Origin of the sequence: Ralstonia sp. OTU4908 (genome assembly GCF_038440115.1) — a bacterium.
GTDB classification, from domain to species: Bacteria; Pseudomonadota; Gammaproteobacteria; order Burkholderiales; family Burkholderiaceae; genus Ralstonia; species Ralstonia pickettii.
On the sequence record NZ_JASATD010000016.1, the window covers coordinates 1 to 112,317 of the forward strand.

Below are 112,317 nucleotides of genomic sequence, written 5' to 3' on the forward strand. Positions count from 1 at the left end.
TGGAGAATCAATCTCCACCGCGATCTCGCGCAATGCGAATCACATCCGGGTTCCGTCGCAACGCGCGCATCACATCGGCCAAGTGCACGCGGTCGTGCACCTGGATCAGGAACGTCATGTACGTCGCTTCCTGATAGCCCTCCTGCTCCATCGATACGTGTGCCACGTTGGCATCGGCCGACGTCAAGTCGGCGGCGACGCGCGCCAGGATGCCCTTCGTATTGCGCACCAGCACCTTGATCGACACGTCGAACGCGCGTGTCGTGTGCTCTGCCCACATGACGTCGATCCAGTGCTCCGGATCCTTGCCATGCAGCCGCTTGGCCACGCGGCATTCCTGCACGTGGATCTGCAAGCCTTCGCCCTTGCCGATATAGCCGACGATCGGGTCGCCGGGAATCGGGCGGCAGCACGGCGAGAACACCATCGCCATGCCTTCGTCGCCACTCACGGTGACGGCAGGCGCCTCGTCCCCCGCGAAGGTGTGTACGGCCGCCATCAAAGCTTCATCGCCCTCGTGCCCGCCTTCCTGCAAGAGGATTTCCAGGCGGCGCGCGACCACCGCGGCCACGCGGCGGCCGAGTGCCAGATCCGCAAACACGTCTTCGCGCGCCTTGTTGCCCGTCCACTGCACGACGCGCTCCCACACCTGGGCGGATAAGGCCTTCATGTCGATGCCGATCTGGCGCAGCGCCTGTTCGAGCAAACGCTCGCCCAGTTGAATCGCCTCGTCCAGCTTGGCCGTCTTGAGGAAATGCCGGATCGCGGCGCGCGCCTTGCCCGTACGCACAAACGTAAGCCATGCGGGGTTCGGCTTTGAGTACGGCGCCGTCACCACCTCGACGATGTCGCCGTTCTTCAGTTCCGTGCGCAGCGGCAGCAGCTCGTTGTTGATCTTGACGGCTACGCACTGGTTGCCAAGGTCACTGTGCACCGCGTAGGCGAAGTCCAGCGCCGTAGCACCGCGCGGCAGCGCGCGGATCTCGCCCTTGGGCGTGAACACGTAGACCGCATCCGGGAACAGGTCGATCTTGACGTGCTCGAGAAACTCCTGCGAATCCCCCGTCTGGCTTTGAATGTCGAGCAGCGATTGCAACCACTGATGCGCTTGTTGCTGAGCCCGATCGGGCTCGTCGTGGTGCTGTTTGTACATCCAGTGCGCAGCCACGCCGGCTTCCGCAATCTGGTTCATCTCGCGGGTGCGGATCTGAAACTCGACCGGCGTACCGAACGGGCCCACCAGCGTCGTGTGCAGCGACTGATAACCGTTGATCTTGGGGATGGCGATGTAATCCTTGAACTTGCCGGGCATCGGCTTGTACAGGCTGTGCAGCGCACCCATCGTCATGTAGCACTGCATCTGCGTGTCGACCACCACGCGGAATCCATACACGTCCAGCACCTGCGAAAACGACAACTGCTTGTCGTGCATCTTGCGGTAGATGCTGTACAGCGTTTTTTCGCGGCCAGTCATCTCGGCCGGAATGCCCGCATCGGTCAGCGCACGCTGGGCCGTTTCGAGAATGCGGCTCACGACTTCGCGTCGATTGCCGCGCGCGGCCTTCACCGCTTTCTCGAGCGTGGCATACCGGAACGGCGAACCGATACGGAAACTCAGTTCCTGCAACTCCCGATACGTCGTATTCAGGCCGAGGCGGTGCGCGATCGGGGCGTAAATCTCCGTCGTCTCGCCGGCAATGCGGCGCCGCTTCTCCGGCGGCACGTGGTCGAGCGTGCGCATGTTGTGCGTGCGATCGGCCAACTTGACGAGAATCACGCGCACATCGCGCGCCATCGCGAGCAGCATCTTGCGGAAGCTCTCGGCTTGCGCCTGCTCGCGGCTCTGGAATTCGAGTTTGTCCAACTTGGTCAGGCCGTCGACCAGTTCCGCGACCTTGGGGCCGAACTTCTCGGCCAGTTCGCTCTTGGTCACGCCCTGGTCTTCGATCACATCGTGCAGCAGCGCTGCCATGATCGATTGCACATCCAGCTTCCAGCCCGCGCAAATCTCTGCCACGGCCACGGGATGCGTGATGTACGGCTCGCCGCTCTGGCGGTACTGCCCGAGATGCGCTTCGTCGGAAAAGTGGAAGGCTTCCTTCACCAGCTTCAGGTCGGCCGGCTTCAGATACGACAGCTTTTCGGTCAGCCCCGAAATGGAGACGACCTGCTGGCGCGGCGGTGCCGCCGGCTGCGAGGTCGGGCCGAACAAATGCCGATAGGTCTGCTCCAGCACCGCATCGATGAATAGCGTGTCGCCGCCCTCCGGCTTGGCTGCCTGCGCAGGCACGTCGGCGCTTGCAGCCTTGTGCGACTTGGGCGGCAGGGCTGCCCGCTCCCCTACCAGGTCGGCACCACGCGGATCAGGCAAGTTCGGCGCGCCCGTACGGGGCGACGCGGGGCCGGAGCCGGAAGCGGATGACGGCATGGGAACGACGGAAGCAGTGGAGGACCCGGAGGGGACCGTGGAAGTGCCCGACTCAGGACCGGACGACCTCGTGGACGATTCCACCGACGGCACGTTGTGTTCGCGCGTGGCGGAATGTTGGGTCCTGGGCGAAGAAGAAGCGGGCGAGGTAGGCATGCCGGGGTCTAGTGCGTTCGCGTCTTTCACATCCACGAAAGATCGCAAGAACGATCAGTGACCGGGGCAGCGTACCACGCCAGGTAATGCCAAGTAACGCGTGTCAGCTCAGGACGGAACCTTCTTGAGCATCTCGATACCGACCTGGCCCGATGCGATTTCACGCAATGCGGTCACGGTCGGCTTGTCCTTGGCATCGACCTTGGGCGTGTGGCCCTGCACCAACTGACGGGCGCGGTACGTTGCGGCCAATGCCAGTTCGAAGCGATTCGGAATCTGTTTCAAGCAATCTTCGACGGTAATACGCGCCATGAAAACTCCACCTTGAGGCAAATCTTGTTGATCTCGACATTTTAGCAGCAGCGCAGCACTCGCTTCCGACTGCACTTGGGCACAGGCGCTACCACACTTTCGCAACCGCGCTGAAAAACGCGATTGCGTTGCTTGCTCAGTGAATGCCCAGTTCGACGAACAGCTCGCCGTGGCGCGCCTTCTGGGCACCAAAGCGCAGGCGCGTGGCCTGCACCACGGTGCGCAACTCGGCCAATGCCGTGTCGAACACTTCGTTGATGATCACGTAGTCGGCCTCGGGCGCGTGCGCCATCTCGGAGCCCGCCGCGAGCAGGCGGCGCACGATCACGTTCGGCTCGTCCTGGCCGCGCTTCTTCAGACGATCCTCCAGCGCCGTGAGCGACGGCGGCAGGATGAAGATCTCTACGGCATTGGCGAACCGGCGATGCACCTGCTGCGCGCCCTGCCAGTCGATTTCGAGCAGCACGTCGGTGCCGGCGCGCATCTGTTCTTCGATCCACACGCGCGAAGTGGCGTAGTAGTTGCCGTGCACCTCTGCCCATTCGAGAAACTCGCCGCGATCACGGCAAGCCTTGAACTCCTCGACGGTCATGAAGTTGTACTCGCGGCCGTGCTGCTCGCCCGGGCGCGGCTTGCGCGTGGTGGCCGAAACCGACAGGCGAATCGACGAATCGTGCGCCAGCAGCGCATTCACCAGCGTCGACTTACCGGCGCCCGACGGTGCGACGACCATGAACAGGCTGCCCGGAAAGTGATTCTCGATGGGCGTATCGACGGCAGAGTGCGCTTGATAGGATGGCATGTTCTAGTTCTAGCGTTTCAAGTTATTCGAGATTCTGTACCTGCTCGCGCATCTGCTCGATGAGCAGCTTGAGTTCCATCGATGCATCGGCCAGTTCCTTGGCGGCCGCCTTCGAGCCGAGCGTATTCGCCTCGCGGTTCAGCTCCTGCATCATGAAGTCCAGGCGTTTGCCGATCTGGCCGCCCTTCTCCAGGATGTGGCGCGTTTCGCGCAGATGCGCCTGGAGGCGCGAGAGTTCTTCGGCGATGTCGATGCGGATGCCGTAGACGGTGGCTTCCTGGCGGATGCGCTCCGACAGCTCGTCGCGCGTCAGTGCCGGGGTGCCGTCGGGCGCAGCCAAGCCAAACGCCTCGCGCAGGCGTTCGGTCAGCTTGTCCTGATGCTGCTGGATCAGCTCCGGCACCATCGGCGTCAGTTTGTCGACGATGGCCAGCATCGCGTCAGCGCGGTCCAGCAAAACGGCCTTCAGGGCATCACCTTCGCGACGGCGCGACTCCAGAAGTTGCTTGAGCGCCTCTTTGGCAGCCTCGATCACGGCGTCGCGCAGCGTGTCTTGTGTCAGTTGCGGCTCGGCCAGCACGCCGGGCCAGCGCAGGATTTCGCCCATGCGCAGCGAACCCGATGCCGGCAAGTAGCGCGTGACCGCCTGCTCCAGCTTCGCCAGCTGTTGCAGCAGTTCCACATTGAGCGCCGCGACATCGCTGGCGGCTTCCTGGCGTTGCAGGTTGATCCGGCATTCCAGCTTGCCGCGCGAAAGCGCGCTCATCAGCATTTCGCGCAGGGCCGGCTCGAAGGCGCGGCACTCTTCCGGCGCGCGGAAGAGCAGATCGAGGAAGCGCGAGTTGACGGTGCGGAATTCGACCGAGACGGTGGCGACGCTGCCGCTGGGGGCGCCATGGGCATCGGTAAAGGCTGCCTGGCGTGTGGCGACGCCGTAGCCGGTCATGCTGTGGATCATGGAATCGTGGTGTGTTGTTCTTGGTCGAATCGGGAAATCCGGCGGCGGTATTTAACGCCCGGAATTGGCGGGGAATCCCCCACCTTTTGTCGCTTTACAACGTGTGGACTGGTCAGGGAGAATCCGACAGCCATTTCGCCACACAAACCCATGACAGAGTCAAAAGGCTCAGGACAGCCACGCAGTGCCCCGTTGCCGGTGGGCACCTTGCTGTCCAATTATCGTATTGTAAAGAAGTTGGCCAGCGGGGGGTTCAGCTTCGTCTATCTTGCGACCGACGAGCATGGGACGCCGGTGGCCGTGAAGGAATATCTGCCGTCTTCGCTGGCCCGTCGTGCGCCCGGCGAATTGATTCCCGTCGTGCCTGAAGAAAGCGCGAGCGCGTTCCGCCTCGGGCTCAAATACTTCTTTGAAGAAGGCCGGTCGCTGGCCAAGATTTCTCACCCTGCCATCGTGCGAGTGCTCAATTTCTTCCGGGAAAACGGCACCGTCTACATGGTGATGACGTACGAGCAGGGTAAAACGCTGCAAGAACACATCCTCACAGCGCGCCAGCAAGGCAAGCTGAAGATGCTGCGCGAGCGCTTCATCCGCCAGGTGTTCCATGACCTGATGAGCGGGCTGCGCGAGGTCCACATCCACAAGCTGCTGCACCTCGACATCAAGCCCGGCAACATTTACCTGCGCGAGGATTTCTCGCCGATCCTGCTCGACTTCGGTGCCGCACGGCAGACGCTCACGGCCGAGGCCTCGCGCTTCCAGCCGATGTACACGCCGGGCTTTGCCGCGCCGGAGCTGTACCGCAAGCACAACGAGCTGGGACCGTGGACGGACATCTACAGCATCGGCGCCACGATCTATGCCTGCATGGCCGGCACGCCGCCCCAGGAAGCCACGCAGCGCGAGAAAGACGACAAGCTGGAAGAAGGCCTGGAGCGCCTGCGCAAGGTCTATACAGCCAGCCTCATCGATCTGGTCGGCTGGTGCCTGAAGATGAAGCCCGAAGAGCGCCCCCAGAGCGTGTTCCGTCTGCAAAAGGTGCTGCGCGAAGAAAGCAACGCGCTGACCGAATTGCAGGCGCTGACCGCTGTCACCCAGGGCGGCCCCGTGACAGAAGAAAAAGAGGCGTTGACGACGCGTTTCATGAGCCGTCTGTTGCGCCGCCGGGACAGTTGAGCGCCCGATCGCCGCTGACAGGCGGAGTATGATTCCGAAATGGTGCAACACTAGGCGGGACTTGCCGCTGCACCGCCTCCCTCACCGAATATTCATCTAGCCGCAATGCGATTCTCGGTTTATCAAGAAAGCAAAAAAGGCGCGCGACGCGTCAACCAGGACCGCATGGGCTACTGCTTCACGCGTGACGCCATGCTGATGGTGCTGTGCGACGGCCTGGGCGGGCATTCCCTGGGCGAAGTTGCGGCCCAGCAGGCGCTGCAGACCATGGCGCGCCAGTTCCAGCGCCACGCGCGTCCGTCGATTCGCAATCCGCGTGATTTCCTGCACGAGAGCATCATGCTCGCGCACCGCGACATCCATCGCTATGCCGAGACGAACGGCCTGCCCGATGCGCCGCGCACGACCATCGTCTGCGCGCTGGCCCAGCGGGGCTCGCTGCACTGGGCGCACGCTGGGGATTCGCGCATGTATCTGATGCGCAAGGGCGAACTGGTGACGCGCACGCGCGATCACTCCAAGATCGAGAACCTGCTGCAGCAAGACCGTGTGCTGCCGATGCAGGTCGCGCATCACCCCGAGCGCAACAAGATCTACAACTGCCTGGGCTCGCCCAATCTGCCGCTGATCGACATCGGCGGACCCGTCAATCTGGAGCCGGGCGACGTTGCCATGCTGTGCTCCGACGGCCTATGGGGCAGCGTGCAGGAGGACGAACTGGTTGATACCTGCACCAGTTTCTCGGTCACGCAGGCGATTCCCGAACTGATTGCCCGCGCGCTGCGCAATGCCGGCGACACCGCCGATAACACCACCGCCATCGCCATGATGTGGGAGCTGGACGCGGTGACCACCACGCAGGATTCGGTGCAGACCGATACCCTTCCCCTGAACGCGTTCACCACGTCCATCCTGGACGCGCCGCAAAGCGAATCGGGGCTGATGTCGGAAGAGGAAATCGAGCGCTCCATCGCTGAAATCCGTGCCGCCATCGACAAGACCAGCAATCTGACGCGCTAAACGCCGTTGCACCGCCCTCCTCCGGCCCGCCCTGCCAAGCGCAGCGCGGGCCGGTATCATGTCGGGCTATCCGTTTTCTTCAGCGAGACCCCACATGCGACCCAGCGGCCGCCAGCCCGACCAACTCCGCCCCGTCACCCTTACCCGCAACTTCACGCGCCACGCCGAAGGCTCGGTACTGGTGTGCTTTGGCGACACGCAAGTGCTCTGCACGGCCAGCGTGCTGCCCAAGGTGCCGCCGCACAAAAAGGGCAGCGGCGAGGGCTGGGTGACGGCCGAGTACGGCATGCTGCCGCGCTCGACGCACACGCGCTCCGACCGCGAGGCCGCACGCGGCAAGCAGACGGGCCGCACGCAGGAGATCCAGCGCCTGATCGGCCGCGCGATGCGCTCGGTGTTCGATCTGCGCGCGCTGGGCGAGCACACGCTGCATCTCGACTGCGACGTGCTGCAGGCCGACGGCGGCACACGCACCGCCAGCATTACCGGCGCGTTCGTCGCGGCATATGACGCAGTCTCTGTCATGCGCGAAAAGGGCCAGCTGGTGGGCAACCCGATCCGCGATTTCGTGGCTGCCGTGTCGGTGGGCGTGGTCGACGGCGTACCGGTGCTCGACCTCGACTACCCCGAAGACTCGGCGTGCGATACCGACATGAACGTCGTCATGACGGGCAGCGGTGGCTTTGTGGAAGTGCAAGGCACTGCAGAAGGCACGCCGTTCTCACGCGCCGAAATGGACGCGCTGCTGGGGCTCGCCGACCAAGGCATCCGCACGCTGATCGGCCTGCAGAAGCAGGCGCTGGGCCTCTGAGCGACACGGCCATGCGCAAGATCGTTCTCGCATCGAACAACGCCGGGAAGCTGACCGAATTCAACGCGCTGCTGGGCACGCTCGGGTTTGACGTGACGCCGCAAGGCGCGCTCGGCATTCCCGAGGCGGAGGAGCCCTATGCGACCTTCGTTGAAAACGCGCTCACCAAGGCACGCCATGCGAGCCGCGCGTCTGGCCTGCCCGCGCTGGCAGACGACTCCGGCATCTGCGTGCATGCCCTGGGGGGCGCGCCGGGCGTGTATTCCGCGCGCTATGCGCAACTGGCGGGGGAGCCCAAATCGGATGCTGCCAACAACGCCCGCCTCGTCCGCGAACTGGCCGGCAAAGCCGATCGCGGAGCACACTATGTTTGCGTGCTCGTCTACGTGCGCCATGCGGATGACCCACAGCCGATCATTGCCGAAGGCAACTGGTTTGGCGAGGTGATCGACACACCGCGCGGCGACGGCGGCTTCGGCTACGACCCGTACTTCCTGCTGCCCGATCTCGGCAAAACGGCCGCCGAGCTGACCAAGGCCGAGAAGAACAGCGTGAGCCATCGTGCACAAGCCCTCGCGCAGCTCGTCGAACGGCTGCGCACCTTTGAAAACGCCTGACGTTCCGATGATTCCGATTCACCCCGCCGGCGCAGCCAAGGCGCCTTCCGCAACCGCCGCTGAAACCGGTGACAAGGTCACCTCCGTCTTCCTGCAGCCGGGCAAGATCAGCCTGCCCGCTTCGCCGCCGCTGTCCTTGTACGTGCACGTGCCGTGGTGCGTACGCAAGTGTCCGTACTGCGATTTCAACTCGCATGCAGAGCCGGAACAGGGCATCCCGGAAGAGCGCTTTCTGGCTGCCGTGCGGCAAGACCTGGAGGCCGCGCTGCCGATGGTGTGGGGCCGGCATGTGCACACGATCTTCATCGGGGGCGGTACGCCGAGCCTGTTGTCGGCGCAAGGGCTAGACCGCTTGCTGTCGGACATCCGCATGCTGCTGCCAGTTGACGCCGACGCCGAGATCACGATGGAGGCCAACCCGGGCACCTTCGAGGCAGAACGCTTCCGTAGCTACCGCGCCAGCGGCGTGAACCGCCTGTCGATCGGCATCCAAAGCTTCAACGATGCGCACCTGCAGGCCCTGGGCCGCATCCATAGTGCCGCCGAAGCGCGCGCCGCCATCGACATCGCCCGCGCGCATTTCGACAACATCAACCTCGACCTGATGTTCGCGCTGCCGGGCCAGACACTTGCCGAGTGCGAGGCCGATGTTGAGGCCGCGTTGTCGTTCGATACGAATCACGTGTCGCTGTACCACCTGACGCTGGAGCCGAACACCTACTTCGCCAAGTACCCGCCCGCGCTGCCGGATGACGACGCGGCGTTTGCAATGCAGGACTGGATTCACGCGCGGTTGGCAGCGGCAGGCTACGAGCACTACGAGGTGTCGGCATACGCCAAGGCCGGCAAGCGCTGCAAGCACAACCTGAACTACTGGCAATTCGGCGATTACCTCGGCATTGGCCCGGGCGCGCACGGCAAGCTCAGTTTTCCGCACCGGGTCATCCGCGAGATGCGGCACAAGCATCCGGACACGTATCTGCGCCAGGCCGAGACAGCCGGCGGTGCGGCGGTCATGCAGGAGCAGCGCGAAGTCGACGCTGCCGACCTGCCGTTCGAGTTCATGCTCAATGCGCTGCGACTGACGGACGGTTTTCCCGTCACGTTGTTCCAGGAACGCACTGGCCTGCCGTTGCGCTCCATTGAGCGACAACTCGACGTCGCCGAGCAGCGCGGCCTGCTGACGCGCGACCATGTCGCCATCCGCCTGACCGAGCTGGGGCAACGGTTCCTCAACGATTTGCAGGAATTGTTCTTGGCCGACGACGAAAACTGACGGTAACCGGTGCCAAGTTGCGCCATGTACCGTTACAATGGCGCCCTTGCTCGCAACGAGCAGCGCAGCACGAAGGAAGCGTGGCCGAGTGGTTTAAGGCAGCAGTCTTGAAAACTGCCGATGGGGTGACCCATCCGTGAGTTCGAATCTCACCGCTTCCGCCAGCCCTTGTTCCAAGGCGCGCCAGATTCCTCCCCACCACTCTTCCAGCCAGCGCCGCTTTGTCAGTGCCGCGCCGTAGGCCAAAGCACATCGGCGTCTTCTCCGAGCGCCTTGGCAATGGCGAGACGAACGCGCTTCGCTCCATTGCCGGCGATGGAAGACGACAGCAATTGCGGCGTGACGTCGTCCAAACCCAGTTTTTCTGAAAGCTCACGCAAGGTCGCCCTCCCGAAGCGCTCTTCAAGGAGGCGTTTAACGGGTGGGACAGCGCGGGAAACTTCACGAGGATCCGACGGCGGTGCTCCTACCGGACCTCTCTTCTTGCGCTCTTTCGGCTTGATCGGGAGATCTACCGATTGAGGGAGAGGATTCTCGGCCATGGAGCGGCCCAGATTTGCTAACGCTTCGGCTACGTTCCGCCCGGTGCTGGAGCACATCGCGTCCGGCGCTACCAACACCGCGAAATAATTGCCGCGATCTTGGTACAACCTGACCTTGCAAATCAAATTCATATGATTCGAGCGGTAAATCAAAATAGTTCTATTTTTTATTATTTTATGGAATGAAATACCCTGGCAGCGCTCTGACATGCCCCGTTGCCAAAGGAGGGACGCGAGCACCCCCTCAAGCCCCGAAAGGGGCTTGAGGCAGGTCGAGCGCGTAAAGACATTCCCCGTTCTTCTAAGTCGGTCTGACTCGTTATTATGCGGTTTTCACCAATCATCTGATTGGTGATCACCCGTGCATCAACGCCAAGCAATATCGCCGGAATGCCAACTCGAAAAAACGGGGTGAATCCGCTCACCCCATTCCTCGGAAGCTGACCTGGCCTGACTAGGCCAAGCGACCTGCTGTTTCCCCGTTGCCCACCCTGCGTCGGCTCCATGGAACCGCGCGGGCGCTGAACTTTTTTATTAGGCGTGATGCCAATGCCGAATATTGTCGGGAACGATAGCAGACGCTATTCTGACTGGCACCCTGCTAAATAGAGGGCAAGCACCTGCCGCCAAATGCAGTCCATGCGAGCCGGAGCGTGGGAAATGGAGCCGAGGGGCGGTAATCACAACTTTGGTGCAGCCGCGTGTCCGTGTTGAACGTGGCACACGGCTGGTAAAGCACATCGGCGCCTGGCTATCGGTTCTTTGTATTGCAACCACCCGCGGCAGACCATGGAAATCCTCAAGGATGTAAGCGCGATTGCTTTAGCCAATAGTCTTCCAGACGGCGTCTTCCTGGTCGACGAGCGTGGGCGGATTCGTCACGCCAATGCAGCGTGGGAAGACATTCTGGGTTATCGGGCATCCGATCTGCTGGGGCAGACCATGCTCGAACTCGTGGCGCCGGACGACCGCGACAGAACGCAAAAGCAAGCGGGTCGCGTGCAGGCTGGCATTAGATGCACCGGATTTGAGAATCGCTATCGGCACCAGTCGGGCACCGATGTCCATTTGTCATGGTCGGCACAGTGGAACGTGGAGCATCGACTGCGCATTGGCGTGGCGCGCAATGTCACCGCATTGAGGACGCTGGCGGAGCCCAGCCCACTGGCGCAACTGCAGGCGCGTCTGGCACCTCACGAATCCAGGGTATTGCAGTTGCTGTTGACTGAAGCCGCAGAAAAACAGATTGCGGAACAGCTCGGTCTGGCCACGTCGACCACGCACTCTTACATCACGAGCGTCTATCGCAAGTTCGGCGTGCGTGGCCGCGCGGGGCTGATGAGCCTGTGGCTCAAAGAGATGCAAAGCCGCTGATACCCGCTTTTTTCATGGCCGGGCCTTGGCAAGGGAGCGCTTGCGCTCGCCGGTTTCCTTTGTCACCGGTACGCCAACCTCGCCTTGTGCCCGGCCACCCGTCGATATCACGGCACCGTCGCATCACCATCTGGCACAAATAGCGCGTGCCCCCTGCGCTATACTGCCGCCCGTCACGCACACAACGTGACCTCGGATTGGCGTCCGAGAGCAGATACAGGCGGGTAACCGCCGGCTGGCGGTTTTTTTACGCCCGTTCATCAAGCGTCTCTTATGGCCGGGCCTTGGTGAGGGAGCGCTCGCGCTCGCCGGTTTCCTGTATCGCCGGTACGCCAACCTTGCCTTGTGCCCGGCCACCCCGATTGGCGTCGGGGGTCGGGCACCTAAACCCGATACAGGAGCATCGACATGCGCCACGCCTTCGGTCGCCTCGAGGACACGCAATCTCCTTTCCCAGATACCCTCGGTAGTCGCAACGACGCGACGGAATCGCTTCAGCAGCAACGCGCCGACCTCGTGCGAGCGTTGGCAGCAGCCGAAGCATCCGTAAGAACATTTCCCATCGGCTCATTGCAACAGGCCAACGCACGGGCCCGCGTCACGCGTTTGCAGAGAGAGTTGCGGCGCTTGAAAGCCGCGCTTGGCACGTCAAAGCGGCACCAGGACGTGGGCGACTTCCTGATCGAGATCTTCCGCGAGCGCGTGTCTTTCAGCGAATGGCAGTGCATCGTGGCCGAGGCGCGACGCCGCCATGATTCAAAGGCGACGGAAGGTCAAATCGGTACGCTGCCTGCGGGGCCGGGCGCACAAAGCTGATATAGTCGCGTCGGCTCCGATTTCTGAACCTTGCGATGTCTCTCGTACTCCGCCGAACCGCTCTCTCGTTCGTCGCCGCAGCCTCGGTTGCAGGCGCTGGCCTGGTCCACGCGCAAGCAAGCGCACCACAAGCACCGGCAGTAACCACGGCTGCGTCGGGCGGCACCGTCGCTGAACTGCAGCAGTTACTGGCGCAGAAGCGTCTGACCGAACTGCGCACGACCTACAACGGCGACTACGGCACGAGCCTGCTGCTCGTCAACGAAGACACCACGGCCTACGTGGCCCTGTCGTATCGCAAAGAATTGTGGCGTGTGTACAAGTTTGCGTCGGCCGCTCCGGCCGAAGGCGCATACGAAACGCTGGCCAGCCAGACCCGGACGTGGGCCGAAGATGATCTGCGCCGCGCCGTCACGGCGGGCCAAAAGGCGCAACTGGAGCGCGAAGCCCAGGCAGCCCAGCAGCGCGCCGCATCTCTCAGCCAGGAAGTGCGCATCATGCAGGCGCAGCGTCAGAAAATGCTGACCGAACAGCAGACCATGCGTCAGGAGACGAAGGCGCTGGACATCGAGCGCCGCGCATACCAGACCCAGGTCGAATCGCTGCAGCAGCAGATCCGCTTGCTGGAAAAACAGCTCAACGATCCGCACTGGTCGCCAGCACCTTAAACGTCTCGTCAAGGTCTTTGACATTCACCTTTCTGGCTTGGCGCAACTGCGGCAGGCCAGCGACCTCTCCGCCTTCGGTGCAACGCGCATCGACTTAAGAGCAATCTGATCGACCACCGTCCATCTGCCACTTAGCATGGCGCTGCTCGCGCAGCCGGCTTGGATGCGCGCTGCGGCCATCAGCGGAGACGGACTTGGAATCCCCCAACTTCATCATCGACGGACACCTGCGCCTACCGGGCTTGGTGCGTATGCCGCCGCCCTTCGGGCCAGCACTCGACAGCGCGCAGCCCGGCGCCGCGACACAGGTCAGCGCATCGATCGATCCAGCAGCCCACTCGTGCGGTAACGCCGGTACAGCCCGCCATAGGCAGTGGCCTCAACGCATGACCGCGCTGTCGATTGGCATGGCATGCACGCTGGCGGCCGCGCTGCTTGGCTGGCAGACCGGGCAGCATCGGCAGCCGGCCGCAGAGCTTGATCAAACAACCGTGGCCGCCCTCGCCCAGCCGACCGCACCGCCGGTTCCGCTTGAACATCCTCCTGCATCACCGGTGACGCCCGTGGAAATCAACGAAGCCCCGGAATCCGAAGCCGTGACCACAGCGCCAGCCGACGTTGTCGAGGCGCCCGACATGGCGTTCGACGAAACGGAAGTGGCCGCGCCGGTCATCGCTGCTGCATCGCCGGCCGTGACGCAATTGCCGGCGAAACCGATGCGACCGCGCGCACTGCGGCAGGCCGTTGCGCCCGCGCCGACGCATCCCAAGTTGCAGCGCACCCCGGTATTGCACGACGAAGCGCCAGCGACCATCGAAGTTGAGTGGGCAACGGCCGCGACGGCGCCGATCACATCAGCCTATGCGCCGCCCGGCACGCCGGTGCGCATCGAGCTGCAACGGCATACGCGCCTCACGGACTGACCAGAGCGCGTGCCGCCACGCCGGCTTAGTGCAACTGGCCGCCGGTTTCGCGTACGTCGTGCAGCGTGCGCAGCGTTGTCTCGATGGCGATTCGCAGGCCGATGACGATGGTGTCGTGCGCCATGCTCGGTTGCCCCGGATGCTGGGCGGCCTGCGACGGCAGATACGGGATGTGGATGAAGCCGCCGCGCGTGGGCAGCTTCTGCCGGGCGATGGCATGCATCAGCCCATAGAAGACGTGGTTGCAGACAAAGGTGCCCGCTGTCTGCGAGACGGAGGCGGGAACACCGCCCGCACGCAGTTCACGCACGATCGTCTTGATCGGCAGCGTTGAAAAATACGCGGCCGGCCCATCACTCGCGATGGCGATATCGATTGGTTGCTTGCCGGCGTTGTCGGCAATGCGGGCGTCGTCAACATTGATGGCGACGCGCTCGATGGCCATCTCGGCGCGGCCACCGGCCTGCCCGACGGCGATCACCACATCCGGCTGCAAGGTCTGCAGCAACTTGCCGAGCACTTTGTTGGATTCACCAAAGACGGTCGGCAACTGGCGCACGACGATGTCGGCACCGGCGATTCCCTGGCCATCGAGGGTGCGCACGGCTTCCCACGACGGATTGATAGGTTCGTTCTCGAACGGGTCGAAACCGGTGACGAGGACGGTAGGCATGATGTTCTCCTGCGTGCTGCGTAAGACAAAAACGATGATAAACGTCTGTCGAACATCATGCCCAAGCGCATTGCGGCGTCAGTTTGCCTTGCTGCGCTTGTTCTCGAAGTTCAACAGGATGTCGACTTCTTCCGTGCCCGCGGTATGCAGCCATTCGCGCGTCAGACGTTCGCCCAGGCGGCGCATGTCGCCCTGCAGGGTCACGTCGGGATTGAGCACGCGCACGCCGGTCTTGGCGAGTTCGGCTTCGTCGCGCTCGTAGGTCTGGCGGCTGGAATCCCAACCGCGCGCCTCGTAATCCTTGGCGAGTTTGAGCACGGTCTGCTGCGTCGCGGGCGGGAGCTTGGCAAAGCGCGCCTCGTTCACGAACACGGCGTTCTTCGGGATCCACGCGTTGACCTTGTAGTAATAGGTCATGCGCTGGCCAGCCTTCGTCTCCAGACCAGTGGACGGCGAGGTGACCATCGTGTCGATCCGGCCGCCGGCAATCGCGGCAGTCAGATCAGCGGCTTCCACCTGCACGGCCTGCGCGCCGTACAGCTCGGCAATGCGTTTTTGCGCGGCGTTATAGGTGCGCAAACGATGTCCTTTCAGGTCGGACAAACGGGCGATCGGTGTTTCGGAATACAGGTTCTGCGGCGGCCAGGGCACGGCGAACAGTAGGCGCAAACCATTGGCCTTCATCAACGCTTCGATGTGGCTGCGCGAGGCATCCCACAGCAGGCGCGCATCGTTGTAGCCCGACACCACGAAGGGAATCGAATCCACGCCGAAAAGCGGATCGCGCTGAGCCAGCGTCGAGAGCATCACTTCGCCCGCTTCCGCCTTGCCGTCCTTGACGCCGTCAAAGATGGCGGCCGGCTTGAGCAGCGTGCCGTTCGGATAGACCTCGAGCTTGAGACCGCCATTGGTGGCGCTGCTGACAGCGCTGGCAAAGGCCTGCAGGTTTTGCGTATGGAAATTGACGGCCGGATACGGCGTGGCCACTCGGAGCGTTTCCGCGCTGGCTTGCGCGGCGGAAATCAACGACAGCGCGCTGGCTGCGAGAACACAAAAAAAGCGGCGTCCTGACATGGAACGGCCGCTCGTCATCTGGCTGCTCATGAATCCCCCCGGAGAAAGAGCACGATGCGAGGTCGACACGACTGCATGCCCTTGTCTCCCGGGCAGCGATCGCGCTGGGTGGCGTCCGCCGGCTAAGAACTGCCGGCGTGGCGCACACCGCACGCGACGCATTAAACACGATTAGTGGAGCATCAGGAAGTACAAGAGCACGATATTGGCTGCAAGCAACAGTAGCGCGGTCGGGACTTGCGCTTTGATCACAGCGTTCTTATCGGACAACTCCAGCAGCGCAGCCGGCACGATATTGAAGTTCGCCGCCATCGGCGTCATGAGCGTTCCGCAGTAGCCGGAGAACATGCCGATCGCCGCCATCACCGCCGGGTTGGCATGGAACACGCCCACCAGAATTGGCACGCCCACACCGCCCGTCATGACCGGGAAGGCTGCAAAGCCGTTACCCATGATGACGGTGAACAACGCCATGCCCACGCAATAGACCACCACCGCGACCAGGCGATAGTCCATGTTGATGTAGGCGGTGGTCAGGTGGGCCACGGCCTTGCCCACGCCGGCATCGGCGAAGGCCAGGCCGAGCATGGCCAGCATCTGCGGCAGTACCAGCGCCCAGCCGAGCGACTCCGTCAGCCGACGCGACTCACGCATGGCCTGCACCGGCGTGTCACGCGTCAACCAGCACGCCAGCGCCAGCGAGATGATGCAGCCCAGGCCCAGCGAGACAAAGGTCTGGTTCTTCGGATCGAGCAGCAGGTCGCCACCGATCTTTACGTCTTTCAGGAACACGCTGCCGATGACGGTGACCAGCGGAATGGTCAGCGCCGGAATGAACAAGCGGTTACCCAGGCGCTTGGCGGATGCGCGGCGCTCTTCCGCCGGCAGTTCACCGTGCTTGCCCAGCGTCACGCCGCCCGTGCCGGCCAGCAGTGCCATCACCACGGCACCCACGCCCACCACGATCGGCGGGAGCTTGTCGCCAACGAGGAAGATGACGGCGAAGATCGCCCAGAACAGGCCCGTGGTCCAGCGACGGGGGTGGTTCTTGTCGGCAAAGGTCATCAGCGCGGTGATCGTCAGGATGATCCCGGCCAGCCAGTACAGATAGTTGATCGACAGAATCATGGCTTACCCCTGCTTGGCCGCAGCCGCGTTGGTGTTAGCTGAGGCACCCATTTCACGGGCAAGCCAGCCGTCCAGGCGCTTGAGGCGCACCGAGTGGATCAGGAACGCGCAGACCGCCGTCGGGATGCCCCACACCGCAATGTGCAGCGGTTCCACGTCGATGCCCGAGCCGAGCAGGAACGTGTGCATCAGCGCGATGGCGCCGAAGGCCACGAAGATGTCTTCGCCGAAGAACAGGCCGACGTTGTCGGTAGCGGCACAGAACGCCAGCAGGCGTTCGCGCACCGGCGCCGGCAGCTTGCCGAAACGGTTTTCGGCGGCGCCTTCGGCCATCGGGGCCAGCAGCGGACGCACCATCTGCGGATGACCGCCGAGGCTCGTCAGACCGGCAGCCGCCGTCAACTCGCGCACGGCGAGGTAGACGATCAGCAGGCGGCCAACCGTGGCCGATTGGATGCGCGAGATCCAGTTCTGCGCGTGTTCACGCAAGCCGTGCCGCTCGAGCAGACCCACCACCGCCAGCGGCAGCAGGATGATCAGCGGCAACGTCCGCGTCTTGATGATGCCCGTCCCGATCGCCGTCAGGATCTGCTCGATGGACATCGATGCCGCAAAGCCGGTGGCGATGGCGGCCACGGCCACCACCAGCATCGGATTGAATCGCAGGATGAACCCCGCGATGATGACGACCACCCCGATCAGCGGCCATAGATTCACTGCCGTACCCATGTGGTGCTTCCCCCCAAGTTGATAAAAAGCCCCGCTGGAAGGACGGGGCCGTGGCTCAGGCGCCGGCGCGAACAGCGATGCCTTCGCTGCCAAGCCGTTCCCGAATGCGTCGCGCGAACGCCAGCGCATGCGCGCCGTCGCCGTGCAGACAAACCGTTTCCGCGCGGATCGGAACCCACGTGCCGTCGATGGCCTTCACGCGCTGCTCGCGCACCATCGTCAGCGTCTGGTCCAGCGCGGCATCTTCGCTGTCGATCAGGGCGCCCGGCGTACCGCGTTTGACGAGCGAGCCGTCCGCGTTGTATCCGCGATCGGCAAACACCTCTTCCTTGGCCTTCAGGCCGAGTTCACGTGCAGCCTTGACCAGCTCACCGCCCGCCAGGCCAAACACCACCAACGACGGATCGAAATCGCGAATCGCCCGCACGATGGCGACGGCCAGAGGCCGGTCACGCGAAGCCTGGTTGTATAGCGCGCCGTGCGCCTTCACGTGGGCCAACCTGCCGCCCTGCGCCCGCACGATGGCTGACAGCCCACCAATCTGGAACAGCACGCCCGCGTAGATTTCGTCGGGCGGCAGATGCATTTCAGTGCGGCCGAAGTTTTCGCGATCGGGGAAGCTCGGATGCGCGCCGATCGACACGCCCTGGCGCAGCGCCCAGCCCACGGTCTGGCGCATCGTATTGACGTCGCCGGCGTGCCAGCCGCACGCGATGTTGGCGGAACTCACCAGGGCGAGCAGCGCCTCGTCGGTATCGCAGCCTTCGCCGAGGTCGGCGTTCAGATCAATTGCAGTCATGATGTTGTCTTCCGGTGCATCAGGCATTCAGTCGCGTCTTGGCGGTGCGATGCGCGCTCGACAGAATGCCTTGGCGCTGCCAATCCAGCGCGGTTTCGATTTGCTGCAGATACCGTGCCACGTCGGCACGGGCGGCTTCGGCCTCTTCCAGCGTCACACGCTCGAAGCGCACGCGTGTGCCGAGCGGAATCTGCGCCAGGCGCCATTGGTCAGCCAGGATGACGGAGCCGATCTTCGGATAGCCACCGGTGGTTTGTGCATCGGCCATCAACACGATGGGCTGGCCCGATGGCGGCACCTGGATCACGCCCGGCACCACGCCATGCGAGAGCAGATCGCCGCTGCGCTGCTTCTTGCGCTTGAGTTCCGGCCCCTGCAGGCGAAAACCCATGCGGTTGCTGTTGGGGGTGAGCGTCCAGTCGGATTCCCAGAATGCGGCTTGCGCATCGGCAACGAAATCGTCGTATTCAGGACCGGGCAGCACGCGCATGACAGGCGTGTCCTTCTGCGCGCGGTCGAACGTCCAGCGGGCGGCCTTTACGGCAACGGTATCGCCGCTGATGTCGGGGGCGTACGTTGTGTCGGCAGGCAGCACGGGCAGCCTGTCGCCATCCTTCAGCGGGCGCCCTTCGAAACCGCCAAAGCCGGCCTTCAGATCAGTGCTGCGCGAGCCCATCATCTCGGGCACGTCGATGCCGCCGGCCACGCACAAATACGCACGCACGCCGCCCTGCGCCACCCGCAAGGTCAGCATCTGCCCGCGTTGCACAGGGATGGCGCGCCACGCATGCACCGGTGCGCCATCGAGCGTGGCGCGGCAATCGGCGCCCGTCAGCGCGATCAGGCCATTGGCGTGGAAGCGCAGCGTGGCGTTGCCCAGCGTGAATTCGATGCCCGCCGCGTCGCTGCGGTTGCCGACCAGGCGGTTGCCCACATACAGCGACAGCGGATCCAGCGCGCCCGACGTGCACACGCCAAAACGGCGATAGCCGGTGCGGCCCAGGTCCTGCACGGACGCCAGCACGCCGGCCCGCACGATTTCGATCATGGGTTGGGGTTTCGTCATGCGCGCACCCTCGAGGCAACAAAGCGGATGCGGTCTCCAGGCGAGAGCAGCGTGGGGGGATTGCGCTGCGGCATGAAGAGCGCGGCGTCTGTGCGGCCGAGCAACTGCCAACCGCCGGGGGATGCGGCCGGATAGATGCCGGTCTGCTCGCCGCCGATGCCGACCGAACCGGCCGGCACGGCCATGCGCGGCTCGGCGCGACGCGGCGTGGCGAGCGACTTGTCGAGCCCGCCCATGTAGGCAAAGCCCGGCTGGAAACCCAGGAAATAGACGATGTATTCGGGTGCGGTGTGGCGGCGCACGACTTCGGCCGTGCTCAGGCCGGTGTGCTTGGCGACTTCGCGCAGGTCGGGACCTTCGTCACCGCCATAGGCGACTTCGATGTCGACGAGTTTGCCGTCGGCCACCAGCGCCTGGCTTTCTTCCCAGGCTTCGCGCAGCTGCGTGGTCAGTCGCTGCGCATCGGCCAGTGGACCGAACACGAGCGTGAGGTTGTTCATGCCGGGCACCACGTCGACCACGCCCGCCCAATTGGACGCGCGCGAGGCCATGGCCCAGATACGCTGCTGGCAATTCAGGGTGGCCGGTGGCGGCACTTCGCACAACAGCGCCAGTTCGCCCAGCCGGTGAATCGTGCACTGCAACTTAACCCCCGTCTCGTGTGGGCCGTTGGCGGAAAGATCCCGGCAAAACGACGCGCGTTTGACAACGAAAGCGATACGTTAATAAATTGTCGATAAATTCTGTATAAGAAGTAACCCTTAGTCACTCAGGGCCAAGTCGCGGCCGGGTGCTGTCCGGCTGCACTCATCATAGGTGCCGAACACGATCAGCGTGACAGGCATGTTATGCCAAAGTCATATGAAGGGATGAAGACGCCTCCTAGAACAAGAGGCGTAAATCGAGCCCGGAAATGAGGGTCAGGCGGCGGGCTCTTCGCGCGTGATGCGCAGGCCCAGAAGGAGCGCGACGGTGGCACACACAGCCATCATGCCCAGCAGCGGCAACGCGGTCTGGCCGATGGCCGCGACTACCGTACCGGTCACCATGCCAAGGCCGAATTGCATCGCGCCCATGAGCGCCGAGCCCGTGCCCGCGCGCGCGCCCTGCCCCGCCATTGCCAAGGCGCCGGTGTTGGGCGAGATACAACCGATCGACGCGATGTAGCAGAACAACGCGGCCAGCACGAGCGGCAGCGGCGTAAAGCCAGCCGCGGCAGCCGCAGCGGCCAATACGCTGGTGATGGCCGGCACCCACAGCGCCCGCCGTAGCACGCGCGCCGGAGAATACTTGCGCACCAGCCGCACATTCACGCGCGAGGCCGCGATCATCCCAGCCGCGTTGCTGCCGAACACCCACGCGTAGTGCGACGGCGTCAGCCCATAACCGTCGATCAGCACGAACGACGACACGGTGATGTACGCAAACATGCCCGACAGGAAGACCGCGCCGCACCACATATAGGCGGCGTAATGGTGATCGCGCAGGAGTTCCCAGTAGTCGCGCAGCACGTGGCCGACCGCCAACCTGCGCGCCTGCTCGGGCGCCAGCGACTCGCGCATCAGGTAATGCACGGCCACCAGCGAAAGCACGCCAAATGCCGTCAGCAGGGCAAAGATGACCCGCCACGTTGTGAACTGCAGCACCGCGCCGCCAATCATCGGCGCGAGGATGGGCGCCACACCCATGACCAGCATCAGCGTCGAATACGCCTGTGCGGCGCCGGCCGGGTCCATGCGATCACGCACCGCTGCGCGCGCGATCACCATGCCGGCGCAACCGCCAAATCCCTGCACGCCGCGCAGGACGGCAAGCATCGAGGCGTCTTTGGCGAACGCGCAGCCAATGGATGCAGCCACGTACATCGCCAGACCGATGTAGAGCGGCGGCTTGCGGCCAAAACGGTCGCTCGCCGGGCCATAGATCAGTTGGCCAATCGCCAGGCTGATCAGGAAGACAGTCAGTGTGAGCCCCGCCGCAGCCGACGATGTATTCAGATCGCGCGCAATGGTTGGCAGGCTGGGCAGGTACATGTCGACCGACAGCGGGCCGATGGCCGTCAGCGCGCCAAGCAGCAGGAGCCAGCCGGGAATGGGGCCGGGCATGCGGGATCGTGCAGGAGCGGGAGAAGTCATGAAGGCAGAAGCGGGACGCGGCGGACGGGAGGCCGCCGCCGGAGCAAACCGAGAACTTTAGCGCAAAGCGACGCGCCACGCGCGCGCACCGGCCAGGTGCAAGACAGCCTGCGCGCCCCACCCGAGGGCTGCACGCGCAACCTGCATACATCAACATGACAAGCTGAACGCTGGAAATGGCCCTGAATGGCCCGGCACGGGATTTGCACTCCGCCACCCCCCGTACGAGGCAGTCGCGAGCGGGCCGAAATCGCCGTCCGGTGCGGTGCCGGGCGATATAATTTGTGGTTGATGGCGAGCATCACGCAAACATGATGATTGCTGCGATGCGTCGGCGCGAATCTGCGTCGGCGTTGCTGCTGTGAAGTGTCGTCAACACCCAAAAAGAGACCGCCTCCGATGCGCACGCCGCACGGTGAGCGGCACGGAAACCACGAGCCAACCTGTTGTGACACCACTCCCACCACGCCTGTCCCTGACGGGCATGACCAAGCGCTACCCGAGCGTGGTCGCCAACGACGGCGTGAGCCTCACGGTCGCGCCGGGCGAGATCCACGCCGTGCTCGGCGAAAACGGCGCCGGCAAGTCGACGCTGATGAAGATCATCTTCGGCGCCGTGCAGCCTGACGCCGGCGAGATGAAGCTCGACGGCCAACGGGTCGAGATTGCCAACCCGCACCAGGCGCGATCGTTAGGTATCGCCATGGTGTTCCAGCACTTCTCGCTGTTCGACACGTTGACGGTGGCGGAGAACATCCTGCTCGGCCTGCCCGCCGGCACCGATCTGCGCGACGTGGCTGATCAGGTGCGCAGCACGGGCGAGAGGTATGGCCTGCCGCTGGAGCCGCATCGCCATGTGCATACCCTGTCGGTGGGCGAGCGCCAGCGCGTGGAAATCGTCCGCGCGCTGCTCACCAAGCCGCGTCTGCTGATCCTTGACGAGCCGACCTCGGTGCTGACGCCGCAGGCCGTCGAAAAGCTGTTCGTGACGCTGCGCCAGTTGGCGGCAGAAGGCACGAGCATCCTCTACATCAGCCACAAGCTCGATGAGATCCAGGCCCTGTGCCACACCGCCACGGTGATGCGCACGGGCAAGGTCACGGGCGTGTGCGACCCGCGCCAGGAAACGGCGGCGTCGCTGTCGCGCATGATGATCGGCGGCGAGCCTCCGCGCGAATTGCGCCCCCAGACCACACCCGGCGAGGTGCGCATGGAGGTGGCCGGCCTGTCGCTGCCCAAGGCCCACGCCTTTGCGACGGAGCTGCGTGACATCGCCCTGCAGTTGCGCAGCGGCGAGATCGTCGGCATTGCAGGCGTATCGGGCAACGGGCAGCAGGAACTGCTGGCAGCCCTGTCCGGCGAAGACACCCGCGCGTCGGCACAGACCATCAGCATCGGCAACGAGCCTGTCGCCAAGCTGGACCCGCGTGCGCGCCGCAAGCGCGGGCTGTCGTTCGTGCCGGAAGAGCGCCTGGGGCGCGGTGCCGTGCCGTCGCTGTCGCTGGCCGCTAATACGCTGTTGACGCATCAACGTGCGCCACAGGTGCGTGGGGGGCTCATCGACAAGAAAGCCGCCGCCAAGCTGGCTACCGCCATCATCAGCCGGTTTGGCGTGAAGGCTGGCGGCCCTGACGCGTTGGCCAAGAGCCTGTCGGGCGGCAACCTGCAGAAATTCATCGTCGGCCGCGAAATCGAATGCGCGCCGCGCGTGCTCATCGTCGCGCAACCCACCTGGGGCGTCGACGTGGGTGCGGCGGCGCAGATCCACAACGAAATCCTCGCGCTCAAGGCAGGGGGCTGCGCCATCCTGATCGTGTCGGAAGAACTCGACGAACTCTTTGCGCTGTGCGATCGCCTGCACGTGATCGCCAACGGGCGCCTCTCCCCCTCCACGCCCACGCACGCCACCGACCGCGAACAGATCGGCCTGTGGATGAGCGGCATGTGGGACAAGGCCCCGGTTTCAACCGCGGCAAGCTCGGAGGTGGCCCATGGCTGACGTCATGCATGGCAGCCGCCTGGCGCTGCCGATCTCGCTGGAGCTGCGCGCGATCCCGTCGCGCACCATGGCCTATGCCTCGCCGCTGATCGCCCTGGCGCTGACGATGGTGTTTGGCCTGCTGCTGTTCGCGCTGCTGGGCAAAGATCCGGTGGCCGGTCTGCGCGTGTTTCTGGTCGAGCCGCTGGTGAGCAAGCGGGCGATTGGTGAAGTGCTGCTCAAGACCGTGCCGCTGGTGCTGTGCGCGCTCGGATTGTCGGTGTGCTATCGGGCCAACGTGTGGAATATCGGCGCAGAGGGGCAGCTCATCGTGGGCGGCATCTTTGCAGCGGCCACGATCATCTACTTCGATACGCCCACGCCCGCCATCCCCGGGGGCTTTGCACTGGTGCTGGCCATCGTTGCCGGGCTCATTGGCGGCGCGCTGTGGGCCGCCATCACGGCGCTGCTGCGCGATCGCTTTCATGCCAACGAGATCCTCGTCTCGCTCATGCTCACGTACATCGCGCAGTTGCTGCTGCTGTACGTGGTCAACGGGCCGTTGAAGGACCCGAACGGCATGAACTTCCCGCAATCGATCGTGTTCGACAGCGCGTTCGTTCTGCCGACGCTCGTCGCCGGCACGCGCTTGCACGTCGGCTTCCTGTTCATGCTCGTGATGACGGCGGCGATGACGTTGTTCGTCTTCCGCAGCTTCGCGGGCTATCGGTTGCAGGTGGGTGGCCTCGCTCCACAGGCCGCGCGCTATGCGGGTTTCTCGTCGCGTGCGGCGCTGTGGACGGCGCTGCTGGTGTCGGGCGGCCTGGCGGGTATTGCCGGCGCCTTTGAGGTCACGGGGCCGATCGGGCAACTGCTGCCATCCATTTCCCCCGGCTACGGCTTTGCCGCCATCGTCGTGGCGTTCGTCGGGCGCTTGAATCCGGTGGGCACCGTGCTGGGTGCGATCGTGATGTCGCTGTTCTATATCGGTGGCGAGCTTGCGCAATCGCGCCTAGGCCTGCCGTCGGCCATTACCGGAGTGTTCCAGGGGATGCTGCTGTTCTTCCTGCTCGCCTGCGACACGCTCATCGAATACCGCCTGCGCTGGCGCGCGCATCACTGATCTGGCCGCACACATGGAAAGTCTCGCCCCCCTGATCGCCGCGTCGATCAACGCCGGCACCCCGCTGTTGCTGGCCGCCTTGGGCCTCTTGATGAACGAGCGCTCCGGCGTGCTCAACCTCGGCGCGGAAGGCATGATGCTGGTGGCCGCCGTGGTTGGTTTCATGGTCGGCTACCAGACGCAGATTCCGCTGCTTGGCTTTGCTGCCGGTGCGATTGCAGGCATGGTGATGGCGGCCCTCTTCGCCTGGCTAGCGCTGGTGCTCGTCACGAACCAGGTCGCCACGGGCCTCGCCTTGTCGATTTTCGGCACCGGACTGTCCGCCTTCATGGGGCAGCGCTTTGTGGGCATGTCGCTGCCGGCGCAGGCGCACGGCATCCCGGGGCTGGAGTCGATTCCGGTCGTGGGCCCCGCCCTGTTTGCGCACCACTGGATGGTCTATTTCAGCCTGCTGCTGTGCGGCGCGATTGCCTGGTTTCTGTTCAAGACGCGCGCGGGCCTCACGCTGCGCGCCATTGGCGAATCGCCGGAATCGGCTCACGCACTCGGCTACCCGGTGCGCACCATCCGCTTTGGCGCGCTGTTGTTCGGCGGCGCATGCTGCGGGCTGGCCGGCGCATATCTTTCGCTGGTCTACACGCCAATGTGGGTCGAAAACATGGTCGCCGGACGCGGCTGGATTGCCCTGGCCCTGACCACCTTCGCCACCTGGCGCCCGCTGCGCATCCTGTTCGGCGCGCTGCTGTTTGGCGGCGTGACGATCCTGCAATTTCACCTGCAAGGGATGGGCGTGTCGGTACCGTCGCAGATTCTGTCGATGGCACCGTTTGCCGCAACCATCGTCGTGCTCGCCATCATCTCGCGCAATCCGGATTGGATTCGTCTGAACATGCCCGCATCGCTGGGCAAGCCGTTCCGCCCGGGGGCTGCCTAAACTGCGGCCTGAGCCTTCTGCATTCCCGTCTTTTGCTTCAAGCTTCAATACAGTCAACGAGCCACACAACAGGAGAAATCGATGAACGTTACCCGCAGGATCACGCTGGCCGCTCTGGCCGCCGGCGCTGCCCTGACCCTCTGGGGTTGCGGCAAGTCCAACGACAACGCTGGCGGCAACGCCGCGCCGGCCGCGTCCTCGGCCCCAGCCGCAGCCGCACCGGCTCCGGCCAATGAGCCGCTGAAGATCGCCTTCGTCTACGTGGGCCCCGTGGGCGACGCAGGCTGGACCCACGCCCACGATGACGGCCGCAAGGAAGTCGAAGCCAAGTTCGGCGACAAGGTGAAGACCAGCTTCGTCGAAAGCGTGCCCGAAAGCGCCGCGGATGCCGAACGCGTGTTCCGCGACCTCGCCACGCAAGGCAACAAGGTCATCTTCGGTACGAGCTTCGGTTTCATGGAATCGATGCTCAAGGTTGCCAAGGAATTCCCGGACGTGAAGTTCGAGCACGCCACGGGTTTCAAGACTGCTGACAACCTCGGCCAGTACGACGTTCGCACGTATGAAGGCGCATATCTGGCAGGCGTGGTGGCCGGCAAGATGAGCAAGTCGGGCAAACTGGGCGTGGTGGGTTCGGTGCCCATCCCCGAAGTGATCCGCAACATCGATTCGTTCACGCTGGGCGCGCGCAGCGTCAACCCGAAGGCCACCACCCGCGTGGTGTGGGTCAACAAGTGGTTCGACCCGGGCAAGGAGCGCGAAGCGGCCACCACGCTCATCGGCCAGGGCGTCGACGTGCTGATGCAGAACACCGACTCTGCCGCCGTCGTGCAGACGGCCCAGGAAAAAAGCGTCTACGCCATCGGCTGGGACAGCGACATGACCAAGTTCGGCGAGAAGGCCCACTTGGCCGCCTCGATGAACAAGTGGGGCGTGTACTACACCAAGGTCGTCGGCGACGTGCTCGAAAACAAGTGGAAGCCGGAAACCGTGTGGTGGGGCCTGAAGGAAGGCGCCATCGACCTGGGCGCCTACAACGCCGTGGTGCCGGAAGACGTGAAGACGCTCGTCGAGACCCGCAAGAAGGGCATCATCGACGGCTCCGCACCGATCTGGAAGGGTCCGCTCAAGGACAACACCGGCAAGGAAGTCCTGCCCGCCGACAAGGTCGCCGACGATGGCTTCCTGCACGGCATCAAGTTCTACGTCGAGGGCGTGGAAGGCAAGATTCCGGGCTAAGTCGTACCCGTCTCGGCAAAAGCCGGCACCTCGCGCGAGGGCCGGCTTTTTTTCATGGACGATGGGTTTTCATCTTGAAAACCGGGCCATTTCCCCAAGCTGATACGATGGTTCGTCGGTCAAACGCTCTCATGTGACGCCGGCTTTTCATCAAGGAGCCCACGATGTTCGGACGACTCATCCGCCTGTGGAGCGTGGTGCGCAACGATGTGCGCCTGCTGTGGTTTGCATTGCGCCATCCGGACAAGCCGTGGTGGCTCGCACCGGCTGCGCTGCTGCTGGTTGGCTATGTGGTATCGCCGATCGACCTGATTCCGGATGTCATCCCGGTGATCGGCTGGGTGGACGATATCGTGCTGGTGCCGTTTGCGCTGCACATGCTGCTGCGCGGTCTGCCTGAGCGCGTGCGCGAAGATGCGCGCTTTGCGGCCGCCCGGCGTGTGAATCCCGCCGGGCGGTAACGTCTCAACTTACGGCAAGAGGATCGTCGAACCGGTCGTCTTGCGCGCTTCCAGATCGCGGTGCGCCTGCGCCGCGTTCTGCAGATCGTAGCGCTGGTGAATCTCGATCTTCACCTTGCCGCTGCTCGCCACATCAAACAACTCTGCTGCCATCGGTTCCAGCAGCTCGCGCCGCGCCGTGTAGGTCATCAGCGTCGGGCGCGTGATCTTGAGCGAGCCCTTTGCGCTCAGCACGCTGAGGTCGACCGGCGGCACCGGGCCCGATGCGTTGCCGTACGTGACCATCATCCCGCGCGGCGCGAGGCAATCCAGCGAGCCCGTGAACGTGTCTTTGCCAATGCCGTCGTAGACCACGGGCACGCCCTTGCCGCCCGTGATTTCGCGCACGCGTTCGGTGAAGTTCTCACGCGTGTAGACGATGGTGTGATCGCAGCCGTGCGCACGGGCAAGTTCGGCCTTGGCATCGCTGCCGACGGTGCCGATCACCGTGGCGCCGAGCGCCTTGAGCCACTGGCACGCAATCAGCCCGACACCACCAGCGGCTGCGTGAAACAGCACCGTATCGCCGGGCTGCACGCGGTAGCTGTCGCGAAGCAGGTACTGCGCAGTCATGCCCTGCAGCATCATCGCGGCGCCGGTTTCAAAGTCGATCGCATCCGGCAGCCGCACGAGAATGTCGGCCGGCATCGTGCGCACCGCAGCGTAAGCGCCAGTGGGGCGGCCGGCATAGGCCACGCGGTCGCCGGGCTTGACATGCGTCACGCCCTCACCCACCGCTTCCACCACCCCGGAGGCTTCCATGCCGATGCCGCCCGGGAGCGGCTGCGGATACAGCCCGGTGCGGAAATAGACGTCGATGTAGTTGAGGCCGATGGCGTGCTGCTTGATGGTGGCCTCGCCGGGGCCGGGTGCAGGCACGTCGACATCGACGTACTGCATCACTTCCGGACCGCCGGTCTCGAAGATGCGGATGGCTTTCGCTTGTGTCATGCGTGGATCTCCTTCGGATCAGGCGCCACCCGTTGCAGGGCCGACATCACCAGGTCGGCGGTGGCCAGGTTGGTGGCGCAGGGAATGTTGTGGACGTCGCAGGCGCGGACCAGCGCGTTGATGTCGGGTTCGTGCGGCTGCGGCGTCATCGGGTCGCGCAGGAAGATGACGGCGTCGACACGGCCTTCGGCCAACTGCGCGCCAATCTGCAAGTCGCCGCCCCACGGGCCGGACAGCATGCGCTGCACGGTCAGGCCGACTTCCTTCTCCAGGCGGCCGCCGGTGGTGCCGGTCGCCAGCAAGTCGCATTGCGACAGGAAGGCCTGGTGCGTTTGGGCGAAAGCGACCATGTCATCTTTTTTGTGGTCGTGTGCGATCAGTGCGACACGGCGTTTGCGGACTGCGCTTTCGGGCGTAAGAGTGGTCATCGTGATTGGCTTAAAAGGTGCCAGGAAAGCTGCCGCCATCCAACAGGATGTTTTGCGCATTCAGGTAGCCGGCATGCTGGCTGCAGAGGAAGGCACACACGGCGCCAAACTCGGCCGGTTGGCCGAAGCGTCGGGTGGGATTGCCCTGCCGCTTGCGGTCGAAATTCTCTTCTGCGCTGATGCCGACGGCCTTGGCGCCTGCCTCCAGCGTCTTGGTCAGGCGGTCGGTCTCGAACTGCCCCGGCAACAGATTGTTGATCGTTACGCCATGCTTGGCGACTTCACGCGCCAGGCCGGCCACGAAGCCCGTCAGGCCAGAGCGCGCGCCGTTGGACAGACCCAGCACGTCGATCGGCGCCTTCACCGCCCCGCTGGTGATGTTGACGATGCGGCCCCAGCGGCGCTCGATCATCTTGTCGACGGTAGCTTTGATGAGGTCGATGGGCGTGAGCATGTTGGCGTTGAGCGCGGCATTCCACGCGTCGCGGTCCCAATCGCGGAAGTTGCCCGGCGGCGGACCGCCCGCATTGTTGATCAGAATGTCGGGCGAGCCGCCCAGGCGCTCGCAAGCGAGCAGCGCTTCGGCGCGGCCTTCCGGCGTGGTGATGTCGGTGGCGACGGCCTCCACGCGCACACCGTGCGCCGTGCGGATGCGCTCGGCGGCTGCCGACAACGCTTCGGCACCGCGCGCGACGATCACCACATCCACGCCTTCGGCAGCCAGCGCGTCGGCGCACGCAAAGCCCAATCCCTTGCTTGCGCCGCACACCAGCGCTCGCTTGCCTTTCAGGCCCAAGTCCATCTGTCTGACTCCTTGTGGTTGTTATTTGGATTATTTAGATCGGCCGCCAGTCAGCCGCGACGGCGTGACAGCAGCGCCATACCGGCAAGCACTAATGCACTGCCGGCAATCTGCCAAATCGTGATCGGCTCGCCCAGCAGCCACCAGCCCAGCAGCAGCGTCGAGACCGGCCCGATCATGCCCGCCTGCGACGCCACCGGCGCACCTACGCGCGCCACCGCCATCATCGTCATCGTGACCGGCGCCACGGTACAGAACACCGAATTGATGGCCGACAGCCCATATACCTGCCAGGGCAGCACCAGCGTCGAAACCGGCCGCAGCACCAGAAACTGGACGATACAGGCCACGGTCGACACGCACATCGCATAGGCAACCAGCCGCATCGAGCCCACGCGCTTGACCAGTTCGCCGCTGGCCAGCAGATAGATACCGTAGCTGATGGCGCTGGCGAGCACCAAACCGCCGCCCAGCCAGACGTTGTTGCCACCCAGGTTCAGGTCATGCGCGAACACCAGCACGATGCCGGCATAGGCCAGCGCCAGCGACATCCATTGCAAGCCGGTAATGCGCCGCTTGAATACCGTTGACGTGATCAACAGCACGAACGACGGCGTCAGAAACAGGATCAGCCGCTCCAGCCCGGCCGTGATGTACTGCAGCCCGAGGAAGTCGAGAAAGCTGGAGAGGTAATAGCCGATGAGCCCCAAGCCGACGATGCGCCAGCGGTCCGGCACAGCCAGGGGCTCCGCACGGCGCGACTGCCACCATCCCATCGCCATGAACAGCGGCGCGGCCAGCAGCATGCGCAGGGTGATGACCATGACGGCGTCCACCTGATAGCGGTACATCAGCTTGGCGACGATGGCCTTGGCGGAGAACAGCACGGCGCCCACCGAGGCGAGCAGCAGGCCACCGGTGTCGGTGGTTCTTGCGGGCGTGGAAGACGCAGAGGACGCGGTGGTCACAGCGGGGGTGCGGGAGAGATGCGGGCGGCGTTGGAGAGCGCTGTCGATTGTATTGGAATTCAACAAAACGTTCCGGCGCGGGGGTGCGGTGCGCGTGGCACAGGTTTCGCTTGTGGCAGCAGCGACCGCCGTACAATCGCGCCTGCATTCCGAACATCTACAACGACAACGGATCCCACTTCGACATGAGCCAAACCACCTCTGCCGCATTCTCTGCGGACGCCGCCGGGGCACCCGACCCGACCCTCTGGAACGAAGACCTCAACCCGACCCCGCCCGCCGCCCGCACCTGGACGGCCACCAACTACGCCGCGCTGTGGGTGTCGATGGTGGTGTCGGTGCCGGCCTACATGCTGGCTTCGGGCCTGATGAGCGAGGGCATGAACTGGTGGCAGGCGGTGCTGACGGTGTTTCTCGGCAACCTGATCGTGCTCGTGCCGATGGTGCTGGTGGGGCACGCAGGTACCAAGTACGGCATTCCCTTCCCTGTGCTGGTGCGGGCCTCGTTCGGCGTGCGCGGTGCGCAGTTGCCGGCCATTCTGCGGGCCATCGTGGCGTGCGGCTGGTTCGGCATCCAGACGTGGCTGGGCAGCCAGGCGATCTACACGATCCTCAACGTCGTCACGGACAACATGCTGGTCGGCAGCAATATTCCGGGGCTGGGCATCAACCCGGGCCAGGGATTCTGCTTCCTGCTGTTCTGGGCGCTGCACATCTGGCTGATCACCAAGGGACTCGAATCGATCAAGCGCTTCCAGGCGCTGGCCACCCCGCTGCTGATCCTGGCGGCACTCGGCCTGGTCTGGTGGGCGTATATCAATGCGGGCGGCTTTGGCCCAATGCTCTCGGCGCCGTCGGCGTTTTCTGCCGGCGGTAAGCGCGCCGGCGAGTTCTGGGGCTTCTTCTGGCCGTCGCTCACCGCCATGGTCGGCTACTGGGCCACGCTGGCGCTGAACATTCCCGACTTCACCCGCTTCGCACACAGCCAGCGCGACCAGCTCGTCGGGCAAGCGATCGGCCTGCCGCTGCCGATGGGTCTGCTGGCGCTGGTGGCCGTGCTCGTCACGTCGTCCACGGTGGTCATCTACGGCCAGGCCATCTGGGATCCGGTTACGCTGGCCGGCAAGATGACGGGCCCGTCGGTCATCGTGGCCCTGCTGGCGCTGATCACCGCCACGCTGATGACGAACATCGCCGCGAACGTGGTGTCGCCGGCGTATGACTTTTCAAACCTGGCGCCGCATCGCATCTCGTTCCGCATCGGCGGCTACATCACGGCGGGCATCGGCCTGGCGATGATGCCGTGGAAGATCCTGGAAACGACCAAGGGCTACATCTTCACGTGGCTGGTCGGTTACGGCGCGCTGCTGGGCCCGGTGGCCGGCATCATGATGGTCGATTACTTCCTGGTGCGCCGCACGGTGCTCAAGACCGGCGAGCTGTTCCGCGTGGACGGCCCCTACGGTTACGGCAACGGCTGGAACGGCCGCGCCATCGTCGCGCTCATCATCGGCGTGCTGCCCAATCTGCCGGGCTTCTTCAAGCAGGCGGGATTCGTCGCCAGCGTGCCCGGCGTGTTCGAAGCGCTGTACACGTATGCGTGGTTCGTGGGCCTGGCAATTTCGGCCGTGGTGTACGTGATCCTGATGCGCGGGCGCCGCTGAGCGCCTCACCAATCGGCACGGGGGCGCGCCGGTACAATGCGCCCCATCTGAGAATCCCTTGCCGCCATGAAACAAGATCCGCGCTTTCCGAACCTGTTCATCCTCAACCACCCGCTGATCCAGCACAAGCTCACGCACATGCGCGACAAGGACACGTCGACACGCACGTTTCGCGAGTTGCTGCGTGAGATCACGCTGCTGATGGGCTACGAGATCACCCGCAACCTGCCGCTGACCAGCCGCCACATCGACACGCCGATGGGCCCGATGGAAGCGCCCGTCATCGCCGGCCGCAAGCTGGCCGTGGTGCCGGTGCTGCGTGCGGGCGTGGGTATGAGCGACGGCTTGATCGAACTGATTCCGTCGGCGCGCATCGGCCACATCGGCGTGTACCGTGATGAGCAGCACCGTCCGGTGGAATACCTCGTGCGGCTGCCCGACCTGGAAGACCGCACCTTCATCCTGTGCGATCCGATGGTCGCCACCGGTTACTCGGCCGTACACGCCGTCGACGTGATGAAGAAACGCGGCGTGCCCGACGAGAACATCCTGTTCCTGGCACTCGTGGCGGCGCCCGAAGGCGTAGAGGTGTTCCAGAAGGCGCATCCGGGCGTGAAGCTGTTTGTGGCGTCGCTCGATTCGCACCTGGATGAAAACGCCTACATCATCCCGGGCCTAGGCGATGCGGGCGACCGCCTGTTCGGCACGAAAAACTGATCGCGCATTCTCAGCGCAAACAAAAACAGCCGGCAATGCCGGCTGTTGTCTTTGGAGTACCGGGCGCGCTCAGCGTTTCTTCGATCCGCCGAGAATGCTGCCCAGCACGCCACGAACGATTTCGCGCCCGACGGTGGAACCGATGGTGCGCATCGTCGACTTGGCTAACGTTTCGACAATCGAATCGCCACGGCCGCTGCGGCCCGTACCCTTTGTGAGGATCGAGCCGACATCGCCCAGCCAGCCGCCGCTCTCCTGTGGCGCGGGCGCGGGCGCCGATGCGGGTGCTGAACCAGTCGATGCCCCGAAATCCGTGCCGATGGAACCCGGTGCAGGCGCAGATGTCGCCCCGCCCTTCGCCACGCGGCCGTTCAGGATTTCGTACGCCGATTCGCGGTCGATTGCCGTGTCGTAGCGGCCGGCCACCAGCGAATTCGTCATCAGCTCGCGGCGCTCGTCGTCCGAGATCGGGCCGATGCGCGACGCGGGTGGGACGACAAACGCACGCTGCGTGATCTCCGGGCGACCGCCCTCGTCCAGCATGGAAATCAGCGCCTCGCCCACGGCCAGTTCGCCGATGGCCTCTTCGATGCTGAACTCCGGGTTCGCGCGCATCGTGGTGGCCGCGGCCTTCACGGCCTTCTGGTCGCGCGGTGTGAACGCCCGGAGCGCGTGCTGCACGCGGTTGCCGAGCTGGCCGAGCACCGTGTCCGGCACGTCGGCCGGGTTTTGCGTCACGAAGTACACGCCCACGCCCTTCGAGCGGATCAGCCGCACCACCTGCTCCACCTTCTGCAGCAGCGACGGCGGCGCATCGTTGAACAGCAGGTGCGCCTCGTCAAAGAAGAAGGCGAGCTTGGGCTTGTCCACGTCGCCCACCTCCGGCAGATGCTCGAACAGTTCGGAGAGCAACCACAGCAGGAACGTCGCGTACAACTTGGGCGCATTGAGCAGCTTGTCGGCGGCCAGGATGTTGATCACGCCCTGGCCGCGCACCGTCTGCATCAGGTCGTTGATGTCGAGCATGGGCTCGCCGAAGAACCGGTCGGCGCCCTGCTCTTCCAGCGCGATCAGGTTGCGCTGGATGGCGCCGATGCTGGCCGACGAGATGTTCCCGTACTTGTTCGTGTAGTCAGACGCATGCTCGCCCACGTGCTGCAACATCGCACGCAGGTCTTTCATGTCGAGCAGCGCGAGGCCCGAGTCGTCCGCAATTTTGAAGACGAGGTTCAGCACGCCGGTCTGGATGTCATTCAGCTCCAGCATGCGGGAAAGCATCAGCGGGCCCATGTCGGACACGGTGGCGCGCACGGGGTGGCCGCGTTCGCCATACACATCCCACAACGTGACAGGGCAACCGGCCCATTGCGGCTCTTCCAGGCCGCGCTCCTGCAGGCGGGCCTTGAGCTTGTCGTTTGGTTGGCCGGGTTGCGAGATGCCGGTCAGATCACCTTTCACGTCGGCCAGAAAGACCGGTACGCCAATCTTCGACAGGCCCTGGGCGATCGTTTGCAGGGTGACGGTCTTGCCGGTGCCGGTGGCGCCGGTGATCAAGCCATGCCGGTTCGCGAGTTGGGGCAACAGCACCAACTCCGCTTTGGCGTTCTTGGCAATCAGGATGGGATCGGTCATGGCGTTTGGACGAGGATCAATCTGGGGAGGACACACCGGCAAGTCGACCGGATGGACGGGGCGGCGGGCGTGTGCAGCATGCTAAAATCCGCGACCGATTATAGAGCGTGCAGGTGGCGTCAAACCGCCATCTGAGCGCCAGATTCCACTGCATTCCGCTCGGAGAGTTTCATGGCCGGTCATTCCAAATGGGCCAATATCAAGCATAAAAAAGCCGCTGCCGACGCCAAGCGCGGCAAGATTTGGACGCGCCTGATCAAGGAAATCACCGTGGCGGCCCGCCTGGGCGGCGGCGATGCCGACTCCAACCCGCGCCTGCGCCTGGCCATGGACAAGGCCACCGACGCGAACATGCCGAAGGACAACATCAACCGCGCGATCCAGCGCGGCGTGGGCGGCCTGGAAGGCGCGAACTACGAGGAAATCCGCTACGAAGGCTATGGCATCAACGGCGCCGCCGTGATCGTCGACTGTCTGACCGACAACCGCACGCGTACCGTGGCCGAAGTCCGTCACGGGTTCGACAAGTACGGCGGCAATATGGGCACATCGGGCTCCGTCGCGTTCCTGTTCGACCATATCGGCCAGTTCATCTTTGCCCCCGGCACGCCCGAAGACAAGCTGATGGACGCCGCGCTCGAAGCCGGCGCCGATGACGTCATCACGCACGACGACGGCTCGCTCGAAGTCATCTGCCCGCCCCACGATTTCGCCAAGGTCAAGACCGCGCTGGAAGCCGCTGGCTTCAAGGCCGAACTGGCCGAAGTCATCATGAAGCCGCAGACCGAAGTCGTGTTCACCGGCGAAGACGCGGTCAAGATGCAGAAGCTGCTCGACGTCCTGGAAAACCTGGACGACGTGCAGGAAGTCTTCACCAACGCGGTCATCGGGGAGTAAGCCCCCGGACACGCGCATAACGGCGATCGACCTCACGATCGCCGTTTTTGTTTTCCAGATTTCGAATCGGATTTGCAATTTCAGGTAGGTACAGCATGAAAGTGATGGTGGTCGGTTCGGGCGGTCGAGAGCACGCCCTGGCATGGAAGCTGGCACGCTCGCCCAAGGTACAGGTGGTGTATGTGGCCCCCGGCAACGGCGGCACGGCGCTGGACAAGCGCCTGCAAAACCTCCCGATCACGGATCCGGAAGTGCTGGCCGCCTTTGCCGAGCGCGAAGGCATCCACTTCACGGTGGTCGGCCCGGAAGCGCCGCTTGCCGCCGGCATCGTCGACCTGTTCCGCGCTAAGGGCCTGCGCATCTTCGGGCCGACCAAGGCCGCCGCGCAGCTCGAATCGTCGAAGGATTTCGCCAAGGCGTTCATGCACCGCCATGGCATTCCGACCGCCAAGTACCAGACCTTTGGCGATGCTGCCCAGGCACATGCGTATGTTGACCAGGAAGGCGCTCCGATCGTCATCAAGGCCGATGGCCTGGCCGCCGGCAAGGGCGTGGTCGTAGCCATGACGGCCGAAGAGGCGCACAGCGCCATCGACATGATGCTGGCCGACAACCGCCTCGGTGACGCCGGTGCGCGTGTGGTGATCGAAGAATTCCTCGCCGGCGAAGAAGCGAGCTTCATCGTCGTGTGCGACGGCAAGAACGTCGTCGCGCTGGCCACTAGCCAGGACCACAAGCGCCTGCTCGACGGCGACGCCGGCCCCAACACGGGCGGCATGGGCGCCTACTCGCCCGCGCCGGTGGTCACGCCCACGCTGCACGCACGCGCACTGCGCGAGATCATCATGCCGACCATCCGCGGTATGGAAAAAGACGGCATTCCGTACACCGGCTTCCTGTATGCCGGCCTGATGATCGACGCAGACGGCAATCCCAAGACGCTCGAATTCAATTGCCGCATGGGCGATCCGGAAACGCAGCCCATCATGGCGCGCATGAAGACCGACCTGTACGACGTGCTCGACCGCGCCATCGACGGCAAGCTTGACGGCATGGAGCTGGACTGGGATCGCCGCACTGCGCTGGGCGTGGTGATGGCCGCGCACAATTACCCGGACACACCGCGCAAAGGCGACGTCATCACCGGCATCCCGAAGGAAACCGAAGACAGCGTCACCTTCCACGCCGGCACCACGCTCAAAGACGGCGTGCTGACCACCAACGGCGGCCGGGTGCTGTGCGTGGTGGGCCTGGCTGATACCGTGAAGGCAGCCCAGCGTGCGGCGTACAACGCCATCGAGCAGATCCACTTTGACGGCGCCCAGTACCGGACCGATATCGGCCATCGCGCCATCCGCCATTGAGCGACAGCACGCCGCGCTGGCGCCCCATCATGGGGCAGGCGCGGCATCCGTCACCCCGGGTGATCCCCGACTTGCCCCGGCGGCCCGCCCGCTACAATGGTGACAACCGTATGACTCGGCCCTCGCCTCGACGGGCGGCCCCCTTCTGATCGCATGGATACCCAAGCCGTCCGCGCCTACCTGCTGGACCTGCAGGATCGCATCACCACTGCCGCCAGCGCGCTGGACGGCGGCACATTCGTCACCGACGCATGGGAAAAGCCGCCCACCGAACGCCTGCGCGGCAGCGGTCGCACACGCATCCTGGAAGGCGGCACGCTGCTTGAACGCGGCGGCGTTGGCTTCTCGCATGTGTTGGGCGACACCCTGCCCCCTTCGGCGACGGCCAACCGGCCCGAATTGGCGGGGCGCGGTTTCGAGGCGATGGGCGTGTCGCTCGTCTTCCATCCGCGCAACCCCTACGTGCCGACGGTGCACATGAATGTGCGCTGCTTCGTCGCCGTGCGCCCCGATGCCGACCCCGTCTGGTGGTTCGGCGGCGGCATGGACCTCACGCCCTACTACGGGTTCACCGAAGACGCCTCGCATTTCCACCGCACCTGCCAAAGCGCCCTTGCCCCTTACGGCGACGAGCTGTATCCGCGCTTCAAGCAATGGTGCGACGACTATTTCTACCTGAAGCACCGCAAGGAGGCGCGCGGCGTCGGCGGCGTTTTCTTTGACGACTTTGCGGAGCTGGGCTTCGAGCGCAGCTTCGAAATGATGCGCTCGGTCGGCGACGCCTTCCTGCCCGCCTGGCTGCCCATCGCCGAACAACGCCACACCACACCCTACGGTGAGCGCGAACGCGCGTTCCAGGCCTATCGACGTGGCCGCTATGTCGAGTTCAACCTGGTATTCGATCGCGGCACGCTGTTTGGCCTGCAAAGCGGCGGTCGCGCGGAATCGATCCTGATGTCGATGCCGCCGGTGGCCAACTGGCGCTACGACTGGCAGCCGGAACCGGGGTCGCCCGAGGCCGCGCTGTACACCGATTTCCTGCCGGCGCGCGATTGGGTATGACGCTTCCCACGTTCGCGCGCCCCACTCTCGATCGCCCCTACCGGCTTGGCTTGCTGGGCGGCACGTTCGATCCGCCGCATATCGGCCACGTTGCGCTGGCCGAGCTGTGTATTGCCCGCCTCGACCTCGATGAACTGCTGTGGATTCCGACCGGCGTGTCCTGGCAGAAGGCGGCTGACATCACACCAGCACCGCTACGCTTCGCGATGACCGAGCTGGCCGCCCGTTCGGTACTCGGAAGCCACGCCCGTGTCCATGTCAGCAGCATGGAAGTCGACCGCCACGGCCCGAGCTACACGATCGACACCGTGCGCGAATTGCGCGGCGTCTATGGCCCGGATACCTCCATGGCGTGGCTGATGGGCGCCGACCAGCTTGTCGGCCTGGACACCTGGCACGGCTGGCAAGACCTGTTCGAATACGTCCACCTGTGCGTCGCCACACGCCCGGGTTTCGACCTTCAGGCATTGCATGTGCCGGTACAGCGCGAGCTCGATGTGCGCCGCGGCGACACGGCATTGATACAATGCGCACCCGCCGGCCATATGTGGATCGACCAGACCCTGGCCGTCGACCTGTCATCCACCCGCCTGCGCCAGCAGTTGGCCACCGGCGCGCGCTGCGACGCCGACCTGCCCGCCGGCGTGGCCGACCTGATCCAATCGCATTCGCTGTACCGCCGCGCCAACGGCACGGTCAGTGCTTGACCGCGTGATTGACCACATTCACGCCCTTTTTTGACCTTTTTTCTCGCCCTTTAAACGTTCTTCTCACTCAGTATGGATATTCGCAAACTACAACGCGTGATCGTCGACGCGCTCGAAGACGTCAAGGCGCAAGACATCAAGGTCTTCAATACGACGCACCTGACCGAACTGTTCGACCGCACGGTCATCGCCAGCGGCACGTCCAATCGCCAGACGAAGGCCCTCGCCGCATCTGTGCGTGACGCCGTCAAGGAAGCGGGCGGCCACATCATCGCCGTGGAAGGCGAAGACGTGGGCGAATGGGTGCTGGTCGACTGCGGCGACGCCGTGGTCCACATCATGCAGCCGCAGCTGCGCCTGTACTACAACCTCGAAGAGATCTGGGGTGACAAGCCGGTGCGCATCGAACTCGGCGGCACCGGCAAGCGCGGTCTGCCCAAGGCCAGCGAAGGTTACGACGACGAGGAAGACGAGACCGAAGAGGTCACGCCCGCCAAGCGCCGGACCACCAAGCCGAAGCTGGCAGGCGAGCGCCCGACCAAGGCCGCCGCACCGGCCAAGAAGGCTCCCGCCAAGACCGCCCCCAAGAAGCCGGCCACCAAGCGCGCACCCAGCACGGCCAAGCCCGCCACGAAGACCGCCGCAAAGACGGCAGCCAAGCGCGCGCCAGCCAAGAAGCGCGCGGCGTAACGTCTGGCAGACCGTCTCACCATGCAGTTGCTGATCGTTGCCGTCGGGCACAAGATGCCGTCCTGGATCGAGGAAGGCTTCTCTGAATATGCCAAGCGCATGCCGCCCGAACTGCGCATCGAACTGCGCGAGATCAAGCCTGAGCAACGCTCGGGCAGCCGCACCGCCGCCACCGTCATGCAGCTTGAGGCGGCGCGCATTGAAGCCGCGCTGCCCAAGGGCTGTCGCATGATCGCGCTGGATGAACGGGGCAAGGACCTCACCACCGTCGCACTGGCTGAATCGCTCACCGGATGGCAACAGGAAGGCGGCGACATCGCGTTCGTGATTGGCGGCGCGGATGGGCTGGATCCGGCACTCAAGGCAAAAGCCCGTACGCTGATCCGCCTGTCGAGCCTGACGCTGCCCCACGGCATGGTGCGTGTGCTGCTGGCCGAGCAGCTCTACCGCGCATGGAGCATCACGCAGAACCACCCGTATCACCGCGTATGACCATGGATGCACACAGCGCGCCGCACCTCTATCTCGCCTCGCAAAGCCCGCGCCGGCAGGAACTGCTGCGCCAGATCGGCGCGCGCTTCGAGCTGCTGCTCGCCAGCGACGATGAAGATGCGGAAGCGCTGGAAGCCGAGCTCCCCGGCGAGACGCCCGACGACTACGTTCAACGGGTCTGCGCATTGAAGGCGCAGGCGGCTGTGCGTCGCCGCACTGCACGCAACCTCCCCGCTTTGCCGATCCTCACGTCTGACACGACGGTGTGCCTGGGCGGCGAGATCCTCGGCAAACCCGCTGACGCAGCCGACGCCCATCGCATGCTGCGCGGCATGTCAGGCCGCCAACACCGCGTGCTGACCGCCGTGACCGTCGTCAAGGCCGACGGCACGCCGATGCATGCGCTGTCCGTTTCGGACGTGCGCTTTGCCGTGCTGACGGACAACGACATCGCCCGCTACATCGCCAGCGGCGAGCCCTTTGGCAAGGCGGGCGCGTACGGCATCCAGGGGCGCGCAGCCGCCTTTGTGGCCCATATTTCGGGAAGCTATTCGGGTATCATGGGTCTACCCCTGTTCGAGACCGCCGCACTGCTCGCACAGGCGGGCATCACGCTGTGAATCACGCTGTAACTCGCGCTCTCTGACCGGCCACCGATGCACGCGCCGGACAGCGTGCGAGGGCCGGTTTCAAGACACGCTTCGGGCAACCCTGTCCGGCCCAGAGGCGGGTGCTGAAACCCGCTCTCCTGGTACCTCTCCATGTCCGAAGACATCCTCGTCAATATCACGCCGCAAGAAACGCGCGTGGCTATCGTCCAGCAAGCCGCCGTTCAGGAGCTTCACATCGAGCGCACGCTGACGCGCGGCCTGGTCGGCAACATTTACCTTGGCAAGGTGGTGCGCGTGCTGCCTGGCATGCAGTCGGCCTTCATCGACATCGGGCTGGAGCGTGCGGCGTTCTTGCATGTGGCTGACATTTGGCACCCGCGCGACGCGAAGGACGCGCCGCCCACACCGCAAGTCGCCATCGAGAAGACGCTCTTCGAAGGTCAGGCGCTGATGGTCCAGGTCATCAAAGACCCGATCGGCACCAAGGGCGCACGGCTGTCCACCCAGGTGAGCATCGCCGGCCGCACGCTGGTGTATCTGCCGCAAGACCCGCACATCGGTATCTCGCAGAAGATCGGCAATGAGGCCGAGCGCGAAGCGCTGCGCGCACGGGTGACCGCCATGGTGCCCACCGAAGAACGCGGCGGTTTCATCGTGCGCACGATCGCCGAAGAGTCGACCGACGAAGAACTCGCCAACGACGTCGCTTACCTGCGCAAGATCTGGGCGACCATCCGCCACAACGCGACAACCCTGCCCGCCCCGTCGATCCTGTATCAGGACCTGAATCTTGCCCAGCGCGTGCTGCGCGATTTCGTAACGGACGAAACGCGCAGCATCCAGGTCGATTCGCGCGAGAACCACCAGAAGCTTATCGAATTTGCGCAGGAATACACGCCAGCCGTGGTCGAGCGCCTGACGCATTACACCGGTGAACGGCCAATCTTCGACCTGTACAACATTGAGGCTGAAGTCGAGCGCGCACTGTCGCGCCGGGTCGATCTGAAATCGGGCGGCTACCTGATGATCGACCAGACCGAGGCGATGACGACCATCGACGTCAACACCGGCGGTTACGTTGGCGCACGCAACTTCGACGACACGATTTTCAAGACCAATCTGGAAGCCGCGCACACCATTGCGCGGCAACTGCGGCTGCGCAACCTGGGTGGCATCATCATCATCGACTTCATCGACATGGAGTCTGCCGAGCATCGCGATGCGGTGCTCGCCGAACTGCGCAAGGCGCTGTCGCGTGACCGTACACGCATCACGGTCAACAGCTTTTCGCAACTTGGGCTGGTGGAGATGACGCGCAAACGCACGCGCGAATCGCTCGCGCATGTGCTGTGCGAGCAGTGCCCGGTATGCCAGGGCAAGGGCCAGGTGAAGACGCCGCGCACGGTGTGCTACGACATCCTGCGCGAGATCATGCGCGAGTCGCGGCAGTTCAATCCGCGCGAATTCCGCATCCTCGCGTCGCAGTCGGTCATCGACCTGTTCCTGGAAGAAGAAAGCCAGCACCTCGCGATGCTGGGCGATTTCATCGGCAAGCCGATTTCACTGCAGGTGGAATCGTCCGCGGCCAGCCAGGAGCAGTACGACATCATCCTGATGTAGCACTGCCCCCAAGCGCGGCGGCTACGGCTTGACCGGGCTGCCGTGCGAAACCGATGCGGCGGCCAGGGGTGCTTGCTCCCGCTCCGTCAGACGCGGAATCTGCTCGCGCATGGCGAGCAGTGCGGCGAGCACGACCAACATCACGGTCCCGAGCATGCCCAGATAGGCCACCGAACCGCCAGCTGTGATGACGATCGCGCCGGCAAACGCGCTGAGGATGGCGCCCACGCGCCCAAATGCCACCGCGGATGCCGTGCCCGTCGCGCGCACCGCCGTCGGATAAACGTAGGCACACAGCGCATACATCGTCGATTGCACCGCGTTGACAAACAGGCCGTGCAGCCCAAGGCCGACGATCAACAGATTCGTGTTCAGCTTGGCGTCGACGCCCTGCAACGCAAAGGCGCTCGCGGCCGCGCCCACGCAACACAGCGCCATTGGCCAGCGCGAACCCCATCGGGCGATCTTCACCGCGCAAGCCAAAGCGCCGATCACGCCGCCAAGGTTGTACGCGGTCAGCCCCGAGCCCGCCACGCTCACGCTCAAACCTTCTGAAGCGAGCATCGTCGGCAGCCAACTGAACGCTGCGTACACAGCGAGCAGGCACATGAAAAACGCTGCCCAGAGCGCAATCGTGTCACGCGCTTGGCCCGGCGCGAAGAGGGAGCGGAAACTTGCGTGTTGAATGACCTTCTGGCCAGCCACATCGGCAAACACCGCGTTGGCGGGCACATCGCGCTCCATCTTGGTCAGCAGCTGCGCCAGTCGCGGCCAATCCGACTGGCGGCGCGCCAGGAAGCGCGGTGACTCGGGCAGCGCGGCCACCAACACAAATCCAAGCACGAGCGGTAGCGCACCGCCAATCCAGAACAGCCCGCGCCAGCCATAGAGCGGCAGCACTTGGCCGGCAAACAGGCCCGCCAGCATCCCGCCCAACGGCACGCAGACGATCGTGGCCGTCACCGCCAGCGTGCGGCGACGCCCAGGCGTGAACTCCGCCGTCATCGTCGTGGAGCTTGGCAGCGCGCCGCCAATGCCCAGGCCCGCGATGAATCGCAGCGCGGCAATCGTGGCCACGTTGGGCGCAAACCCGATCGAGCACGTCGCTACGCCAAACAGAAACACGCTGCCGATCAGCGCCAGGCGTCTTCCGAAGCGGTCGGCAAACAAGCCCGCCAAGGCGCTGCCCAGCCCCATGCCGATGAGGCCCGCTGCCACCGCCGGGGCAAACGCGTTGCGCGTGATGCCCCATTCCTTGATCAGCACGGGGATGGCAAAACCAATCAACTGGCCGTCAAAGCCGTCCATGACGATGGCGAAGGCCGCAAGCAGCACCGCCATCTTCTGTGCAAGGGAAAACGGCCCGTCATCGAGGACCGTACCGATATCGACCGTGGTGTGGTTCTGATTCATGCGGGCCTCCGCTGGGACGGCACACACGCGAAAGCGCAACGCCATACCAGCGTCGCGCTCACCCATCTGGAACTGCTCATCATGGTTTGTCTCCGTTGAAGTGGCGTCTGCGCGCCATCGAATGAAAGCTTGGGTTGCTCGGTCCGCTAACGCTCCTGCTGGTGTGCCGCCTGCGCCTGTACCTGCACCAACCGCACGAGCTGCATCAAGGTCTCGGTGTGCGGCACGGGCACGCCATGCCGGCGCGCCGTCGCTACCACGGCGCCATTGATGGATTCAATCTCGGTCAGGCGACCGGCCAGCACGTCCTGCAGCATCGATGGCTTGTGCCCGCGATGCGCGACGATGGCGTGCCGTACGTTGTCGTTCACCTTTCCGGCATCAACCGTAATGCCGCTGGCGCGCGCCACGGCCAGCACTTCATCTACGATGGTCAGCGCCAGCGCCGGGCCGTCTTCTACCGCCCCCAGCGCATCGACGGGCTGGTTCAGCACCGTACACAGCGGGTTGAGTGCGGCATTGAAAGCGACTTTCTCCCACACGGCGCCCCACACGTTGGCATCGGCCTGGCAGTTCAGGCCTGCTGCGGACAGCACATGCACCACGCGTGCGAGTATCGCGGGCCGCTCGCCGTCAGCGCTCATCAGGCGGATCTCGCCCGTGCCATGTGAGCGCACGTGGCCCGGGCCAACCAAATCTGCCGGCCACGTCGTGACGCCAACAAAGATGCGCTCTCGCTGCACCATCGAAGCCAGCGCCTCCACATTGCCCAGCCCGTTCTGCAGCGTCAGTACATGTGTCGCTGGGCCAATCAGATGACGCACGCTCGCCACTGCGGCGCGTGTGTGCATGGACTTGGTGAAGACGATCAGCAAGTCCGGCACGTCGGCCGCATCGCCCGGACGCAGCGCCTGCAGGTTGCCGACATGACGGTCGCCCCAATCGGTTTCCAGCCGCAAACCGCGCGCGGCGATGGCGTGCAGATGTGCATCGTTGATGTCGAGCAGCGTGACATGCTGGTCGGCTTCGGCCAGCAACCCGCCAAACAGCGAGCCCATCGCGCCCGCTCCAAGAATGGCGATCTTCATCGGCATCTCAGCTCAGAACGGGTAGTGGCGCGGCGTGGTCTGCACCGTCATCCAGCGCAGCTCGGTGAACTCGGCCACACCGGCGCGGCCGCCGAACCGCCCGAAGCCGCTTGCCTTGACGCCGCCAAACGGCATCTGCGCCTCGTCGTGCACGGTCGGACCGTTGATGTGGCAGATGCCGGATTCGATGCGGCGCGCGACGTTCATGGCGCGGGCGACATCGCGGCTGAACACGGCGGACGACAAGCCGTATGCGTTGTCATTCGCACAGGCAACGGCGGCATCGTCGCCGTTCACACGCACGATGCCCTTGACGGGGCCGAATGATTCTTCTGAGTAGATCAGCATGTCGGGCGTCACGTGGTCGAGAAGCGTGGCGGGCATCAGCGTACTGGTTGCCTTGCCGCCGCACAGCAGCTTCGCGCCTTTGGCGAGCGCATCGTCGATGAGGTGGTTGCAGCGTTCGACGGTACTCATGTCGACCACCGAGCCCAGCACTGCCGGCCCCTTGCGCGGATCGCCAAGCGGCAGCGCCGCAGCCTTGGCCGCCAGCTTGGCGACAAATGCATCGGCGATGGATTCATCGACGATGATGCGCTCGGTGGACATGCAGATCTGGCCCGAATTGGCAAACGCGCCGAAGGCTGCGCCGTCGACAGCGGCGTCGATGTCCGCATCCGCCAACACCAGCAGCGGCGCCTTGCCGCCCAGTTCCAGCACCACAGGTTTCAGATACGTCGCGCACGTCTGCGCGATGATGCGGCCCACACGCGTTGAGCCGGTAAAGTTGACGCGCCGCACGGCGGGGTGCGCGATCATCGCCTCCACGATCACGCCGGCGTCGGCCGGGGCATTCGTCACAAAATTGACGACGCCGTTTGGCAAGCCCGCCTCTTGCAAGGCTTCGATGATGAGCCCGTGCGTGGCGGGCGAAACTTCCGAGCCCTTGAGCACGACGGTGTTGCCGCATGCCAGCGGCAGCGCAATCGCCCGCACGGCGAGGATGACCGGCGCATTCCATGGAGCAATTCCGAGCACCACGCCGGCCGCCTGGCGCACGCCCATGGCGAGGCTGCCGGGCACGTCGGACGGAATGATCTCGCCCGCGATCTGCGTGACCATGGCCGCGGCTTCCTGCAGACCGCTCGCAGCAAGATGCACGTTGAAGCCGGCCCACAGCGCGGAGGCGCCCGTTTCAGCAGCCATCGCGGCGGCAAAAGCCTCGCCCTTCGCCTCAAGTGCCTGGGCAGCGCGCATGAGCAACGCACGGCGCTCTGTCGGTCCCATTGCAGCCCATGCCGGGAATGCAGCAGCGGCGGCATCGACTGCGCGACGGGCATCCTCCGACGTTGCCGCTGGCGCGCGCGTAGCGACAGTGCCGTCAAGCGGATTGCGCCGCTCGAACACGGCACCATTGGCGGCTTGCACGCGCTCTCCGTTAATCAGCATCGCAATGGTGTGGGCCGCATCCAGCGGGGCAACGTTCGTGTTCGTCATCAAGCGATCTCCACTTCAATCAAGGTTGGTCCGGTGGATTGCAGGGCGCGGCGCAGCACAGCCTCCAGCGCATGGGGGTCACTCACGCGCTGACCGGTGCAGCCCATGGCGTGGGCCAGGCCGACAAAGTCGATGCCGCGCAGATCCGTGCCCTGCACCGCATCGGTGGGCGCAAAGCCGAACACCGGTGCGAAATCCTGCAAGGCAGCATAGCGGCGGTTGTTCAGGATGACGAACGTCATGGGCAACTTGAGCTGCGCCGCGCTCCACAGCGCCTGGATCGAATACATGCTCGATCCATCGCCAATCAGGCCGATCACGCGTGTGCCAGGTTTCGCAAGTGCCACGCCGACAGCGGCCGGCATGCCGTAGCCCAATCCGCCGCTGTCCATGGTGTAGAACGCGCCAGCGCGGCGCATCGGCAAGTAGGCCTGCATGGTCGATCGGGCGCTCGGCGCCTCTTCGACGACGATGTCCGCCAGGCCGCGTACGGCATCGAGCGTCTGTAACGCACACGCAACCGACATGGGCGAACCCGGCTCAGCGCGCGGCGATTTGACGCGGGGTGCCGGCGCCGGCCGAGCCGGTGGCGCGGGGCGAGCGAGCAAATCCAGCACGCCCAGACGCATGTTGCCCACGGCGGAAATGCCTTCGGGCGTCCAGGCAGCGGTCGCTGGATCGTCGATCAACTGCACGAGCTTCGCCCCGACCGGCACATGCGGCCCATGGCCTTCCACGTGGTACGTAAACGCAGGGGCGCCGAGCGCAAACACCACGTCGTGCCCCTGCAGCAGGCTGACGATTTTTTCACGCATCGCGGGCAGGAAGCCGGCGAACAGGCGGTGGTCTTCAGGAAACGCGCCACGCCCGGCCATCGGTGCCGTGAATACGCGCGCGTTATGCCTCTCGGCGAGTTGCACGACGGCGTCCCACGCGCCAGCGCGGTCAATGGCGGCCCCCACCACGAACGCCGGCCGCTGTGCCGCGTCGAGCACGTCGCCGATGCGCGCCAGCGTGACCGGATCGGGCCGCACCGCGGTGGCCACTTCGTGCACGGCGACGGGTTCCGTCGGCTGGTCCCAGTCATCCACGGGAATGGACACCAGCACCGGGCCTCGCGGCTCCTGCATCGCGATGTGATACGCGCGGGCTAGCGCCAGCGGCACGTCTTGTGCACGCGCGGGCTCGATGCTCCATTTGACGTACGGCTTGGGCAGCTCGGTCGCCTGATTGGACGCGAGAAACGGATCGAACGGCAGGATGGAGCGTGCCTGCTGCCCGGCGGTGATCACCAGGGGCGTGCGATTCTTGAACGCCGTGAAGATGTTGCCCATGGCGTTGCCGACACCGGCCGCCGAGTGCAGATTCACCAGCGCCGCGTTGCCGGTAGCCTGCGCAAAGCCGTCTGCCATGCCCACGACCACGGCTTCCTGCAAGCCGAGGATGTAGCGGAAGTCCTCCGGAAAATCGCGAAACATCGGTAGCTCGGTCGAGCCGGGGTTGCCGAACACGTGCGTCATGCCGAGCCGGCGCAGCAGCTCGATGGTGGCGTCGCGCACGGTGGTCAGCGCGAGCGAGGTGCGGGTCATACGGGCCATCTCCTTGAAACAGGTCGCCAGTATGGAATCCGTAGTTCTTAACGGGATATTGAATTATTTCGAGAAAGTCATTACCTTTTGACATGACTTTCGATCTGCGCCAGCTGCGCGCATTCACCACCATCGTTTCCGCCGGCAGTCTTGGCCGCGCTGCAGAAGTGCTGCACGTCACCCAGCCGGCGCTCAGCCGCATCGTCAAGCGGTTGGAAGACGAAGTGGGCGCCCCCCTGTTCGAGCGGCACTCCAAGGGAATGCAGCTCACCGCGATCGGGCAGGCGCTCCTGCCCCACGCATCGCTGCTGCAGCACGAGGCCGATTACGCCCGTGAAGAAATCAACGCAATGCGCGGCCTCTCCAAGGGCACCATCCGCGTGGGTGCAGTCGGGAGCATTGCGAGCTATGTGTTGCCGCTAGCCGTCGGCACGTTGGTCGCGCGGTGGCCAAACCTGCGCGTGGAAATTCTCGAAGGCGTGTGGGATCGCCTGGCCGAGGGGCTGGTCAAGCACGAAATCGACCTCGCGCTGTCGATGGCGATGCCGGATACCGACGAAATCATCGCCATCGCGGATTGCCGCTGGGAGGATGCCAGCTTTGTCGTGGCGTCTCGTGAGCATCCGTTGCGCAAGCGTCCATCGCTGACGCTGGCCGATACGCTGGATGCGCCCTGGGCCGTTCCTCCGCGAGGCACCGGGCCATATGAACACATGCGGCAAGTTTTTGAGGCAGCGGGCCTTGGCTTGCCGAACATCGTGGTGGAAACACGCTCGGTGACTGCGCTCAAGAGCCTGGTGGCGCGCTCGGGATTTCTCAGCTGGATGGCAGAACCGATGATCGATGCCGAGCGCCGCGCCGGTGTGATCGAGCCTTTGCCCATTCCCGGCCTGGTGGCGCGCCGCACACTGACTGCATTCCGGCGCCGCCACGGCATTCTGCCGAGCCCCGCCGTCAAGCTGCTCGAGGCGCTGCGCGAGCTGACGGCGTAAGCCCGGGGCGCTATTTCTTCTCGCGCGGCACGCGGCCAAGCAGGTAGAACTCGTCATTGGGCCGCATCGAAATCACATTCGCCATGCGGTTCGACAGGCCGAAGAATGCGGTGATACCGGTGATGTCCCAGATGTCCTCATCATCGAAGCCGTGCGCGCGTAAGGCTTCATAGTCCGCGTCATTGACGGTGTGCGAGGCGGTGCAGACCTTCATTGCAAAGTCGAGCATGGCGCGCTGGCGCGGCGTGATGTCGGCCTTGCGGTAATTGACGGCAACCTGGTCGGCCACCAGCGGCTTCTTTTCGTAGATGCGCAGAATGGCGCCGTGCGCGACCACGCAATACAGGCACTGGTTGGCGGCGGAGGTGGCGACCACGATCATCTCGCGCTCGCCCTTGGTGAGACTGCTGCCTTCGCGCAGCATCAGCGCATCGTGGTACGCGAAAAAGGCGCGGCATTCGTCGGGCCGATGCGACAGCGCCAGGAAGACGTTCGGCACAAAGCCGCTTTTCTCCTGCACCTCCAGGATGCGCGCGCGAATATCTTCAGGAATATCAGCCAGCTCAGGAACGGGGAACCGGCTGATGGGCGGCGTGATGGTCGTCACGATGTCTCCTTTGATTTGAGCATCCTGAGCACGCCGCCCGAGCGGAAGGGCTTACTGGGTGGCGAACTGGATGCGATGGAGTCCAGCATACAACCCATCGCGCTCGATGAGTTCGCGGTGCGTGCCGGCTTCGGCAATCTTGCCGTGCTCGAGCACGATGATCCGGTCGGCATTTTCGATGGTCGACAGGCGGTGCGCGATCACCAGCGTCGTACGCCCTTCCATCAGGCGTTCGAGCGCGGCCTGCACCTGGCGCTCGGACTCCGAATCCAGTGCGGACGTCGCTTCGTCCAGGATCAGGATCGGCGCGTCCTTGTAGATCGCACGTGCAATCGCCAGGCGCTGGCGCTGTCCACCGGACAGCTTCGAGCCGTTATCGCCGACATTGGTATCGATGCCCTCGGGGAGGTTGTCGACCACATCGGTCAGGTAGGCCGCCTCGAGCGCGCGGCGCACGCGTGCCATGTCGATCTCGGAGGCGTCGCGCGCGCCATAGGCCACGTTGGCAGCGATGGTGTCGTTGAACAGCACCACATCCTGGCTCACGAAGGCGATCTGGCGGCGCAGGTCGTGCAGGGCCAGGTCCGTCAGCGCATCGCCGTCGAGAGAGATCGTGCCCGAGGTCGGATCGAAGAAGCGCGGCAGCAGGTTCACCAGCGTGGTCTTGCCACTGCCCGACGGCCCGACCAGCGCGACGACCTCGCCCGGCTTGACATGCAAGTTGACGTTGTCGAGCGCTGCCCGGCCATCTTCGCCATAGCGGAACGTGACGTTGTCGAAGCGGACATCGCCGCGGGCACGATCGATCTTCTTGCCGCCTTCTTGCGGCTCGATCGGCGTGTCGATCAGGCCAAAGATGAATTCGGCGGCGGTCAGGCCGCGCTGCAGCGGCTGATTCACGTCGGTCAGGTGCTTAAGCGGCGAGATCAGCAGCAGCATCGCCATCACAAAGCCGGTAAAGCCGCCGACCGTGGTCTGGTTGGCCTGCGCCTGCAACATGGCAATGGCCAGGATGACCGACAGCGCCAGCGCCGCCAGGAACTGCGTCACCGGCTGGTTCAGCCCACCGGCCACAGCCACGCGCATGGCATAACCACGCAGACGGTTCGTCATGGCATTGAAGCGCAGCGATTCATACGCCTCGCCGCCATGCAGCTTGACGACCTTGTAGCCGCCCACAGCCTCTTCCACCACATAGGCGGCCTGGTTGGTCAGGTTCTGGCTGTCGCGGTTGAGCGAGCGCAGGCGACGGTTGATACGCGACATCAGCAGGCCGATGATCGGCAGGATCACCGCCACCACCAGCGTCAGGCGCCAGTTGGTATAGAAGAGAAAGATCAGCAGCGCCAGCACCGTCATCGAGTCGCGCACCAGTGTGATGAACACGCCGGTGAGCACCTGCAGCACCTGGTTGACCTCAAAGATGACCGCGTTGATGATCGACGCTGCCGTATTGCGCTGATAATACGAAGCCGGCGCCTGCAGGAGGCGCTCGAACATCTTCATCCGCAGATTCAGCAGCACCTTGTTCGACACAAGGCTCAACAGATACGTCGACGCAAATTGCGCAATGCCGCGCACGACGGCAATGCCTACCAGCATGGCCGGCACCTGCCACAGCTTGCCGGCGTACTCACCACCGAAGCCCTGATCCAGCAAATCCTTCACGACCTTGGGGATGATCCCTTCGGTGGCAGCCACCACGCCCATGGCGACCATTGCCAGGATGAAGGCGGTCAATTCGGGGCGAAGGTAGCCCCACAACCGCTTGAGCATCGGCTTGGCGGGCGCTGGGTGATCAGACTTTGCTTGTATACTCACGGCGTTTTCAAATGAGGGTGGGCAGCTTGCGTCGCATGGCGATCGCATGGCCGCCATAAAGTGCGTTGCAGCGTTTGTCATCCGACAGACGGGCGACCCGGCATTTTAGCGGCAATCCACCACCCGGCCCATCCTGCTGCGTAATGCCCGGTTCAGCGTGGCCGGCGTACCACCTGACGCTTCCGCAATGAGTTCGCGCGTTCCCACGTTCTTCATCAATCTCGACCACGACGCCGGGCGCCGCGAAGCCCTGGAGCGGCAACTCGATGCGTTGGGCCTGCCGCATCGCCGCTTCCCCGGTGTGTACGGCAAGACACTTCCCGCCGACGAGCTTGCGCGCCACTATGACCACGCACGCGCCACAGGCCAAAGCCGCGAATTGACCGTCGGCGAAGTCGGCTGCGCGCTCAGCCACCTCGGCGTCTACCGGGCAATGATTGAGCAGGACCTGCCCTACGCGCTCATTCTGGAAGACGACGCCAAACTCGGGCCGGATGTGCCAGCCGTGCTCGACGCGCTGGCACGGAGCGTGTCACCCGACGAGCCCGTTGTCACGCTGCTCACGCACATCGACCGTTACTACAAGCGCAGTGCCCGGCCGCTGACAGCGAACCACCGCACGGTCAAGCTTGCCAACTACCAGTGGCTCGCTCATGGCTATTTCGTCACGCGCGCCGCGGCCAAGCGCATGGTCGAGCAGCTCTATCCCGTGTGGCTGGCCGCAGACTATTGGTACAAGTTCGAGCGCGAAGGCATCGTGCAGATGCGTGCGGTCGTGCCTTATGTGATTGGCGTGCAGAACTTCGATAGCGGCTCGAACCTGGAAGCCGATCGCGCTATCAAAAGCCGCGAAGCCGACACCCGCCTGGGGCTCGGACATCATCTGCGCCAGATCTTCGTGCGCAAGTTCCTCTATCAGATTTTCGTGCGGCCGTTTCTCGGCATCGTGAAGCAGAAGAAGACCTGGTGAGCATGACAACCCTGCTCAGGTTCCCTGCTCTCGCAGCTCTGCAAGCCCGACGTCTGCACGGATGATGTCGGTATTGCGCCGAGCCATCATGCGTTGATAGTTGGGGCTTTCCTGCTCCCGCGATTGCTCGCGATGCCATAGGTGGAAGACTTCGGTCGCGCAAAAGCCGCGCTTGCGCCGCACGCCGGCGTTATAAAGGCGAACCGCCAGATCGGCGTCTTCATGGCCCCATCCGACGAAGCTCTGATCGAAACCGTTCACGCGCTCGAAATCGCTGCGCCACACGCCAAGGTTGCAGCTCTTGATGCCGCGCAGACTGGTGTCCTTGAAGGTACGCGGCATCGGCAAACCCGGCACCAATAGCGGCAGGAACTTGTTGATGCGGCCCGCGCGCCGGGCAGCAAACCAATACGCGCGATCCTTCAGGTGAATGTCGATCTGCTGGGTGACAACCTCGCGCGTCATTGCCTCATTCAGCAGGATGCGACTACCGGACAGCAGGCGCCCCCGCTCGGCCAACGCGCGGTGACGCGCCACAAAATCCGGACGCGGCACGCAATCGCCATCGAGAAAAACGAGGTAGTCGGCGTCCGTCGCCAGCACGCCGCGGTTGCGGATCTCACCAGCACGAAATCCGTCGTCGGGATGCCAGACATGGCGCAGCGGATACGGCGCGATCTTGGCGGCGGCTTCGACCGCCACGCGTGTGTCATCGCGCGAACCGTCGTCGGCGACGATGACGTCGAATGCGCGATCGGTCTGTGCGCCACAGCCGGTCAGTACGCGAACCAGCGCGTCCGGGCGGTTATACGTCGTAATGATGAGGGCGATGCGACGCGGCAACTCAGCGCTTGCCATGACGATGCAGCATCATCAGCTTGACGTAGCGGTAATACGTGCCCTCAGCGTTCGACACGGCCAGCATGAAGCCCTCCGCCCCATCGAGGAAACCCCGCTGGATGATGTACGTACGGATGAACGCCCACAGCCCGTGGCCGATGGCACTGCCCAACGACGCGCGCTTGCCCTTGGCATAAGCCGCGGCGGCACCGGCGGTCGAATAATCGTTGGCCTTGTCGAGTGCAGCCTTCAGGTCAGGAATCGAATAATGGATGATCGGGGCGCGGAAATCGCCCACCGTACCCTCGAAGACCAGGTGCGAGTGCACCGGCGCATCGAAGAACGTCACCTGCTCGCGCTTGAAGAAGCGACGAATGCGGTCCGGCCACCAGCCCGAATGCTTCATGAAGCGGCCACAAAAACTCGAGCTGCGCGGCATGGAGTAGACAGTGTGCGGGCTGCCCGATTCCAGTACGGCGATCATCTCGGCCCGCAATTCGGGGCTGATGCGCTCGTCGGCGTCCAGCGAAAGCACCCAGTCGGTGCGCGCCTCGCGCAAGGCGCGGTTGGACTGCTCGCCGTAGCCCGGCCAGTCCGTCTCGAACACGCGCGCACCGAGCTGGCGGCAGATGTCCTGCGTGCCATCCGTGCTGCCCGAGTCGAAGACGATGACGTCGTCCGCCCAGTCGCGCACCGAGCGGATGCAGTCGCCGATATCGGCGGCTTCGTTCTTGGCGACGATGATGACGGCGAGCGTAGCTCGATTGGATGCAGGCATGCGAAAACAGTCTTAGAAAACGGGAGCGGCGCCAAGCTGCTGCCGGCGCCGGTGAATATGCGCGGTGAATATCGCTACCATCACGCTGTAGAACACGACCGTCTGGGCGATGATCAGCATCACTTCGGTCAACCCGAACAAGACAAAGCCTACACATAACGTCAGGCCCATCGCCCCCGTGGTGCGCAGGATGCCATCGTCGCACAGCGCTGCACGCACGAAGTACACGGCAGGCACCAGGTACATCGCCAGCAATGCGCCGATGCCCAGCACGCCAAGCGTGGCGCCATTGTATAGAAACTCGTTGTGGGCATGCTCGACTGCAGTCGCTTCCTGGGTGATCAGCCCTTCCGCGTGAATCGCTTTGAGAGCGGGCTCGAATTGGCCTCTACCCACCCCGGCGAGCGGGTGGCGCGTCAACATCAATGCGGCCGCTTTCCAAAGTTGGAAGCGGATGCCGATTGACGTGTTGGTCTGACCAGCTTGATAGGCGCGTAGATCACTGACTGCCTGATCGAAACGGGCACGGACCACACTCGACGAAACGCATACCGCTGCCAACAGTGCGAAGAACACCAGCAAGGCAGTCACTCGCTTCTTCCAAGCCACATGCCGCAGCGTTGCCACGGCAATCAGCAACAGTACAGGGATGGCAATCCAGCCGCCGCGCGACTGCGACAGATACGACGCATAGAGTCCAGCGCCACCAGCCACCACGCGCAAGATGATAAGCAGCCAGCCGTCCCCCTTGGACCATCCAATGGAAATCAGTGAGAACAGCCCCATGAGCAACGATAGATTGCCGAAAGGGATCGTGTTGGCGAATGCGCCGATCATGTCTGGCCGCCCGACACGCAATTCGAGATAAGCCCATACAACCGAGGCCAGCGCGCCCGCAACGCAGCCCCACTGCACGCTCTCCAGCTGTGTAGGCCGCAATTGCAACAGCGCAAACAGCGCCAGCCCGAACAGCCAGAGCCGGCCATAGGCAAATGGCACACTGCGCGGTGCGGCAGGGTTCAACTGGGCACTGATCAGCATCGCCGTCGGCATGGCGGCCATGGCGAGAATCAGCCAGCGGTGTTCATGCCACATCGCTCGCAGTCGATTCATGGCATCCGCAGGGGAGGCCAGCATCGACCACAACGCAGCAACCAGCAGCAGCAAGAAGGACAGGAACGCTGCGCCGCGCACCGACAGCATGAAGGCCGGCAGGATGGCGATTCCAAACACGGCCAGCGCCGCCGGCGCGCTGGATATCAGTGTCCGGCCACGTTGCATCAAGCCGCTCATCGCAATGTCCCCGCGCCAGGTGCAAGCGCCAGCAGGGCATCGATGTGCGCAGCGATGCTCGGGTCATAGCGCAGGTGCTCACGCGGATTCGCCAAGCGCGCCTGCCCAGCCAGCGCACGGGCAACAGCTGCCTCAATCGTGCGCGCCAGCGTGGATGGATCATCCAGGTCGAAGGTGGGTGCTCCTTCGACCGAGATCACCTCGGTGCAAGCGATATTGGCTGCCAGTACGGCAGGCGTGCCGCACAGCACGGACTCCACCCCAATCAGCCCGAACGGCTCGTAGTGCGAAGCGAGGATCGTGTAGTCCGCTGCGCGGTAGACGTTCTCGATGTCCTTGCGATATCCCAGGTAGCGGATGTTGGGCGAGGACGAGGACACCGGGCGCCCGATGACCACCAGTTGCACTGGCAGATCCGTCTTGGAGAAGAAAGCCTCCAGCAGCGGATAGCCCTTGCGCTTGTGGCTCGACGACGGGAACACAAACGTGACCCGATCCTTCGCGAAGCCAAGCTCATCGCGCAGGCGCTGGCGCTCTGCGTCATCCACCGGCGAGAACTTCGTCTCACTCACCGGGGGGTACACCGTCTTTACCTTGGCAGCAGGAATGTCGTAATAATCGAGCACCTCCTGCGCCATCAGCCGCGAGTGCGCCACGACAACGTGCGAGCGCACATAGTCTCTGCGCTCCAGGGCGATCTGCTGGCGATCCCAAAACGCGGCCTCTTTTGCAAAGCTCTTCAGATAACCGACGTGCGTACCGCCGCAAATCGCGATATCCGAAGCGCCCGTGCGATTGCAGCCGATCATCAGATCGATGTGCTCGCGCTTGGCCAGATAGCGCACAAGCCAGCCGAACGCGTGGTCGTTCAATTTGCCGGGCAACTTGCGCGTGGGCAATGCGACCGCCTTGACCTGGCGGTACTCGGGAAGCGCCTTGTCCACCATCTTGGCGAAGAACACAGGACGGATGGCGCGCTTATGCAGACCGCGCACCAGGTCCATCGCGTAGCGCTCGCTGCCGCCGCTGTAGCCCAGCGCGTTGCACGAGATTCCGACGTTCATGGATGCTCTAGTAATAATCGTATTGAGACTGCAGTCGTGCCGAGCGCCCGCCCGGCAATGGCGCCCCCCGCGCCATCTTCGAACTACTCGTACACCGTTGCCACGTTCTCGGCATTCAGCGCCTGACGCAGCGCGGCGATCGCCGCTTCGCTCGGAACAATACGCCAGGCGTCGCCAAGCACCGCTTCGCAGCGCGCCTGCTCGCAGACGTAGTTGATGCGCACCGAGACGCCATTGCCATCGGCCGCCACATGCGGCGAGAGCAGATCACGCAGCTTGGCCGCCGTTGAATCGCCATTCATCGACAGCCGGATCGCCCGCGCGAACTTGGCGCGCGCCTGCGTCATGTCCATGACCGACTCGGCTGTCACGCGCACGCCGCCAGTAAACATGTCATGGCGGGCGCTACCCTGCACGATCAGCACTTCGTCTTCCTTGAACAGGGCGCGATTCGCTTCGAAAACTTCGTTGAAGACCGTGACCTCGGTAGCTTCGCTGGCGGAGCCGTCGTCGAGCATCACGATCAGCATCTTGCCGCGCTGCGTCATCTGGGTGCGCTGGCCTACGATCACGCCGGCCACGGTCTTGTTGCGCGCATCGCGGTTGCCGTAGCCGCCCCCGTTGCCCTTGTCGGTCACTTCGCGCGCCAGATCGGCCAGCGTCGTGCGTGCGAAGCGGCGCACCTCGTCACGGTATTCATCGAACAGGTGGCCGGAAAGGTAGAAACCCAGCGCCTGCTTTTCTTCCTGCAGCTTGCGCTTGGTCGACCAGGCCGGCTCGTCGACGAGTTCGGGACGATGCTGCTCGGCATCGTCGCCGCTCATCAAGTCGAAGAGCGACACCTGGTTGGCGGCGGCCGCTTTCTGCTCGGCGGCTTCCATGGCCAGGCCGATCGACGCGAGCAGTTGCGCGCGGTTGTCGTTGAGGCTGTCGAAGGCGCCGGCCCGCACCAGCGCCTCGATCGTCCGGCGATTGACCTGGCGACGGTCAACACGCTCGCAGAAATCGAACAAGTCCTTGAATGGGCCGTCTTCGCGTGCACGCAGAATGTCTTCGATCGCGCCCTGGCCGCTGCCCTTCACGCCGCCCAAACCGTAGCGGATGGTCTTGGCGTCGGTCGGTGCAAAACGGTACTGGCTGGCGTTGATATCCGGCGGCAGGATGGTCAGGCCGTTCTTGCCTCGGGCATCGTCGTAAAGGATCTTCACCTTGTCGGTGTCGTCCATGGCGAGCGACATGTTGGCCGCCATGAATTCGGCCGGGTGATGCGCCTTGAGCCAAGCCGTGTAGTACGCGAGCAGCGCATATGCGGCCGCGTGTGACTTGTTGAAACCGTAGCCGGCGAACTTCTCCATCAGGTCGAAGATTTCATCAGCCTTTTCGGTGGAGAGCCCGTCCTTGGCCGCACCCGCCCGGAACAGCGCGCGGTGCTCGGCCATTTCTTCGGCCTTCTTCTTACCCATCGCACGGCGCAGCAAGTCGGCGCCGCCGAGCGAGTAACCGCCCACGATCTGCGCCATCTGCATCACCTGCTCCTGGTAGACCATGATGCCGTAGGTCTCCTTGAGCACCGGCTCGACGCGCGGGTCGGGGTACTCCACCTTCTCGCGGCCGTGCTTGCGTGCGCAGAAGCTGGGGATCAGGTCCATCGGGCCCGGGCGATAGAGCGCCACGAGGGCGATGATGTCCTCAAAACGGTCAGGCTTGGCGTCCTTCAGCATGCCCTGCATGCCGCGGCTTTCCAGCTGGAACACGGCCACCGTGTTGGCCGTCTTCAGGATGTCGAACGCCTTCTTGTCCGTCAGCGGAATATGGCTGCAGTTCCAATCCGCCTTGGACGGATCGAGCATGCGGATGTAGCGCTCGGCCCAGTCGAGGATCGTGAGCGTGGTCAGGCCCAAGAAGTCGAACTTGACCAGGCCAACGGCTTCCACATCGTCCTTGTCGTACTGGCTGACGACGCCGGCGTCTTCCCCGCCTTGCGTGTAGAGCGGGCAGAAGTCGGTCAGCTTGCCCGGGGCGATCAGCACACCGCCCGCATGCATGCCGACGTTACGCGTCATGCCTTCGACGCGCTGCGCAAGTTCCAGCAGCTGCTTGACTTCTTCTTCGTTGGCCTCGCGCTCGGCCAGCAGCGGCTCTTCCTTCTTCGCTTCTTCGAGCGTAACGAGCTTGCCCGGCTTGAACGGAATCAGCTTGGCGACGCCGTCAACAAAGTTGTAGCCGAGATCGAGCACGCGGCCCACGTCGCGCACCGCGGCCTTGGCGGCCATGGTGCCGAAGGTGGCGATCTGCGAGACGGCGTCCTTGCCGTACTTTTCTTTCACGTACTGGATGACGCGGTCACGGCCGTGCTGGCAGAAGTCGATGTCGAAGTCGGGCATCGACACACGTTCCGGATTCAGGAAACGCTCGAACAGCAGGTTGTATTTGAGCGGATCCAGATCGGTAATCCCCAGCGCATACGCCACCAGCGAGCCGGCACCCGAGCCCCGGCCCGGCCCCACCGGCACGCCGTTGTTCTTGGCCCAGTTGATGAAGTCTGCAACGATCAGGAAATAGCCCGGGAAGCCCATCTTGATGATGGTGCCCGTCTCGAATTCCAGGCGGGCGTAATACTCGGCGCGTTTGGATTCGCGCACGGCCTCGTCGGGGAAAAGCACTTCCATGCGCTTTTCCAGCCCTTCCTTGGCGAGCTGGACGAGGTAGTCGTCCAGCGACATGCCGTCGGGCGTCGGAAACCGGGGCAGCTTGGGCTTGCCCAGCTCCAGCTTGAGGTTGCAGCGCTGCGCGATCTGGACTGCGTTGGCCAGCGCGGACGGGATGTCGGCAAACAGCGCGCACATCTCGTCCTGCGTCTTGAAATACTGTTCGGTCGTGAAGCGGCGGGCCCGGCGCGGATTGGCGAGCAGTTCACCCTCTGCGATACAGGTGCGTGCCTCGTGGGCCGTGAAATCGTCCGGCGTCATGAACTGCACCGGGTGTGTGGCGACCACCGGCAACTGCATGGCCGATGCAAGCTTCACCGCTTGCTGGATGTAGGCCTCAGTACCGGCGTGCCCCGCGCGCTGTAGTTCGATGTAGAAAGCGCCCGGAAACACGCGGGACCAATGCGTCGCCAGCTTGCGCGCCAGCGCCTCGTTGCCATTGGCCAGCGCCACGCCGATATCACCCGCCATGGCGCCGGAGAGCGCCAGCAGACCGGCGGCCAGCGGCGCATTCTCAACGCCGGGCTCGTCGAACCATTCGGGGGCGATTTCCGCACGACCGCGATGCTGGTTGGAGAGCCAGGCCCTGGCCAGCAACTGGCACAGGTTCAGGTAACCCTGCTTGTCCCGCACCAACAGCAGCAGGCGGGTCGGCTTGTCGCGCTCGTCGTGATTGGTGATCCACACGTCAGCCCCGACGATGGGCTTCACGCCCTTGCCACGCGCTTCCTTGTAGAAGCGCACCAGCCCGAAGGCATTGGCGAGATCGGTCAGCGCCAAGGCGCCCATGCCATCTTTGGCGGCAGCCTTGACGGCATCGTCGAGACGGACATTGCCATCGACGACGGAATATTCGGAGTGGAGACGGAGGTGGACGAAGCGCGGCGAATTCATCCGCGTATTGTAACGGGTGACACCTTCCGCAAAGCATTCCGGGCGTGCCCGATTGACCCGGAGCAACCCCGCACGGCTGCGCGGGCAGTTATAATTTCGGCTTACGAATCAACGGGTTACCCAAGGCGCCAGAAAATGGCGCGGCAGCACATGCAGATCGTCAATATTTCCGCTTACAAATTTGTCACCCTCGATGACCGCGAAACCCTGCGCCCCGCTCTGCTGGCCGAGTGCCAAGCGCGCGAGCTGAAGGGCACCGTGCTGCTGGCGCCCGAGGGCATCAACATCTTCCTGGCCGGCTCGCGCGAGGGCATTGACGGTATCGTTGGCTGGCTGCGCGCCGACCCGCGTTTTGCCGACCTGGCACCGAAAGAAAGCCTGTCCGACCACCAGCCGTTCCGCCGCCTGCTGGTGCGCATGAAGAAAGAAATCATCACCATGCGCCACCCGCTGATCCGCCCGGAAGAGGGGCGCGCGCCGTCGGTCGCGCCGCCGGACCTCAAGCGCTGGCTCGATCAGGGCCACGACGACGAGGGCCGCCCGGTGGTGATGCTGGACACGCGCAACGACTATGAAGTCGCCGTGGGCACCTTCAAGAACGTCGTCGAATACAACCTCAAGAAGTTCACTGAGTTTCCGCCCGCCATTGCCGCGCACAAGGACGACTTTGCCGGCAAGACCGTCGTGTCGTTCTGCACCGGCGGCATCCGCTGCGAAAAGGCCGCGATCCACATGCAGGAGATCGGTATCGAGCGCGTCTATCAGCTCGAAGGCGGCATCCTGAAGTACTTCGAGGAAGTCGGAGGCGCGCATTACGACGGCGATTGCTTCGTGTTCGACCACCGCACAGCGCTCAACGCCGAACTGCTGCCGGCGGGACCAAAGCAATGCTTCGCCTGCCGCGCCGTGGTGACGCCGGAAGAGCAGCAGTCTCCGGACTACATCCCCGGCCAGCGCTGCCCGCATTGCGCCGGCAACCAAGCGCGCGCCGCCGCATGAAGCGCCTCGCCGCCCGCCTCCTCGTCACCGCGCTGTGCCTTGCGGCATTGGGCGGTTGCGCGGCGAGTTGCGAGGGCGGCACGAATCGCGGCGTGTTCTGCGGAGCCGGCACGCGCTTCTGACCCTTTGCAGCGCGCCAGCAAAAAACGCCGGACATGCCGGCGTTTTTCTTTGAGCAATGCGATTTACTGGCGACCGCGCACGAACTGGTTCGTGATGGCAACAATACGTTCGCCGAACAGCTTGGCGGTTTCCAGGTCACCCGGCAGCGGACCTTCTTCAGGGCTCGCATCCGACGGCGATTGCGCCAGCGCGCCGCCAAAGCCAGCGAGGTAGTTCACGTCGTTGCGCGTGGCGGCTTTGCTGTTAGCCGGCATCATGCCTGTGCCGACCCAGATCATTCCGTGCTGCTGCGACAGCGTCCACAGGTACTGGATCGACGCATACTTGTCGCCGTTCATCGATGCGGAGTTCGTGAACCCGGCGGCGATCTTGTCCTTCCACGCGCCGGTAAACCACGCCTTGGACGATGCATCGGCAAATTTCTTGAAGTCGCCCGAAACACCGCCCATGTAGGTCGGCGCGCCAAAAACGATCGTGTCGACGCCGGCCAGCAGCGCCCAGGTGTCATCGTTGACGTCAGTGACCGAGATCAGGTGCGCTTCGGCGCCGGCACCTTGAATGCCAGCAAAGACGGCCTCTGCCTGCTTCTTCGTGTGGCCATAACCGCTGTGATAAACGACTGCAACTCGTGCCATGGGAATCCTCTTGGGTTTAGGGAACGGCTGGGAACAACGGAAAAAGAAAAATGGCGCACAAAGCGTGCGCCACCAACATTACGGCAGATCGAACACCAGCACTTCGCTGTCTTCGCCACCGGAAAGCGTCACCTTCTCTTCTTGCGTCAGCTTGGCCGCATCGCCGTCAACCAGCGTGCGACCGTTGATGCTCACCTTGCCGCGCACGACGTGCACATAAGCGCGGCGGCCTGCAGCGATGGGCAGGGATGCAGCTTCCGCGCCATCGAACTTGCCGGCGTAGAGCGACATATCCTGGTGCACCTTCACCGATCCATCGCGGCCATCGGCGCTGGCGATCAAGGCCAGCTTGCCCCGCTTGGCCGCCTCGTCGAAATGACGCTCTTCATAGCCCGGCGTCAGGTTCAACTGCGCCGGGAGCACCCAGATCTGCAGAAAATGCGTGGTCTGGTCCTGTGCGTGGTTGAACTCGGAGTGACGCACGCCTGTCCCAGCCGTCATGCGCTGCACGTCGCCCCGGCGCAGCACGCTGCCGTTGCCCATGCTGTCCTTGTGCGCCAGCTCGCCGTCCAGCACGTAGCTGATGATTTCCATGTCGCGGTGGCCGTGGGTGCCAAAGCCCATGCCGGCGGCGACGCGGTCTTCATTGAGGACACGCAGCGGCCCGAATTGAACGTGCTGCGGGTCCATGTAATCGGCAAACGAAAAGCTGTGATACGACTTCAGCCAGCCGTGGTCTGCGTAACCGCGATCTTGAGAGGGGCGGATTTCAATCATTTTGATGAATATCCTATCCAAATTACTGCGTTGATGTGTGCATGGTACGCAGATTGGCTATAGTTGCGCGGTACGGCTTTGATTCAATACGTCAAAAATTCTGAACATGGCGCTCTCGCTGGAATCTCTGGAAGTCTTGGACGCAATCGAACGCAAGGGCAGCTTTGCCGCCGCGGCGCACGAACTGGGCAAAGTGCCGTCGGCGCTGACCTATGTGGTGCGCAAGCTGGAAGATGATCTCGATGTCCTGCTGTTCGACCGACGCCGCCACCGGGCAGAACTGACGCCCGCAGGCCGTGCGCTGCTCGACGAGGGCCGCCACCTGCTGCAGGCTGCCGATGACCTCGCGCGCCGCGTCAAACGACTCGCCACCGGATGGGAAGCCACGTTGACCATCGTAGTCGACGATCTCGTGCACTTTCGCGCACTCATGCCCGTCATCCAGGATTTCTACGCCGAAAACACCGCCACGCGCTTGCGCTTCTGCCGTGAGGTCCTGGCCGGCACGTGGGACGCATTGCTGTCGGGCCGCGCAGATCTGCTGATCGGGCCGGCGCAAGTGATGCAGGTGCAGGGCATTCAGACGCGCACGGTGGGCAACATTCCTTTCGTGTTTGCGGTGGCGGCACATCACCCGCTGGCGCAGCTGGAAGAGCCGTTGCCTGCAACCGCCATCACGCGACATCGCATCGTTGCCGTGGGCGATACGTCGCGCAATCTGCCCGCACGCACCATCGGCGTGATGGCCGGACAGGACACGCTGGTGGTGCCATCCATGGCCGACAAGGTGCAGGCGCAGATTCGTGGCCTGGGCTGTGGCTGGCTACCGGTCCCGTTGGCTCAACCGTATCTGGATTCTGGGGTGCTGATCGCCAAGGAAACCTCGGAAGACAAGCGCGCCGGCACGTTTCAGGTGGCCTGGCGCAACAACATGCGCGGCAAGGCACTGCAATGGTGGGTCGACAAGCTGGAAGACCCGCGCCTGGGGCAGGCCCTGATGATGCAGTAGGCGCCTCAGGCCGCCAAATCGCGCACAATAGCGCAATCGACCTCTGCGCCTGGAGCGTTGCGTTGTCCCAAGCCAATCTCGATTTTTCGGAATCCACCACGTCGTCGCGCGGCCAATACCGTGGCCGCTTTGCGCCCTCTCCCACGGGGCCGTTGCATATCGGCTCGCTGGTCACCGCATTGGCAAGCTGGCTGGATGCGCGCGTACACGGCGGCACGTGGCTCGTGCGCATCGAAGACATCGATTTCCAGCGCAATGTGCCCGGCGCCGATCGCGACATCCTCGCTACGTTGGAAGCGCTCGGGCTCATTCCCGACGAAGCCCCGCAGTGGCAGAGCACGCACCTCCCACGCTTTGAACAGGCGCTCGAGCAGTTGCAGGCCAACGGCAACCTCTACCCGTGTGGCTGCACGCGCCGCGAGATTGCGGATTCCGTCACCAGCATCGACGCCAATGGGCACCTGCGTCACCAAACCCTGATCTATCCCGGCACATGCCGCAACGGGCTGCACGGCCGTCCGCCGCGCGCATGGCGCGTGCGTGTGCCCCATGCCGATGCCGCTACGCTCTGCTTCAACGACCGCTGGCAAGGCACGCAATGCCAGAACCTGGCTGAAGCTGTCGGCGATTTCGTGCTCAAGCGCGCCGACGGTATGTGGGCGTATCAGATTGCAGTCGTGGTGGACGATGCCACGCAAGGCATCACGGACGTCGTGCGCGGCGCCGACCTTCTCGACTCGACGCCACGCCAGATTTATCTGCAACAGTTGCTCGGTCTGCCCGCGTTGCGCTACCTGCACGTGCCGGTCGTGGTGAACCCTGATGGTGAGAAACTCAGCAAGCAGACCGGCGCGCGCGCCATCAACCGCAGTCAACCGCTAGCTGCGCTCACCGAAGCGGCGCGGCACCTCGGGCTGGAGATTCGTGCAGGGGATGTGGAAGGGTTCTACCGGGACGCCGTCCCGGCGTGGGCCAATCGCCTGGCGCAGCTGGCCTGACGCGATGGCCCCGGCGGCAGGAGCGCCGCCGCGCTCAGTCGACTGACTTAACGCTTGCGCGGCACGCCACCGAGCAGGGCCGCAATCGGCCGCTTGGCGCTGCGCGGGTGTCCGGCAGGCTGTGCCGGCTTGGCGGCCTCCGCCGACTCCGCCGGCACTGACGATTCGTACGGGCGATTGAAGAACGGATCGTCCGATGGACGGAACGCCGGACGCACGATCGTGTGATCAAGCACGCGGGCGCCGTTACGCTCATCGCGCTCACGGGCCCGGCGGACCTCGCCGCGGGCACGCTTTTCGTCGCGCTCGCGGCGCTCACGGTCACGCGCCTGTTCGCCGGTCGGATCGAAATCGGCCAGTTGTTCGCGCGGCAGATTGCGCTTGATCAGCTTTTCGATATCGGCCAGCAGGCGCTCATCGCCCGGCGCGAACAGCGACAGTGCGTCACCGGAAGCACCGGCACGGCCCGTGCGTCCAATGCGGTGCACGTAATCTTCTGCGTTGAACGGCAGGTCGAAGTTGATCACGCACGGCATCTGCGAGATGTCCAGACCGCGCGCTGCCACGTCGGTGGCGACCAGCACGTCGACGGTACCTTGCTTGAACGCTTCGAGCGTCTGCATGCGCTCGGTCTGCGTCTTGTCGCCGTGGATGGCGTTGGCGTTGATGCCTTCGCGCTCCAGCGCACGCGCCAGCCGCGAGCAGCCGATCTTGCTGTTGGAGAACACGATGCACTGGCGCGGCAAGCCTTGCTCGGAACGCTGCTTCAACAGGTGCACGAGCGCAGCCTGCTTGTGGTTGTCCGGCACGGTGTAGATGACCTGGCGGACATTCTCTGCCGTGGCGTTGCTGCGTGCCACTTCAATGGTTTGCGGATGACGCAGGTAGCTCGCGGCCAGCTTCTTGATCTCCGGCGAGAACGTCGCCGAGAACAACAGCGTCTGGCGGTGTGCCGGCAGCAGGTTGATGATGCGCTGCAGGTCGGGCAGGAAGCCCATGTCGAGCATGCGGTCGGCTTCGTCCAGCACCAGCATGCGCACCTGGGACAGGTTCACGCTGCGCTGCTGCACGTGGTCGAGCAGGCGGCCCGGCGTTGCCACGAGGATTTCGACGCCGCGGCGCAGCTGCTCCGTCTGCGGGTTCATGTCGACGCCGCCGAACACGACAGCGCTGCGCAACGCCGTGTACTTCGCGTACTTGGCAACGTTGTCGTACACCTGGTCGGCCAGCTCGCGCGTGGGCGTGAGGATCAGCGCCCGCACCGGGTGGCGCGCCGGCGACGCGCTCGTATTGGCGTCCGGCAGCAGGTTATGGATGATCGGCAGCGAGAAACCGGCGGTCTTGCCGGTGCCGGTTTGTGCGGCGCCCATGACGTCGCGGCCGGCGGTCACTACCGGAATGGCGGCGGCCTGGATGGGCGTGGGCTTGGTGTAACCGCTTTCGGTCAGCGCGCGGAGGACGTCCGGATGCAGGCCGAAGCTGTCGAATGTCACCGATTCATTGGCCGGTGCTTCTGACGCTTCAGACATCGTTGCAGTATTCATAGGGGGAGATGCGGCATGCCGGTTGGCATGGCGGCGCGCCAAACCCAGGCGGAAAACCCGCGTGCGGCTCGCGCAAAGCGTTAAAAATCAAAAGTTTATCACGTGAGAACCGGCCCGGGACGGATGATCCGCCCACGCGAGCCGAAGGCAGCGCCACAGCTGCCTTGACACGGATCAAGTGGGCCGGGCACGCGCTGCGCCACCATCCAGGCATTCCAACCTGCGCCCTGCCCTCTCCCATGGTCACAACGCTCTATGAATCGCCCGAGCATGTCTGCCTGATGTTCTCCGACCTCGTCGACGATCACGATGACCTGCCGGTGCAGACCAACCAGTTCCTCATTGTCGATCACGGCCACGGCGCGCTGATCGATCCGGGCGGCCAGATGACTTATAACGCGCTGTTTCTGGCGATGAACCGGTACTTTCCGCCCAAGCAGCTCGACTACGTACTGGCCTCGCATGCGGACCCCGACATCGTCGCTTCGGCGGGACGGTGGCTCACAAGTTCCAGTTGCGACATCCTGATTTCGCGCGTGTGGGAGCGGTTTCTCCCGCATTTCTGCAACGTCGGCAAGACTGAAGGCCGCATCGTGCCAATCCCGGATACGGGCATGGCGATTCCGCTGGGGGATTCGCATCTGCTGGCGGTGCCAGCGCATTTCCTCCATTCGGAAGGCAATTTCCAGTTTTACGATCCGGTGTCGCGCATCCTGTTCTCGGGCGATCTGGGGGCATCGATGGTGCATGCCAACGTGGCCGCCAAGCCCGTGGAAGATTTCGACGCCCACCTGGCGCTGATGGCGCCCTTTCACCGCCGCTACATGAGCGGCAACCGCGTGTGCCGGCTGTGGGCGCAGATGGTGCGGGGGCTCGATATTGAATGGATCGTGCCGCAGCACGGCCAAGCCTTTCGCGGCAAAGCCATGGTCAAGCGGTTCATCGATTGGGTTGAGACGCTCGACTGCGGCATCGACCTGATGACGCCCGAGATTTTCCGCCTGCCCGCGTTGCCGAAGGCACCGGCCGGGGCGGCGCTCAAGACGCGCGTGTAGCGCCCGATGCCGGGGCGGACGGCAGAATGATCTTCATCATGGCGCTCGACAGCTCGTGCGCCAGCACGCCGGCGTCGATGCGCGACGGATCGTGCCACGTATACATGAACCCCATCACGCCGCCCATCGAGTGCGCGGCGACGCGCGCATCGCCAAAGTCAAACACGCCGGCGCGCTTGCCCTCGTCGAGCAGCGCATAGAGATCGCGGTAATACGCCCGCGACATGCCGTGCAGCCATTCCACCGTTTCCGGACGCAGGTATTGCCGATCGCGATACGTCAGTGCCGCAGCGTAGTGGCAGTCGATGCAACGACGCGCCATTTCCAGCAGACACGCCTGCAGGCGCTCTCGCACGGGCAGGGCCGGATCGGCGGTTTCCCGGATGGCCGACAGGCAGATCTGCGCGGCCTCGCGGCACAGAATATCGAAGATCTCGTACTTGTCGGTGAAGTAGTAGTACACCGCCGGCTTGGTCACGCCGAGCGCGTTGCAGAGGTCGCTCATCGTCATGCCGGCATAGCCCTTGGTGAAGAAGAGTTGCGCGGCAGTGTCGAGGATCTGCCGGCGCCGGGCCTCCTGCCGCTCGGCGATGTGAGGGCGCGTGGCCGGCGGTGTGACGCCAGAGGCCTCGATGGCCTCGGTTTCAGCAGACGGTTGCACGTCAGGAACGGCAGATTTGCGGACGGTGGACATGGCGCGTATTTTCGCATGCCGCCCGCAGATGCGCCGGGGCATCCGCGCATCGTGGCGACAGCCTCGCTTTCCGATGCTTGACGCATCAAAGAACGCTTTCTATATTCTTACCCACTGGTATAAAAAATTACTTTTCAGTATAGATAGTGTGGCGCCGCGTTGCGAACGCACTGCACAATCCAACGGAGACAACCTTTGGCGATGGACGAGTCCGAGTATCTCGGCCGCGTTCGCGAGCTCTGGGCGCGCGCATGGCCGGTCGATCCCCCACGTGAACCCCACTACCCCATCGGCCGCTCCTCCTCACCGACCATCTGCGGCATTGGGCGCGCATCACGCCAGACAAGCCAGCAATCCATTTCTACGGGCACGACACGACATTCGCTCAGCTTGACGATCTCTCCGACCGCTTTGCTCACCGGCGGGCGCCGCGAGAACATGGCCGTCTACAAGGTACCCATCGTGCGCATCGTCGACGCGCTGCCGCTCACGGCTACCGGCAACGTGCGCAAGCAGGATCTCGCACCGCTCGCTGAACAGCTCTAAACAACCCCGCTCCATGACGTTTCGCAAACTGCTGATCGCCAATCGCGGCGAGATCGCCATTCGCATTGCCCGCGCAGCCGCCGCGATGGGCTTGCCCTCCGTTGCCGTCTATTCCGAAGACGACCGCGACGCACTGCATCCCCTTCGCACCGATGAAGCCGTGCCGTTGCCCGGCACCGGCCCGCGTGCCTATCTCAACGGCGCGGCAATCCTCGCTGCCGCACGGGCCGTCGGCGCCGATGCTGTTCATCCGGGCTATGGCTTCCTGAGCGAGACCGCTGCCTTCGCACGCCAGTGCGCGCAGGCTGGCGTGCAATTCGTCGGACCGTCCCCGCACGTGCTTGACCTCTTCGGCGACAAGGCACGCGCTCGGGCGCTTGCGCATGAGGCGGGCATTCCCATCGTCAGTGGCACGCAAGGCGCAACCACCCTTGAAGAGGCGCGCGCGTTCTTCGCCGCGCTGCCACCCTCGCACGGCATGATGATCAAGGCCGTGGCGGGCGGCGGCGGGCGCGGCATGCGCGCCGTGCACGATGCGCAGGCGATTGCCGACGCGTATGCGCGTTGCGTGTCCGAAGCCACTGCCGCCGGGGGTGACCAACCGCGCAGCGGCGACGTCTACGTGGAAGCGCTGGTGCCCACGCCACGCCATATCGAAATCCAGATCGTGGCGGACGCGCACGGCCACGTTACGCACCTCGGCGAGCGTGAATGCAGCCTGCAGCGCCGTCACCAGAAGCTGATCGAGATCGCGCCCAGCCCCGCGTTGGACGATGCGCTGCGTGCACGCATTGCCGAGGCTGCCGTCACGCTTGCCAAAGCGGCAGGCTACAGCGGTATCGGCACATTCGAGTTCCTCGTGGAAGGCGCGGGCACGCCGGACGCCACGTTCTATTTCATGGAAGCCAACCCACGCGTGCAAGTCGAGCACACCGTCACGGAGATGGTGACGGGCGTCGACCTGGTGGTGACACAACTGGCGCTGGCGCAAGGCGCGTCGCTCACGGACTTGGGGCTTGCTAGGCCGATCGCACCGCGCGGCCACGCCGTTCAAGTACGCGTCAACGCAGAGACCCTTGATGCAAGCGGCCAGCCGCATCCCTCCACTGGCACGCTCACCGCATTCGAGGCGCCCAACGGCCCCGGCGTGCGCGTCGACACCTGCGGTTATGCGGGCTACCGTTCGAACCCGCGCTTCGATTCGCTGCTGGCCAAATTGATCGTCCACGCACCGCACGGCACGTATGCGCAGACGCTGGCACAGACGTACCGCGCGCTGTGCGAATTCCGCATCGAAGGGCTGGCCACCAACAAGCGGCTGCTGCAGGACCTGCTGCGCGACGCCGACGTGCAAGCCAACGCCGTGCATACGCAGTTTCTCGATGCGAAGCTCGCCGACCTGGCAGCCGGCAACGGTGAAGCGCACCCTGCCCTGCACGCTACGTCGGTCACCACCCCGGATATGACGCCCGTTACGTCATTCCTCGATGAGCTTCCTGACAATGCTGAAGTGCTCACCGCGCCCATGGATGGCGCGCTGATCCAGATGCATGCGCAAGCCGGCGCCACGGTCGCGCGCGGCGAGGTGCTGGCCGTCATTGAAGCAATGAAGATGGAGCACGTCGTCATCGCACCCGCGGCCGGACGCGTGCTGCAAGTCTGCGCGCAGTCGGGCGCAACGGTGCGCGAAGGCCAGCCGCTTGCCGTGCTGCAGCCCAGCGATGCCCAACACGAGAGTGCCGCAGCCGACGCAGAGATCGACCTCGACCACATTCGCCCCGACCTGCAGGCCGTCATCGACCGCCATGCGTTTGGCCTCGACGCCAACCGCCCGGATGCCGTTGCCCGCCGCCGCAAGACCGGCCAGCGCACCGCACGCGAGAACATCGACCACTTGTGCGACGCCGGTTCATTCATCGAGTACGGCGCACTTGCCATCGCAGCGCAACGCCAGCGGCGCGCACTCGACGATCTGATCCGCTCGACGCCGGCCGACGGCATCATCACCGGCATCGGAACCGTCAACGGCTCGCACTTCCCCGATCAGGACGCGCGCTGCATGGTGCTCGCGTATGACTACACCGTGCTGGCGGGCACCCAGGGCACCTTCAACCACAAGAAGACCGACCGTGCACTGGAGCTGGCGCAGCAATGGAAGCTGCCCGTTGTGCTGTTCGCCGAAGGCGGCGGCGGTCGGCCGGGCGACACTGAAAAGCGTGGCGTCAGCGGCCTGGACTGCCCGACCTTCATTCACTTCGCACGGCTCTCTGGGCTGGTGCCGACCATCGGTATCGTGTCGGGCCGCTGCTTTGCAGGTAACGCTGCGCTGCTGGGCTGCGCAGACGTGATCATCGCAACGCGCGACGCGACCATCGGCATGGGCGGCCCCGCCATGATTGAAGGCGGCGGCCTTGGCGTATACGCACCCGAAGAAGTTGGCCCTGTTAGCGTGCAGGCGCCCAATGGGGTGATCGATGTGCTGGTCGACGACGAGACCGAAGCCGTCGATGCGGCACGCCGTTACCTGAGCTACTTCCAGGGCCCGCTTGCCAGTTGGGAGGCCGGCGACGTGCGCCACCTGCGCCACGCGATTCCCGAAAACCGTATGCGCAGCTACGACATGCGCGGCGTGATCGACGCGTTGGCCGACACAGGTTCGGTTCTGGAACTGCGTCAAGCATTTGGCGTGGGCATCGTCACCGCGCTGATCCGTATCGAAGGTCGCGCCTTCGGCTGCATCGCCAACAACCCGCGCCACCTGGGCGGCGCCATCGATTCTGCGGCAGCGGACAAGGCGTCACGCTTCATGCAGTTGTGCAACGCGTTCGACCTGCCCATCGTCTCGCTGTGCGACACACCGGGTTTCATGGTCGGGCCCGAAGCGGAGAAAACCGCCACCGTACGCCACGTCAGCCGCATGTTCGTGACGGCCGGCAACCTGCGCGTGCCTTTCTTCACCGTCGTGCTGCGCAAAGGCTACGGCCTTGGGGCGATGGCCATGGCCGCGGGCGGTTTCCACGCGCCGTTCTTCACCGCTTCATGGCCCAGCGGCGAATTCGGTGGCATGGGCATCGAAGGCGCCATCCGCCTGGGGTTCCGCAAAGAGCTGGAAGCGGTGGAAGACCTCGCCGAGCGCGAGGCGCTGTTCCGCAAGATGGTCGAGGCCGCCTACGAGGAAGGCCGCGCGCTCAACATCGCCAGCTATCTCGAAATCGACGCCGTGATCGACCCGGCCGATACGCGCCGCTGGCTGCTGCGCGGGCTGCAATCGGCGCCGCCCGCCCCGCCAAGGCACACACGCGACCCCGCCACCCGCCGCTTCATCGACACGTGGTAGCCGAGAACGCATACCGGGTGGAGACATGCCGCCAGTAATCCACTGCAGATTGCGCTGGCGCGGGAAGGCATGCAAAAACAGAGCATTCCTGGGCGACGTCACGGTGCGCAAGATCGACCGCCAGTTGCTGCTGCCAGCGTGGTATCGACGATCTCGCCGGTGGACGGAAAGATCGTCAAGGTTGCCTATGACGGCACCCAATAGGGACACACGACCGAGAACACTACGGCGGCCGAGGATTTGGACCTGCCGACCACTTGCAAGAGGAAGCCGCCGGCGGGCGCTTAACCGATCAGTCCGACATCAATCAGCGCGGTCTGTGCGCAGCGGGCCGTATTCGATCGGCACCCAGGCGAAGGCGTTGCCCTCGCGGCGCACGTGCCCCAGCCCCGGGAACGGAAGATGTGCGCCAGCCACCCAGAGCTTGTCTCGCGCCGCTTCTGCAAACAGCTTGCGTCGCGAGGCAACGGCGGCCTTCTTGTCAACGTCGTATTCGAACGCAACGTCCGGATGCTGGAACTGCACGGCGTGGCTGTGCACGATATCGCCCCACACCAGCAGGCTGTGTCCCTTCGATGCGAACAGGTATCCGCTATGCCCCGGCGTGTGCCCGTTGGCGAGCACCGACCGTACGCCGGGCACCACCTCGTCACCCGGGTTGAATTGCTTGAGCCTGCCCGCAGCGGCATATGGCGCCACTGAGTCGCGCGCCATCTTGAAGAACGGTTGCATGTCGCTCGGTTTGGAAGCGGCAATCGTTTCGCTCAGCCAGAAATCGGCTTCCGGCGCGGCGACATACACCTGCGCATTCGGAAAGGCCGGTTGACCTTGCGGCGTCAGGAGGCCGCATGCGTGGTCCGGATGCAGGTGCGTCAGCAGCACGGCATCGATCTGCTCGGGCTGATAGCCGGAGGCGCGGACGTTGCCGGCCAGGCCGCCCATCGTCGGGCCAAAGCACGTGCCCGACCCCGTATCAACGAGGATGCGCTTGGCACCCGTGTCGATCAGAAAGCCGTTCACCGCCGTCTGCATGCCCGGCGTGTTCGATACAAACATCCGCGCCAGCAGGCTCTGCACCGATTGCGCGTTCAGGCCAAGCAGGGTCTTGGCGGGCAGATCGGTGTAGCCGTCGTAGAGCGCGGTCACCACGTCGTCACCCAGCGCCATTCGGTAGTAACCGGGCACTTGGGTGCGTTGTTGCGTGGCAGCGGAAGCGGTTGAAGTTGCAGTTTGGGCTTGGGCGACTCCGAAAGACGTCGCCATCGCGGCGGCCACGGCGATCACGGTGACAGAAGTAAGCAGACGCATGTCTTGGCTCCTGAGAAAGACCGCTGCCCCGGTGCAGCGGCAAAAGCCGGATCATGCCACCGCCCAGCGCATTGCGTTGCCGCCATTGACGACAGGGGTATTGCCCACACAGAAAGCCGGCCCAGAAAAGAAACAAGGCCCGACATGCCGGGCCCATGCTTCAGACCAATCGACGGCGGCTGCGCAACCGCCCGTCAACCGGGTACGTGCTTATTGCACGTGGAACTTTGGCGTCGACACCACCGTGCCGCTCACCGTACAGTCCGGCGTGAGCAATGCGTTGGTGAACGTGAGCGACGAGTTCGGATCGCTCCAGGTGGTTACGACCTTGCTGGGGCCACAGCTGCCCAGCAGGAATACGCTGACTCCTGCGTTGTTGATCGACAGCTGGGTGGTGCTGTCGGCTTGGCCAGTCCACGGGGTCGCGCCGGAGATGAGGCCGCACGTCCCGCCGCCGGCAAACGATGTGGACGTGATGTTGACGATGCCCGAAGGCGTGATCGTACCGGTGAAGGTCGCTGTGCAATTGGCGCTGATGGCGCCTTTGGACAGCGTGGTCGCCCCGGTGACCGAGAACGGCTCGCCATTCGGGTTCATCGGTTGACCATCGACACGCGAAACGGTGACGGCAAGTGCGGGTGTGGCTGCTACGGTGGCAAGTGCGAGTGCAACTGCAAGAGTTACGACTTTACGTGTGCTCATTTATTGCCTCACTAGAACTGACGGTAGAAACCGCCTTAAGAATGCGGCGCGAACCGGTTCCCGCTCGAATCACGCCGCGCCGATTAGCCAGGCGCAGACAGCCGATACCCGGCTAAAACTTGTACGACACCCCGACGAACGTGATGATCGGATTGGCCTTGAGCGTGGTCTTGGTGGTGGCCAGCGTGGTGCCGTCCGACGCCTTGATGACGGTCGCCGCTTCGGTCTTGAGCGGCAGGTACGACACCGTTGCCGTCAAGGCCCATTGCTTGTTGATCGCGTAGCTCGCACCGAGGTTGAAGATCGGCGCCCACGACGACGACGATTTCCCCTCGACATACGTCGGCCCCGGCTTGCCTGCCCCCGCTGCCAGGACGCTGCCCAGTTCGCGATTCACGGCCGCCGCAAAGTACGGATTCAGCTCGATGTGGGTGAAGAAGCTGTAGACCACACCCACGCCCACGAACGGACGGAACGTCGACTGCGCGTGCCCGAAGTACCACTGCAGGATGACCCCGGGGCTCCATTGGCGCGCCTTGCGCACGGCGGGCTGATTGGACGGATCGTCCAGATCGACGTGACCAAGTGCGCCGGCGGGCCCCGGCGCCCGGATCACGCCATGCCCTGTCAGCTTGAATTCGGGCGGTACGCCGGCAATCGTGGTCAGCGCAATGTTGTCGGTAAAGAAATGCGTGAGCGTCAGGCCCAGCGTGTTGGCGTTGCTCACGCGCAGCCCGCTGTTGGGCGACGTGAAGCTTCCCGGCAATCGCAGCGGATCATTGATCGGCGCATTGATCACGCTGGTGGTCAGGTTGTTGCTCGAGTCCTGCGGCATGATGTGGAACCAGCCCACCGTCGCCACGTTGTCACCGGCCTGCTGCGCCATGGCGCCTGCAGATGCGCAGGCCGCCATCAATGCGACAGTCAGTTTCTTCATGATGCTTCCTCCTGTTGTTCTGAGCGGAGCGCGGTTCTCTGTGCCGCGCCCCGTGGCCTGTTATTCCGGAAACGTCACTGCACGAAGGCGCCCACGGTGAAGTACGGGTTCTTCGTATCGCTCATGTCCAGGAAGCCGAAGGTCTTGCCGGTAAAGATGAGCTTGCCCGTCGGGGCCGAGCCGGCCGGCGCGCTGGTCTGCGTGGTGCGGATCACGCCCGGGACGCTCTGCGTGAAGTCGAGATTCAGCGGTCGCGCCAGCGCAGCCTGCGATGCGTTGAACGGATCGAGCATCGTGGCCTGCGCGCCCACCAGCGCCGTCGCGCGATAGTTGAACGTGCTGTCTACACCTGTGTATTCGCCGTCTTGCGAGCCCTGCGCGACGTTGCCGACCGGCGCCATCATCGAAATGCCGGACTCGTCATCTGCCACCGGCGGACCGGCCGTCAGATCGGAATTGGCCGCACCGACGCGAATGAAGATCGGTACGAGCTGGCCATACAGCTTGCCGACGATCATCACGCCCTTGCCCGCCTTGGCCGGATCCAGCGACGACACCGTTGCCGGCACCTGCGGCTGATAGTTCAGCGTGGTGAAGGCCGGCGCGTCGCCGCGCAGCGTCAGCTTCTGGTTGACCGTTGCGCTTGACGTCAGGCAGGCTCCGCCGTTCTTGACGCCCAGGTTGTCGCACTCGGTGTAGGTGCCGTCCGCGTTGATGGTGAAACGCGCATCGACCGCCTGCTGCGAGAAGTTCTGCGACGGCACCTGGTGATAGCCAAGCTGGTTGTAATTACCAGCGATCCTGTTCAGATCGGTCTCAGTGTTCGAGAAGCTGATGAACGGGTAATACGGGAACGTGGTCTGCGCAATCTTGCCCACGCCAACGATGCCGTCGAACTGAATCGTCGCACCCGGAATCGTGCCGCCGAGCACGCCCTGCCCGAGGAAGAACCGCGCAGGCCGGCTCGGATCGAGGCTCGCGTTATTCAGGCGGAACGCGCACTGGTTCAGCTTCTCGGTCGGCAGCGCCGTCTCTTGCGTGAGCGTGCCGGTCTGCACGTTGTTGGGCGCCGTATCGCGGGTGGGCGCCACGGTGCCCGTCTTGACCGGAATTGGCGAGGCCAGATACGTGATCTGGTACGTCATCTTCGTTGTGTCGAGCTGCACCTTCACGAGTTCGCCCGAGCCCGACCCGCCGGTGAACACGGTGTTGTAGTCGATGGCCTGCGGACACAGGCGCTGGATCACCGGGGCCGGCGAATCATCTCCGCCGCCTCCACACGCCGTCACCATCGGCGCGCACGCGAGCACGACCAACCATTTACGCCATTGCATTTGCGTCTCCTCCATGTTGTTGTTCAGCCGCGGCGACGCCACGTGTACATGTCACGCACGCCGCCGCATGTGGTTTTCGTTGCTGCGCGCTTCACTGGACGAATGCGCCGACCGTGAAGAACGGGTTGTACTTGTTGTTGTTCATGAGCATCGCGTACACGTTGCCGACCTTGACCGCCACGCCGGTGTCTCCCGCCTTGAACAACGCGACGTTGCCGCTGGCGCCCCGCGCGTTGAAGTCGTTCTGCGCGGTCACGATCAGCTTGCCCGGCGAGGTTTGCGTGTAGTCGAGCCCGAACTGCGCCGTCACACGTGACGTAAGCGGGTTGATGAAGGCGGCGGTGCCGTTCTGGAACAGCGTCGAGGTGTAGTTGGCGGCCAGCGTCGATACAGCCGTGCCGTCGCTGCAGTTGCCGGCATTGGCGTGGAAGAAGCCACCGCTGTAGGAACCCGACAGCTCCGGATGATCGATCGTCGCGTTCAAGCCGTTGCCGCTGGCAGGCGCACCGCTCGGACCGTTGTTAGTGACCACGCCGCAAGCTGAGCCGCTGGTCGCTCCCACATAGCCCCCCTTGAGCGCATTGGCCGGGATCGCCGTTGCAGGTGACAGGATCGAGATGCCGATCTGATCATCCGCCACCGAAGCCAGCAGGTTTGTCGGATCGCTATGCGAATAGCCGACACGGATCACCACCGGCACCACCTGCCCGTTGAGCTTGCCGGCAATCAAAATCCCCTTGGCCTGGCTCGGCGCCAGCAGCACCAGCGGCGACACTTGACCGACATACGGATACGGCACGCTGCTGCTGGTCGGGTTGCTGACAAACACGTTGTCCTGCGAGCCATCGGTGTTCTGACGCAGCGTCCAGGGCGTGCCCGTCGTGTGGCAGGAATAGTCGATCCCTTCGGCCGTACACGAGCCGTCCGCTTTTAACGTTTGCGTCCAGTTGACGGCGTCGGGCTGCCAGCCTTGCGGCGCCGAGGTCTGGTTGCCCGAACCCGTGGGCGTGACATGCACGCCAACCTGGTTGTAGCGCCCAGCAACCTGCGAGAAATCCGTCACTGTCTCGGAGAAGCCCAGGAACGGATAGAAGTCGAACGTGCGCGAGGGCACTGCGCCAATCACGACGCCGGGAATCGGCTGAATGCCGGCAAACTGGATCGTCGCCCCCGGAATGCCGCCCCCCACGATGCCCTGGCCGACAAACAGCATCGGCGGGTCTTGCGGATTGACGGTGATCGCGTAGCTGTTGTCCGCCGTCTTGCCCGACTGCAGAACGAAAGCACAGCGGTTCTGCTCGGGCGTCGGCAAGTTGGTCGGATGGACGAACGTGCCGTTGATGGTCAAGCCCTTGCGCGTCGTATTGACCTGACCCGCCGAGGTCGGCACCGACGATTCCAGAAACTGCATCTGGTACGTGTTCTTGCTCGTGTCGAACTTGACCTTGATGTACTCGCCGCTGCCCGAGCCGCCCGTGTACGTCGTCGTGTAGTCGAGCGCTGCCGGGCACAGACTGGTCGGCGTGCTCGGTGTGGTGACCGCTCCGCTGGGCGGGCAAGAGCTGCCCGAACACTGCGCAACATCCGACGAGCCGGGGTCGTCTGCCCCGCCGCACCCGCCAATGAACGGCATGGCAACTATGCAACTGATTGCCATGACAACAAAAAGATGACGTCGACTACCCATGGTTGTCTCCTCACGTTTTGGAACTTGTTGTGTTGTGGGCCGGCGAATATGTGGAACAGCCGGTCAATACCCCCGCCTGCCGGCGAATTGCAGCCGACAGCGCACGATCTGCCCAGTCGGCAGATCGACTTGCAAACATCAAAAACGACGGGCGTGCTTGGGCCGCGCTACCGCTAATCGGCCGGTATCACGCTGATCGGCTGGGCGCCGATCCCAAGAAAAATCGTGGGAATGCTGCTAGCGCGGATGAGCTTCACCACCGCTGCTGCAGTGATGACGATGGCGATGACGCGCGTGGGCACGCGCAAAAGCGGAATGCTGGAAGGGCCCGTTTTGAATGCGTAACATCCTGTGTCTCCAAAGGATACGCTACTGGCTATTTACTTATCGTTATGGCCGAAACTATGGTCCGGCCGGAGTATGAAGTAAATAGAGATTTCATTCAAAACAGCGGCGGCAATCCCCCGCACAAGCAGGCGCGGCGCGGTTTGGTGGCCTTTCAAACGCGGGAATGAAACCGTTTCGTTTGAAGCGTTTTAAACTCCTCCCTCCGGTTGGGGGGAATGCCCGCGCAGTGCGGCTTATTCAATTATGTCGAAATGAATATATTTCGCCGGGAGCCACCGCATTAGCAAAATACGATCCCGAGACAATAACGCGCGTAAGAAAAAGAAAAAGCCGCCACATGGAATGGCATACAAACGCGGAAGAAAGGGAAGAAAAGGCGGGAGGGGAAAGAATGGTGGGCCGGGTGGGATTCGAACCCACGGTGTCCTTTCGGAGGCGGATTATGAGTCCGCTGCCTGCAACCAGCACGGCGTCCGGCCCTGTAAAACGCGAAAAAAAGAGACCCGGCGCTTAGGCCGGGCCCAATGCAGGATTTTACCTGAAAGTGGGCGCGAGCCCACTCGGAAAATCGCCTGCTTCGCTAGAGAATCAGCTTCCCTCTAGGAAGCTCTTCAGCTTGTCGGAGCGGCTCGGATGGCGCAGCTTGCGCAGTGCCTTCGCTTCGATCTGACGGATACGCTCGCGGGTCACGTCGAACTGCTTGCCGACTTCTTCCAGCGTGTGGTCAGTGCTCATTTCGATACCGAAACGCATGCGCAGCACCTTGGCTTCGCGCGGCGTCAGCGAATCGAGCACGTCCTTCACCACGCCGCGCATGGAACCATGCAGCGCCGCTTCGGCCGGGGCCAGCGTGTTCGTGTCCTCGATGAAATCGCCCAGATGGGAATCGTCGTCGTCACCGATCGGCGTTTCCATGGAGATCGGCTCCTTCGCGATCTTCATGATCTTGCGGATCTTGTCTTCCGGCATCTCCATCTTCTCGGCCAGCGTTGCCGGATCCGGTTCATTGCCGGTTTCCTGCAGGATCTGACGCGAGATGCGGTTCATCTTGTTGATCGTCTCGATCATGTGCACCGGAATACGGATGGTGCGCGCCTGGTCGGCGATCGAACGCGTGATCGCCTGACGGATCCACCACGTGGCGTACGTCGAGAACTTGTAGCCGCGACGGTATTCGAACTTGTCCACCGCCTTCATCAGGCCGATGTTGCCTTCCTGGATCAGGTCGAGGAACTGCAGACCGCGGTTGGTGTACTTTTTGGCGATCGAGATCACCAGCCGCAGGTTGGCCTCGGTCATCTCACGCTTCGCCTCGCGGGCGCGGCGCTCGCCTTCCGACATCTTGCGGTTGACGTCCTTCAACTCGGCCAGCGGGAGCACCACGCGCGCTTGCAGGTCGATCAGCTTTTGCTGCAGTTCGTGCACGGCCGGCACGTTACGTTCGACGATGGTGCTGTACGGCTTGCCGTCAGCCACCACGGTTTCGATCCACTTCAGGTTCGTCTCGTTGCCCGGGAAACGCGCAACGAACTCGCCACGCGGCATGCCGCACTTGTCGACCACGATGTTCAGGATGGCGCGTTCGAGCTTGCGCACTTCGTCCACCTGGCCGCGCAGCGTGTCGCACAGACGCTCGACGTTGCGTGCCGTGAAGCGGATCGTCATCAGTTCGGCCTGGATGGCTTCCTGCGCCTTCACGTAAGGCTTCGACTTGTAGCCTTCCTTCTCGAACGCACGGCGCATCTTGTCGAACTGCTCGCCGATCACACCAAACTTGACGAGTGCAGCCTGCTTGAGCTCTTCGAGTTGACGGGCCGAAGCTGCGGCAGCGCCGGCACCTTCATCGTCCTCGTCTTCCTCTTCGTCGCCCTCTTCTTCGGCCTCTTCTTCCTCGAACTCCTCTTCTTCCTCGGCGGCGGCAGCGGCCTCGGCTTCAGCGTTCGGGTCGATCAGGCCGTCGATGAACTCGTCGATCTTCGACTCATCGTTGGCCACGCGCTCGCCCATGGCGAGGATTTCCGAAATGGTGACCGGGCAGGCCGAGATGGCCATGACCATGTCTTTCAAGCCGGCTTCGATGCGCTTGGCGATTTCGATTTCGCCTTCGCGCGTCAGCAGCTCAACCGTGCCCATTTCGCGCATGTACATGCGCACAGGGTCGGTCGTGCGGCCGAATTCGGAATCAACCGTCGACAGCGCGGCTTCGGCTTCTTCCTCAGCCTCTTCTTCCGTGGTCACGGAAGGTGCGTTGTCGTTCAGGAGCAGCGTTTCGGCGTCCGGCGCCTGCTCGTACACGGCAACGCCGATGTCGTTGAGCGTGGCAACCAACGTTTCCAGCGACTCCACATCGACCATGTCGTCGGGGAGGTGGTCGTTGATTTCGGCGTAGGTCAGGTAGCCGCGCGATTTGCCCAGCTTGATCAGCGCCTTGAGCTTCTGGCGGCGGGCCTCAAGCTCTTCTTCCGAACCGCCTTGCTGCGAGGCAGCGAATTCCTTGAGCAGGGCTTTTTCCTTGGCCTTGCGGTCACGGGCCTTCAGCTTTTCGGTTTTCGGTGCCGGAGCGGCGGGGGTGTCAAATTCTTCAGTCACGTCCGTGCTGCTGTCGTCTGCCTGCGTCTCTGCCTTGGGCTTGCGGCCGCGCTTCTTGGGCTCGGCTGCTGCTTCGGCGCGGGGCGCGGGAGGAGTTGTGGGGGTGGCCTCTGCCTGGGCGGTGCGCTTGGTGTCCTCCGCGGCCGCCTTGGCTGGCTTGGCTGCGGTGTTGGTACGAGCGGTACCCGTCTTGGTTGCGCTTGCGCTGGCAGGGGTCTGCTTGCTCTCGACTTCGGTAACTTTCGATTTCGCCACGGTGGTTGTCTTGCCCTTGAGTGCGACGGAAGCGGCTGTGCCGCCAGGTCTGGCGCTCGTGCTCATCGACGTCGAGACCTTGCCTGAGGTTGAAGATTGGATCGCGCCCTTTGTGCGCGCTGTCGGTTTGACAGTCTTGGCGGCGACGGCGATATCGGCGGTCTGGCGCGGCTGGGTTTTCCCCGTCTTTGCCGGCGCAGTGGCCTTCACTCCTGTCGATCCCGCCTGCCCTACATGAGTCCGACCATTCGCGACTTTCGCCGTTCCCGCTGATGTCTTTCCTCCTCCCGAGCCGCGCGCCGATGAGGATCGCTTGGCAGAATCAGAAGCAGGACTGGCCTTGGAACCGGCCTTCGCGGAGGTCTTCACCTTCACCATGGGCACGCTCACTCCCCCAAAAATGGGAAAAAGGACTTGCAATCCAAACCGGCTATTCTAGCACGCCAGACCAAGCCGGTCTAAACGAAAATCGGGTTTTCGCCTGAAAAATCAAGGGGCTACCCGCAATTGCCCGCCCCGCTTGGGGCTTGCCTCTGCGGCGCATGCACTACACAAGCTGCCGCCGGCGGCTGATTTCGCCCACCAGCCAGCGCATGCGCTCCTTGTCTTCGTCGCCGGCATGACCGGCTTCCATCTTGCGTTGCAACATCTCCAGCTCGCGCTTCAGCGGCTCCGCGAGCATCTTCTGTACGGCGGCATCAAATTCGGAAATGGCCGGCTCCAGCTCGATATCGTCTTGCAGCACAGCCGTACGCAGTCCGGCAAACGCTTCGGCGTAGGGCGTCTGACCGAGACGCTCGATGAAGGCGCCGAAGTGCACGGCCGGACCCGCAGCATCGCATTCGGCGAGCAGCCCCGCCAATACCTCACCTTGGGGCAATTGAGGCGCAGTCAACTGGGCGCGGGCATCGGCGTCGAGCCGGGCCGCCAGCGCGGGATAGCGCATCAGCAGGCGCAGCACCTTCTGCTCAAGCGCCGTGGGTGCGGTGCGCGCCACCCGGGGCCGTTTCTGTGTCATGCGACCGGCCTGTGCCGGATCGCTGCGAAGGCCGCACAGTGCTTCGATGTCGGCGGGCGTAGTGCCGGTCATTTCTGCCAGACCGCGCACGATCTGCAGGCGCAGTCCGCCAGCGGGCATGGCACTCAGCAGCGGCTTGGCTTCATATTGGGCGCGGGCACGCCCCTCGGGCTGGCGCAGGTCGAGGTCTTCTGTCACAGCCTGCAGCAGGAAGCGTGACAGCGGCATCGCGTTGTGGACTTCACGGGCGAAGGCCTCGGTGCCCTCTTCGCGCACGAAGCTGTCCGGATCGTGCTCCGCGGGCAGGAACAGAAACTTGATCGTCTTGTTGTCGGAGGCGTGCGGCAGGCAGGCTTCGAGCGCACGACGGGCGGCACGGCGCCCGGCGCTATCGCCGTCAAACGAAAAGATGACGGTGTCGACCTGCCGCAGCAGCTTCTGCACGTGAGTCGGCGTGCACGCCGTGCCCAGCGTAGCCACCGCATTGGCAAACCCCAGCTGCGCCAGCGCGACGACGTCCATATAGCCTTCCACGACCAGCACATATTCGAACTCGCGGATGGCGTTGCGCGCTTCGAACAGGCCGTACAGTTCGGTGCCCTTGCTGAATAACGGCGTTTCGGGGGAATTGAGATATTTCGGTTCGCCCTGCCCCAGCACCCGGCCGCCGAACCCGATCACCACGCCCTTGGTATTGCGGATGGGGAACATGATGCGATCGCGAAAGCGGTCGTAGCGACGGTGCGAACCATCGGCGCTGGTCTTCTCGCTTTCGATGACGAGACCGGCTTCGATGAGGGGTGCGGCGGTGGCGTCTTCGCGGTATGGGCCGAACACGGCTTCGAGCGATTGCCAATCGTCCGGCGCATAGCCGAGGCCAAAGTGTGCGGCGATCTCGCCGGTCAGGCCGCGGCCTTTGAGGTATTGGATGGCGTTGGGGGCGCTGCGCAATTGCTTGCGGTAGTGATCGCACGCGCGGGCCATGACGTCACCGAGAGCAACGGTCTTGGCTTGCTGCTCGGCCCGCGCCGCAGGCGGCAATCCCCCGCGCTCTTCGGGCACGACCATGCCGACGGACTGTGCAAGATCCTGGATGGCCTCGACGTACGACTGCCCGGAAAACTCCATCAGGAAGCCAATCGCCGACCCATGCGCGCCGCAGCCGAAGCAGTGATAGAACTGTTTGGTGGGCGATACCGAGAAAGACGGCGATTTTTCGTTATGGAACGGGCACAGCCCCATGAAGTTGGCGCCGCCCTTCTTCAATTGCACGTAACGGCCCACCACGTCGACGATATCGACGCGGTTGAGCAGGTCGTCAATGAACGGCTGCGGGATCACGCGGAGTGCGCCCCTTGGATGCTGCGAGGGTGGAGGGGGATTCAGGCGCCGGTCAGGGCGGCCTTCACGCGTGCCGAGACTTGCGTCATGTCGGCACGGCCAGCCAGGGCCGGCTTGAGGACGCCCATCACTTTGCCCATGTCATGCGGGCCCGAGGCACCGACCTTGGCCACGGCGTCACGCACCGCAGCGTCGACTTCGGCTTCCGACAGCTGTGCGGGCATATAGACCTGCAGCACAGCGACTTCTGCCGCTTCCTTGGCGACGAGATCGTCGCGGCCGGCTTGCTCGAATGCGGTGATGGAATCCTTGCGCTGCTTGAGCATCTTGTCGATCACGGCCAGCACGGCAGCGTCATCCAGTTCAATGCGTTCGTCCACCTCGCGCTGCTTGATGGCAGCCTGCAACAGGCGGATCGTGCCGAGACGATCCGTTTCCTTGGCGCGCATGGCCGCCTTCATGTCTTCCGTGATCTGGGCCTTGAGGGACAACTGCGACATTCCGAACTCCGATAAACGGCAAAACCCGCTTGGACGGTGGGCCCAGCGGGTTGCAAACTTGAAAAATGGATCACTGATCGTAGCACAGAACCCGGACAGTTCCAGGACCGATCCGTGGGGATCAGCGGGCCGAGGCAGCCTCGCCCGCCGCGACGGCCGAAGCCCACGCCCATTGGAAGTTGTAGCCGCCAAGCCAGCCCGTCACGTCGACCACCTCGCCGATAAAGTACAGGCCGGGCGCCGATTGGGCCTCCATCGTGGCGGAGGACAGCGCGCGCGTATCGACCCCGCCGCGCGTCACTTCGGCCTTCCGGTACCCTTCACTGCCGGACGGAGTCAGTTCCCATCGGTTCAGCGCCGCGCCAAGGTTGCGAAGCACCTTGTCGGGCAACTCGGCAATCGGGGCCTGCGGGTGGGCGCCGTGCGTGGCGCACCATGCCTGCGCGACGCGTTCCGGCAGGCGCTGCGCCAGGACCGTACCGAGTTGCTTGCGTGAGCCGGTTTTCTCATCGCACAGCCACTGCCCGGCGTCGGTGTCCGGCAGCAGATCGATAAGAAGCGGCTGGCCGGCATGCCAAAAACTGGAGATCTGCAGCACCGCCGGACCCGACAGCCCGCGATGGGTGAGCAGCAAGTCTTCTCGGAACGTCGTAGCGCTGCCCTTGCGGCCGCCCTTGGCCGGAGGCTGCGCAACGGTCACGTCCACTTCCATCGACACGCCCGACAACGCCGAGAACGGCGCCCAATGCTCGGCGTTGAAGGTGAGCGGCACCAATGCCGGGTGCGTCTCAACGATCTTCAAACCGAATTGGCGCGCAATGCGATACCCGAAATCGGTCGCGCCGATCTTGGGGATGGACAGGCCGCCCGTGGCGATCACCACCTTGTTGGCGACGATCTCGCCCGCACTGGTCGACAGGCGATAGGCCTCGCCGTCCTTGCCGACTTCAGCGATCGCGCAGCCGGTGCGCCAGATGACGTTGCCCCGCTCGCATTCCGTTTCGAGCATGCGGATGATGTCTTCCGCACTGTCGTCGCAGAAGAGCTGGCCCTTGTGCTTCTCGTGATACGGAATGCGGTAGCTGGAGACGAGGCTGACGAAGTCCTGCGCCGTGTACCGCGCCAGCGCCGAGCGGCTGAAGTGCGGGTTGTTCGACAGGTAGTTGGCCGGACCCGCGTTGATGTTCGTGAAGTTGCAGCGGCCACCGCCAGAAATGCGAATCTTCTCCGCCAGCTTTGTTGCGTGATCGATCAGCACCACGCGCGCGCCCCGCTGCCCGGCCACGGCCGCGCACATCATCCCGGCCGCGCCTGCGCCGATCACCGCTACATCGCACCGCATCATGATCGCTGCGCCGCCCTATTCTTGAAGAAACCGCGCATTTTAACTTGTGCTATCTTCGGCGGCCTTCCCATTGCAACTACTCACACCCGCTTGCCATGCTGGTCCTCGGCATCGAATCCTCCTGTGACGAAACCGGCGTCGCCCTGTACGACACGGCGGCTGGCCTGCGCGCGCATGCGCTGTATTCGCAGATCGCCATGCACCGCGAGTACGGCGGTGTGGTGCCTGAGCTGGCCTCGCGCGATCACATCCGCCGCGTGATTCCGCTGCTCGAAGAGGTGCTGGGCAAAGCCGGTGTGGCGCGTACCGACATCGACGCGATCGCTTATACGAAAGGCCCAGGGCTGGCCGGTGCGCTGCTCGTCGGCGCTTCGGTGGCTAATGCGCTGGCGTTTGCGCTAGGCAAACCGCTGGTGGGTGTGCACCACCTGGAGGGGCATCTGCTCTCGCCGTTGCTGGAAGCAGACCGGCCGGAGTTTCCGTTCCTGGCGCTGCTCGTCTCGGGCGGGCATACGCAGTTGATGCGCGTCGATGCCGTCGGCCAGTACACGCTGCTTGGCGAGACGCTCGACGATGCCGCCGGCGAAGCCTTCGACAAGACCGCCAAGCTGCTCGGCCTCGGCTATCCGGGCGGCCCCGCCGTTTCGCGCCTGGCCGAGTTCGGCAACCCGGGCGTGTTTGACCTGCCCCGACCGATGCTGCATTCGGGCAATTTCGATTTCTCGTTCGCGGGCCTCAAGACCGCGGTGCTCACCCAGGTGCGCAAGCTCAACCTGACCGATAGCGAAACCTGCCACCAGCCGCGCGCGGACCTTGCCCGGGCGTTTGTCGACGCCATCGTCGAGGTGCTCGTCAAGAAGACGCTGCGCGCCGCACGCGAGCATGGCCTCAAGCGCATCGTCGTGGCCGGCGGCGTGGGCGCCAATCGCCAATTGCGCGAGGGGCTGAACGCCGAGGGCAACAAGCGCGGCCTGCGCGTTTATTACCCCGACCTGCAGTTCTGCACCGACAACGGCGCGATGATCGCCTTTGCCGGCGCCATGCGGTTGCAGGCAGACCCCGCCCAGGTGCAGGACGGCTACGGCTACGGCGTCACGCCGCGCTGGGACCTCGAAGACATCCGCATCCACCAGGCATGAAAAAAGCCGCTCGGTTGAGCGGCTTTTTCTTGGGGCGGCGCGTCGATTACTTATCGGTGCGCTTGTCGCGCTCGATCAGCGCATAGGCGCTGTGGTTGTGAATCGACTCGAAGTTTTCCGCTTCCAGCGTGTAGGCGACGATGCGGTCGTCCTGATTCAGGCGCATGGCGATATCGCGCACCAGGTCTTCCACAAACTTCGGATTTTCGTACGCACGCTCGGTCACGAACTTCTCGTCCGGGCGCTTGAGCAGGCCCCACAGTTCGCACGAGGCCTCTTCTTCGGCCATGCGGATCAGCGCTTCGACCGGCGTATCGGCCGCCAGCTCGGCGTCGATCGTGATGTGCGAACGCTGGTTGTGCGCGCCGTACTGCGAGATCTTCTTCGAGCACGGGCAGAGGCTCGTCACCGGCACCAGCGCCTTGACGCGAACCTTGGTATGGCCGTCGCGCACTTCGCCAATCATCGTCACTTCATAGTCCATCAGCGACTGCACGCCCGACACCGGGGCCGTCTTGCTGACGAAATACGGGAAGTGGACTTCGATACGGCCGGCGTCGGCTTCGAGCTTCTCCAGCATCTTTTCCAGCAGCAACTGGAATTGCGCCAGATTCAGGGGCTCGCGCTCTTCTTCAAGCAGCGCGACGAAGCGCGACATGTGCGTGCCCTTCTGGTCGGCGGGCAGATGCACATCGAGGTTGTACGTGCCGACGGTATTCAGCACGCCCGAAGGGGTTTGCAGCGACATCGGGTAACGCACGCCACGCACGCCAACACGCTGAATGGGGATCTGGCGGTTATCGTGGCTGGACTGCACGTCCGGCATCGCGAAAGCCGGGTTCATATCGTTCATGATCGGTTTCCTTTACGGTCGCCCGGCCATCGCAGTCGGCCGGCACGCAACGAGTGTGAAACCGCGGAACCTGGCTGACGGTGACCACCCCTCAAGTGATCCAATCTGCCCATCCCGCGACTGCGCACACAATTCAAAAATAAGACTGGCGGAGTGTAAAAGAAATTTCCTACCTTTGCAGTCAACTACTCAAACCCGCGGCTGCAATGCGGGTGATTGATTATGCCTATGGCATGGCGCCAAAGTGCCTCAGGCGACGCGCGGGGCTGCGGCGCGCGGCTGCACGGCAAAACGCTCGCGGATGGAAGCGAGGATGCCGTTGGCATCGAGCCCGCATTGCGCCAGCAGCGCCGCGTGATCACCGTGATCGACAAAGCGGTCGGGCAGACCGAGTTGCAGCACTGGTGTGGCGACACCTGCGGCAGCCAGTGCTTCCAGGCAGGCGCTGCCTGCACCGCCCATCACGCAGCCTTCCTCTACGGTGACAACGTAATCGTGCGAGCGGGCCATTTCCAATACGCAGGCCACGTCGAGCGGCTTGACGAAGCGCATGTTGACGACGGTCGCATCCAAACGCTCAGCCGCTGCCGAAGCCGGGGCCACCATCGAACCAAACGCCAGAATCGCAACGCGCTGGCCGGCCGGAGCCGTCGACGCGCGGCGCACTTCGGCCTTGCCCACAGGCAGCGGCTCCAGCGTCGGCTGCACCGCCACGCCCGTACCGGCACCACGCGGATAGCGCACCGCTGTCGGGCAGTCCTGCGCGAACGCGGTACTCAAAAGCTGGCGGCATTCGTTCTCGTCGGCCGGCGTCATCACCATCATGTTGGGGATGCAGCGCAGGTAGGCAATGTCGTAGGCACCCGCATGCGTGGCGCCGTCCGCCCCCACCAGGCCCGCACGGTCCAGCGCGAATACCACCGGCAAGTTCTGCAGCGCCACATCGTGGATCAACTGGTCATAGCCCCGCTGCAGGAACGTCGAATAGATGGCGACGACGGGCTTCAGCCCCTCGCATGCCAGGCCGCCGGCGAAGGTGACGGCGTGCTGCTCGGCGATGCCGACGTCGTAATAGCGATCGGGAAAGCGCTGTTCGAACTCCACCATGCCGGAGCCCTCGCGCATGGCCGGCGTGATACCCACCAGGCGCTTGTCCGAGGCCGCCATATCGCACAGCCATTGGCCGAACACTTGGGTGTACGTGACCTTGGCCGGACGCCCCGAAGGCTTGATGCCCTCCTGCGGATTGAACTTGCCCGGGCCGTGATAGAGGATCGGATCAGCCTCGGCCAGCTTGTAGCCCTGGCCCTTCTTGGTGACGACGTGCAAAAACTGCGGGCCACCGCCTTCACGTGCGCGCTGGCGTATGTTCTGCAGCGTCGGCACCAGCGATTCGAGATCGTGCCCATCGATCGGGCCGATGTAGTTGAAGCCGAACTCCTCGAACATCGTCGCCGGCACGAACATGCCCTTGGTGTGTTCCTCGAAGCGCTTGGCAAACTCGAGCACCGGCGGCGCCACCGACAGCAGCTTTTCCACGCCCTTCTTGGTGGCCGCGTAAAACTGCCCGCTCATCAGCCGCGCCAGATAGCGGTTCAGCGCCCCCACCGGCGGCGAGATCGACATGTCGTTGTCGTTGAGCACGACCACCAGCGGCAGGTCTTTATAGACGCCCGCGTTGTTCATCGCCTCGAAGGCCATGCCGGCGCTCATCGCACCGTCGCCGATCACCGCAATGGCGACGCGGTCTTCGCCCTTGGTCTTGGCGCCCAAGGCCATGCCAAGCGCAGCCGAAATCGACGTGGAGGAGTGCGCGGTACCGAACGTGTCGTACGGGCTCTCGCTGCGGCGCGGGAAGCCCGAGATGCCGTCCAGCTGACGCAAAGAGCCCATCTGGTCGCGGCGGCCCGTCAGGATCTTGTGCGGATAGCTCTGGTGGCCGACGTCCCACACGATGCGGTCTTCCGGCGTGTTGAAGACGTAGTGCAGTGCAATGGTCAGTTCGACCGTGCCCAGGTTCGACGACAGGTGGCCGCCCGTTTGAGAGACGGAATCGAGCACGAAGGCGCGCAACTCATCTGCCAGCGGCCCGAGTTGACGGCGGTCCAGGCGGCGCAGGTCGGCCGGATCGTCGATGGTGTTCAGAAGTTCGTACGTCATGTGGGACCGCCGCTCAGGCGTTTTGGCAAAGACTTCTAAGGTCCATGCAATGTTGTTCAGTGGCCACGCCGCACGATCAGGTCGGCCATCTGGGCCAATCGAACGGTACAGGCTTCGCCCGCTTCACAGCCGATCTCGCCGGCCAACTGTGCGACCGCCGCAGCCGCTGCGGCGTGCAGCTCATCGGCCAGCGCCCGGGCCTTGTCCAAGCCGAGGATGGACACGTAAGTCGGCTTGTCGTTGGCCTGATCCTTGCCGGCGGTCTTGCCCAGCGTTGCAGTATCGGCCGTCACGTCGAGGATGTCGTCGACCACCTGGAACGCGAGTCCAACAGCGCCTGCATAAGTATCCACATGCTCCAAGGCAGCGGCATTCACGCCAGCACAGAGCGCGCCCATGCGCAGACTGGCTCGCAGCAACGCACCGGTCTTCATGCGGTGCATCGCTTCCAATGCATCCTGCGACAGCGCAACGCCGACGCTTTGCAGATCGATCGCCTGACCGCCCGCCATGCCAAGCGAACCGGATGCGCGTGCCAATTCACCCACCAGTTGCGCCCGCGTTGGTGCGCTGACCGCGCCCAACTCAGCCAGCAGGATGAACGCCTGCGTCTGCAAGGCATCACCCACCAGCAGCGCCGTCGCTTCATCATAGGCGCGATGCACGGTAGGGCGGCCGCGACGCAGGTCATCGTCATCCATGCACGGCATGTCGTCATGAACCAGCGAGTAGGCGTGGATCATCTCCACCGCGCAGCTTACGCCGTCCAGCGCCGCAGGCGATGCGTCGCCAAGCGCACCGGCGGAGTGCGCCAGCAATGGGCGCACACGCTTTCCCGCACCCAAGGTGGCGTAGCGCATGGCGGCATGCAGCCGTTGCGGGGCAACGGCTTCGGGTGGCAACGCACGGTCGAGCGCGCTTTCCGTCCGCGCGACCACGGACGCCATCCATTCGGCGAAATCGGTCATGCGTCGCCCTGCTCGTTCGTGCTGGAGTCGTCGCCCAACGGCTTCAGGGCATCGCCGTCCAGCACGCGCACTTGCTGCTCGACGCGTTCCAGCACCTGCTGGCAGTACTTGACCAGTTCGGCCCCGCGTCGATACGCCGCAAGCGAGGCCTCCAGCGGCAATTCGCCGGATTCCATGCTTGCGACAAGGGTTTCGAGTTCGGCCATGGCCGCTTCATAGGAAGCCGGCGTGGCGGAGGGCGTGGCGGACGCGCTGCTGGAGGCGTCGTTTGAGGCACGGGGCATGCCGGTTGCGAATCAGAAAAGGACAATCCAACATTTTACGGCAATTCCGCGTGCGTTCTGCGCACATCCCGCACGGTGCGGGGCAGCAGTCCGCAAGCGGGACGCGGGGCAACCTTGATGTAAGAGTTGAGGGCCCGGCGGCGGAAAGGGTTCGAAAATCAGGGACTTATCAATTTCCCTGGGGTACAATCCCCCCCTTTCCTCCAAAGGCCGGGCCGGCGTACGCCGCTCCGCACGATGGTTTGGGTCTGTTGGCCCATTGAACGTATGGTCGTTGGCCCAAGCGGGGGCCAGCAAGCGCTCGTTTCCTACCTCAACAGACCCTAGGCCACCTGCCGATGGCGTCCTTTCCCAAATCGATCTTGTCGATGGTTGGGTTGTTCACTGCTTTCACCGTTATTGGGAGTGGGGATAATGTCCAATCTCAGCGCCGCACTGAACCTGGTGCCGTCTGAAACCCAGCTGCCCGTCTCTGCTTACTTCGACGAGGCGCTGTATCAAACTGAAATCGAACGTCTGTTCAAACATGGCCCCGGTTACGTCGGCCATGAGCTGATGGTTCCGGAAGTCGGCGACTACCACACGCTAGCCGCCGAGGCCGAAGGCCGCGTGCTGGTGCGCAATCCGAACGGCGTCGAACTGCTTTCCAACGTGTGCCGGCATCGGCAGGCCATCATGCTCAATGGGCGCGGCAATGCTCAGAACATCGTTTGCCCGCTGCATCGCTGGACGTACAACCTGCAGGGCGACCTGCTGGGCGCGCCGCACTTTGAGAAGCAACCGTGCGTGCATCTGTCGCGCTCGCCGCTGCAGAATTGGAACGGTCTGCTGTTCGAGGGCAAGCGTGACGTGCGCGAAGACCTCGCCCGCCTGGGCGTGGCGCGCGATCTCGACTTTTCCGGCTACATGCTTGATCACGTCGAGGTGCACGACTGCAACTACAACTGGAAGACCTTCATCGAGGTGTACCTCGAGGACTACCACGTCGTGCCCTTCCACCCTGGCCTCGGCCAGTTCGTCTCGTGCGACGACCTGGAGTGGGAATTCGGCGAGTGGCACAGCGTACAGACCGTTGGCATCCACGCCAATTTGCGCAAACCGGGCACACCGGCCTACCAGAAGTGGCACGAGGCCGTGCTGCGCTTCAACAACGGCGAGATGCCGAAGTACGGCGCGGTGTGGCTCACGTACTACCCGAACGTGATGGTCGAGTGGTATCCGAACGTGCTGGTCGTTTCGACGCTGCATCCGCTCGGCCCGACCAAGACGCGCAACGTGGTCGAGTTCTACTACCCGGAAGAGATCGTGCTGTTCGAGCGCGAATTCGTTGAAGCCGAACGCGCCGCCTATATGGAAACGTGCATCGAAGACGACGAGATCGCCGAGCGCATGGATGCGGGGCGCCTGGCCCTGCTCAAGCGCGGCACGAGCGAAGTCGGGCCGTACCAGTCGCCCATGGAGGACGGCATGCAGCACTTCCACGAATGGTATCGGCGCGTGATGAACTACTAAGCGACGGCTGAAGGTAGGCATCCGCCGCCTTCCGCGTCACAATAGGAACGGTGCAGCCTGCGGGCCGCACCGTTTTTTTTCGCCCTCCCCCTTGCCATGCCTGCCGACAACGCAACCGCTGCTCCGACTGCCATCCAGACGGCCGACAGTTCCTCCCGCCAATCGCTGTGGATGATCCTCGCTGCGTTCGCCTTCTCGGCGATGGGCGTGTGCGTGAAACTGGCCTCAGCGCACTACAGCACGGGTGAGATCGTCTTCTACCGCAGCGTGATCGGCATGACCGTGATGGGCGCCATCCTCGCCAAAACCGGCGCCGGCATCCGCACGCCCTACCTTACGGCGCATATCAAGCGCAGCGTGTTCGGGGTGACGTCGCTGCTGCTGTGGTTCACGTCGATCAGCCTGCTGCCGCTCGCCACAGCCATGACGCTGAACTACATGTCGCCGGTATGGATTGCGTTGATCATCGGCGCGGGTGCAGCCATGGCCGGTAAAGCCGCGGGCGCAGACAAGAAGATGGTGGCGGCGATCCTGATGTCGTTTGTCGGCGTGCTGTGTCTGCTGCAACCGAGCGTGGGAAGCGGGCCGTCCCAGCTCGCCGGCGGCATGGTCGGGCTGGTCTCCGGCGTGTTCACCGCGCTCGCCTATGTAGAGGTCCGCCAACTGGGCGATCTGGGGGAAAACGAGGCGCGCATCGTGTTCTACTTTTCGCTGGTAAGCGCAATTGCCGGTGGCGTGTGGATGCTGATCGGCGGGGCGCAGTCGCATACCTTGCATAGCGCGGGCCTGTTGCTGGCGGTCGGGCTTCTCGCCACGCTGGGCCAGACCGCCATGACGCGTGCCTACAAACGCGGTAACACGCTCCTGACTGCTAACCTGCAATACACGGGCATCGTCTTTGCGAGCGGGTGGGGTATGTTGCTGTGGAATGACCATCTGAACGCGCTGTCGTGGGCAGGCATGGCGCTCATCATCGGCAGCGGCATTGTGACCACCGTCATGCGCGCCCGCCAGTCGGGCACCGAGCATCCGACACCGCAGACCGCCGTGTCCGGCCCGGAAGCTGAAATTCACCCGGAAGTTTGATCGACCCTGGAGATTGCCGCCATGAGCGAACGCGCTCACTACGCCACCCTCATCACCGCGCCGCAACTGGCCGCGCTGCAACAGAGCGCGCCTGAGGCGGTGGTTGTCATCGATTGCAGTTTCGACCTCGCCAACCCCGCCGCGGGGCGCGATGCGTATCACGCCAGCCATGTGCCCGGCGCGTTCTACATGCACCTCGACAACGAACTGTCGGGCCCCAAAACCGGCACCAACGGCCGCCACCCACTGCCCGACGCAGAGGCGCTGGTCGCGCGCCTGCAGGCGCTAGGCGTGAACGACGACACGCAGGTCGTCGCGTATGACCGCCAGGGCAGCATGTACGCGGCGCGCCTGTGGTGGCTGCTGCGCTGGGTCGGTCACGCCGATGTGGCCGTACTCGATGGCGGCCTGCAGGCGTGGGAAGCCGCGCACTTTCCCGTCGACCAGATCGTGCCCGAAGAACCGCAGCTCAACGCCACGCCCGGCAACATCACGCGCAAGCCCTCGCTCGTGCAGATGGTGACGGCAGAGATCGTGCAGAAATACCTCGGCCACGCCGACAAGCCCATCGTCGACGCCCGCGCGCCGGACCGCTATCGCGGAGAGAACGAGACGCTCGATCCGGTTGGCGGCCACATCCCTGGCGCGCGCAACCGCTTCTTCCGCGACAACCTGCAGGCCGACGGCACGTTCAAGCCGGCAGACCAACTGCGGGCCGACTTTACGGCCGTGCTGGCCGGGGCCCAGCCGCAAGACGCGATGCTGCAATGCGGCTCGGGCGTGACCGCCTGCCACAACGCATTGGCCATGGAGATCGCCGGCCTCACCGGCGCCGCGCTCTACGCCGGCTCATGGAGCGAGTGGTGCAGCGATCCGTCGCGCCCGGTGGCAACGGGGCCGAACCCGTAATCTGCGAATCCAGCGCGCAGCAAAAAGCCCGGCTTCGACCGGGCTTTTTTTAAGCGATGCGGCGCCTCAGTGCGCGTGGCCGTGCAGACCTTCGGTCAGCAAAAAGATCATCGCGATGCCTGCCGCAATCAATGCAACCTGCACCGCCGATTCCTGCCAGCGCGGCCGGCGTTTCATCTGCGGCATCAGATCGCACACGGCGATGTAGATGAAGCTGCTCGACGCCACCACGAGCACGTACGGAATCCACGACGTCAGACGGTCCAGCAGGTAGTAACCCAGCACCGCACCCACGAGCGCGCAGAGGCTGCAGATCAGGTTGTAGACGAAGGCGCGCGTCTTGGAGAACCCGGCGTTGAGCAGCACCATGAAATCTCCAATCTCCTGTGGGATCTCGTGTGCGGCAATCGCCAGCGCCGTGACGATGCCGACCTTGGTGTCCGCCAGGAACGCCGCGGCGATCACGATGCCGTCCGAGAAGTTATGCAGCCCATCGCCCACCAGGATCATCAGGCCGCTGCGCCCGGCTTCCTGCCGGTCGTGGCCGTGGTGATGGCCGTGTCCATCGCCCTCGTGGTGATGTGAGTGGCGGATCAGTGAAATTTTTTCCAGCAGGAAAAATCCCAGCAGCCCGGCCAGCAGCGTGGCAAACAGCGCATGCGTATTGGGTTCGATACCGCGATGCGCTTCGAATGCCTCGGGCAACGAATGTAGCAGCGACGTGGCCAGCAGCACGCCCACCGAAAAACTGACCATCCGATCGACCATGCGCGACAACACTGTCAGCGACAGCACGGCAGCGCCCGCCATGCTGCCGATGCCAGACAGCGCGGTGGCCAGGAGAATGCCTAACAGGGTGGTATCGAAGGTCATGCGGACGTAACGCAGCGGAAGCCGATAAACGCAACAGAGTTGCAAGAAGGGCGAATTGTATGCCGCTTTATCAACCTTTGCCAGTGCAGACAAAAGAAAAAGGCCCCGGGACGACTCCCCAGAGCCTTTCGCGTTGGGCGCGTCGCGCTGCTACACCACGCCGTGGTCCTTGAACCAGGCGAGGCACTTCTTCCAGCCGTCTTCCGCGTCGGCCTTCACATAGCTGGGGCGGTAATCGGCATGAAATGCGTGACCGGAATTCGGGTAGACGATGATGCGCGACGCGTGCGCCTTGGGGTTCTTGGATTTTTCCAATGCGGATTTCATCGTGTCGCGCACGTCTTCCGTGATCACGGTGTCCTTGGCGCCGTAGAGGCCCAGCACGGGCGCCTTCAGGTCGTCGACCAGGTCGACGGGCGAGACCGGTTGCAGCGGATTCGGATTGCCTTTCAGCGGCCCATACCACGCCACCGCCGCCCGGATGCCGGGATTGCGCTCCGCGGACAACCAGACCTGGCGACCGCCCCAGCAGAAGCCGGTCATGCCGATACGCGCTGCATCGCCGCCGTTCTCCTTGGCCCAGGCGATCGTGGCGTCGATATCGCCCGCCACCTGCGAATCCGGCACCTTGGAGACCACGTTGGCGACGGTTTCCTGCACGGTTCCGTAAGCACGCGGATCTCCCTGGCGCACGAACAACTCCGGCGCGATCGCCAGGTAACCGAGCTTGGCAAAGCGCCGGCAAATATCGGCAATGTATTCGTGTACACCGAAGATTTCGCTGATGACGATCACCACCGGCAGCTTCGTCTTGCCCTCAGGCTGCGCGCGATACGCCGGCATCTTGAAATCGCCCACGGGCACGGTCACTTCGCCCGCCGTCAGGCCATTGAAATCGGTATGGACGGTCTGGGCAGACACCGGCAGCACCGCCGCCGCAAAGGCTGAGCCCAGCGCCGTCTTCATGAAGCCGCGACGGTCAAAGCTGCGGCCGGGTACCAGACTCTCCACTTCTGCATCAAGCTGCATCGCACTCTCCTCGCGCCCATGGGCGGTTACGGTGAACGAAGCGGCTAGTCTACCGAAGCAGATGCATTGTTGCCGAGCCAGACATCCGGCTCGGCCACGAGGACGGGCCTAGTGCAGCTTGACCCGCGGATTCGTCTTGCTGCGCAGCCAGTGCATGACCGTGTCGACCGACATGCGCACCCAGCCGTGCAGCGCCAGCACGTGCATCCGGTACAGCGATGTGTACATCAGACGTGCCATCAGGCCTTCGATGAACATCGATCCGCCGATCAGCCCGCCCATCAGGCTGCCGACCGCACTGAAATGGCCAAGCGACACCAGCGAGCCAAGGTCCTTGAACGCGAACGGCTGGACTGGCTTGCCCTCCATGCGCTTGCGCAACGCATCGAACAGATAGGTGGCCTGCTGATGTGCCGCCTGCGCACGCGGAGGCACGCTGGACGACGCCTCGGGCCACGGGCAGCTCGCGCAATCGCCAAAGGCGTAGATCGAGTCGTCGCCCTCCACCTGCAGGGTGCGCGAGACGACCACCTGACCCAGCTTGTTCACCGGCAGCCCCAGCTCGCCCAGCACCGACGGTGCACGGATGCCCGCGGCCCACACGGTCAGATCTGCCGGAATGGATTTGCCGCTCGCCGTGTTGACGGCGCTGGCCGTGACTTCCGTCACCCGTTCGCTGGTGATGACGTCCACGTCGAGCTTGTGCAGCAGTTCCGTGGTGGCTGCGGAAATACGCTCCTTGAGCACCGGCAAAATCCGCGGGCCGCCTTCGATCAAATGGATGCGAATGTCGTGGCGCGGGTCCAGCTTGTGCAGCCCATAAGCCGCCAGCACGTGCGCGGTGTTGCGCAGTTCGGCTGACAACTCCACGCCCGTGGCTCCCGCACCGACAATGGCGATGTCGACCTGCGGACGCGCATCGGCCACGCCGTTCTGCGCGCGCATGCATGCCGCGATGAGCTTGCGGCGAAAGCGCTCGGCCTGCCATGCGGTGTCGAGCGCGATGGCGTGCTCGGCCGTGCCCGGCACACCAAAGAAATGCGTCACGCTGCCGATGGACAGCACCAGCGTGTCGTACGAAATGGCACGCTCCGGCAGCACCTCGGTGCCGTCGGCATCGACGCATCCGGACACGATGATGGATTTGGCGACGCGATCAAGGCCCTTCAACTCGCCCTGCTGGAATTCAAAGCCGTGCCATCGCGCCTGCGCAGCGTATTCGAGCTGATGCGTGTTCGGATCCATGCTGCCGGCAGCGACTTCATGCAGCAGTGGTTTCCAGATGTGTGTGGGATTGCGGTCGACCAGAATGACCTGGGCGGCACCGCGCTTGCCAAGCTTGTCGCCCAGGCGCGTCGCAAGCTCCAACCCGCCTGCGCCCCCCCCGACCACCACAATACGCCGCCCGCCCGCCCCGCCTGCGCCATCCGTCTGCCCTGCCATGTGCCTCTCCTGGAGCCGTTGAATCTTTTCGATCACGTGATCTGTCAGGTGCAGTCTGCTGCAACGCAAAATTCACCGCAACCCCGCACGCATGGATATGGCGAATCATGGCAACCGCATGCCCAGGCCCTGGCAGGCTGCCTCGGCAGGCAAAGTGGCGCCGAGCGTTGCTTCACGGCGCGGCTCTGGCGCGGCATGCGATCGCGTCAGTGTGCTTCTTCCCAGTTCGCGCCTACGCCGACTTCGGCCACCAGGGGTACGCGCAGCGTTGCGACACTGCACATCAACTCCGGCAGTCGCTCGCGCACCACTGCAAGCTCGTCCTGCGGGACTTCCAGTACCAATTCATCGTGCACCTGCATGACCAGGCGCGAGCGCATCGCTTCGGCGTCGAGCCACCCTTGCACTGCCAGCATCGACAGCTTGATCAGGTCAGCCGCCGTGCCCTGCATGGGCGCGTTAATGGCGGCGCGTTCTGCGGCCTGGCGGCGCGGGCCGTTGCCGCCGTTGATGTCCGGCAGCCACAGACGACGGCCGAAGACCGTCTCCACGTAGCCTTGCTCGCGCGCGCTCTGGCGGGTTTCTTCCATGTAGTTCGCGGCGCCGGGGTAGCGGGCGAAGTAGCGGTCGATATAAAGCTTGGCGGCGTCTCGTCCAATGCCAAGGTTGCTGGCGAGTCCAAACGCGCTCATGCCGTAGATCAGACCGAAGTTGATGACCTTGGCCACGCGGCGCTGGTCCGGCGTCACCTCCAGCGGCGTCACGTTGAACACCTCGGCAGCCGTTGCGCGGTGTACGTCCTGGCCTTCACGGAACGCGCGCATCAGGCCTTCGTCCTGCGACAGATGCGCCATGATGCGCAGCTCGATCTGCGAGTAGTCGGCCGATACGATGACGCTGCCCTCCGGCGCGATGAATGCTTCCCGAATGCGCCGCCCCTCTTCCGTACGCACCGGAATGTTTTGCAGGTTCGGATCGGTGGAGGCCAAACGCCCCGTCACCGCCGTCGCCTGACCGTAGGTGGTGTGGACCCGCCCGGTGCGCGGGTTGACCATTTTCGGCAGCTTGTCGGTGTAGGTCGACTTCAGCTTGGCCAGGCCCCGGTAGTCGAGCAGCAGCTTCGGCAGCGGATAGTCTTCGGCCAGCTTCTGCAGCACCTCTTCGTCGGTCGACGGCGCACCACTTGCGGTCTTCTTGATGACCGGCAGCTTCATCTGGTTGAAGAAGATGTCGCCGATCTGCTTGGGCGAACCGAGGTTGAACGGCTGACCGGCAAGCTTGTGCGCCTCGGCTTCCAGCTCGATCAGACGCAAGCCCAGTTCGTTGCTCTGCTTGGCCAGCCGGTCAGCATCGATCAGCACGCCGTTGCGCTCCATCTTCTGCAGCACGATGGAGGTCGGCATTTCGATCTGCTCGTAGACGTAGCGCAGCTTGTCGTCTTCGGCCACCTTGGGGAATAACGTGCGATGCAGGCGCAGCGTGATATCGGCGTCCTCTGCCGCGTATTCGGTCGCGCGATCGAGCGGCACCTCGTCAAAGCCGATCTGCGATGCGCCCTTGCCGCACACGGCCTCGTAAGTGATCGTCTTCAAATGCAGCACGCGCTCGGCCAGTGCGTCCATGCCGTGATTGCGGTGAGACTCCAGCACATACGATTCGAGCATCGTGTCGTGCTCGATGCCGCGCAGCGCGATGTCGTGGTTGGAAAACACATGCGCGTCGTACTTCAGGTGCTGGCCGACCTTCTTGCGTGATTCGTCTTCGAGCCACAGCTTCATGCGCGCGAGCACCGTGTCGCGCGAGAGCTGCGCCGCTGCATCGAGCCCGGCCACATCCGGCCCGCGATGCGCCACCGGAATGTAGCAAGCCTCGCCCGGCTTGACCGACAGCGAAATGCCCACCAACTGCGCGAGCATCGGGTCAATGGACGTCGTCTCGGTATCGATGCAGACGAGATCCACTTCGTCCAGGCGTTGCATCCACGATTCAAGCTGCGCCTCGGTCGTCACCGTCTCGTACTTGATCTCATCGGGCGGCGCTTCCACATCGAACAGGTTGGCCTGTGCTTGCAGTTGTGCCGCCTCGCTGGCGTAATTCTTCACGGGCGTTGCAGCCTTGCGTGCGGCACCCACGCTGCGCGTATCGGGCAGGGCCTCGCCAGAAGCCTCGCGCAGCCACGTCTTGAAACCATAACGCGAGAAGAAATCGACGAGCTTGGATTTGTCTTCGCCGCCGTCGATCAGTGCATCGAATGTCGGCACCTCTTTGCTGAGGTTGCAGTCGAGCTTCACGGTCAGCAGTTCGCGGCCCTTGGGCAGCCACTCGAGCGTGTTGCGCAAGTTCTCGCCCACCACGCCCTTGATCTCGCCTGCACGCGCGATGACGTTGTCGAGCGAGCCGAATTCCGTCAGCCATTTCACCGCGGTCTTCGGGCCCACCTTGGGCACACCCGGCACGTTGTCCACGGTGTCGCCAATCAGAGAGAGATAGTCGACGATGCGCTCCGGCGGCACGCCGAACTTCGCTTGCACGCCGGCCGGGTCGAGCGTTTCGTTGGTCATGGTGTTGACCAGCGTCACGTGGTCATTCACCAGTTGGGCGAGGTCCTTATCACCCGTTGAGACGATGGTGCGAACGCCTTCGCGAGCAGCCCGTTCAGCCAGGGTGCCGATCACATCGTCGGCCTCGACACCTTCGATCACCAGAATGGGCCAACCCAATGCCCGCACGGCTTCGTGGATGGGTTCGATCTGCGCGCGCAGGTCATCGGGCATGGGCGCGCGATGCTCCTTGTAGGCCGGATAGAGGTCGTCGCGAAAGGTCTTGCCTTTGGCGTCGAAAATGCAAGCGCTATACTTGGCCGGATAGTCGTTGCGCAGTTTGCGCAGCATGTTCACGATGCCGTAGATGGCCCCCGTAGGAAACCCTTCTCCGTTTCGCAAGTCGGGCAGTGCGTGATAGGCACGGTACAGATAACTCGAGCCATCGACGAGCAACAGCGTTTCTTGACTTTCCGACATTCCCATGGACTCTAAAGTGACTGGAACGCCAAAAGGCGTTTCCGATAATGGCGCTTCCGCTGAAGGCGGCGTGGCAAAGCAGGCTGCCGGTGCTTCCGCGTCGGAGGTTTCGGCGACAGAACTGACCGGGGTGAGCCCCTCGCGCCAAGCCACCACGGCCGACATGGATGTCAACGTGACGGTGGGCGTCGAACACGAGCCCAAAGCGGACCTGGCACATGGCCGTACCGATCGCAAGATGATCCCCAGCCTGCGGGCACTCGCCGACGAAGAACGCGCCACCGCAAAGAAAGCGCGCGCCTCCTGGCAGATGTTCACGATTATGGCAGAGTTCATCGAGGCGACCGAGTACCTCTCGGAGATCCGTCCGGCCGTCTCGATCTACGGCAGCGCGCGTCTGCGCGAGGATTCGCCGTACTACGAACGCACCATCGAAATCGCTCGGCTGTTCTCGGATGCGGGCTTCGCCGTCATCTCCGGTGGGGGCCCCGGCATCATGGAAGCGGCCAACAAAGGCGCGCACGCGGGTAAGTCGGCCAGCGTCGGTCTGAACATCGAACTGCCGCACGAACAGCAAGGCAATCGATACCAGGACATTTCGATGCGCTTTCGCCATTTCTTCACGCGCAAGGTCACGTTCGTGAAGAATTCGGATGCGTTTATCGTCATGCCCGGTGGATTCGGCACGCTGGATGAACTGGCTGAAGTGCTCACGCTCGTCCAGACGGGCAAATCGCGCAGCGTGCCGGTGGTCATGTTCGGCAGCCACTTCTGGAAGGGCCTGCTGGACTGGTTCCGCTTTACGCTGCTGCCGATGGGCCTGATTGCCGAGCACGACCTCGACATCATGCGCATCGTCGACGAACCCAAGGATGCGCTGGATGCCGTCTACGAGTTCTACGAAAAGCGCGAAGGCACCTCGCCGATTCCGCCCAAGGAAGAGATGTTCTATCTGTAACCTCGGGTGTGACATTCGGCGCCACATGAACGGACGATGGCGTGAGGCCGGACTGCTAGAATGTAGGGTCCCAGATCACCCGCCGGAGTCCATGATGGATTCGCTGCTTCACCCGTCCGCCGCCGTCCCCTCCGGCTTTGCCAATGCCGCGCGCCTGATGCGCCACGCTGGGCTGCTGGCAGGGGCCGCTTTTTGCCTCGGCATCGCCCTGCCCGCGCATGCCGAGGTGACTTCCGACAGCGCCGGTCTGGACCTGCCCGACGTCAAGGCCATCAACAATCAGCCGATCTCCAAGCCGACCCGCGGCGCGATTCACAACGAGCGCATCAAGCCGAGCTTCGATTACCGCGACAACGACGGTACGCAGGTCGAGGAATACCGCTTCCAGAAGGGCCAGGCGCCGGACATCCATGTCAAGTCGGGCATGGGCACGTCGTACAACCTGAGCAAGCCCGAAGACAGCTCGCCGCGCATTCGTGAGCGCGGTGATATCGATCGGGTGCCCTCGGTCAACGTCCTGAAGTTCTAAGCCTGTGCCGCGAGCGCGGCGCTTGCAAGGCGGCCGCGCTGTGAGCCGGCTGCCTTTCCCTCCACCCGTTTCCCATTCCTGAAGCATGGCTGTTTTCACCCCGGTCTCCGACGCCGAGATCGCTCTCTGGCTGGATCAATACGATGTGGGCGCCGTGCGCGCATTTCGCGGCATCCCCTCCGGGATCGAAAACTCCAATTTCTTCTTGACCACGGAAAAGGATGGGCAGACGCACGACTACGTGGTCACGCTGTTCGAGCGGCTGACGCTAGAGCAACTGCCGTTCTACCTGTATCTGATGCAGCATCTGGCGCAGCACGACATCAGCGTGCCTGCACCGATTGCCGGCCGCGACGGCGAAATCCTGCGCACGCTCAACGGCAAGCCGGCGACCATCGTCACGCGTCTGGCGGGCCGCTCGAACCTGGCGCCCACGGTGTCGGAATGCAGCATCGTCGGCGACATGCTCGCCCGCATGCACCTGGCCGGACGCGACTATCCGCGCCATCAGCCAAATCTGCGCAGCCTCCCGTGGTGGAACGAAGTCGTGCCCGATGTCGCTCCGTTCGTGCACGGCGACACGCGCGCGCTGCTCGAAAGCGAACTCGCGCACCAGCAACGTTTCTTTGCCAGCGCCGACTACGCTGCGCTGCCCGAAGGTCCGTGCCATTGCGACCTCTTCCGCGACAACGTGCTGTTCGAGCCGGCCACCGCCGGCCAGCCGGAACGGCTCGGCGGCTTCTTCGACTTTTACTTTGCCGGTGTCGACAAGTGGCTCTTCGACGTGGCCGTCACCGTCAACGACTGGTGCATCGACCTGGCTACAGGCGTGCTGGATGCCGAGCGGGCACGTGCGATGCTCGGCGCGTATCACGCTGTACGCCCGTTTACCGACACGGAAGCGCGGCACTGGCAAGACATGCTGCGTGCCGCGGCGTACCGCTTCTGGGTCTCTCGCCTGTGGGATTTCTATCTCCCGCGCGATGCCGAACTGCTCAAGCCGCATGACCCCACCCACTTCGAGCGCGTGCTGCGCGCACGGGTTGGCGCGAGTGGCCTGACTCTGGATCTTCCCCAACCATGCAACTGATTGAAGTACCGGCCAAGCAAGGCTACGTCTGGCTGCGCCAGGGTGCGTGGCTGTTTCGTAAGAACCCGATCGGGTTCTTGCTGCTGCTGTTCATCTACCTGTTTGCGGTCAACCTGCTGATGCTGCTGGTGCCGCCGATTGGTGTGTTCGCCATCCTGCTCGTGAATCCAGCCATCTTCGTGGGCTTCATGTCGGCCTGCCGCGATACGGTGGCGGGCAAGCGCGTCGGGCCCACGTCGCTCATTGCAGGCTTTCGTGCGTACGGCAAGGATGCGATGCGCGCCCTGCTCAAGCTTGGCGGCATCTACGGCGTGCTGGTGCTGGTGGTCAGCGGCGTGCTGATGACCATGGCGGATGTCGACACGCTGATGACCGTGGTCACCGACAAGCCGCTCACCACGGACGCCATCCGCGAGTTCTACCTCGCCATGGTGATGGGCTCGGTGCTCTATATCCCCGTGGCGGTGCTGTTCTGGTTTGCGCCGTTGCTGGTGGCATGGCACGGCATTCCGGTGGGCAAGGCGCTGTTCTTCAGTTGGATGGCCGTGTGGCGCAATCGCGCTGCGTTCATCGCGTACGGCGTCTTGGTAGCAATCCTGCTGATCGCGGTGCCGCTGTTCATCGATGCGCTGTTCGCGTCGAGCGGTGCCAACAACATCGCCCCTATCATCGCCACGCCGTATCGGATACTGGTGATGGCCGTGCTGTACTGCTCCTTCTACGCCACCTACCGCGGCTGCTTCAACGTCACGCAAGCCGCCGGCCAGACGACGGACACGACGGCCTGATCGGCCCGACGACCCGATCGACGTTCAGTTGATCGGGTCGAGCTTGGCGATACCCAACGCCAGCGTCTTCACCCCGTGGCGGTTGAACTTGATCTGGGCACGCGCCTCGGCGCCCTCGCCTTCCAGCGTCGTGATGACGCCTTCCCCAAACTTGTTGTGGAACACCGATTGGCCCACGCGGAAGCCCGTGGCCTCTGCGCGCTTGGCATCGGCGTAGTTCTTGCCGGTGTCCATGCCGCCGGTCGGGCGGCCGGTGTAGGCGTCGTCATCGCCACGTTCCGGGCGCTTGAACCAATCCTTGCCCCACGCGGTATCACCTTGCACACGGCGCGTGGCCTGGTAACCCGAATGCTGCGGGGTCAGCCACTTCAAGGTGTCTTCGGGCAGTTCGTCAAAGAAACGTGAGCGGATGTGGTAACGGATCTGACCATGCAGCACGCGGCTTTGCGCGAACGACAGATACAACCGCTCACGGGCCCGGGTAATCGCCACGTACATCAGGCGGCGCTCTTCCTCCAGGCCGTCCTTCTCCATCTGGCTGTTTTCGTGGGGGAACAAGCCCTCTTCGAGCCCGGTGATGAAGACGACGTGGAATTCCAGCCCCTTGGCCGCATGCACGGTCATCATCTGCACGGCATCCTGGCCGGCCTGGGCCTGGTTATCGCCAGCTTCCAGGGAGGCATGCGTGAGGAAAGCCACCAGCGGCGTCATCTCCGCGGGCGTCTCGTCGGTCACCAGTTCAGAAGCGGTATCGGTCTCCCCGCCTTCGATGCGCAGCATGGCGTCGTGGCGCACGGGCAGCGCGGTCGCAATCGCGTCGACGCCATAGCCCTCTTCGGCAACGAAGGCTTGGGCCGCGGTCACGAGTTCCTGCAAGTTCTCGATGCGGTCCTGACCTTCCTTCTCGCCCTGGTAATGCGTGATCAAGCCGCTGGCGTGAATGACGTGCTGCACGATTTCAGGCAGCGTCATCTGGCGCGTGTCGGCACGCATCTGTTCGATCAGACGGACAAAAGCCGACAGCTTGGTGCCCGCCGCCCCCGTGAGGTACGGCACCGCCGCAGCGAGTGAAATGCCATAGAGCCGCGCCGCATCCTGCAGCTGCTCCAGCGAGCGCGCCCCGACGCCACGCGCCGGGAAATTCACCACGCGACCAAAGGCCGCGTCATTGTCGGGATTCTCAAGAAGTTGAAGATACGCCAGCGCGTGCTTGATTTCCGCACGCTCGAAGAAGCGCAGGCCGCCGTACACCTTGTACGGGATGCCGGCCGAGAACAGCGCGTGTTCGATCACCCGCGACTGCGCGTTGCTGCGATACAGGATGGCGATTTCCGAGCGCGACATGCCGGTGGCAATCCGGTCGCGGATTTCATCGACAATCCAGCCGGCCTCCTGCCCATCCGTCGCAGCTTGGTAGACACGCACCGGCTCGCCATGGCCGGCGTCGGTGCGCAGGTTCTTGCCCAGACGACGCGTGTTGTGCGAGATCAGGTGGTTGGCGGTATCCAGGATATGGCCGTGCGAGCGGTAGTTCTGCTCCAGCTTGATCCGGTGCTCGACGCGGAATTCGCGCTCAAAGTCGACCATGTTGCCTACGTTGGCGCCACGAAACGCGTAGATGCTCTGGTCATCGTCGCCCACGGCGAAGATGGCGTTGGGCGTGACACCAGGCTCGCCCAGGCCGGCGAGGATCTTCAGCCAGGCGTATTGCAGCTTGTTCGTATCCTGGAACTCGTCCACCAGGATGTGCTTGAAACGCCGTTGATAGTGCGCACGGATGGCGTCGTTGTAGCGCAGCAGTTCGTAGCAGCGGAGCAGCAGCTCGGCAAAATCGACCACGCCTTCGCGCTGGCATTGCGCGTCGTAAGCGGCGTAGAGATCGGCCATGCGGCGGTCGTATTCGTTGGCGATTTCCAGATCGCCCGCGCGCAGGCCCTGCTCCTTGGCCCCGTTGATGAAGTACTGGACGTTCTTGGGCGGGAATTTCTCGTCGTCGATATTGAGCGACTTGAGCAGGCGTTTGACGGCGGACAGCTGATCTTGCGTATCCAGAATCTGGAACGTCTGCGGCAAACCAGCGTCGCGGAAATGCGCGCGCAGCAACCGGTTGCACAGGCCGTGGAAGGTGCCGATCCACATGGCGCGCGTGTTGATCGGCAGCATGGCCTGCAGGCGGGCCGTCATTTCCTTGGCTGCCTTGTTCGTAAACGTGACGGCCAGCACACCCGACGGTGACACCCGCCCACTTTGAATCAGCCACGCGATGCGGGTGGTCAACACGCGCGTCTTGCCGCTGCCCGCCCCCGCCAGGATCAGCGCCGATTCATCGGGAAGCGTGATGGCAGCGCGTTGTTCGGGGTTCAGATTGGCGAGCAGGTCAGACATGCGGGAGGGGCCTCGGCAGAATCCTGAAATTATACCGGCCGCATTCGCCGCTTCGCCCGTGCCGGACATCGACACGCCGTATAATTCCATGCTTTCGCCCGCCATTTTCCTGGGCCAAACGTCTTTTTACGCCGCTTGCGCGCCCTGTCAGCATGACCGATCAAAACCAAGCCCTCGCCAAGAGTTTCGAACCCACCACCATTGAGCAAAAGTGGAGCGCAGCGTGGGAAGCGATGGGCGTCTCCCGTGCGACGCTCGAAGCTGGCAAGCCCGACTTCTGTATCCAGCTCCCGCCGCCGAACGTGACGGGCACGCTGCACATGGGCCACGCGTTCAACCAGACCATCATGGACGGCCTGACGCGCCACGCGCGTATGTCAGGCGCCAACACGCTGTGGGTACCGGGCACCGACCACGCGGGCATCGCCACGCAGATCGTCGTCGAACGCCAGTTGGATGCCCAGGGCGTATCGCGCCACGACATGGGCCGCGAGAAGTTCGTCGAAAAGGTGTGGGAATGGAAGGAGCAATCGGGCTCGACCATCACCCGCCAAGTGCGCCGCATGGGCGCCTCGATCGACTGGGAGCGCGAATATTTCACGATGGACCCGAAGATGTCGCGCGCGGTCAGCGACGTATTCGTGCGTCTGTATGAGCAGGGCCTGATCTACCGCGGCAAGCGCCTCGTCAACTGGGATCCGGTGCTCGGCACCGCCGTATCCGACCTGGAGGTGGTGAGCGAGGAGGAAGAAGGTTCACTTTGGCACATCCGTTATCCGCTGGCCGAACCGGACGCCGTGCATGGCCTGACGCACCTGACGGTCGCCACGACCCGCCCCGAGACGATGCTCGGCGACACGGCCGTGATGGTGCATCCTGAAGACGAACGTTACGCCCATCTCATCGGCAGGTTCGTCCACCTGCCGCTGACCGATCGCAAGATTCCGGTGATTGCCGACGAATACGTCGACCGCGAGTTCGGCACCGGCGTGGTCAAGGTCACCCCGGGCCACGACTTTAACGACTACGCAGTGGGCCAGCGCCACAAGCTGCCGCAGCTGTCGATCCTGACGCTCGACGCGAAGATCGTTGCCGACGCGCCGGCCGCCTATGCTGGCCTGGATCGCTTCGACGCGCGCAAGAAGATCGTCGAGGACCTCGAAGCGCAAGGCCTGCTGGCCGAAGTCAAGAAACACACGCTGATGGTGCCGCGCGGCGACCGTACCGGCGTGGTCATCGAGCCGATGCTGACGGATCAGTGGTTCGTCGCCATGAGCAAGCCCGCACCGGAAGGCACGCGTTTCCCGGGCCGCTCCATCGCTGAAGTGGCGCTGGACGCCGTGCAGAGCGGCAAGATCAAGCTCGTTCCCGAGCAGTGGGTCAACACGTACAACCAGTGGCTGAACAACATCCAGGACTGGTGCATCTCGCGCCAACTGTGGTGGGGCCACCAGATTCCGGCGTGGTACGACGAAGCGGGCAACGTGTACGTGGGGCGCACGGAAGAAGAAGCGAAAGCGCAAGCAGCAGCCAAGGGCTATACCGGCGCGCTCACGCGTGACGACGACGTGCTCGACACCTGGTTCTCTTCGGCGCTGGTGCCGTTCTCATCGCTGGGCTGGCCGGCCGACACCCCGGAACTGAAGCATTTCCTGCCGTCTACCGTGCTGGTCACGGGCTACGACATCATCTTCTTCTGGGTAGCGCGCATGGTCATGATGACCCTGCACTTCACCGGCGAAGTGCCCTTCCACACCGTCTACGTGCACGGCCTTGTGCGCGATTCGGAAGGCAAGAAGATGAGCAAGTCCGAGGGCAACACGCTCGACCCGGTGGACCTGATCGACGGTATCGCGCTGGAGCCGCTGCTGGCCAAGCGCACGACCGGCCTGCGCCGCCCCAAGGATGCCCCCAAGGTCGAAAAACGCACGCGCAAGGAATTCCCAGACGGCATTCCCGCATTCGGTGCCGACGCGCTGCGCTTTACGTTCGCCTCGCTCGCCACGCTTGGCCGCAGCATCAACTTTGACCCGAGCCGCTGCGAAGGCTATCGCAATTTCTGCAACAAGCTCTGGAACGCCACGCGCTTCGTGCTGATGAACACCGAAGGCCAGGATTGCGGCATGCAGGAATGCGTCGGCGATTGCGGCCCCGAAGGCTACCTGCACTTTTCGCAGGCGGACCGCTGGATCGTCTCGCTGCTGCAGCGCGTGGAAACCGAAGTGGAAAAAGGCTTTGCCGATTACCGCTTCGACAACATCGCCAACGCCATCTACAAGTTCGTCTGGGACGAATACTGCGACTGGTATCTGGAACTGGCCAAGGTGCAGATCCAGACCGGCACACCGGCACAGCAGCGCGCCACACGCCGCACGCTGCTGCGCGTGCTGGAAACCGTGCTGCGCCTGGCGCATCCGATCATTCCTTTCATTACCGAAGAACTCTGGCAGAAAGTTGCGCCAATGGCGGGCCGCGCCAAGGGCGACGGCACCGAAAGCCTCGCGCTGCAGGAATACCCGCGCGCCGCGCTGTCCAAGATCGACGAGCAGGCCGAGCAGTGGGTGCAGCAATTGAAGGCGCTGGTGGACGCCTGCCGCAACCTGCGCGGGGAGATGAACATTTCCCCCGCGCAGCGCGTGCCGCTGTACGCCAATGGCGAAGCCGACTTCCTGCAAGTGGCAGCGCCGTACGTGCAAGCGCTGGGCAAGCTGTCTGAGGTGAAGGTCTACACGGACGCCGCCGCCATGGAACAGGACGGCGCCGGTGCACCGGTCGCCATCGTTGGCGAGAACAAATTGCTGCTGAAGATCGAGATCGACGTGGCCGCCGAGCATGCGCGCCTGTCGAAAGATATCGACCGCCTGCGCGGCGAGATCACCAAGTGCGAAGCCAAGCTGGGCAACGATTCGTTCGTCGCCCGTGCACCGGCTGCCGTAGTGGAACAGGAACAAAAGCGTGTGACCGATTTCAAAGCCACGCTGGTCAAGCTGGAAGCCCAGATCGCACGGCTGCCGGTGCAGGCGGCCTGAGCGCCCAGAACAATCGATATCAAGGAAACCACGATGCAACGCGTCACCAAAGCCGTTTTCCCCGTCGCGGGGCTCGGAACCCGCTTTCTGCCAGCCACAAAGGCCAGCCCGAAGGAAATGCTGCCGGTCGTGGACAAGCCGCTGATCCAGTACGCGGTGGAAGAGGCCATGGCTGCCGGCATCACCGAGATGATCTTCGTGACCGGCCGCAGCAAGCGCGCCATTGAAGATCACTTCGACAAGGCCTACGAGCTGGAAGCCGAACTCGAAGCGAAGCAGAAGACCGCGCTGCTGGAGGTCGTGCGTTCGATCAAGCCGTCGCATGTGGATTGCTTCTACGTGCGCCAGCCGGAAGCGCTGGGGCTCGGCCACGCCGTGCAATGCGCCGAAAAGCTCGTCGGAGATTCGCCTTTCGCCGTCATCTTGGCTGACGACCTGCTGGACGGCGACCCGCCCGTCATGAAGCAAATGGTCGACCTGTACGAGCACTACAACTGCTCGGTGATCGGCGTGGAAGAAATCGACCCCGTGCAGAGCCGTTCGTACGGCGTGGTCGATGGCCGCCCGTGGGAAGAAGACGGCAGCGTCATCAAGATGTCAGGCATTGTCGAGAAGCCGGCGCCCGAAAATGCGCCGTCCAACCTCGGCGTGGTGGGCCGCTACATCCTCACGCCGCGCATTTTTGACCACATCCGCAACCTCAAGCCCGGTGCGGGCGGGGAGTTGCAGCTGACGGATGCCATCCAATCGCTGCTGTCTGCCGAACAAGTCCTGGCCTACCGCTACAAGGGCGTGCGCTACGACTGCGGCAGCAAGCTGGGCTACCTGAAAGCCACGGTGGAACTGGCGCTCAAGCACAAGGAAGTCGCCGACGAATTCCGCGCCTATCTGGCTGCACGCGGCTGAGTCCAACGCGCGCATCACCATAGAAAAAACCCGCGCAGCGTAAGCTGGCGCGGGTTTTTTGTTGCCGGATCGTGTCCCGTCCGTCCGGCGCGGAATTCCACCCCTTTTGCGAGGAGAGGCTGCAGCCCCTTCTTATCGCGGTGCTGCCAACGGCTTGATGGTGTTGCTCAGCAGGCTCCAGTAAGAGCTGGTGCTGTACGGGAGCATCTGTTCAGCGTAGTTCCACCAGAAGTAGCCACCGATAAAGCGCGGGTCGGCCGCCATCGTGGTGGTGCCCATCGGGTAGTACGACTTGATCAGGTTCTGCTGTACCGATGCCGGAGCCGATGTGCTGGACGTGCCGATTTCGCCGAAGCCCACCTTTGCCACCGGGAAGATGCTTTCGAGCAACTTGAAATCGTTTGCCCACGTCGGATGCAAACCGGGACAGTCCTGGTACGGGTAGTAGCTGAACAGCGCGTAGTCAGCACCCTGACGTACACGTGCGGGCAAATACGTCTGTGCCCAGGTACGCCACGAGTCCATCGGCAGCTCATAGCAGTTGGTGCCCTTGCCGTCGTCGTTGTAGTACATCGTGACCGCGGTCAGGCCGCCTGCAGCTTTCACGATGTCATGTGCCGCCGCGACCATGTTGCCGATGTCCTGCTCTTCGCTTGCGGCCACCGAATTCGGGCCGGTCGGGTCCGCGCGCAGCCACTCCCCATTGATCTCGTTAGCGATCTCCCACACGTCCACCACGTTCTTCAGCGTGCCCACCAACTCGTTGGTACGGTCGGTGTACGTCTGCAGATCGCTCGGGAAGTAGTACGAGTCCATGATCTCGCCCATCACATAGGCGACAGCATGAAGTTCGACGAGCGCCGGATAGTACTGCGCAGCCGACATACCCGGGTCAAAGACCACGCGCACGGTCGGCTTGTACGGCAGGTGCGTGAGCGAGGCCACGATCGCGTTGATGTTACTGACGTCGTCAACCGTGACGCCGTAGATCGGTGCCTTCGGACGTGTAGCCTGCGCCGAGGCGGTTTGGGTTCCCAGGCCCGTCAGCGTCACCGCCGCCGTCAGACCTACCAAAGCGCGCAGGCTCATGCGCGCCGCTCTCTGTGCTGCTTTCTTGGTTTCCAACATTGTGATTTTCTATTCCCTCGGACGCAAAAACCTTACGCCCAGTACGTCGATGGACAAGCGCCGTCCTACCTGTGCGGTATCCCGATGTGGTGTGACTTCCTTGACACACTGAACACCGAACGGGTGCGAGCGTCAGATGACGCCCCGGTCGGCGAATGGATGCGCGATTAGAGGTCCTGCTGAGTCGATGGATCGATCAGCGGCCGTGCGCTTATTGATGGACTGGTACAGCTGGCGCGGGCACACCCGAGGGCTGCTCGCGGCTTGAAAAATATAACAAGCCCTGCACTTCAGTTGGCTGCCAACTGTGTTCCCCCCGTCGGCAGCCAAGCGGGATGATACCGGATGTTGTCTGGAGATCAACGAAATTTAACGCTGCTTACGCAACAATAATAAAAAAACCGCGGGTCGGGCAGACACGCGGTTTCTTCGAAACGCCCACGGGGTGGACGTCTTGGCGGCACAGCCGTTCTTACTTGTGCCGGTAGTTGATGCGACCCTTCGTGAGGTCGTACGGCGACATTTCCAGCTTCACGCGGTCGCCCGCGAGAATGCGGATGCGGTGCTTCTGCATCTTGCCCGATGCGTAAGCCCAGATTTCCACGCCGTTTTCCAACTGCACGCGAAAACGATTGTCGGGTAGTGCTTCAGACACCACCCCTTCAAATTCAATCAGTTCTTCCTTGGCCAAACTTGTTCCTTTGTATGCAGCACGCGGCTGCGCCGATGGTTGCAATGATGTGATGACCCACCCGAACCACGCCGCACGCCTGGACCGGCATGCAGCGGTACGCCGCGATCATCTGCCCGGACAGCGGGCCTGGGGGGTACCGAGTTGCACGAAACATAAAGTGCGCCCACCTATGGCGTGCGCCGCTTCGTGCAAGCAAGAGCGAGGATGGGTGGCGGTCGCAGATGCGCGCCGCCCGACTCGGCGCGGGGTATTCCCCGGTGCTGGACTCAGCCGCCACCGGCCATGACTGGCCCGGCGGAGAGCCGGATTCGCCCGTTATTCTACCACGGGCGCGTTCCGCGGTTTCACGCCCCGTCAGCAGGAAGCGACAGTTCAGGAACGTCGCCATCGATGATGCTCTCAGCGAAGCGCAGCGCAGCAATGCGCGCAGCGCCCACATTGCTGAATTGCCGGTCCCCCGATAGGCGGAAGACCTGGGTCTGCCCGGGTTCGGGCGACTCCCCTGCCCGACAGATCATCACGGCTGCGTTGTAGCTACGGTCCTCCCTGGCCTCGGGCCAGCGTGCCGTGCGTTCATGTTGGAAAGCCAACGGATAAATGTCGAAGCCTTTGTATTGGCCCGCCGGCGAAGTGTCCATCTGAAATGCCCCCTTCTTGAACGTCGAGTGCTGTCTGACTATACACCCGTGCGTTTTGCATGGCGATGAAAGCGACGGCAACCTTTGACTTCGGGCACGGCACAACATGCGCATGCCGATCACCAAAGCAAAGCCTTCGGAGCGATCACGAACGCTGGTCTAAAGAAGTTTCATAACGTCGCCATTTCACGGCAATGTCGGCGTAATCCGATTGTGCTAGCTTGGATTGGTGCTTGCCGTGGCATCCAAACGGATGCACTCAGTCTGATCAAGACACTCCTCACCCACCCCTCTCAAGATGACAATGCGCCTGATCTCTCCGATTGCCCTGGTGTGTGCCGGGCTGATGCTGTCTGCCTGCGGTGGCGACGGTGGTTCGTCGTTGAGCCCGCAAGCCGG

Annotated in this window: 99 protein-coding genes and 2 tRNA genes; 45 read left to right on the forward strand and 56 right to left on the reverse strand. The window is 63.8% G+C overall.

Translation table 11 applies throughout. The features are described from left to right. Positions 1-7 precede the first annotated feature (7 nt). The 4 genes from AAHM38_RS15100 to AAHM38_RS15115 form a co-directional block, all read right to left on the reverse strand. On the reverse strand, positions 8-2,428 hold the full coding sequence (locus AAHM38_RS15100; RefSeq protein WP_116575332.1) for a RelA/SpoT family protein: 2,421 nt from the start codon (positions 2,426-2,428) through the stop codon (positions 8-10). A 264-nt stretch (positions 2,429-2,692) separates the two neighbouring features. Beyond that, on the reverse strand, positions 2,693-2,896 hold the full coding sequence (gene rpoZ / locus AAHM38_RS15105; RefSeq protein ID WP_004630929.1) for a DNA-directed RNA polymerase subunit omega: 204 nt from the start codon (positions 2,894-2,896) through the stop codon (positions 2,693-2,695). Positions 2,897-3,032: 136 nt separating this feature from the next. Further along, positions 3,033-3,698, reverse strand: coding sequence for a guanylate kinase (gmk, locus tag AAHM38_RS15110; RefSeq protein ID WP_116575334.1), 666 nt, complete (start codon positions 3,696-3,698; stop codon positions 3,033-3,035). 22 nt (positions 3,699-3,720) lie between these two features. Further along, positions 3,721-4,656, reverse strand: a complete 936-nt coding sequence (locus tag AAHM38_RS15115) for a YicC/YloC family endoribonuclease (RefSeq protein WP_037028476.1) — start codon at positions 4,654-4,656, stop codon at positions 3,721-3,723. A 150-nt stretch (positions 4,657-4,806) separates the two neighbouring features. Between AAHM38_RS15115 and AAHM38_RS15120 the strand changes: the two genes are divergently transcribed. From AAHM38_RS15120 to AAHM38_RS15145, 6 genes are all read left to right on the forward strand, one after another. Next, positions 4,807-5,832, forward strand: coding sequence for a serine/threonine-protein kinase (locus AAHM38_RS15120; RefSeq protein ID WP_027680974.1), 1,026 nt, complete (start codon positions 4,807-4,809; stop codon positions 5,830-5,832). A 105-nt stretch (positions 5,833-5,937) separates the two neighbouring features. After that, entirely contained in the window at positions 5,938-6,852 is a 915-nt protein-coding gene (locus tag AAHM38_RS15125) for a PP2C family protein-serine/threonine phosphatase (protein WP_116575335.1), read from the forward strand. Between the two features lie 94 nt (positions 6,853-6,946). Next, positions 6,947-7,663, forward strand: a complete 717-nt coding sequence (gene rph / locus AAHM38_RS15130) for a ribonuclease PH (protein WP_012762362.1) — start codon at positions 6,947-6,949, stop codon at positions 7,661-7,663. A gap of 11 nt (positions 7,664-7,674) precedes the next feature. After that, positions 7,675-8,280 (forward strand): RdgB/HAM1 family non-canonical purine NTP pyrophosphatase, encoded by a 606-nt coding sequence (gene rdgB, locus AAHM38_RS15135; RefSeq protein ID WP_116575336.1) that lies wholly within the window; start codon positions 7,675-7,677, stop codon positions 8,278-8,280. A gap of 7 nt (positions 8,281-8,287) precedes the next feature. Continuing rightward, a complete protein-coding gene (gene hemW / locus AAHM38_RS15140) occupies positions 8,288-9,556 on the forward strand; it encodes a radical SAM family heme chaperone HemW (RefSeq protein WP_116575337.1) in 1,269 nt (422 codons plus the stop codon). A 74-nt stretch (positions 9,557-9,630) separates the two neighbouring features. Then, positions 9,631-9,720, forward strand: a tRNA-Ser gene (locus AAHM38_RS15145). 60 nt (positions 9,721-9,780) lie between these two features. Here the strand turns inward: AAHM38_RS15145 and AAHM38_RS15150 are convergent. After that, positions 9,781-10,308, reverse strand: coding sequence for a hypothetical protein (locus tag AAHM38_RS15150; protein WP_257019811.1), 528 nt, complete (start codon positions 10,306-10,308; stop codon positions 9,781-9,783). Between the two features lie 579 nt (positions 10,309-10,887). On the opposite strand from AAHM38_RS15150, the gene AAHM38_RS15155 reads away from it, so the two are divergent. The 4 genes from AAHM38_RS15155 (at position 10,888) to AAHM38_RS15170 (ending at position 13,879) form a co-directional block, all read left to right on the forward strand. Continuing rightward, positions 10,888-11,472 (forward strand): PAS domain S-box protein, encoded by a 585-nt coding sequence (locus AAHM38_RS15155; protein WP_012762366.1) that lies wholly within the window; start codon positions 10,888-10,890, stop codon positions 11,470-11,472. 408 nt (positions 11,473-11,880) lie between these two features. Further along, entirely contained in the window at positions 11,881-12,288 is a 408-nt protein-coding gene (locus tag AAHM38_RS15160; RefSeq protein ID WP_116575338.1) for a hypothetical protein, read from the forward strand. A 35-nt stretch (positions 12,289-12,323) separates the two neighbouring features. Next, positions 12,324-12,956: a DUF2968 domain-containing protein gene (locus AAHM38_RS15165; protein ID WP_012762368.1), complete on the forward strand. Its 633-nt coding sequence runs from the start codon at positions 12,324-12,326 to the stop codon at positions 12,954-12,956. Between the two features lie 194 nt (positions 12,957-13,150). Continuing rightward, a complete protein-coding gene (locus AAHM38_RS15170) occupies positions 13,151-13,879 on the forward strand; it encodes a ribonuclease E (RefSeq protein WP_257019812.1) in 729 nt (242 codons plus the stop codon). 25 nt (positions 13,880-13,904) lie between these two features. Here AAHM38_RS15170 and pcp read toward each other — a convergent pair whose 3' ends face one another. The 8 genes from pcp to AAHM38_RS15210 all read right to left on the reverse strand — a co-directional run bounded on the left by pcp (position 13,905) and on the right by AAHM38_RS15210 (position 21,453). Beyond that, positions 13,905-14,552: a pyroglutamyl-peptidase I gene (gene pcp, locus AAHM38_RS15175; protein WP_116575340.1), complete on the reverse strand. Its 648-nt coding sequence runs from the start codon at positions 14,550-14,552 to the stop codon at positions 13,905-13,907. A gap of 78 nt (positions 14,553-14,630) precedes the next feature. Further along, positions 14,631-15,656, reverse strand: a complete 1,026-nt coding sequence (locus AAHM38_RS15180; RefSeq protein WP_116575341.1) for a TRAP transporter substrate-binding protein — start codon at positions 15,654-15,656, stop codon at positions 14,631-14,633. 141 nt (positions 15,657-15,797) lie between these two features. Next, positions 15,798-16,754 (reverse strand): DUF979 domain-containing protein, encoded by a 957-nt coding sequence (locus AAHM38_RS15185; RefSeq protein WP_116575342.1) that lies wholly within the window; start codon positions 16,752-16,754, stop codon positions 15,798-15,800. Positions 16,755-16,757: 3 nt separating this feature from the next. Further along, positions 16,758-17,483: a DUF969 domain-containing protein gene (locus tag AAHM38_RS15190; protein ID WP_012762373.1), complete on the reverse strand. Its 726-nt coding sequence runs from the start codon at positions 17,481-17,483 to the stop codon at positions 16,758-16,760. Between the two features lie 55 nt (positions 17,484-17,538). Continuing rightward, the gene (pxpA, locus tag AAHM38_RS15195; protein ID WP_037028832.1) at positions 17,539-18,282 is read right to left on the reverse strand and encodes a 5-oxoprolinase subunit PxpA; all 744 of its coding nucleotides are present in this window, start codon (positions 18,280-18,282) and stop codon (positions 17,539-17,541) included. Positions 18,283-18,301: 19 nt separating this feature from the next. Beyond that, positions 18,302-19,348 (reverse strand): 5-oxoprolinase subunit C family protein, encoded by a 1,047-nt coding sequence (locus AAHM38_RS15200; RefSeq protein WP_116575343.1) that lies wholly within the window; start codon positions 19,346-19,348, stop codon positions 18,302-18,304. Next, on the reverse strand, positions 19,345-19,992 hold the full coding sequence (gene pxpB, locus AAHM38_RS15205; protein WP_012762376.1) for a 5-oxoprolinase subunit PxpB: 648 nt from the start codon (positions 19,990-19,992) through the stop codon (positions 19,345-19,347). Before pxpB ends, AAHM38_RS15200 begins: the two co-directional genes overlap by 4 nt. Positions 19,993-20,268: 276 nt before the next feature. Then, positions 20,269-21,453: a multidrug effflux MFS transporter gene (locus AAHM38_RS15210; protein WP_116575344.1), complete on the reverse strand. Its 1,185-nt coding sequence runs from the start codon at positions 21,451-21,453 to the stop codon at positions 20,269-20,271. 514 nt (positions 21,454-21,967) lie between these two features. Between AAHM38_RS15210 and AAHM38_RS15215 the strand changes: the two genes are divergently transcribed. The 5 genes from AAHM38_RS15215 to AAHM38_RS15235 all read left to right on the forward strand — a co-directional run bounded on the left by AAHM38_RS15215 (position 21,968) and on the right by AAHM38_RS15235 (position 27,218). Further along, on the forward strand, positions 21,968-23,482 hold the full coding sequence (locus tag AAHM38_RS15215) for an ABC transporter ATP-binding protein (RefSeq protein ID WP_116575345.1): 1,515 nt from the start codon (positions 21,968-21,970) through the stop codon (positions 23,480-23,482). Continuing rightward, entirely contained in the window at positions 23,475-24,584 is a 1,110-nt protein-coding gene (locus AAHM38_RS15220) for an ABC transporter permease (protein ID WP_037028458.1), read from the forward strand. Before AAHM38_RS15215 ends, AAHM38_RS15220 begins: the two co-directional genes overlap by 8 nt. A 13-nt stretch (positions 24,585-24,597) precedes the next feature. Continuing rightward, positions 24,598-25,518, forward strand: coding sequence for an ABC transporter permease (locus AAHM38_RS15225; protein WP_037028457.1), 921 nt, complete (start codon positions 24,598-24,600; stop codon positions 25,516-25,518). Positions 25,519-25,599: 81 nt separating this feature from the next. Next, positions 25,600-26,757 (forward strand): BMP family ABC transporter substrate-binding protein, encoded by a 1,158-nt coding sequence (locus AAHM38_RS15230; RefSeq protein ID WP_116575346.1) that lies wholly within the window; start codon positions 25,600-25,602, stop codon positions 26,755-26,757. Positions 26,758-26,921: 164 nt separating this feature from the next. Continuing rightward, positions 26,922-27,218 (forward strand): YkvA family protein, encoded by a 297-nt coding sequence (locus tag AAHM38_RS15235; RefSeq protein WP_116575347.1) that lies wholly within the window; start codon positions 26,922-26,924, stop codon positions 27,216-27,218. Positions 27,219-27,227: 9 nt separating this feature from the next. Here the strand turns inward: AAHM38_RS15235 and AAHM38_RS15240 are convergent, their stop codons facing one another. Genes AAHM38_RS15240 through AAHM38_RS15255 form a run of 4 tightly spaced genes read right to left on the reverse strand, consistent with a single transcriptional unit; the run spans position 27,228 to position 30,406 of the window. Further along, positions 27,228-28,208: a quinone oxidoreductase family protein gene (locus AAHM38_RS15240; RefSeq protein WP_116575348.1), complete on the reverse strand. Its 981-nt coding sequence runs from the start codon at positions 28,206-28,208 to the stop codon at positions 27,228-27,230. Further along, entirely contained in the window at positions 28,205-28,636 is a 432-nt protein-coding gene (locus AAHM38_RS15245; protein WP_012762384.1) for a methylglyoxal synthase, read from the reverse strand. The genes AAHM38_RS15240 and AAHM38_RS15245 overlap by 4 nt, the downstream gene beginning before the upstream one ends. A 10-nt stretch (positions 28,637-28,646) precedes the next feature. After that, positions 28,647-29,438 (reverse strand): SDR family oxidoreductase, encoded by a 792-nt coding sequence (locus AAHM38_RS15250; protein WP_012762385.1) that lies wholly within the window; start codon positions 29,436-29,438, stop codon positions 28,647-28,649. A gap of 50 nt (positions 29,439-29,488) precedes the next feature. After that, on the reverse strand, positions 29,489-30,406 hold the full coding sequence (locus tag AAHM38_RS15255) for a DMT family transporter (RefSeq protein ID WP_012762386.1): 918 nt from the start codon (positions 30,404-30,406) through the stop codon (positions 29,489-29,491). Between the two features lie 185 nt (positions 30,407-30,591). On the opposite strand from AAHM38_RS15255, the gene AAHM38_RS15260 reads away from it, so the two are divergent. Together AAHM38_RS15260 and upp are read left to right on the forward strand one after the other, a co-directional pair. Next, the gene (locus AAHM38_RS15260) at positions 30,592-32,070 is read left to right on the forward strand and encodes an NCS1 family nucleobase:cation symporter-1 (protein ID WP_041668506.1); all 1,479 of its coding nucleotides are present in this window, start codon (positions 30,592-30,594) and stop codon (positions 32,068-32,070) included. Between the two features lie 66 nt (positions 32,071-32,136). Beyond that, on the forward strand, positions 32,137-32,787 hold the full coding sequence (gene upp, locus AAHM38_RS15265) for a uracil phosphoribosyltransferase (RefSeq protein ID WP_012762388.1): 651 nt from the start codon (positions 32,137-32,139) through the stop codon (positions 32,785-32,787). Between the two features lie 69 nt (positions 32,788-32,856). Here the strand turns inward: upp and AAHM38_RS15270 are convergent, their stop codons facing one another. Next, a complete protein-coding gene (locus AAHM38_RS15270) occupies positions 32,857-34,419 on the reverse strand; it encodes a helicase HerA-like C-terminal domain-containing protein (protein ID WP_116575349.1) in 1,563 nt (520 codons plus the stop codon). Positions 34,420-34,590: 171 nt separating this feature from the next. Between AAHM38_RS15270 and AAHM38_RS15275 the strand changes: the two genes are divergently transcribed. The 8 genes from AAHM38_RS15275 to rng all read left to right on the forward strand — a co-directional run bounded on the left by AAHM38_RS15275 (position 34,591) and on the right by rng (position 41,862). Continuing rightward, on the forward strand, positions 34,591-35,316 hold the full coding sequence (locus AAHM38_RS15275) for a YebC/PmpR family DNA-binding transcriptional regulator (protein ID WP_004631018.1): 726 nt from the start codon (positions 34,591-34,593) through the stop codon (positions 35,314-35,316). Between the two features lie 95 nt (positions 35,317-35,411). After that, on the forward strand, positions 35,412-36,680 hold the full coding sequence (purD, locus tag AAHM38_RS15280) for a phosphoribosylamine--glycine ligase (protein ID WP_116575350.1): 1,269 nt from the start codon (positions 35,412-35,414) through the stop codon (positions 36,678-36,680). 153 nt (positions 36,681-36,833) lie between these two features. Further along, on the forward strand, positions 36,834-37,742 hold the full coding sequence (gene hemF / locus AAHM38_RS15285) for an oxygen-dependent coproporphyrinogen oxidase (RefSeq protein ID WP_012762391.1): 909 nt from the start codon (positions 36,834-36,836) through the stop codon (positions 37,740-37,742). After that, positions 37,739-38,449 (forward strand): nicotinate-nucleotide adenylyltransferase, encoded by a 711-nt coding sequence (locus tag AAHM38_RS15290; protein WP_116575351.1) that lies wholly within the window; start codon positions 37,739-37,741, stop codon positions 38,447-38,449. Before hemF ends, AAHM38_RS15290 begins: the two co-directional genes overlap by 4 nt. Positions 38,450-38,521: 72 nt before the next feature. Beyond that, complete coding sequence (gene rsfS, locus AAHM38_RS15295; protein WP_116575352.1) at positions 38,522-39,139, forward strand: ribosome silencing factor; 618 nt, start codon at positions 38,522-38,524, stop codon at positions 39,137-39,139. 21 nt (positions 39,140-39,160) lie between these two features. Beyond that, positions 39,161-39,631, forward strand: coding sequence for a 23S rRNA (pseudouridine(1915)-N(3))-methyltransferase RlmH (gene rlmH, locus AAHM38_RS15300; protein WP_004631023.1), 471 nt, complete (start codon positions 39,161-39,163; stop codon positions 39,629-39,631). After that, positions 39,628-40,251 (forward strand): Maf family protein, encoded by a 624-nt coding sequence (locus AAHM38_RS15305; RefSeq protein WP_116575353.1) that lies wholly within the window; start codon positions 39,628-39,630, stop codon positions 40,249-40,251. The genes rlmH and AAHM38_RS15305 overlap by 4 nt, the downstream gene beginning before the upstream one ends. Before the next feature lie 141 nt (positions 40,252-40,392). Then, positions 40,393-41,862, forward strand: coding sequence for a ribonuclease G (gene rng, locus AAHM38_RS15310; protein WP_012762396.1), 1,470 nt, complete (start codon positions 40,393-40,395; stop codon positions 41,860-41,862). A 21-nt stretch (positions 41,863-41,883) separates the two neighbouring features. On the opposite strand, the gene AAHM38_RS15315 is transcribed toward rng, so the two are convergent. The 4 genes from AAHM38_RS15315 to mdlC all read right to left on the reverse strand — a co-directional run bounded on the left by AAHM38_RS15315 (position 41,884) and on the right by mdlC (position 47,449). Next, positions 41,884-43,275 carry an MFS transporter gene (locus AAHM38_RS15315; protein WP_116575509.1) on the reverse strand — a complete coding sequence of 464 codons (1,392 nt, stop codon included), beginning with the start codon at positions 43,273-43,275 and terminating at the stop codon, positions 41,884-41,886. A gap of 146 nt (positions 43,276-43,421) precedes the next feature. After that, entirely contained in the window at positions 43,422-44,363 is a 942-nt protein-coding gene (locus tag AAHM38_RS15320; protein WP_103519422.1) for a ketopantoate reductase family protein, read from the reverse strand. A 12-nt stretch (positions 44,364-44,375) separates the two neighbouring features. Then, entirely contained in the window at positions 44,376-45,860 is a 1,485-nt protein-coding gene (locus AAHM38_RS15325) for an aldehyde dehydrogenase (protein ID WP_116575354.1), read from the reverse strand. Beyond that, positions 45,860-47,449, reverse strand: a complete 1,590-nt coding sequence (gene mdlC, locus AAHM38_RS15330; RefSeq protein ID WP_116575355.1) for a benzoylformate decarboxylase — start codon at positions 47,447-47,449, stop codon at positions 45,860-45,862. The genes AAHM38_RS15325 and mdlC overlap by 1 nt, the downstream gene beginning before the upstream one ends. A 92-nt stretch (positions 47,450-47,541) precedes the next feature. On the opposite strand from mdlC, the gene AAHM38_RS15335 reads away from it, so the two are divergent. Beyond that, positions 47,542-48,441: a LysR family transcriptional regulator gene (locus AAHM38_RS15335; RefSeq protein ID WP_116575356.1), complete on the forward strand. Its 900-nt coding sequence runs from the start codon at positions 47,542-47,544 to the stop codon at positions 48,439-48,441. A 10-nt stretch (positions 48,442-48,451) separates the two neighbouring features. Here the strand turns inward: AAHM38_RS15335 and AAHM38_RS15340 are convergent, their stop codons facing one another. Together AAHM38_RS15340 and msbA are read right to left on the reverse strand one after the other, a co-directional pair. Further along, positions 48,452-49,048, reverse strand: coding sequence for a peroxidase-related enzyme (locus AAHM38_RS15340; RefSeq protein WP_012762402.1), 597 nt, complete (start codon positions 49,046-49,048; stop codon positions 48,452-48,454). Between the two features lie 51 nt (positions 49,049-49,099). Continuing rightward, positions 49,100-50,824, reverse strand: coding sequence for a lipid A export permease/ATP-binding protein MsbA (msbA, locus tag AAHM38_RS15345; protein ID WP_116575357.1), 1,725 nt, complete (start codon positions 50,822-50,824; stop codon positions 49,100-49,102). Positions 50,825-51,056: 232 nt separating this feature from the next. Here msbA and AAHM38_RS15350 point away from each other — a divergent pair, with 232 nt between their 5' ends. Further along, on the forward strand, positions 51,057-51,839 hold the full coding sequence (locus tag AAHM38_RS15350; RefSeq protein WP_012762404.1) for a glycosyltransferase family 25 protein: 783 nt from the start codon (positions 51,057-51,059) through the stop codon (positions 51,837-51,839). A gap of 15 nt (positions 51,840-51,854) precedes the next feature. Here AAHM38_RS15350 and AAHM38_RS15355 read toward each other — a convergent pair whose 3' ends face one another. From AAHM38_RS15355 to dnaE, 5 genes are all read right to left on the reverse strand, one after another. Next, complete coding sequence (locus AAHM38_RS15355; protein WP_116575358.1) at positions 51,855-52,697, reverse strand: glycosyltransferase family 2 protein; 843 nt, start codon at positions 52,695-52,697, stop codon at positions 51,855-51,857. After that, positions 52,684-53,457 (reverse strand): glycosyltransferase family 2 protein, encoded by a 774-nt coding sequence (locus AAHM38_RS15360; RefSeq protein ID WP_012762406.1) that lies wholly within the window; start codon positions 53,455-53,457, stop codon positions 52,684-52,686. Before AAHM38_RS15360 ends, AAHM38_RS15355 begins: the two co-directional genes overlap by 14 nt. A gap of 12 nt (positions 53,458-53,469) precedes the next feature. Then, entirely contained in the window at positions 53,470-54,750 is a 1,281-nt protein-coding gene (locus AAHM38_RS15365) for an O-antigen ligase family protein (protein ID WP_116575359.1), read from the reverse strand. Next, positions 54,747-55,814 (reverse strand): glycosyltransferase family 4 protein, encoded by a 1,068-nt coding sequence (locus AAHM38_RS15370; protein ID WP_116575360.1) that lies wholly within the window; start codon positions 55,812-55,814, stop codon positions 54,747-54,749. The genes AAHM38_RS15365 and AAHM38_RS15370 overlap by 4 nt, the downstream gene beginning before the upstream one ends. 83 nt (positions 55,815-55,897) lie before the next feature. Then, positions 55,898-59,416, reverse strand: coding sequence for a DNA polymerase III subunit alpha (gene dnaE, locus AAHM38_RS15375; protein WP_012762409.1), 3,519 nt, complete (start codon positions 59,414-59,416; stop codon positions 55,898-55,900). A 150-nt stretch (positions 59,417-59,566) separates the two neighbouring features. Here dnaE and AAHM38_RS15380 point away from each other — a divergent pair, with 150 nt between their 5' ends. Further along, positions 59,567-60,415: a sulfurtransferase gene (locus tag AAHM38_RS15380; protein WP_116575510.1), complete on the forward strand. Its 849-nt coding sequence runs from the start codon at positions 59,567-59,569 to the stop codon at positions 60,413-60,415. Continuing rightward, entirely contained in the window at positions 60,412-60,537 is a 126-nt protein-coding gene (locus AAHM38_RS15385; RefSeq protein ID WP_257019813.1) for a hypothetical protein, read from the forward strand. The genes AAHM38_RS15380 and AAHM38_RS15385 overlap by 4 nt, the downstream gene beginning before the upstream one ends. Positions 60,538-60,600: 63 nt before the next feature. On the opposite strand, the gene AAHM38_RS15390 is transcribed toward AAHM38_RS15385, so the two are convergent. Further along, complete coding sequence (locus tag AAHM38_RS15390) at positions 60,601-61,173, reverse strand: flavodoxin family protein (protein ID WP_027680925.1); 573 nt, start codon at positions 61,171-61,173, stop codon at positions 60,601-60,603. A 78-nt stretch (positions 61,174-61,251) separates the two neighbouring features. Continuing rightward, complete coding sequence (locus AAHM38_RS15395) at positions 61,252-61,950, reverse strand: pirin family protein (RefSeq protein ID WP_116575361.1); 699 nt, start codon at positions 61,948-61,950, stop codon at positions 61,252-61,254. Between the two features lie 106 nt (positions 61,951-62,056). Here AAHM38_RS15395 and AAHM38_RS15400 point away from each other — a divergent pair, with 106 nt between their 5' ends. Next, on the forward strand, positions 62,057-62,959 hold the full coding sequence (locus AAHM38_RS15400; protein ID WP_012762414.1) for a LysR substrate-binding domain-containing protein: 903 nt from the start codon (positions 62,057-62,059) through the stop codon (positions 62,957-62,959). Positions 62,960-63,021: 62 nt separating this feature from the next. After that, positions 63,022-63,957, forward strand: coding sequence for a tRNA glutamyl-Q(34) synthetase GluQRS (gluQRS, locus tag AAHM38_RS15405; RefSeq protein ID WP_116575362.1), 936 nt, complete (start codon positions 63,022-63,024; stop codon positions 63,955-63,957). Positions 63,958-64,004: 47 nt separating this feature from the next. Here gluQRS and AAHM38_RS15410 read toward each other — a convergent pair whose 3' ends face one another. Further along, on the reverse strand, positions 64,005-65,486 hold the full coding sequence (locus tag AAHM38_RS15410) for a DEAD/DEAH box helicase (RefSeq protein ID WP_371316220.1): 1,482 nt from the start codon (positions 65,484-65,486) through the stop codon (positions 64,005-64,007). A gap of 254 nt (positions 65,487-65,740) precedes the next feature. Here AAHM38_RS15410 and AAHM38_RS15415 point away from each other — a divergent pair, with 254 nt between their 5' ends. Further along, on the forward strand, positions 65,741-66,556 hold the full coding sequence (locus AAHM38_RS15415) for an MBL fold metallo-hydrolase (protein ID WP_065859033.1): 816 nt from the start codon (positions 65,741-65,743) through the stop codon (positions 66,554-66,556). On the opposite strand, the gene AAHM38_RS15420 is transcribed toward AAHM38_RS15415, so the two are convergent. Next, entirely contained in the window at positions 66,540-67,250 is a 711-nt protein-coding gene (locus AAHM38_RS15420; RefSeq protein WP_116575364.1) for a TetR/AcrR family transcriptional regulator, read from the reverse strand. The genes AAHM38_RS15415 and AAHM38_RS15420 overlap by 17 nt on opposite strands. 201 nt (positions 67,251-67,451) lie before the next feature. Between AAHM38_RS15420 and AAHM38_RS15425 the strand changes: the two genes are divergently transcribed. From AAHM38_RS15425 to AAHM38_RS15435, 3 genes are all read left to right on the forward strand, one after another. Then, complete coding sequence (locus AAHM38_RS15425; RefSeq protein ID WP_257019814.1) at positions 67,452-67,796, forward strand: hypothetical protein; 345 nt, start codon at positions 67,452-67,454, stop codon at positions 67,794-67,796. A gap of 13 nt (positions 67,797-67,809) precedes the next feature. Further along, the gene (locus tag AAHM38_RS15430) at positions 67,810-71,133 is read left to right on the forward strand and encodes an acetyl-CoA carboxylase family protein (protein WP_116575365.1); all 3,324 of its coding nucleotides are present in this window, start codon (positions 67,810-67,812) and stop codon (positions 71,131-71,133) included. Between the two features lie 69 nt (positions 71,134-71,202). Then, entirely contained in the window at positions 71,203-71,337 is a 135-nt protein-coding gene (locus tag AAHM38_RS15435; RefSeq protein ID WP_257019815.1) for a hypothetical protein, read from the forward strand. Positions 71,338-71,436: 99 nt separating this feature from the next. Here AAHM38_RS15435 and AAHM38_RS15440 read toward each other — a convergent pair whose 3' ends face one another. The 11 genes from AAHM38_RS15440 to AAHM38_RS15490 form a co-directional block, all read right to left on the reverse strand. Beyond that, positions 71,437-72,441, reverse strand: coding sequence for an MBL fold metallo-hydrolase (locus tag AAHM38_RS15440; RefSeq protein ID WP_116575366.1), 1,005 nt, complete (start codon positions 72,439-72,441; stop codon positions 71,437-71,439). Positions 72,442-72,651: 210 nt separating this feature from the next. Further along, on the reverse strand, positions 72,652-73,143 hold the full coding sequence (locus tag AAHM38_RS15445; protein ID WP_012762422.1) for a hypothetical protein: 492 nt from the start codon (positions 73,141-73,143) through the stop codon (positions 72,652-72,654). 112 nt (positions 73,144-73,255) lie between these two features. Next, entirely contained in the window at positions 73,256-74,080 is an 825-nt protein-coding gene (locus AAHM38_RS15450) for an OmpW/AlkL family protein (RefSeq protein WP_012762423.1), read from the reverse strand. A 74-nt stretch (positions 74,081-74,154) separates the two neighbouring features. Beyond that, positions 74,155-75,414, reverse strand: coding sequence for a DUF2957 domain-containing protein (locus tag AAHM38_RS15455; protein ID WP_012762424.1), 1,260 nt, complete (start codon positions 75,412-75,414; stop codon positions 74,155-74,157). A 91-nt stretch (positions 75,415-75,505) separates the two neighbouring features. Further along, complete coding sequence (locus tag AAHM38_RS15460) at positions 75,506-77,101, reverse strand: DUF2957 domain-containing protein (RefSeq protein ID WP_012762425.1); 1,596 nt, start codon at positions 77,099-77,101, stop codon at positions 75,506-75,508. A 173-nt stretch (positions 77,102-77,274) separates the two neighbouring features. Then, positions 77,275-77,403, reverse strand: coding sequence for a hypothetical protein (locus tag AAHM38_RS15465; protein ID WP_257019816.1), 129 nt, complete (start codon positions 77,401-77,403; stop codon positions 77,275-77,277). Positions 77,404-77,841: 438 nt separating this feature from the next. Beyond that, positions 77,842-77,929: transfer RNA gene (locus AAHM38_RS15470), tRNA-Ile, on the reverse strand. A 108-nt stretch (positions 77,930-78,037) separates the two neighbouring features. Next, positions 78,038-80,671 (reverse strand): RNA polymerase sigma factor RpoD, encoded by a 2,634-nt coding sequence (rpoD, locus tag AAHM38_RS15475; RefSeq protein WP_218909848.1) that lies wholly within the window; start codon positions 80,669-80,671, stop codon positions 78,038-78,040. 169 nt (positions 80,672-80,840) lie between these two features. After that, positions 80,841-82,652 (reverse strand): DNA primase, encoded by a 1,812-nt coding sequence (gene dnaG / locus AAHM38_RS15480; RefSeq protein ID WP_116575368.1) that lies wholly within the window; start codon positions 82,650-82,652, stop codon positions 80,841-80,843. Between the two features lie 41 nt (positions 82,653-82,693). Further along, positions 82,694-83,143 carry a GatB/YqeY domain-containing protein gene (locus tag AAHM38_RS15485; RefSeq protein WP_116575511.1) on the reverse strand — a complete coding sequence of 150 codons (450 nt, stop codon included), beginning with the start codon at positions 83,141-83,143 and terminating at the stop codon, positions 82,694-82,696. 130 nt (positions 83,144-83,273) lie between these two features. Continuing rightward, the gene (locus AAHM38_RS15490) at positions 83,274-84,497 is read right to left on the reverse strand and encodes an NAD(P)/FAD-dependent oxidoreductase (RefSeq protein WP_012762430.1); all 1,224 of its coding nucleotides are present in this window, start codon (positions 84,495-84,497) and stop codon (positions 83,274-83,276) included. A gap of 95 nt (positions 84,498-84,592) precedes the next feature. Here AAHM38_RS15490 and tsaD point away from each other — a divergent pair, with 95 nt between their 5' ends. Continuing rightward, entirely contained in the window at positions 84,593-85,636 is a 1,044-nt protein-coding gene (gene tsaD, locus AAHM38_RS15495; RefSeq protein WP_116575369.1) for a tRNA (adenosine(37)-N6)-threonylcarbamoyltransferase complex transferase subunit TsaD, read from the forward strand. 46 nt (positions 85,637-85,682) lie between these two features. On the opposite strand, the gene folE2 is transcribed toward tsaD, so the two are convergent. From folE2 to AAHM38_RS15515, 4 genes are all read right to left on the reverse strand, one after another. Next, a complete protein-coding gene (gene folE2 / locus AAHM38_RS15500; RefSeq protein ID WP_116575370.1) occupies positions 85,683-86,489 on the reverse strand; it encodes a GTP cyclohydrolase FolE2 in 807 nt (268 codons plus the stop codon). 249 nt (positions 86,490-86,738) lie between these two features. Next, a complete protein-coding gene (gene dxs / locus AAHM38_RS15505) occupies positions 86,739-88,649 on the reverse strand; it encodes a 1-deoxy-D-xylulose-5-phosphate synthase (RefSeq protein WP_116575371.1) in 1,911 nt (636 codons plus the stop codon). A 56-nt stretch (positions 88,650-88,705) separates the two neighbouring features. After that, positions 88,706-89,617, reverse strand: coding sequence for a polyprenyl synthetase family protein (locus tag AAHM38_RS15510; protein ID WP_116575372.1), 912 nt, complete (start codon positions 89,615-89,617; stop codon positions 88,706-88,708). Then, entirely contained in the window at positions 89,614-89,901 is a 288-nt protein-coding gene (locus AAHM38_RS15515) for an exodeoxyribonuclease VII small subunit (RefSeq protein ID WP_116575373.1), read from the reverse strand. Before AAHM38_RS15515 ends, AAHM38_RS15510 begins: the two co-directional genes overlap by 4 nt. 414 nt (positions 89,902-90,315) lie before the next feature. Between AAHM38_RS15515 and AAHM38_RS15520 the strand changes: the two genes are divergently transcribed. The 3 genes from AAHM38_RS15520 (at position 90,316) to AAHM38_RS15530 (ending at position 93,408) form a co-directional block, all read left to right on the forward strand. Further along, entirely contained in the window at positions 90,316-91,413 is a 1,098-nt protein-coding gene (locus tag AAHM38_RS15520; RefSeq protein ID WP_012762436.1) for an aromatic ring-hydroxylating oxygenase subunit alpha, read from the forward strand. A 96-nt stretch (positions 91,414-91,509) separates the two neighbouring features. Next, a complete protein-coding gene (locus tag AAHM38_RS15525; RefSeq protein WP_116575374.1) occupies positions 91,510-92,499 on the forward strand; it encodes a DMT family transporter in 990 nt (329 codons plus the stop codon). Between the two features lie 21 nt (positions 92,500-92,520). Continuing rightward, a complete protein-coding gene (locus AAHM38_RS15530; RefSeq protein WP_116575375.1) occupies positions 92,521-93,408 on the forward strand; it encodes a sulfurtransferase in 888 nt (295 codons plus the stop codon). Positions 93,409-93,474: 66 nt separating this feature from the next. Here the strand turns inward: AAHM38_RS15530 and AAHM38_RS15535 are convergent, their stop codons facing one another. The 4 genes from AAHM38_RS15535 to polA form a co-directional block, all read right to left on the reverse strand. Beyond that, on the reverse strand, positions 93,475-94,281 hold the full coding sequence (locus tag AAHM38_RS15535; protein ID WP_012762439.1) for a ZIP family metal transporter: 807 nt from the start codon (positions 94,279-94,281) through the stop codon (positions 93,475-93,477). 150 nt (positions 94,282-94,431) lie between these two features. Next, entirely contained in the window at positions 94,432-95,310 is an 879-nt protein-coding gene (locus AAHM38_RS15540; protein ID WP_116575376.1) for a dienelactone hydrolase family protein, read from the reverse strand. Between the two features lie 108 nt (positions 95,311-95,418). Continuing rightward, positions 95,419-96,753, reverse strand: a complete 1,335-nt coding sequence (locus AAHM38_RS15545) for an NAD(P)/FAD-dependent oxidoreductase (protein WP_116575377.1) — start codon at positions 96,751-96,753, stop codon at positions 95,419-95,421. 206 nt (positions 96,754-96,959) lie between these two features. Continuing rightward, positions 96,960-99,773, reverse strand: coding sequence for a DNA polymerase I (polA, locus tag AAHM38_RS15550; RefSeq protein ID WP_116575512.1), 2,814 nt, complete (start codon positions 99,771-99,773; stop codon positions 96,960-96,962). 4 nt (positions 99,774-99,777) lie between these two features. Here polA and AAHM38_RS15555 point away from each other — a divergent pair, with 4 nt between their 5' ends. The 4 genes from AAHM38_RS15555 (at position 99,778) to AAHM38_RS15570 (ending at position 103,138) form a co-directional block, all read left to right on the forward strand. Continuing rightward, positions 99,778-100,731: an LOG family protein gene (locus AAHM38_RS15555; RefSeq protein WP_004631094.1), complete on the forward strand. Its 954-nt coding sequence runs from the start codon at positions 99,778-99,780 to the stop codon at positions 100,729-100,731. A 94-nt stretch (positions 100,732-100,825) separates the two neighbouring features. Then, complete coding sequence (locus AAHM38_RS15560) at positions 100,826-101,260, forward strand: hypothetical protein (protein ID WP_004631096.1); 435 nt, start codon at positions 100,826-100,828, stop codon at positions 101,258-101,260. Positions 101,261-101,345: 85 nt separating this feature from the next. Continuing rightward, the gene (locus AAHM38_RS15565) at positions 101,346-102,350 is read left to right on the forward strand and encodes a homoserine kinase (RefSeq protein ID WP_116575378.1); all 1,005 of its coding nucleotides are present in this window, start codon (positions 101,346-101,348) and stop codon (positions 102,348-102,350) included. Continuing rightward, positions 102,341-103,138 carry a BPSS1780 family membrane protein gene (locus AAHM38_RS15570; RefSeq protein ID WP_116575379.1) on the forward strand — a complete coding sequence of 266 codons (798 nt, stop codon included), beginning with the start codon at positions 102,341-102,343 and terminating at the stop codon, positions 103,136-103,138. Before AAHM38_RS15565 ends, AAHM38_RS15570 begins: the two co-directional genes overlap by 10 nt. A gap of 24 nt (positions 103,139-103,162) precedes the next feature. Here the strand turns inward: AAHM38_RS15570 and AAHM38_RS15575 are convergent, their stop codons facing one another. Beyond that, complete coding sequence (locus tag AAHM38_RS15575; protein WP_116575380.1) at positions 103,163-105,523, reverse strand: UvrD-helicase domain-containing protein; 2,361 nt, start codon at positions 105,521-105,523, stop codon at positions 103,163-103,165. 152 nt (positions 105,524-105,675) lie between these two features. On the opposite strand from AAHM38_RS15575, the gene AAHM38_RS15580 reads away from it, so the two are divergent. Both AAHM38_RS15580 and galU read left to right on the forward strand, forming a co-directional pair. Further along, the gene (locus AAHM38_RS15580) at positions 105,676-108,552 is read left to right on the forward strand and encodes a valine--tRNA ligase (RefSeq protein ID WP_116575381.1); all 2,877 of its coding nucleotides are present in this window, start codon (positions 105,676-105,678) and stop codon (positions 108,550-108,552) included. Positions 108,553-108,585: 33 nt separating this feature from the next. Beyond that, the gene (galU, locus tag AAHM38_RS15585) at positions 108,586-109,458 is read left to right on the forward strand and encodes a UTP--glucose-1-phosphate uridylyltransferase GalU (RefSeq protein WP_012762448.1); all 873 of its coding nucleotides are present in this window, start codon (positions 108,586-108,588) and stop codon (positions 109,456-109,458) included. A 132-nt stretch (positions 109,459-109,590) separates the two neighbouring features. Here the strand turns inward: galU and AAHM38_RS15590 are convergent, their stop codons facing one another. The 3 genes from AAHM38_RS15590 to AAHM38_RS15600 all read right to left on the reverse strand — a co-directional run bounded on the left by AAHM38_RS15590 (position 109,591) and on the right by AAHM38_RS15600 (position 111,918). Beyond that, a complete protein-coding gene (locus AAHM38_RS15590; RefSeq protein WP_041668226.1) occupies positions 109,591-110,586 on the reverse strand; it encodes a hypothetical protein in 996 nt (331 codons plus the stop codon). 472 nt (positions 110,587-111,058) lie between these two features. Beyond that, positions 111,059-111,277, reverse strand: coding sequence for a translation initiation factor IF-1 (gene infA, locus AAHM38_RS15595; protein WP_004631109.1), 219 nt, complete (start codon positions 111,275-111,277; stop codon positions 111,059-111,061). Between the two features lie 347 nt (positions 111,278-111,624). Continuing rightward, positions 111,625-111,918: a hypothetical protein gene (locus tag AAHM38_RS15600; RefSeq protein ID WP_004631110.1), complete on the reverse strand. Its 294-nt coding sequence runs from the start codon at positions 111,916-111,918 to the stop codon at positions 111,625-111,627. Positions 111,919-112,317: the final 399 nt, after the last annotated feature.

Excerpts from the sequence above, each read along its gene's own strand:
- AAHM38_RS15100 (WP_116575332.1), bottom strand. The coding sequence starts at position 2,428 with ATGCCGTCATCCGCTTCCGGCTCCGGCCCCGCGTCGCCCCGTACGGGC.
- rpoZ (WP_004630929.1), bottom strand. The coding sequence starts at position 2,896 with ATGGCGCGTATTACCGTCGAAGATTGCTTGAAACAGATTCCGAATCGC.
- gmk (WP_116575334.1), bottom strand. The coding sequence starts at position 3,698 with ATGCCATCCTATCAAGCGCACTCTGCCGTCGATACGCCCATCGAGAAT.
- AAHM38_RS15115 (WP_037028476.1), bottom strand. The coding sequence starts at position 4,656 with ATGATCCACAGCATGACCGGCTACGGCGTCGCCACACGCCAGGCAGCC.
- AAHM38_RS15120 (WP_027680974.1), top strand. The coding sequence starts at position 4,807 with ATGACAGAGTCAAAAGGCTCAGGACAGCCACGCAGTGCCCCGTTGCCG.
- AAHM38_RS15125 (WP_116575335.1), top strand. The coding sequence starts at position 5,938 with ATGCGATTCTCGGTTTATCAAGAAAGCAAAAAAGGCGCGCGACGCGTC.
- rph (WP_012762362.1), top strand. The coding sequence starts at position 6,947 with ATGCGACCCAGCGGCCGCCAGCCCGACCAACTCCGCCCCGTCACCCTT.
- rdgB (WP_116575336.1), top strand. The coding sequence starts at position 7,675 with ATGCGCAAGATCGTTCTCGCATCGAACAACGCCGGGAAGCTGACCGAA.
- hemW (WP_116575337.1), top strand. The coding sequence starts at position 8,288 with ATGATTCCGATTCACCCCGCCGGCGCAGCCAAGGCGCCTTCCGCAACC.
- AAHM38_RS15150 (WP_257019811.1), bottom strand. The coding sequence starts at position 10,308 with ATGTCAGAGCGCTGCCAGGGTATTTCATTCCATAAAATAATAAAAAAT.
- AAHM38_RS15155 (WP_012762366.1), top strand. The coding sequence starts at position 10,888 with ATGGAAATCCTCAAGGATGTAAGCGCGATTGCTTTAGCCAATAGTCTT.
- AAHM38_RS15160 (WP_116575338.1), top strand. The coding sequence starts at position 11,881 with ATGCGCCACGCCTTCGGTCGCCTCGAGGACACGCAATCTCCTTTCCCA.
- AAHM38_RS15165 (WP_012762368.1), top strand. The coding sequence starts at position 12,324 with ATGTCTCTCGTACTCCGCCGAACCGCTCTCTCGTTCGTCGCCGCAGCC.
- pcp (WP_116575340.1), bottom strand. The coding sequence starts at position 14,552 with ATGCCTACCGTCCTCGTCACCGGTTTCGACCCGTTCGAGAACGAACCT.
- AAHM38_RS15180 (WP_116575341.1), bottom strand. The coding sequence starts at position 15,656 with ATGAGCAGCCAGATGACGAGCGGCCGTTCCATGTCAGGACGCCGCTTT.
- AAHM38_RS15185 (WP_116575342.1), bottom strand. The coding sequence starts at position 16,754 with ATGATTCTGTCGATCAACTATCTGTACTGGCTGGCCGGGATCATCCTG.
- AAHM38_RS15190 (WP_012762373.1), bottom strand. The coding sequence starts at position 17,483 with ATGGGTACGGCAGTGAATCTATGGCCGCTGATCGGGGTGGTCGTCATC.
- pxpA (WP_037028832.1), bottom strand. The coding sequence starts at position 18,282 with ATGACTGCAATTGATCTGAACGCCGACCTCGGCGAAGGCTGCGATACC.
- AAHM38_RS15200 (WP_116575343.1), bottom strand. The coding sequence starts at position 19,348 with ATGACGAAACCCCAACCCATGATCGAAATCGTGCGGGCCGGCGTGCTG.
- AAHM38_RS15210 (WP_116575344.1), bottom strand. The coding sequence starts at position 21,453 with ATGCCCGGCCCCATTCCCGGCTGGCTCCTGCTGCTTGGCGCGCTGACG.
- AAHM38_RS15215 (WP_116575345.1), top strand. The coding sequence starts at position 21,968 with ATGACCAAGCGCTACCCGAGCGTGGTCGCCAACGACGGCGTGAGCCTC.
- AAHM38_RS15220 (WP_037028458.1), top strand. The coding sequence starts at position 23,475 with ATGGCTGACGTCATGCATGGCAGCCGCCTGGCGCTGCCGATCTCGCTG.
- AAHM38_RS15225 (WP_037028457.1), top strand. The coding sequence starts at position 24,598 with ATGGAAAGTCTCGCCCCCCTGATCGCCGCGTCGATCAACGCCGGCACC.
- AAHM38_RS15230 (WP_116575346.1), top strand. The coding sequence starts at position 25,600 with ATGAACGTTACCCGCAGGATCACGCTGGCCGCTCTGGCCGCCGGCGCT.
- AAHM38_RS15235 (WP_116575347.1), top strand. The coding sequence starts at position 26,922 with ATGTTCGGACGACTCATCCGCCTGTGGAGCGTGGTGCGCAACGATGTG.
- AAHM38_RS15240 (WP_116575348.1), bottom strand. The coding sequence starts at position 28,208 with ATGACACAAGCGAAAGCCATCCGCATCTTCGAGACCGGCGGTCCGGAA.
- AAHM38_RS15245 (WP_012762384.1), bottom strand. The coding sequence starts at position 28,636 with ATGACCACTCTTACGCCCGAAAGCGCAGTCCGCAAACGCCGTGTCGCA.
- AAHM38_RS15250 (WP_012762385.1), bottom strand. The coding sequence starts at position 29,438 with ATGGACTTGGGCCTGAAAGGCAAGCGAGCGCTGGTGTGCGGCGCAAGC.
- AAHM38_RS15260 (WP_041668506.1), top strand. The coding sequence starts at position 30,592 with ATGAGCCAAACCACCTCTGCCGCATTCTCTGCGGACGCCGCCGGGGCA.
- upp (WP_012762388.1), top strand. The coding sequence starts at position 32,137 with ATGAAACAAGATCCGCGCTTTCCGAACCTGTTCATCCTCAACCACCCG.
- AAHM38_RS15270 (WP_116575349.1), bottom strand. The coding sequence starts at position 34,419 with ATGACCGATCCCATCCTGATTGCCAAGAACGCCAAAGCGGAGTTGGTG.
- AAHM38_RS15275 (WP_004631018.1), top strand. The coding sequence starts at position 34,591 with ATGGCCGGTCATTCCAAATGGGCCAATATCAAGCATAAAAAAGCCGCT.
- purD (WP_116575350.1), top strand. The coding sequence starts at position 35,412 with ATGAAAGTGATGGTGGTCGGTTCGGGCGGTCGAGAGCACGCCCTGGCA.
- hemF (WP_012762391.1), top strand. The coding sequence starts at position 36,834 with ATGGATACCCAAGCCGTCCGCGCCTACCTGCTGGACCTGCAGGATCGC.
- AAHM38_RS15290 (WP_116575351.1), top strand. The coding sequence starts at position 37,739 with ATGACGCTTCCCACGTTCGCGCGCCCCACTCTCGATCGCCCCTACCGG.
- rsfS (WP_116575352.1), top strand. The coding sequence starts at position 38,522 with ATGGATATTCGCAAACTACAACGCGTGATCGTCGACGCGCTCGAAGAC.
- rlmH (WP_004631023.1), top strand. The coding sequence starts at position 39,161 with ATGCAGTTGCTGATCGTTGCCGTCGGGCACAAGATGCCGTCCTGGATC.
- AAHM38_RS15305 (WP_116575353.1), top strand. The coding sequence starts at position 39,628 with ATGACCATGGATGCACACAGCGCGCCGCACCTCTATCTCGCCTCGCAA.
- rng (WP_012762396.1), top strand. The coding sequence starts at position 40,393 with ATGTCCGAAGACATCCTCGTCAATATCACGCCGCAAGAAACGCGCGTG.
- AAHM38_RS15315 (WP_116575509.1), bottom strand. The coding sequence starts at position 43,275 with ATGAATCAGAACCACACCACGGTCGATATCGGTACGGTCCTCGATGAC.
- AAHM38_RS15320 (WP_103519422.1), bottom strand. The coding sequence starts at position 44,363 with ATGAAGATCGCCATTCTTGGAGCGGGCGCGATGGGCTCGCTGTTTGGC.
- AAHM38_RS15325 (WP_116575354.1), bottom strand. The coding sequence starts at position 45,860 with ATGACGAACACGAACGTTGCCCCGCTGGATGCGGCCCACACCATTGCG.
- mdlC (WP_116575355.1), bottom strand. The coding sequence starts at position 47,449 with ATGACCCGCACCTCGCTCGCGCTGACCACCGTGCGCGACGCCACCATC.
- AAHM38_RS15335 (WP_116575356.1), top strand. The coding sequence starts at position 47,542 with ATGACTTTCGATCTGCGCCAGCTGCGCGCATTCACCACCATCGTTTCC.
- msbA (WP_116575357.1), bottom strand. The coding sequence starts at position 50,824 with ATGCTCAAGCGGTTGTGGGGCTACCTTCGCCCCGAATTGACCGCCTTC.
- AAHM38_RS15350 (WP_012762404.1), top strand. The coding sequence starts at position 51,057 with ATGAGTTCGCGCGTTCCCACGTTCTTCATCAATCTCGACCACGACGCC.
- AAHM38_RS15355 (WP_116575358.1), bottom strand. The coding sequence starts at position 52,697 with ATGGCAAGCGCTGAGTTGCCGCGTCGCATCGCCCTCATCATTACGACG.
- AAHM38_RS15360 (WP_012762406.1), bottom strand. The coding sequence starts at position 53,457 with ATGCCTGCATCCAATCGAGCTACGCTCGCCGTCATCATCGTCGCCAAG.
- AAHM38_RS15365 (WP_116575359.1), bottom strand. The coding sequence starts at position 54,750 with ATGAGCGGCTTGATGCAACGTGGCCGGACACTGATATCCAGCGCGCCG.
- AAHM38_RS15370 (WP_116575360.1), bottom strand. The coding sequence starts at position 55,814 with ATGAACGTCGGAATCTCGTGCAACGCGCTGGGCTACAGCGGCGGCAGC.
- dnaE (WP_012762409.1), bottom strand. The coding sequence starts at position 59,416 with ATGAATTCGCCGCGCTTCGTCCACCTCCGTCTCCACTCCGAATATTCC.
- AAHM38_RS15380 (WP_116575510.1), top strand. The coding sequence starts at position 59,567 with ATGCAGATCGTCAATATTTCCGCTTACAAATTTGTCACCCTCGATGAC.
- AAHM38_RS15385 (WP_257019813.1), top strand. The coding sequence starts at position 60,412 with ATGAAGCGCCTCGCCGCCCGCCTCCTCGTCACCGCGCTGTGCCTTGCG.
- AAHM38_RS15390 (WP_027680925.1), bottom strand. The coding sequence starts at position 61,173 with ATGGCACGAGTTGCAGTCGTTTATCACAGCGGTTATGGCCACACGAAG.
- AAHM38_RS15395 (WP_116575361.1), bottom strand. The coding sequence starts at position 61,950 with ATGATTGAAATCCGCCCCTCTCAAGATCGCGGTTACGCAGACCACGGC.
- AAHM38_RS15400 (WP_012762414.1), top strand. The coding sequence starts at position 62,057 with ATGGCGCTCTCGCTGGAATCTCTGGAAGTCTTGGACGCAATCGAACGC.
- AAHM38_RS15410 (WP_371316220.1), bottom strand. The coding sequence starts at position 65,486 with ATGTCTGAAGCGTCAGAAGCACCGGCCAATGAATCGGTGACATTCGAC.
- AAHM38_RS15415 (WP_065859033.1), top strand. The coding sequence starts at position 65,741 with ATGGTCACAACGCTCTATGAATCGCCCGAGCATGTCTGCCTGATGTTC.
- AAHM38_RS15420 (WP_116575364.1), bottom strand. The coding sequence starts at position 67,250 with ATGTCCACCGTCCGCAAATCTGCCGTTCCTGACGTGCAACCGTCTGCT.
- AAHM38_RS15425 (WP_257019814.1), top strand. The coding sequence starts at position 67,452 with ATGGACGAGTCCGAGTATCTCGGCCGCGTTCGCGAGCTCTGGGCGCGC.
- AAHM38_RS15430 (WP_116575365.1), top strand. The coding sequence starts at position 67,810 with ATGACGTTTCGCAAACTGCTGATCGCCAATCGCGGCGAGATCGCCATT.
- AAHM38_RS15435 (WP_257019815.1), top strand. The coding sequence starts at position 71,203 with ATGCAAAAACAGAGCATTCCTGGGCGACGTCACGGTGCGCAAGATCGA.
- AAHM38_RS15440 (WP_116575366.1), bottom strand. The coding sequence starts at position 72,441 with ATGCGTCTGCTTACTTCTGTCACCGTGATCGCCGTGGCCGCCGCGATG.
- AAHM38_RS15445 (WP_012762422.1), bottom strand. The coding sequence starts at position 73,143 with ATGAGCACACGTAAAGTCGTAACTCTTGCAGTTGCACTCGCACTTGCC.
- AAHM38_RS15450 (WP_012762423.1), bottom strand. The coding sequence starts at position 74,080 with ATGAAGAAACTGACTGTCGCATTGATGGCGGCCTGCGCATCTGCAGGC.
- AAHM38_RS15455 (WP_012762424.1), bottom strand. The coding sequence starts at position 75,414 with ATGCAATGGCGTAAATGGTTGGTCGTGCTCGCGTGCGCGCCGATGGTG.
- AAHM38_RS15460 (WP_012762425.1), bottom strand. The coding sequence starts at position 77,101 with ATGGGTAGTCGACGTCATCTTTTTGTTGTCATGGCAATCAGTTGCATA.
- rpoD (WP_218909848.1), bottom strand. The coding sequence starts at position 80,671 with ATGGTGAAGGTGAAGACCTCCGCGAAGGCCGGTTCCAAGGCCAGTCCT.
- AAHM38_RS15490 (WP_012762430.1), bottom strand. The coding sequence starts at position 84,497 with ATGATGCGGTGCGATGTAGCGGTGATCGGCGCAGGCGCGGCCGGGATG.
- tsaD (WP_116575369.1), top strand. The coding sequence starts at position 84,593 with ATGCTGGTCCTCGGCATCGAATCCTCCTGTGACGAAACCGGCGTCGCC.
- folE2 (WP_116575370.1), bottom strand. The coding sequence starts at position 86,489 with ATGAACGATATGAACCCGGCTTTCGCGATGCCGGACGTGCAGTCCAGC.
- dxs (WP_116575371.1), bottom strand. The coding sequence starts at position 88,649 with ATGACGTACGAACTTCTGAACACCATCGACGATCCGGCCGACCTGCGC.
- AAHM38_RS15510 (WP_116575372.1), bottom strand. The coding sequence starts at position 89,617 with ATGACCGATTTCGCCGAATGGATGGCGTCCGTGGTCGCGCGGACGGAA.
- AAHM38_RS15515 (WP_116575373.1), bottom strand. The coding sequence starts at position 89,901 with ATGCCCCGTGCCTCAAACGACGCCTCCAGCAGCGCGTCCGCCACGCCC.
- AAHM38_RS15520 (WP_012762436.1), top strand. The coding sequence starts at position 90,316 with ATGTCCAATCTCAGCGCCGCACTGAACCTGGTGCCGTCTGAAACCCAG.
- AAHM38_RS15525 (WP_116575374.1), top strand. The coding sequence starts at position 91,510 with ATGCCTGCCGACAACGCAACCGCTGCTCCGACTGCCATCCAGACGGCC.
- AAHM38_RS15530 (WP_116575375.1), top strand. The coding sequence starts at position 92,521 with ATGAGCGAACGCGCTCACTACGCCACCCTCATCACCGCGCCGCAACTG.
- AAHM38_RS15535 (WP_012762439.1), bottom strand. The coding sequence starts at position 94,281 with ATGACCTTCGATACCACCCTGTTAGGCATTCTCCTGGCCACCGCGCTG.
- AAHM38_RS15540 (WP_116575376.1), bottom strand. The coding sequence starts at position 95,310 with ATGCAGCTTGATGCAGAAGTGGAGAGTCTGGTACCCGGCCGCAGCTTT.
- AAHM38_RS15545 (WP_116575377.1), bottom strand. The coding sequence starts at position 96,753 with ATGGCAGGGCAGACGGATGGCGCAGGCGGGGCGGGCGGGCGGCGTATT.
- polA (WP_116575512.1), bottom strand. The coding sequence starts at position 99,773 with ATGTCGGAAAGTCAAGAAACGCTGTTGCTCGTCGATGGCTCGAGTTAT.
- AAHM38_RS15555 (WP_004631094.1), top strand. The coding sequence starts at position 99,778 with ATGGACTCTAAAGTGACTGGAACGCCAAAAGGCGTTTCCGATAATGGC.
- AAHM38_RS15560 (WP_004631096.1), top strand. The coding sequence starts at position 100,826 with ATGGATTCGCTGCTTCACCCGTCCGCCGCCGTCCCCTCCGGCTTTGCC.
- AAHM38_RS15565 (WP_116575378.1), top strand. The coding sequence starts at position 101,346 with ATGGCTGTTTTCACCCCGGTCTCCGACGCCGAGATCGCTCTCTGGCTG.
- AAHM38_RS15570 (WP_116575379.1), top strand. The coding sequence starts at position 102,341 with ATGCAACTGATTGAAGTACCGGCCAAGCAAGGCTACGTCTGGCTGCGC.
- AAHM38_RS15575 (WP_116575380.1), bottom strand. The coding sequence starts at position 105,523 with ATGTCTGACCTGCTCGCCAATCTGAACCCCGAACAACGCGCTGCCATC.
- AAHM38_RS15580 (WP_116575381.1), top strand. The coding sequence starts at position 105,676 with ATGACCGATCAAAACCAAGCCCTCGCCAAGAGTTTCGAACCCACCACC.
- galU (WP_012762448.1), top strand. The coding sequence starts at position 108,586 with ATGCAACGCGTCACCAAAGCCGTTTTCCCCGTCGCGGGGCTCGGAACC.
- AAHM38_RS15590 (WP_041668226.1), bottom strand. The coding sequence starts at position 110,586 with ATGTTGGAAACCAAGAAAGCAGCACAGAGAGCGGCGCGCATGAGCCTG.
- AAHM38_RS15600 (WP_004631110.1), bottom strand. The coding sequence starts at position 111,918 with ATGGACACTTCGCCGGCGGGCCAATACAAAGGCTTCGACATTTATCCG.